The organism is Nocardia aurantiaca, from assembly GCF_009708175.1.
GTDB lineage: Bacteria > Actinomycetota > Actinomycetes > Mycobacteriales > Mycobacteriaceae > Nocardia > Nocardia aurantiaca.
In genome coordinates, this window is the sequence record NZ_WMBB01000001.1 from 285471 (window position 1) to 400813 (window position 115343).

Here is a 115343-nt window from a genome sequence, read left to right on the forward strand (position 1 = left end):
GGGTTCTTCTCGAACGAGTACTGGTAGCTGAAGGAAGGCACATCGGCGCCGACCCCGGGATAGACGTTGTCGCGCCAGACGCCGCCGATGTCGTCCCCGCGCTCGAGCACGGTGAAGTTGTCGATTCCATTGCGGCGCAAGGTGATCGCCATTCCGATGCCGGCTATTCCAGCACCGACGATCACAAGATGCCTGTCCGGGAGAGCGCGCTGGTCACGCTGCTGCGTTGCGGTGGGTTCGGCGGTCATCGGCGAGTCCTTCCAGGGGGCAGCAAGCGGTAACGCTCGCTTCATCATGAAGCGCATGTTTCAACTTGTCGCCGGTCCTGTCAAGACCCAACGCGCTCAGTCGTGCTGCCGCACCGCCTCGAGCTGGGCGAATACCAACGCCACCGCGGCGGTGGCCAGGCGCTCGCGGCTGACCCCGAGTCGCCCGTCGACCCATTCGAGATACACCGACACGAGGCTGCCGCTCAGGGCGGCGGCCGCGATCGCGAGGTCTTCGTCATCGGTGGGCACGATCGTGTCGGCTTCGGCGCCGAGTATCGGGATGAGCATTCGCAGGAACGTCGGGGCGCGGTCAGCGCTGTGTCGGCGCAGGGTGTCGTCGCCGAGCGGTTCGCGCAGCAGGATGCGCGCACGTCCGGGATCTTCCTCGAAGTATCGCGCGCAGATCTCGAAGATCTCCCGGATCGCCGCGCGCAACCCTCCGGCGGTGTGGACGCCGCGCATGCGCTCGAACAGCCGCGACTCGACTCTGTCGTACACCGCGATGACGAGATCTTCACGGCTGTCGAAGGTTTCGTAGAAGTAGCGCGGACTGAGATTGGTCTGCCGCATCACCGCACGGGTGGTCACCGCCGACACCCCGCCGGTGCCGAGCAGTTCCTCGCCCACATCCAGCATCTGTTCGCGACGGTCGAGCGAGCGATCCTTCAGGGTTTGCCCACGCCACAGCTTCGGAGAGCTCATGGGGCGATCCTCTCATTCCGGCGCCGAGCCCGCGGACGCCCGAGCCGCTATTGACATCGGTCGTTTCAACATGAAACGCTCGCTTCATCTTCTTCATCCGACTGGAACCACCACTGTCCGGACCGGATTTCTCAGAGAGGTGACTCCCATGCCCCCCGTTCCACGTCACCATTTCGGCTCCGGCTCGCGTCGCCCCAGCTTGCGCTCGCGGGTGGCCACTGCCGCGGTGCGTGAGCTGGTGCGACCGGCGCTGCGCCATGTGCCGATCTCTCCACTCGCGATACGCGTGGGCGGGCTGGTCGACCTCGGGGCGCGGATGCTGCCGGTCCGCACCCCCGTTCGGGTCGAGGCTGTGACAAGGGAATCGGTGCGCTGTGAGATCGTGCGCGCCGCCGGGGTGCCGGACGGCTTCGGCGCCGGCGCGGTGCTGTATTTCCACGGCGGCGGTTTCGTCGCCGGGGGCTTGCACACTCACCGCCGGTTCGTCGCCGAGCTGTCGCGGGCCACGGGGCTGCCAGTCGTGCAGGTGCGCTACCGCTATCTGCCCGAGGCCACGGTTCCGGAGTCGGTGCGCGACTGCCTGGCGGCCTACCGGTGGCTACTCGAACATGGCGCCGACAGCGAATCGGTTGTCTTCGCCGGGGATTCGGCGGGCGGCTTCCTGACGATGAGCACCGCGCTCGCCGTCGGCGGCGAGCAACTGCCCGCACCAGCGGCGGTGGTCGCGATCAGCCCCTGGCTCGACCTCGACCTGGACGCCAAACTCGCACACCGAAACGCGATGACCGAGGCGTATCTGCCCACCGCGGCCTTCACCCGCATCGCCGAACTGGGGTGTACCCGCGACGGCCGCATCGATACGAGGCTGTCGCCGGTGAACGGCGACCTGAGCGTACTGCCCTCGACCCTGCTGACCGCCTGCGACGACGAGTTCCTGCGCCTGGATTCCGATGTCATGGCCGCCGCCCTCGACGCGGCAGGCGTGCGGTGCGAGCTGCACATCTGGTACGGCCAGATCCACGCCTTCCCGGTGGTGTTCCCCTACCTGCCCGAAAGCAGGCAACTCACCGCGGAAATCGCCCGCTTCATTCGCGAGCACGTCCGCTCCGCGGCCTCCTCGGCAGCGGCCTGACCCTTTCAGAAAGGAAATCCTCGATGACTACCAAAACCTCGCCTCGCCGCGGCGCCGACGCCGACGCCGCGAGCAAACAACCGACCTCCCTGCTCGGTGAACTGCGTGAGCTGGCCGGTTCGGCACCGGCGCGCGCCGGTGCGGCGTGTTGGGACTATCTGCGCGTGGCGGCCGAGGCCGACGACCGTGACCTATTGGCGGCTCTGTTCGCCCAGGGCACGGCCCCGCAGTTGGACGGCGACTACGAGGGGTTGATCGCGAGCAAGCTGTTCGGCATTCCCGAAGCGGCTCTGCTCAATCCGGTGGTCGCTGTCGAACCGGGGTGGGTGGGCAAGAGTTTCGACGCCACCACCGCGACCGGGTACAACCGCCTCAACCGCATCGCCTATCTCGCATTACGGGCCGCGGTGCCGCGGTATAGCGGCTGGGTCCGCACGGGCGCGGTCTACCAGGGTTTCCGCTTCTCCTATCGCGTGGAACGCGCCGCCCTGGCACCGTTCGTTCAGGTCGCGGCGGTCACCTACACCGATCCCGCGCTCGGCAATCCCAGCTCGAAGATCGTGCCCATCGAGCGGGTTCGGGACGAACTGGTCGAACTGGTGCCGGGGGTGTATCTGGGCCGCGCGCTGATGAGTTCGCGAACCGGCGAGATCCGCGTCATCGGCTACTTCGGGCTGCGCGCACCGCTGCGGGAGGTGAACCGGTGATGCGGCTCGAAGGCACGGTCGCCTGCGTCACCGGCGGGGCACGCGGGATCGGTCGTGCCACCGCCATCGCGCTCGCCGCCCGCGGCGCTCAGGTCTGGATCGGCGATATCGACCTACCCGCGGCCGAGGCGACCGCAGCCGAGATCAGCGGACACGCCGCGCATCTCGATGTCACCGATCCCGGCAGCTTCGCCGAATTCCTGAACGCGGCCACCGCGACCGGCCCCGTTGACGTACTGGTCAACAATGCGGGCATCATGCGCCTGGCGCCCTTCCTCGACCTGGACCTGGCCGGACACCACCGCGAGATCGCCATCAACGTCGGCGGGGTGATCAACGGCATGAGCCTGGCACTGCCCGGGATGGTCACGCGCGGCCGCGGCCACATCGTCAATGTCGCCTCCATGGCCGCCAAGGTCACCACCCCGGGCGCGGCGGTCTACTGCGCCTCCAAATTCGCCGTCGGCGCGCTGTCCCGCGCGGTCCGCGCCGAACTCGACGGCACCGGCGTCACCATCACCACCGTGATGCCCGCCGCCGTCCACACCGAACTGACCTCGGGGATGAATCTGAAACTGCAACCGACCCTGCAACCCGCGGAAGTGGGCGAAGCGATCGCCGATACCGTGCGCCACCGGCGCGCCGAGGTGGCCATCCCACGATGGCTCGCTCCCATGGGCACCGTCGAACAAGGCATTCCCGAAACGGTCCTGCGCGCGGTCAAACGCCAGTTCGTCGGTCGCGAACCCGGCCAGTACGACCAGCAGCAGCGCAGCGCCTACCTCAACCGCATCGAAGGATGACTCCTGCCGGTCGGTGCGGCCATCCCGGTTCCGCACCGGCCGATGGCGAGCGCCTGCCACTTCCTCGTACCCACCGAATCCCGACCGGAGAACCATGTCCGAGCATTACCGCGGCCGCGTCGCCGTCGTCACCGGCGCCGCATCAGGAATGGGCCGCAGCCTCGCGGTCGAACTCGCCCGCCGCGGCGCGAGCCTGGCACTGTGTGACCTCGACGCCGACGGTCTCGCCGAGACCGCCGCCCGATGCCGCGCCTACGGGGCCGAGGTCGAGACGGCCGTCCTCGACGTCGCCGAATACGAGCAGATGCTGAGCTTCGCCGATACCGTCATCGCACGATTCGGGACCGTGCACGACGTATTCAACAACGCCGGAATCGGTTTCGTCGGCGCGGTAGAGAACAGCGACATCAAGGACCTCTCCCGCGTCCTCGACGTCGACTACTGGGGTGTCGTGCACGGCACCAAAGCGTTCCTCCCGCACCTGATCGCCTCCGGAGCCGGCCGCATCGCCAACACCTCGAGCATTTTCGGCCTGTTCGCCGTCCCCACTCAAAGTGCCTACAACGCAGCCAAATTCGCCGTGCGTGGCTTCACCGAATCGCTGCGCCAAGAGATGCTCGCCGCCGGGCACCCGGTCACAGTGTCCAGCGTGCACCCCGGCGGCGTGCGCACCGCCATCGCGACGAAGGCCACCGGCACCAATCTCGACGAACTCGAGCACCTCGTCCACCTGTTCGACCGCCTCGCCCGCACCAGCCCCGAGAAGGCGGCCCGCGTCATCCTCGACGGAACCGCACAAGGCAAAGCCAAGATCCTCGTCGGCGCCGACGCCTACCTGGCCGACATCCTCGTCCGCATCCTCGGCTCGTCCTACCAGCGAGTCCTCGCAGCCCTCGCGACCCGGTATTTCACGCCCGCCACAAGCCCTCGCCGCTGAGCCGATCCACCAAGCCATGCCGAGGCTTCGCAACCGTCGACCGGTTCCAGCTGGAACTGCTCGACGAACGCGGTACGGGCGAAGTCTCTCGGTGTGAATTGGATGCACGCACAGGATGACCCCGGCTGTGGTCGTTCTGTATCCGAGGTCAGGCGGGGAGGACGCCGACCCGCTGTGCCAGTTTCCCGAGGTCGCCGGTCGTCAGGTTCCGCTTGGCGGTGCGCATCATGTGGCCGACCAGTTCGCGCACGGGCGGCATGGTTCGAACATGCTGGGGCGCAGCATGTTCGGCCCGCAGCAGGGCATACAGCGACTCGCGGTAATTTTTCCGCATGGCGTGCGCCTTGCCGATTTCCACGAAGTACTGAGCCCGCCGCCCTTCGTTGGGCAGATCCCCGGGCGAGAGCGTGGACGCGAGCGCGAGCACCTGACCGGGCTCCCGCCGCTCCATGGCCGCGCTCATCCGCCACAGCGCGACATTGGCCGGTCCGAACGACTCATTGCGCGCGACCGACGTATTCGGCTTCGCGTCAGCGAGCCTGTCCGCCTGCTCCGCAGCCTCGGCCAGGTGCGGCTCCGGGTCGGCACCCATCGTCGCCGCGACCATCGAGGCGTGAAGGTGCAACATCCCGTATGTCTCGATCTCGCCGACCGTGCGGACCTCGGCGGCGATCTTCTCCGCCGTACCGACGGTCGTCGCCAGCGCAGCGGGCAACGCGCCGGGGCGGGACAACAGGATCTGGCCTCGGCTGAACGCGGCGGCGGCGATCGGCGCAGCGGCGCCAACATGGTTCGCGGCACGCTGCGCCTCCTGCGCCGCGTTCCAGGCCAGCGCGTGATAACCCCGCGCCCGCAGCGCCGACGCGACGCCGTAGGCGATGGTGCCGAGGACGTCCCAGGCCCGCTCCGCGTGATCGTCATCGACGTCGCGGACATGCCGGTAGGCGTCGGCCAGCATCGGCACGAGCATCGGGCCGAGCGTCGCGTAATCGCAGTCGTTGCGGAGCTTGGTGGCTGTGCGGGAGGCGGCGGCGAGTTCGTCCAAGGTGCGCGGAGGGCGGGTATCGGTGACGTTGCCCTGTGCCCATAGGACCGTCTCCAGATTCGGTACCGCTGTGTGGAATTCGGCGGTGGAGGGATCGAGCCGATCCTGTTCGTGCCCGGTCAGATCCCCCAGAGTGACGCCCAACGCCCCCGCCAGCGCCAGTAGCGTGCGCCGCGAATCCACTGGGCGCTCACCGTTTTCGTACTTCGCGATGGCTCCACGGGACAGGCCGGTCCGGTCGGCGAGCACCTGCTGAGAAATCCCCCGCCGCATCCGGACCGCGCGGACCTGCTGGCCGATGTATCGGTCTTCGCTGCTCATGTGCGCTCCCTCGGTGGCACTGACAAGGCACATGTTACGTGCCTTGTCCCAGGGTGGGACGAACTCAGCCGGCCGGGCTGCCAGGCTCCGATACAGCCCCGTCGCCGGGTCGATTCCGTGCCCATCGGCTCCCCGGCGGCGGGTGCGTACCAAGGCCATCAGGGAGGCGGTGCGAGATGGATGACGAGGTTCGGCGGACGGAGGCGGAGGTCCATTACCTCCAGCACTCGGATGGCTCTTGGTCTCTGATCGGCGGCGACGGGTGGCCGATGGACCCGAGGGCTTATCTGGCTCAGCTCGTGGAGTCGGGGGCCGATGTGTCTGCCCTGACGACGCTGGGTCTGACCGTGATCGCCGTCGAGCGTCTCTCGGTTACTGACACGGAGCACCGGAGGGAACTGGAGTGAACGACGGGTGGGTGGCGATCGGGTGGGCAGCGGTGTTCGGTCTGCCCTCGGCGGTGGGCCTGGCCGCGATCTTTTGGCCGCCGCCACGGCCGCCGAAAGACCGTACAGTACAAGCGATTCGGCCGCAGATCGAGCGCGAGGGCAAGAGTCGCTACGGGCGGCGCGAATGACGCGCCGTCACCTTGCGCCGAACATGCCGGCGGCTGGCCGTGATCAGGGGCTCAGCCTGGTCGTCAGCGGCCGTGACATCCGAATGGAGTGGGCGTTGCCGCCGCGCGGTTGACCATCGCTCTGAAACGTCACGCGGCCCTGGACCCGAGCCCGGCGCACCGCTCGACGAGCGCCGGGCCTGCGGTGACTGTGGTCATTTGCCCGCGGTGTTCGACGATGCCCCGTCCAATAGTGCAACACGACCAACAGCGACAGATACCCAGATGGCAGGCCGAGCTGTACTTCGACGTCTAAATAGAAGTAGCGCAACGTTTCTCACCGAAGCCGCAGTCGCCTCGCGACCGGGGCTTCGGCCATTTCCGGGCGGATCGCATTGCATGGTGCGGTGAACACCCGCGACCTGGTCAGCTGAACCAGCACACCCCGAACCCTCCCGCTTCCCTGTCGCGTGAGGACTTTAGGCGTCCTAGATCTTTTGCCAGAGCGCCGGGGTATTCGGTGGGGTCCAGTCCGGAGCGTCCGCGGTATGCGCCTGAATGCAGCGGTACTGGGACCCGTTGTAGGACACCACGTCACCGACGTTGTACTGGACGCCCTGCTGCCAGGCGGCGGGCGCCGGGGCGGTTGTAGTCGGCGGCGGAGTAGTTGTAGTCGGCGGCGGAGTAGTCGTGGTGGGCGGCGGAGTAGTCGTGGTGGGCGGCGGAGTGGTCGTGGGGGTGCCGCCGCAGCCGGACGCGTCCGCCACGGTGACGGTGCTGCGGGTGGTACCCCAGACCGAGCCGTCCTTGAAGGTGACGTTGGCGGTCAGCTCGTGGCTGCCGACAACGGTCGGAATCCACTGGATGACCGGATCGATTCCATTCACGACCACTACGCTGCCGATCGTCGGCTGCTGCGGGGTCTGTTGCGCGAAGTCGATGAGCTCCACCCGGGCGGCGTCGGCGGTCAGCCCGCCCGACGAGAACGACACCAGATAGGCGGTGTTTACGCAGTGGGTGGCCCCCGGAACTGTCGGGGGCGCAGGGATTTCCGCGACCGCCATACCCGCGGTGAGCGCCGCGGCCGCACTCAACGCCGTGAATGACCCGATTCCGAACCCCACCCGAGTAAACCATGAATGTTTCACTTTATACTCCTACCGTACCTCACACTGCCAACGCAGCGCTTCGGCAAGCTAACAACAATTCTCCTGTGCAACAGGATATTTCACACCAATGTGACCTACGTTACGTACGGCGACCGACTGGGTCCAGAGAACCTCACAATGCAGAGGTTGCTCACAGCACGCGCGAGGAGCAGGCCCGGAACAGCTCCGCCTCCGCACCGTCCGGATGGTTCTTGCCGTGGATGTCGGAGGCGATCGCACCGCCCACGGTGACCTATCGGGTTCCGGCAATAACGGAACCCACAAGCCCTGGGGCAGAACGATTCTCATCAGTATGTCGAGCCTGACTCAGGCATCGACGTCGACGATCCCGGTGTCGGGATCGATGTTGTGGATGCGGTCGAAGTCGGTCATGTCGACGACCAGGCCGCCACCGTTCTGCGCCGGATCGCCCTAGCTGCGCCTCAATCCGCGGCCGATGACCCCGCGTGCGCCCACCGTGTCTTTGGGCCGCCGTCGATCTCACGTTCTAGGTCGTTGCTCATTCGGCGCCGAACCTATTGGCATGCCCGTGAGCTGGCTAGTAAGAGACTGGTGCCAGGATCGGATCGGTACGGCCAGTTGATCTTCCGATGCCCGCGCTGGCTGGTTCGGTCAGCGCGGTATGCGGCCATTACGAGACTGGTATCAGGATCATGCGGTGACCACCCTCATGTCAGGGATTCGACACTCATCCGATTGATCGGCGAGCTGCTACACCACTCTGGCGGACGCAACCGCGGGGCCGGCATGGCCTTTGCTCAGCATCCGCTGGCCCGCGAGCGCTGAACGGCGGGTGCTGGTGCGCCGACAGGCTACTGAGAAGCCCGCCGATCACCGGGATCGAGCTTGCGCTCCCCGTGCCTTGGCCAGCGCCAGGGCTGCAACTGGCCCCCGACGGCGCCGTCTGGACAACCTGTACCGGGAGATCTCCTATCGAATACCCGCCATCCGCTGCGTGCACCACCGTCGTCAATTCATTCCGCCCGGATTGGCGGTCTCGCAGGGCGCTTTGGTGCTCGCGGTGCAGCGGATGCTCGGTCACCACAAGCCCGGCACGTGTATGCGGACTTATTCGATGACGACCTTGACGAAGTCGCGAGCCGATTGGACTACGCCCGTATCGAGTTCGCCGCTGCGTACCCGAGGAGGATCAGGTCTCTGACCTGCGCCGAAAGTGTGCCCTCGGCAGGATTCGAACCTGCGACACCCGCTTTAGGAGAGCGGTGCTCTATCCCCTGAGCTACGAGGGCTGAACTGGCCGGTGTAAAGGGATACCGGCCTGGACGTCGGGGAGTCTACCTGGTTGGGCTGCCGGGGGCCGCATTCGTTGGGCGGAATGGGGTGATGGGCGGGTCGGTGGGAGGATCGGGCGTTGCCATTCGGTGTCGACGGCGGTCGGGTGGTCGGCCCCGAGGGGCAGCTGAGGAGGCCGGCGCTGCAAGCGCCGGTCTCGATCTGCTCCATGGCGACGTCTATGCCGATGATCTCCTCGAGCCTATCGGCCCGCGGCCTGGCCCCGGTCATAGTCCGATGGCGCGAATTTGGCTGTCTTCCAGCGGAAGAGCAGGGTTGCGCCGGGCCAGTTGTTGGTGATTCGGCCCGAGGCGTTGCGGTACCAGCTGGAGCAGAAATTCCAGGGGGTGTCCTTCAGTCGGCGTTGCAGCCAGTCGTCCCATGACTGCTCGGCCTCCGGTCGCGCCGACAGGAACTCACCGGGGCGGTCGGAGAGGTACTCGATCACCTGGCGGATGTAGCGGGACTGGGCCTCGAGCATGTAGACGATCGAGCCCGAGCCGACATTGGTGTTGGGGCCGTACATCATGAACAGGTTGGGGAAGCCCGGCACCGACATGCCGAGGAAGGCACGGGCGCCTTCGGGGGACCACTCGTCGGCGAGCTTGCGGCCCTGCAGCCCATAGATGTTCATCGGGGCGAGAAATTCGGTGCCCTTGAAGCCGGTGCCGTAGATGATCACGTCGACCGGGTGCTCGACGCCGTCGGTGGTGCGAATTCCGTTGGGCGTCACCGCTTCGATGGCGGTGGTCTCCACCGTGACATTGTCCTGTGCCAGCGCGGGGAAGTACTCGTTGGAGAACAGTCCGCGCTTGCAGCCGGCCTCGTAATCCGGAGTCAGCTTGGCGCGCAACGCCTCATCCGGGACCTGCTTGTCGCGGTGGCGGTCCGCGATGGCGATCACCGGGTACTTGATGGCGGGAATGTCGGTGAGCGCCAAGGCCATTACCTCAAAGAAGGTCCAGATGGCGAACCGCTCGGCCAGCCGGGTGACCGGCACGTACTTGAACAGTGCGTGGTGCAGCGGGGTGTACTCGGTGTCGAATTTGGGCAGCACCCAGGCGGCCGAGCGCTGGAACAGGGTGAGGTGCTCGACCTTGGGCTGGATGGCCGGAACGTATTGAACGGCACTGGCTCCCGTGCCGATGCAGGCCACCCGTTTGCCGGTGAGATCCACCGAGTGATCCCATTCGGCGGAGTGGAAGGCCGCGCCGGTGAAGGTGTCGATGCCCGGCAGGTTCGGCATGGCGGGGCGGGAGAGCTGCCCGACCGCGGGGATGAGCACGTCGGCCAGATGGGTGGCGCCGTCGGCGGTTCGCACCCGCCAGACGCCGCCCTGCTCGTCGAATTCCGCGTCCACCACCTCGGCGCCGAACTCGATCTTGGACGGCAGGTCGTACTTCTCGGCGACGTCGCGCATGTACGCGTGGATGTCGGCCTGCTGCGAGAACCGGCGCGGCCAGTCGGATTTGGGCTCGAACGACCACGAGTACAGCGGCGACGGCACATCGCACGCGGCGCCCGGGTAGGTGTTCTCGCGCCAGACGCCGCCCAGGTCGGCGGCCTTCTCCAGGATGGTGAAATTGGTCAGGCCGTGGCGCTGCAATTCCAGCGCCATGCCCAGTCCGGCGAATCCTGCGCCGATGATCAAAATGGACGGCTCTCGCTGCATATCAGCAACAGTAGGGGTGTCGTCGCTGGTCATGAAGACATCGTCGGACATCGAATCCATATTTTCGGCCACTGCGCGGGAGTGGGCCCGGATTCAGCCCCTGTGATCATGTGAGCATCCCCCTCACCACCCGCTGTCCGGGCCAGTGAGCACTGTCTGACCTGCATTGCTGTCCTCGACTGGACAGTCGGGTGTCGGACTCAATATATTCACGGAAGTTATTGCTCCAATTTGCTTGTCCTGGTTAGTGATTGGCTATTCTGCGCCACCGCAGGGGGTGTCGCCAGCATGTCGACGCTGATCAGGATTGCGGAGCCGGCTGGTCGTCGTGTTGGGCGGCGGCGGGTCGGCCGCGGGCTGCGGGCGGCGAGGGTGGGGTTCGCCGCCCGCAGCCCGAGTTCTTTCTTCGCCCAGCTCACCGGCTCAACTGAGGTCGGTATGCCGTCAGTTTGCCCCCTGGATGACCCATGTCCGAATTCGGCTAGGCTCGCCGCAAGTGACTCAGTTCACTACCCGAGTAGGTACATGCAAGGAGCGGTTGGGAAATGTTGAGCACCATGCAGGACGAGCAGCTGTCACTCGCGACACTGCTGCGCTATGCCTCCACCTTCCAGGGCGACAGCTATGTCTGCACCTGGACCGGCGACGGCGTGCGCACTCAGACCTATCGCGAGATAGGCCAGGACGCGGCCCGGCTCGCCAATGCCCTGCGTGACCTGGGCATCGGGGTCGGCGACCGGGTGGGCACGTTCATGTGGAACAACAACGAGCACATGGTCGCCTATGTCGCCGTGCCCGCCATGGGCGCGGTGCTGCACGCCCTGAACATCCGGCTGTTCCCCGAGCAGCTGGTGTACGTGGCGAACCACGCCGAGGATCAGGTCGTCATCGTGGACGGCTCGCTGCTGCCGATGTTCGCGCAGTACCTGCCGAACATGACCACGGTCCGCCACGTCATCGTGGCCAATGGCGACGCGGCCGCGCTGCAGGCCCCCGAGGGCGTCACCGTGCACTCCTACCGCGAGTTGCTCGACGCGCAGCCGGACACCTTCGACTACCCGGTCATCGACGAGCGTTCGGCCGCGGGCATGTGCTACACCTCCGGCACCACCGGCGACCCCAAGGGCGTGGTCTACTCCCACCGCTCCAACTGGCTGCACGCCATGCAGGTGATCTCGCCCAACGGCATGGGCTTCACCGCCGCGGACACCGTGCTGGCGATCGTGCCGCTGTTCCACGCCAACGCGTGGGGCATTCCGTACGCCGCGCTCATGTCGGGCGCGAATGTGCTCATGCCCGACCGTTTCCTGCAGCCCGCACCGCTGCTGCAGATGATGGCCGAGGTGAAGCCGACCTTCGCGGCCGCCGTGCCGACCATCTGGGGCGGCGTGCTGGCCGGGCTGCAGGCGCAGCCGCAGGACATCTCGCACCTGCGCACCTGTGTGGTCGGCGGCGCGGCCGTCCCGCCGTCGATGATGCGGGCCTTCCAGGAGCGGCACGGCGTGAAGCTGCTGCACGCCTGGGGAATGACCGAGACCTCGCCGCTGGGTTCGGTGGCGCACCCGCCCGCCGGCGCCGAAGGCGAGGAGGCCTGGTTCTACCGCTACACCCAGGGCCGTTTCCCGGCCGGTGTGCAGGCGCGGCTGGTCGGCGACGACGGCTCGGTGCTGCCGAACGACGGAGAAGCCCTGGGCGAGCTGGAAGTTCGCGGTCCGTGGATCACCGGCTCCTACTACTCGCCCTCGGGCGGCGAGGTCGATCCCGACAAGTTCCACGACGGCTGGCTGCGCACCGGCGACGTCGGCAAGATCAGCCCCAACGGCTACCTCACCCTGGTCGACCGCTCCAAGGACGTCATCAAGTCCGGCGGCGAATGGATCTCCTCGGTGGATCTGGAGAACGCCGTCATGGGCCACCCGGCCGTGGCCGAGGCCGCCGTCATCGGCATCCCCGACCAGAAGTGGGACGAACGCCCCCTGGTCGCCATCGTCCTGGTCGAGGGCTCCGAGACCAAACCCGAAGAGCTGCGCGACTTCCTGGCGTCCAAGTTCGCCAAATGGCAGCTGCCCGAACACTGGACCTTCGTCGCCGAGGTCCCCAAGACCAGTGTCGGCAAATTCGACAAGAAGCGCCTGCGCGCCCAGCACGCCGAGGGCGTCCTGACGGTAGTGACGCTGTCCTGATCCGCCCGGGTGCGCCCTCCGGTGAGAGGGCGCACCCGCGAGTCCGCTGTGTGGAATGCGCTGTATCGCAGCGCGTCACGCCGTTCCGAGTGGATTCAGGACGGAGAATCGCCATTCCCCGTTCTCGATCCGCCGGGCGATATTCGCGGTGGTGCCGGTGTGCTAGCCCTCAGGGTAGAAGACGAACAGGGTGCAGCCCGTGGTTGTCGAGGGGACGTGCCAGGAACCGGCGGGGGCGTGCAGGAAGGTTCCGGCGGGGTAGTCGCGAGCGCCGTCGTTGAAGACACCCGAGATCACGTACACCTCCTCGGGGCCGGGCTCATGGAGGTCGCGGTGGGGCCAGCAGGTCCGGGGATCCATCTCCAGCACGTGCGCGCTCGCGCCGGACGGCCCCTTCCAGAGCGGGCGCACGCGAACGCCTGGAAAGAGTTCGCGCACAGGGGCTTCCGTGCCGGTGGCGGACGTGTAGCCGGGCTGGGTGAGGATTTCCGGATGCATGCCACCCAGGGTGTCGGGCGTGCGGCGAACGGCACAGTGTCAGCAATGACGTCATGGGGTACTTTCCTGCCATGCATCGCGTGATGGCCCTGGTGCGACCGGTGCAGTCGACCTTCGAACTCGGCTGTGCCGCCGAGGTATTCGGCACCGCGCGGGTAGGCGTGCCCAACCACTACGAATTCGGCGTGTGCACCGAGCATCCCGGCCCGGTGCCGACGACGGCCGGATACACGCTCAAGGTGGCGCGGGGGCTTGCGGCGCTGGCCGCCGCTGACACCGTGATCATTCCCGGCTGGTCGCCCATCGACGCGCCGCTCTCCGATCGCGTACGCCGCGCCCTGCTCGGCGCACATGCCCGTGGCGCTCGGATCGCCACGATCTGCTCGGGCGTCTTCGCCTTGGCGCGCACCGGATTATTGGACGGCAGGTCCGCCACCACGCACTGGGCGCGGGCCGAACAGCTGCGAAAGGAGTTTCCCCGGATACGCGTGGAGCCGGACGTTCTCTACGTGGACCACGGCGACGTCGCGACCAGCGCCGGTGCGGGCGCGGGCATCGACCTGTGCCTGCATCTGGTTCGCCGCGATCACGGCGCCGCCCATGCCGCACTGCTGGCCCGGCACATGGTGATGCCTCCTCATCGCGAGGGCGGCCAGACCCAATACGCACCCACCCCACAGCCCACCGACGCACTCGATGGCCTGCTCGACTGGGTGGATGAGCGGCTGGCAACCCCGCTCTCCCTGCGCGACATGGCCTCTCATCTCCATGTCTCACCCCGCACCCTCGCCCGTCGCTTCGCCGATCAACTCGGCACGAGCCCGGGCGCGTGGCTCCTGACCCGCCGGGTGGCGGCGGCACGCACACTGCTCGAGGACACGGATCTGCCGGTGGAAGCGATCGCGACCCGGGTCGGCCTCGCTTCGGCGGTCAACCTGCGCCGCCGTTTCCGCGCGCAGGTGGGCACGACTCCGGGCGCGTATCGGAGGGCGTTCCGGATCTCATGAGACGTCGGGCCGTGGGCTGGGCCTCCTTGACCGCGGACAGACCGTAGAGCACCGGGATGATCGGGTCGGTGGGCGGCAGACGCCACCAGCCGTTGTCGGTGGGGATCATCTGGGGCCAGCGCGGCCAGGGCAGGGTGTCGGTTTCGGTGAGGCCGGTGATGCGCAGGTCCGCGGCGAGCAGTGCGTTGATGACTTCGCCGAGACCGTGCCGCCATTCGTAGGCGGTCGTGTCCGTGATGAGGTCCGGACCGTCGGTGTAGGTGTGCACGCTGTCGCGGCGCAGCGCGCCGCGGCCCGCGAGGTAGTCATCGTGCAGCATGAGCTGTCCCGGCTCCACGCCGGGCGGCGGGGTGGGGCCGAGCGAGTGCAACAGGGGGTGGAATTCCAGCAGGTAGACCATGCCGCCCGGGCGCAGCAGGTCGGCGATGACGCGTGCCCAGCGCGGCAGGTCGGGCAGGTAGCAGAGCGCGCCCTTGCCGGTGTAGACGATGTCGAATTGCCTTTCGCCCAAGGCCTCTCGTGCGTGGTAGACGTCGGCGCACACGTATTCGACCGCGTCCCCGACCAATTCGCGCGCGTGGCGGACCGATTCCGCCGAGAAGTCCAGGCCCACCGCGCGGGCACCGCGACGCGCGAATTCGATTGTCTCCGTGCCCAGATGGCATTGCAGGTGCACGATGTCGAGGTCGCGCACGTCGCCGAGGACATCCCATTCGAAGGGTGCGAACCAGTAGCTCGAATCTCGATCGCGGTAGAAGCTGCTGGCGGCGTGAATGCCCGCGCGGGCATCCCAGTTCCGCCGATTCGCCGACAACGGATCTGTCACGGTCGCCATGATAGGCACGCCTCGGGGCAGAGGCTCGACGCCATGAGCGAGGTGGTTCCGGTCGCGGCGTCGGCTACGTACCGTTAGTTTGAGGGCGGATGCCCGCAATCGCAGGGGTGGACGAGGAGGTCCCGGGTGGAATCGAGACGCGCGCACGCTGAATCGCTGGTCGTGCCGAGCGGGGGTGGCCGCGCATGACACTCGGGCTGATCAGGTCGGTGGGGGAGCGGGCCTATCTGGAGGCGGAATCGGCCCGGCTGGTGCTGGAGGCCGGGCTGGCCCGGCTGGAATCGCCGACGGTGCTGCTGTCGGCGGCCACCGCCATGCTGCGGTACGGCACGCTGGCGGCGGGGCTGCGCTTGTCGGCGGCCCGGTACGGCGGGCGAACCGCGGTCATCGACGAACTCGGCGAGCTGACCTTCGCCGAACTCGAGGACCGGTCGAATCGGCTCGCCAATGCCTGGCGCGAGCGCGGCCTGAAACCTCGCGAGGGCGTCGCGATCCTGGCGCGCAACCATCGCGGCCTGCTCGAGGCTATCTTCGCCGCCGCCAAGTGCGGGGCCCGGATCATCCTGCTCAATACCGATTTCGCGGGCCCGCAGATTCGTGACGTGGCCACCCGTGAGGGCACCGACCTGCTCGTCTACGACGACGAGTACGCCCACATGCTCGACGAGGTGAGCCCGAAGCGCGGCAGCTACCGGGCCTGGATCGAGATGCCGCGCGAGGACAGTCTCGAATTCCTCATCGAGACCGGCACACCCGGCGCGCCGCCCGCGCCCGGCGCGGAGCCCAAGATCATCCTGCTGACCAGCGGCACCACCGGTACGCCGAAGGGCGCCCCGCGCGCGGAGCCGAAATCCCTGCTGTCCCTGGGCGGTCTGCTGTCCAAGGTCCCGTTCCGCGTGAACGAGATGACCGAGTGCTGCGCCCCCATGTTCCACACCTTCGGATTCGCCTGCGCCATGCTGACTCTCGGCTTCGGCTCGACCCTGGTGATCCGCCGCCGCTTCGACCCGCAGGCCGCCATCGACTCCATGGCGCGGCATCGGGCCACCACCGTGATCGCCGTGCCGGTCATGCTGGCCCGCATGATCGACCTGGGTGGCCGGGCGCTGGCCGGGCGCGACCTGTCCGCGCTGCGCATCATCTTCGTGGGCGGATCCCAGCTGGGCGCACAGCTGTGCCGGGAGGTCACGGCGGTGTTCGGGCCGGTCGTCTACAACCTGTACGGGTCGACGGAGGTCGCCTACGCCACCATCGCCACCCCCGCGGATCTGTCCGAAGAGCCCGGGTGCGTGGGCAAACCGGTGCTCGGGGCGCGAGTGGAGATTCTCGACGACCGTGGGCGCAAAGTGCCCAACGGCGCGACCGGTCGCATCTTCGTCGGGAACAACATCCAGTTCGAGGGCTACACCGGCGGCGGCCACAAGGAGATCATCCACGGACTCATGTCCTCCGGCGATGTCGGCCACTTCGACAGCGCGGGCAGGCTTTTCATCGACGGCCGCGACGACGACATGATCGTCTCCGGCGGGGAGAACGTCTTCCCGGCGGAAGTCGAGGAGCTGCTCTATACGCACCCGTCGGTGCGTGAGGCCGCCGTCATCGGCGTTGCGGACGAGCAGTTCGGTGCGCGTCTGAAGGCCTTCGTGGTCGTGCACGACGGCCACAGCTGCACCGAGACCGAGGTCAAGGACTTCGTGAAGGCAAACCTGGCCCGCTACAAGGTCCCCCGCGAGGTGATCTTCCTGGCCGAGCTGCCGCGTAACCCCGCCGGCAAGGTGCTCAAGCGCAGACTGCAGGACGCCTGACGCGGGGCTATTCGGCCAGCCGGGCCAGCAGGGCCGTGAACTCGGCGCGGGAGAGGAACCCGTCGCCGTCCAGATCCGCGGCCGCCAGCAGGGTTTCGGCGGACTCGTCCGTGAGGTTCGGGCAGGTGCGCAGCAGTGACTCCAGCTCGTCGAGTTCGATGAGCTCGTTGCGATTGACGTCGAAGGTCTCGAACGCCGCGTCGGCGTCGACGATCTCGGGATCGCGCCCCAGCCGGGCCGCCTCGAACTCGGCCCGCGAGATGAGCCAGTCCCCGTCGGTATCGGCCGCGGCGACCAAGCGCTCCACCGCATCGGCGTCGATGTCGAGCCCGAGCGCGGTGATCCCGGCGAGAATGTCGTCCGCGGAGATGAGCCCGTCGCCGTCCTGGTCCCACAGGTCGAAGGTGTCGGCGGGCTGTTCACTGGCCACGGGCGCTCCTCGGTGGATGGACAGAGTGCTGCGAAGTGAATTCGACCGCACCGCGGCGCACCGGTCAACCCGAAACTCCCGAGCCGCCTCGAACTGTTCCAGGGTCCCGCTCCGGCGGGCTTCCGCACGCTGTGTTTCCGGTACCGGAGCCGTATGCTGAGCACCTCGCAGTACGCGGTCAGCAACGGGAGGACAGGTGCCGGGGGAGGTCAGGCTCGGCCATTATCGACTCGTCAAGTTGCTCGGGCGAGGCGGGATGGGGCAGGTGTGGCTGGCCGAGGACACGCATCTCGAGCGGGAAGTGGCGTTGAAGCTGCTGCCCACCGAGCTCGCCACGGACGAGGACTATCGGCGGCGGTTCGAGCGGGAGGCCCGGCTGGCGGCGCGGCTGCGCGGGCCGCACGTGGTGCCGATCCACGCGTTCGGGGAACTCGACGGCCGCCTGTACATCGACATGGAGCTGATCGAGGGCTCCGATCTGGGCAAGACGCTGCGCGAGGCGGGAGCTCTCCCACCCGACCGCGCGGTCGACCTCATCACGCAGATCGCCGAGGCCCTCGATATGGCGCACAGGGCGGGCCTGGTCCACCGGGATGTGAAGCCCTCCAATGTCCTCACCCTCCCCAACGGTTTCGCCTATCTCATCGACTTCGGCATCGCCCGCGGCGTCGGCCAGGCCACCATCACCTCGACCGGCATCGCCGTCGGCACCTGGGCCTACATGGCTCCCGAACGCTACTCCGGCACCGAGGACCTCCGCTCCGACGTCTACTCTCTGGCCTGTCTACTCTACGAAACCCTCACCGGCGCCAAGCCTTTCGGCCACACCGATCCGGTCCAGCAGGTGGCCGCGCACCTCACCTCCGATCCGCCCCGCGCCAGCGACCGCAACTCCCTCATCCCGGCCGCCCTCGACGCCGTCATGGTCCGCGGTCTCGCCAAGGACCCCGCCCACCGCTTTCCCAGCGCCGGCGCCCTCGCCGCCGCCGCCCGCGCTGCCCTGGAATCCCAGCCGGCCCCGCGCCCGAGCCCACATCGCCCGGCCGATCCGACCGCGAAATGGGACAGCGGAGATCCGTTCCCGAGCTACGGCTCCGGCCCCGCCGCGCGATATGCGGCAATCACGCCGCCACCGGCCCGAAACCCCACCTCGTCGCCCTACGCCTACACCGCGATGACACCCCCACCCGGTGGACCGTCCCCGAATGCGACGCCCCCACCCGGCCCGGGCTCGACCCCCGCCGGTCCAACGCAGATGCCCGCTGCCGGTGCATCCGACGGTGGGATGGCAGCCGCTGCAACGCCGCCGTCCAGCGACATGCGGTCGGGCGCAATGCCTGCCTCCGGCGTGTGGCCCGCGGGTTCGGCCTCGTCGGGTGGGCGACCGGTCGGCGCGACACCGCCACCGGGCCGAGGGTCGCCGGGCTCGGTGTATCCCGTCGGTGGAGCGGTCGGGGCCGCGGCGTCTGTGCCGGGGCCGCCACCGGGCGTCGCTGGTCTGGGGAGCGTGCCGACCGGGATTGCGGGCGGCAGCGCTCCGCCGTCCAGCGCACCGCCGTTCGGTGGAATGTCCACGGGCGCGGTGCCGGGCGGCTCGGGCTATGTGTCGCCGTATGCGGCGGGTGCGCGGCCCACCCTCGCCGCCTATTCCGGGATTGTCGGAAAACCGATGGAGCGGGCGCGGATTCGGCCATGGCAGCCGGTGTGGTGGGTGGTGCTGGCGCTGTGCACGTTGTTCTTCGCGATCATGACCGTCGGGGTGTTGGGGGTGACCTTCACCGAGGGATTCGGCGATGCGCTGACGACGGTGATCGCGTATCTGGTCTTCGTCGGGCCGTTGTTCGCGTTCGCGGCGCTGGTGATACGGGAGATTCGGAAGTTCCGGGCCGAGCGCGGGCGATAGGTCCGGGAAGCGTGAAAACGATTCGGCGCGACCGGGTTGCGGTCGCGCCGAATCGATGGGCGCTCAGCAGTTGCGGAGTTCGGGACTCTGGTTGAGGAGCTGGGCGCGGGTGGAGATGAAGGTGGTGTAGGTGTCGCCGCCTACCGAGGACAGCGGGAAGGCCGCCACCCGGTGGCAGTTCTGGAAGGCGAGCTTGACGCCGAAGTGGCGTTCCAGGCCGCCGCGGATGGCGTCGGAGGCCATGGCGCGCAGCAGCTGGCCGCGGGCGGTCTCATCCGGCGGTGGAATGGTGTTGTCGGCGAATTCCGCTGTGCCGGACCGCAGATCCGCGGCTACCCGGCTGACGACCTCGTAGGCGTAGGGCAGCGAATTACGGACGCATTCGACGAACTCTGCGTCGCTGACTTCACCGCGTTCGGCACGCTCGAGTAGTGCGGTGGGTACGTCGAGTGACATATCGCTCTCCTCATGGGATGGCGGAAGGTGTCAGCCGATTCTAAACGAAAAACGTTGTCAACAAGTCTGGATTCGCCGCGAAAGTACCCGTTCCAGAGCCTTTTTCGCATCCGTCGACAGCGCGCGCACCAGCTCGCCCGCCGGTAGCTCCGGTGCCAGCGAATGCGTCTGACCTGCCCAGAGATTCACCGCGTCGGCATTGCCGGCGGCCCGGGCGGTGGCCCGCAAAGGCCCGGTGGCGTAATGGATCTCGGGGTAGGCGACGGGCGCGTCCGGATGTTCCACCATGAACCGGTTGCGCAGCCCTCGCGCCCGCCGCCCGGTGAAGGCGCGGGTCAGCATGGTCGGCGTCGCCGCGGTGATGGCCTCCCGGACGAGCGGCGCGGTCCCGGCCTCGGGGCAGCGCAGGAACACGGTGCCCAGCTGCGCCGCCGCCGCGCCCGCGCACAGCGCCCCCGCGACGGCCGCGCCGGTCGCGATGCCGCCGGCCGCGACGATCGGCGCCTCCACCGCGACGCGCAGCAGTTGCAGCAGGGCCAGCAAGCCGAGGGGATCGGTGAGGTCGTCGGCGGGATCGTCGACGAAGACGCCGCGGTGTCCGCCCGCCTCCGCGCCCTGCGCGATCAGCACGTCCGCGCCCGCGGCCACCGCCTGCCGGGCCTCGGCCACCGTCGTGACCGTCACCCACACCTCGGACCCGGCCGTGTGCAGCCGCTCGATCTCCGCACTCGACGGGCAGCCGAAGGTGGTCGACACGACCGGCACCGGATCGGCGATCAGCAGCTCGAGCTTGGCGTCCCAGTCGTCGCTGTCGTACCGCGGCTCGCCGACCGGGAACTCGGGCGCCAGATTCCGCACATATGTATCGAACCGATCGGACGGACTCGGCTCGGACGGAAAGAACAGGTTGACCCCGAACGCCCCCGCGGTCAATGCCCGCGTCGCCTTGATTCGCGCGGCCAGTTCGCTCGCGGGCAGATATCCGGCGGCCACGAAACCGAGCCCGCCGGCCTCGGTGACGGCGGCGGCCAGTTCGGGGGTGGACGGTCCGCCCGCCATGGGGGCAAGAACGATCGGCGTATCCAACTCGTCGAGAATCATGAACTCCAGTCTGCCCGCCGAGGGGTCGCGGCCCGCCCCGATTCTGGACTGACGGAGCGGGGGAGCGAAGCGGAGGAGCGGAGGACGGAAGAATCGGGGTCACGAGGCCGCGAACAGCCCGGAGCGAAGCGGAGGGCGATCAAGCTCAGCACAAAAGGTTGCGAAATGGTCACAAGGGAGTACTGTTTCCGTCACAGCGATGCCGAATCGTTACCGGACCCCCGAACGCTAGGACTTGCAGTGCCGCTTCACCGAACGACCGAGAACTCCGTAACTGTCATGGATTTGCTTGGTGATTCCGGCGTCGTCCGCACTGGCGCCACGTCGCGCAGACGTCACCGGGCCGAGCCCTCCGCCGCCGAACGCGTGAAGACCGCCGCGGGTGCGGCCGTCGCCGCGGGCGCCCTGATCGGCACCGCGTCGCAGCTGGTCCCCGCCCTGGCGTACGCCGCACCGCTGCTACCCACGCACGACGAGAAGCCCGCCACCATCGGCGAGGACGTCGCCCCGGTCGAACAGACCGCCCTCGAGCTGAAACAGGCCAAGCAGGATGTCGCCCCCGCGGCGGAGATCCCGCAGGCCCAGCCCGTCGCGGCCACCACACCCGACCCGGCGCCCTTCGGCCTGCAGAACCTGCCGCCCGAGATCTCCGGCCCGCTGTCCCAGGCCGAACAGACCCTCAAGACCCTCCAGCAGCATCTCAACCCGGGGCCGGCCGTGGTCAAGCCGGTCGACGGCCAGCTGACCTCCGGTTACGGCGTGCGCTGGGGCGCAATGCATTACGGCATCGACTTCGCCGATCCCATCGGCACGCCGATCCACTCCGTCATGGGCGGCACGGTCATCGATGCCGGCCCGGCTTCGGGCTTCGGCCTCTGGGTGCGCGTCAAACAGGACGACGGCACCACCGCCGTCTACGGTCACGTCAACGACATGTACGTGTCCGTCGGCCAGCGGGTGAACACCGGCGATGTGATCGCCTCCGTGGGAAACCGCGGTAATTCCACAGGTCCCCATCTGCACCTCGAGATTTGGGACGCCGCCGACAACAAGATGGATCCGCTGCCATGGCTAGCCAGCAAGGGCGTTCTCATGCAGCAGCAGTGGGGCCCGGACCAGTAGATCGTTCACCGGTACCCGCGACCGGACGTTTTCCGGACCGGCGCACGCCGGTGGGTGCGGTGACGACACTGGACGATCTGTTCGACCCGACCTCCCTGCACGGTCGCGCCTACGCGGTGCTCGTGCAGCACCCGCGGTCGACCGCACTCGAGACCGCCGAGCGGCTGAGCATTCCGCCGCGTGTGGCCGAGGCCGCGCTGGAGGCGCTGTGCCAGCTCGAGGCCGCGGTGCGCCTCACCGACGGCAAGGGCGTGGTGCGTTTCGACGCGCATGCGCCGGAAGCCCTGTCGGAGGCCGAGACTCGCCGCCGCAATCACGACATGCTGCGCATGCAGTCGGCCGCCGCGCGCCTGGGCGAGACCTTCCGCTCGGTGCGCCGCACCACCGACGCCGACGGTGCGGTGGTGGCGGTCTACGAACGCCGCCAACTGCTGGCCGATTTCGAGGATCTGCAGCACACCGCGCACGCCTGCGTGAAGGTGGTGGAACGCGGCCCGTTCCTCTCCGATGTGGAGACCGAGGAGCGGATGTTCGAGCTGAAGTCCTCGCGCATCACCGCCGGCATCGGCTACCGCACCCTGTATCAGGAGACCATCTACCACGACCCGGAGCGGCTGCGCCACGTCCTGGCCGCCAATGCGGTTGGGGCACAGGCGCGTACGCTGCCCGATCCGCCCATGAAGCTGATCGTCGCCGACGATCGGCGAGCGGTGCTGGTGCTGCACACCGACGAGCGCCGCGGCGACCCCATGGGGGTGCGCGTCGGCCCGTCGCCCACGCTGGACCTGCTGGTCAAGACGTTCGACGCGCTGTGGCTGATGGCAACGCCGATCTCGGTGAATCCGGCCGAGGCGCTGGACGATCGCGACAAGGCCATCCTCACGCTGATGAGCATGGGCGCCACCGACGACACCATCGCCCGCCGGCTCGGCCTCTCGCGCCGAACGGTGGTGCGCCGCACCGCGAGTCTGCTCGAGCGCCTGGGCGCCAGCACTCGGTTCCAGGCCGGAGTGCAGGCGACACGCCGCGGCTGGCTCTGACCGCTCTGTGGTGCAAGTCACTTCATAGCAACAATCGTTGCTGCTCAGCGATAGTCACTGTGCTCGGGGCGCTCGAGGCTGCCCGCGAGCATCGATATGATTGACTGATCCGCTCACCCGTTGGCGTCCAGGGAACAGACGCCGATTTTTCGTGGGTCGGCCGAGCGGCTTCGGCCCGCGGAGAAGATGACCCGAGAGGTGAATGCACGCGAATGGATACTGCCCGCCGTACAGCTCGCGGTAATCGTCGTCGTCGGTCCGGCAGCCCACTCTTCGGACAGTTGCTCACCGCCGCGGTCGAGTCCGCTGCCGACGATATCGCCATCCGGTTCAATCCCACCGGGAATCCGGCCGACCAGCGAGAGATGAGCTACCGCGACCTCGATACCAAATCCTCGCGGGTGGCGCGGGAATTGATCGCCCGCGGCGTCGGCCCCGGCGACATGGTCGCCATCGGCATCACCCGCTCCATCGAATCCGTGCTGTCGGTCTGGGCCATCGCCAAGACGGGTGCGGCGTACGTACCGGTCGATCCCGCCTATCCGCCGGATCGCATCGAACACCTGCTCACCGACTCCGGCGCGGTGCTGGGCCTGACGACGCGGGAGTACCGCGCCGCGCTGGGCACCGCCGCCGAGTGGATCGAACTGGACGATCCGGCGCAGGCGCAGCGCATCGCCGCGCACCCGGACCATCCCATCTCCTATGCCGACCGCCGGGGCACGCTCACCGAGCAGCATCCGGCCTATGTCATCTACACCTCCGGTTCGACCGGTAAGCCCAAGGGCGTGGTGGTCACCCATGCCGGTCTGGCCGGGCTGGTCGCCGCCGAACGTGAGCACTACGCCGTCACCGCGGATTCGCGTGTGCTGCACGTCTGCTCGCCCAGCTTCGACGTCTCTGTGCTGGAACTGCTGCTGACCTTCACCGCCGGTGCGACCCTCGTCATCGCACCGGCCGGGGTGTTCGGCGGCGTGGAACTGGCCGAGCTGCTGGGCCGCGAGGCCGTCACCCATGTGCTGATCACCCCGGGTGCGCTGGAGTCGGTGGATCCGGCCGGGCTGACCGAGCTGACCACCGTGGTGGTGGCCGGCGACAAGTTCGGCCCGGAGCTGGTGTCGCGCTGGGCGACCGGCGAACGCTCCTTCTACAACGGTTACGGCCCGACCGAGGCGACCATTCTCGCCACCTCGAGCGCCCCGCTACTGCCGGGCGAGCCCATCACCATCGGCACAGCCATCCCGGGTGTCGGTGCGTACGTGCTGGATTCGCGGCTGCGGCCGGTGCCGGACGGCGTGATCGGCGAGCTGTACCTCTCGGGTCCGGCGCTGGCGCAGGGCTACAAAGGTCGGCCGGGCCTGACCTCGGAACGCTTCGTGGCCAGCCCGTTCGGCGACGCCGCGGGCACGCCGGGCGCCCGGCTGTACCGCACCGGCGATCTGGTGCGCCGCACCCCCGCCGAATCCGATAACCCGGGCGTGATCGAGTACCTGGGCCGCTCCGACTTCCAGGTCAAGATCCGCGGCCTGCGCATCGAGCTGGGTGAGATCGACAATGCGCTGAGCGCGCACCCGGACGTGGATTTCGCTGCGACACTGGGCAGAACGCTGCCCTCCGGCGCGACCGCGCTGGTGGCCTACGTGCTGCCGCGGCCGGGCGCGACGCTGGACACCGCGGCGCTGGCCGCCCACGTCGGCGAGTCGCTGCCCGCCTACATGGTGCCCGCCGCGCTCATCGTGCTGGACGAGATTCCGCTGACGCCGGTCGGCAAACTGGACCGGAATGCTCTGCCCGAGCCGGTGTTCGCGGCCCGCGAGTTCCGGGCCCCGACCACCCGCGCCGAGCAGATCGTCGCGGGCGTGTTCGCCGCCTTGCTTATTCCGGACAACCCGGACGCGCGGGTGGGTGCGGACGACGACTTCTTCGAACTCGGCGGCAATTCGCTGCTGGCGGCCCAGGCCGCCGCGCGCATCGGCACCGCGCTCGGCGTGCGTGTACCGGTGCACGTGCTCTTCGAGGGCTCGACCGTGGCCGAGCTGGCCCAACGGGTCCACGAGGAATCGGCCCCGGCCGCCGCCGGACCGGCGCTCGGCTCGCTGCCCCGCCCGAACCGGGTGCCGCTGTCGTTCGCGCAGCAGCGCATGTGGTTCCTCAACCGCTTCGACCCGAGCAGCGCGGTCGACAATATGCCGCTGGCGGTCCGGTTGTCCGGCTCTCTCGACGTGGACGCCATGCGGGCCGCGGCGGCGGATCTGGTTGCGCGCCATGAGGTCCTGCGCACCATCTACCCGGAGGTCGATGGCGAGGGCTTCCAGTTGGTGCTGCCCGCCGACGACCCGCGGGCGCTGCCCGAACTGCCGGTGGTCGACATCGCCGCCGCCGAGATCCCGGCCCGGGTGGCCGAGGTGGTCGGCGCGGGCTTCGACGTGACCGCCGCGCCGCCGCTGCGCCTGCGCCTGCTGCGGATCGCGCCCGATGAGCACGTGCTGGTCGCCGCGATCTATCACATTGCCGCCGATGGTGTTTCGATCGGTGTGCTGGCCCGCGACCTGGTCTCCGCCTATGCCGAGCGCATGCGCGGCAACGCGCCGCAGTGGGCCCCGCTGCCGGTGCAGTACGCCGATTACGCGGTGTGGCAGCGGGCATCACTGGGCCGCGAGGACGATCCGGACTCGCCGCTGGCCCGCCAGATCGCCTACTGGCGCGAAACTCTCGCCGACCTGCCCGATGAGTTGGTACTGCCGTGGGATCGGCCGCGGCCCGCCGTCGCCTCCTACCGGGGCGGCACCCACGGCTTCCGCATCGACGACGAGATCTACGCGGCCGCACGGCGTTTCGCCGAGACGCACAACACCACGCTGTTCATGGTGGTGCACACGGCGCTGGCGGTCCTACTGGCCCGGCTGTCGGGCACCCGTGACATCGCCATCGGCACGCCGGTGGCGGGACGCGGTGAGGCCGAACTCGACGACCTCATCGGCATGTTCGTCAATACGCTCGTGCTGCGCACCGACATCGATCCGGCCATCTGCTTCACCGACCTGGTGGCGCGGGTGCGCGAGACCGACGTGCGCGCCTTCGGCCACGCCGACGTTCCCTTCGAACGCCTGGTGGAACTGCTCGATCCGGCCCGTTCACAGGCCCGCAATCCGCTGTTCCAGGTCATGCTGACCTTCCAGAACATGGCTCCCACCCGCCTGGAACTGCCCGGGCTCACGGTGGCGGGCGCGGACCTGGAGATCCCGTTCGCCAAGTTCGATCTGCAGCTCACCATGCAGGAGTCGCACGACGAGCACGGCGACGCGACCGGCATGGCCGCCGAATTCTCCTACGCCCTGGACCTGTTCGACGCGGCCACGGTCGCCGAGCTGGCCGCCCGCTTCCAGCGGACGCTGGCCGCGGTGACCGCCGCCCCGGTCGTGCCGGTCGGCGATCTCGCGCTGTTCTCCGCGGCGGAGCGGCAGCGGGTGCTGGGCGACTGGAACGCCACCGCCTTCGACGTGGCGGCGACATTGCCGGAAGGTGCTGCGGCGACCCTAGTTTCGCGCTTCGATGCCCAGGTCGCGGCGACGCCGGACGCCGTGGCGCTGGTATTCGCGGACGAGACCCTCACCTATCGTGAGCTGTCCGAGCGAGCCAACCGCCTGGCCCGGCTGCTCATCGCCGAGGGCATCGGGCCGGAATCGCTGGTGGCCCTGGCCCTGCGGCGCTCGACCGAACTGGTCGTGGCCATGTACGCGGTGCTGCGGGCCGGCGCCGCGTACGTGCCGCTGGACCCGGACCAGCCGCTGGACCGCATCGGCCACATTCTCGACACCGCGCACCCGCGTCTGCTGCTCACCGCCGAGCGGGACGAATTCGATGCTGGGACACGAGATCTCGCCACGGTCGCGGTGGAGCGGGCCGAGGCGGCGGCGCGGTCGCACAGCGGCGCGCCGATCACCGACGCCGAGCGGGTCCGGCCGCTGCGCCCCGAGCACACCGCGTACGTCATCTTCACCTCCGGTTCGACCGGCCGCCCCAAGGGCGTCGCCGTCGAGCACCGGGCCATCGTCAACCGCCTGGTGTGGATGCAGCACGAGTACCCGCTGACCGCCGACGACGTGGTGTTGCAGAAGACTCCGGCGACGTTCGATGTGTCGGTGTGGGAGTTCTTCTGGCCGTTGCAGACCGGTGCGCGGTTGGTGGTCGCCAAGCCGGATGGGCATCGGGATCCGGTGTATCTGGCGCAGGTGATCGCCGAGCAGGGTGTGACGACGGTGCATTTCGTGCCGTCGATGTTGTCGGTGTTCACTGCCGCGCTGGGTGCGGAAACCAACCCGGGGGAGCGTGGCGGAGGCAAATTGAATACAGTCTTCGCTTCCGGTGAGGGGCTGCCCGCGCCGACCGCACAGCGGTTGCGTGAGTTGACCGGTGCGCGTTTGCACAACCTTTATGGTCCGACCGAGGCGGCGGTCGATGTCACTTATCACGAGGTGACCGATGCTGACACCGTGTCGGTGCCGATCGGGCGTCCGGTCTTCAATACCCGTGTCTACGTCTTGGATTCGCGACTCAACCCGGTGCCGGTCGGTGTCGCGGGCGAGCTGTACCTGGCGGGCGTGCAGCTGGCGCGCGGCTACGTCGAGCGGCCCGATCTGAGTGCCGATCGCTTCGTCGCGGATCCGTTCGGAACCGGCGAGCGCATGTACCGCACCGGCGATCTGGTGAAGTGGAACGCGGCGGGCGAGCTGGAGTATTTGGGGCGCACTGATTTCCAGGTGAAGTTGCGTGGTCTGCGTATCGAGCTGGGTGAGATCGAGGCGGCGCTGTTGGCTCAGCCGGGTGTGGCGCAGTCGGTCGTGGTGGTGCGCGCCGACGCGCACACGGGGGATCAGCTGGTCGGCTACGCCGTGAGCTCCGAAGCCACCCCGGAGAGCCTGAAAGCCGGTCTGGCCCAGTCGCTTCCCGCCTACATGGTGCCCAGCGCGATCGTGGTGCTGGACGAGTTCCCGCTCAACGCCTCGGGCAAGCTGGACCGCAAGGCCCTCCCGGCCCCGGTATTCGAGGCGAAGACCTTCCGCGCCGCCTCGACTCCGATCGAGGAGATCGTGGCGGGTGTCTTCGCGGACCTGCTCGGCGCCGACCGGGTGGGCGCGGACGACGACTTCTTCGAACTCGGCGGCAACTCCCTCATCGCCACCCGCGCGGTGGCGCGCATCAACGCCGCGCTCGACACCAATGTGGCCGTGCGCGAACTCTTCGAGACCGCAACGGTTTCCGGCTTGGCGGCGCGCATCGTGCCCGGCACCGCCACGGGCGCGCGGCCGCCGTTGGTGGCGGGGGAGCGCCCAGCTCGGGTGCCGCTTTCCCTTGCGCAGCAGCGCATGTGGGTGCTCAATCAGCTGGATCCGGAATCCCCGGCCTACAACATTCCGATGGTCCTGCGCCTCACCGGCGCGCTGGATGTGCCCGCCCTGCGGCACGCCGTCGAGGATGTGCTGACCCGGCACGAGGTGCTGCGCACCCGCTACCCGGAGTCGGCTCCGGGCGCGCCCGCCTACCAGGAGATCCTCTCGGTCGCCGATGTGCTGCCGCACGGTCTCGAGGTGGAGCGGTCCGGTGACATCGGCGGCCGGGTCGCCGAACTGGTCGGCGCCGGATTCGATGTGGCCCAGCACGTTCCGGTGCGGGCGCGCCTGATCACCGGTGACGATCCGGACGACTACCTGCTGGTCCTGGTGGCCCATCACATCGCCGCCGACGGCGCGTCCTTCGCACCGCTGGCCCGCGATCTGACGACCGCCTACCTGGCGCACACCGCGGGCGAGGCTCCGGCGTGGGCGCCGCTGCCGGTGCAGTACGCCGACTACGCGGTATGGCAGCGGGCGGCCGTGGGGGTCGAGGACGACGAGGCATCGCCCGCCGCGGCACAGGTCGCCTTCTGGCGCGAGCAGCTGGCCGGACTGCCGGACCGCCCCATCCTGCCGCTGGACCGGCCGCGCCCGGCCGCGTCGGCCATGCGCGGCGCGCTGCTCGATTTCACCCTGCCCGCCGAGGTGCACGCGGGGCTGAATCGCCTGGCGCGCAACCACAATGCTTCACTGTTCATGGTGGTGCACGCGGCCGTGGCGGCCTGGCTGTCGCGACTGTCGGGCAGCTCCGACATCGTGCTCGGCACCGCGGTCGCCGGGCGCGGCGAGCGCGCCCTCGACGACCTGGTCGGCATGTTCGTCAATACCCTCGCGCTGCGCACGCGGGTCGACGCGGGAGCGTCGTTCGATGAACTGGTCGAACGAGCCCGCGAGACCGACCTGTCGGCGTTCGCCCACGCGGACGTGCCGTTCGAACGCGTCGCCGAGCTCGCGGCACCGGGCCGGACCGCGGCGAATCCGCTGGTGCAAGTGGCGCTTTCGCTCCAGAACACCGAGACTCCGGTGCTGGAATTGCCGCAAGCGCGGGGAGGCGCAGCGCTGACGGTTGCGGCGGTCGACACCGCGCTGGCGACGGCCAAGTTCGATCTCCAGATCAGCGTGGAGCCGCGCCCGGGCGTGGACGGCGCGGTCGGCGCGCTGGCCGTGATCCTCAACTACGACACCGACCTTTTCGAGCAGTCCTCGATGGACTCCTTCGGCCGGGCGCTCGAGCGGGTGCTCACCGCGGTCGCCGCGGATCCGCAGCTGCCGGTCGGCGACATCGTGCTGCTGGACGCGGCGGAACAAGCTGCGGTGCAGGCGATGTCGCAGTCCGCGCCGGAGCCGGCCGGGGTCGCGGTACGCGGCGCGGCGCTGGCCCAGGTGCTCACCACCGTGGCCGAGGACGACCCGGACGGTCCCGCGCTGGTATGGGGCGAGCAGTCGCTGACCTACCAGGAACTCGACGCCCGCTCCTCCCGTCTGGCCCGGGTGCTCATCGCCCGCGGCAGCGGTCCGGGCACCGGTGTGGTGCTGCGCCTGGATCGCGGCGTGGACCAGGTGGTCGCGATGTGGGCGGTGCTGAAGGCGGGCACCATGCTGGTGCCGTTCGCCGCGGCCGAAATCCCCGGCCAGGACGTGAAAGTCGGCATCACCGTCGGTGTGGCGCCCGAGTCCGTGCGCGGCATCGACTGGTTGGTGCTCGACGATCCCGAGACCGCGGCGGAGATCGCCGCCGAATCTGCGCGACCGGTCACCTACGCCAACCGGATCCGCGCGCTGCGCGGCGACGATGTCGCCCGGGCGGCGGCGGCGGACGGGACCCTCACCTACGACGGCCTGGCCGCCATGGTCGATCGCGTCCGCGGTCTCGACCTGACCTTCGAGTCGCGCACCTACCACCACGGCGCGGCGGATTCGGTTCTGGCACTGATCGAATTGGTCGCGGCGGGCGCGGTCGGCGCGTCCGTGGTCCTGGTGGATCCGGAGTCCGCGGCGGACCTGTCCGAGGCGCTGGCCGACGAGTGGATCACCCACGCCTTCGCCGACGCCGATCGCCTCAGCGAGCTGAATCCGGCTCCGCTCGAGGATCTTCGGGCCGTCGTCCTCGATGCTCCGGCGGCCGCCGCCGACGCGTGGTCGGAGTCCGCCACCGTGCTCGTGCTGTCCGAGTAGGTATCCTTCGTCACCCCGGCGCGCGTGTGGCCGGAGTTCAGCCACGGTGCTGGATTCCGGCCACACGCGCGCCCCGGAATGACGGAGAGTTCCCGCCCGAATCGCGGCGGGTGATAGTCATTCGCAATGACTATGGCGCAGATCACATGCCACAACGTCATGGCCGAGCGTCCAATACTGCCTACGGTTCGAGCCGCCGGACCTGCGTCGCGCGGCTATGCTGTGCCGGTTCGCCCGGGCGCGGCGGTCTCGTCGGGCCCGGGCAGTCGAAGAGATTCGACGTGTGTGGCTGCTGGACCTGTGAGGTGGACAACTCGGATGGATACAACTCGCAGATCGGTCCGTGGCAGTCGACGGCGCCGCTCCGGCGCCCCGTTCTTCGGTCAACTGCTCACCGCCGCGGTCGAATCCGCGGGGGACGCGGTGGCCCTGAGCTTCAATCCCACCGGAGAACCTTCCGATCAGCGGGAACTCACCTACCGGGAGCTCGACGAGCAGTCCTCGCGGGTGGCCCGCGAGCTCATCGCCCTGGGCGTCGGACCTGGCGACGTGGTGGCCATGGGCATCGCGCGCTCGCTGGAATCCGTGCTGGCCATGTGGGCCATCGTGAAGACCGGCGCCACCTACCTGCCGGTGGATCCGACCTACCCGTCCGACCGGATCGAGCACATGCTCACCGACTCCGGCGCGAAATTCGGTGTCACCCTGGCGGCCTACCGCCCCGGGCTGGGCACGGCCGCCTACTGGATCGAACTCGACGATCCCGCCCGGGCCGAGCGCATCGCGGCACGGGCCGCCCACCCCATCTCCTACGCAGACCGCACCCGGCCGCTGACCGAACAGCACCTGGCCTACGTCATCTACACCTCCGGCTCCACCGGCAAGCCCAAGGGCGTGGCCATCACCCACGCCGGGCTGGCCGGGCTGGCCGCCCGGCGGGAGAGCCGTGCGGTCGACGGGGATTCGCGCATCACCCAGCTGACCACCCCGAGCTTCGACTTCTCCATCGTGGAGATGCTCTACGCCTTCACCGCCGGGGCCACCCTGGTGGTGGTGCCGCCGGACGTCTTCGGTGGTCAGGAGCTCACCGACCTGCTGACGCGGGAGCGTGTCACCCACGTCTGCATCACCCCGGCGGTGCTGGAGTCGTTGGATCCGGCGGGGCCGCAGCACCTCCGGGCCATCATGTGCGGCGGCGAACGGGTGCCGCCCGCCCTCGTCGATCGCTGGATCACACCCGAGCGCGAGTTCTACATCGAGTACGGGCCGACCGAGGTCACCGCGCTCTCCACCGGCACCGCGGCACTGCCGCCCGGCGGTGGCACGCACATCGGCACCCTGCTCCCCGGAATCGGCGCGTACGTGCTGGACGCCGGCCTGCGGCCGGTGCCGCCCGGTGTGGTCGGCGAGCTGTATCTGGCGGGTCCGGCGCTGGCCGAGGGCTATCTGAACCGGCCCGTGCTGACCGCGGAACGTTTCGTCGCCAGCCTGTACGGCGAGCCCGGGCAACGGCTGTACCGGACCGGTGACCTCGTAAAACGCCTGGAGAACGGGAATTTCGAGCACCATGGCCGTACCGATTTCCAGGTCAAGATCCGTGGCCTGCGCATCGAGCTCGGGGAGATCGACAGCGCCTTCACCGCCCACCCGGATGTGGATTTCGCGGTCACCCTCGGCACCACGCTGCCGACCGGCGCCGCGGCATTGGTCACCTACGTGCTGGCGAGCCCCGGAAAAACCCTGAACGTCGCGGAATTGGCGAGCTTCGCGGGAGAATCCCTGCCCGCCTACATGGTTCCCGCCGCCATCATGGCGCTCGACGAGATTCCGCTGACGCCGGTCGGCAAGGTCGATCGCGAGCGATTACCCGAGCCTGTCTTCACCACCAAGACCTTCATACCGCCCGCCACCGCCGCCGAACACGCCGTCGCCGAGGTGTTCTCGGGCCTGCTCACCCCGCCGGGCGCGGAGCCGCTGCGCGTCGGCTCCGACGACGACTTCTTCGAACTGGGCGGCAACTCGCTGATCGCCACCCAGGCCGTGGCCCGCATCGGCACGGCACTGGGCCTGCGGGTTCCGGTGCGGCTGCTGTTCGAGGCGTCCACGGTGGCCGACCTGGCTCGGCTGCTCACCGGTCAGGGCGGGGCGGAAAACGACACCCCCGCACTGGTATCCGGGCCGCGGCCCGATCGCGTTCCGCTGTCCTACGCCCAGCAGCGCATGTGGTTCCTCAACCGCTTCTACCCGGACAGCGCGGTCGACAATGTGCCGCTCGCGGTGCGGCTCTCGGGCGAACTCGATGTCGAGGCCATGCGCGCCGCGGTCCGCGACCTGGTGGACCGGCACGAGGTGCTCCGCACCGTCTATCCGGAGGTGGACGGCGAGGGTCACCAGCAGGTCCTGCCGCTCACCGACGACCGTGCTGTGCCGGAGCTTCCGGTCGAGGACATCGCCGCCCACCAACTCACCGCCCGCATCATGGAACTCGCGGGCACGGGCTTCGACGTCACCGCGGCCCCGCCCCTCCGGCTGCGGGTGCTGCGGCTCGGGCCCGGTGAACAGGTCCTCGTCGGCGTGGTGCACCACATCAGCGCCGACGGTTTCTCCATGGGCCCCCTCACCCGGGACCTGGTGACCGCCTATGTGTCCCGCAGCTCCGGGACCGTGCCGCGGTGGGCGCCGCTGCCGGTCCAGTACGCCGACTACACGCTGTGGCAGCGCGCGGCCCTCGGCGCGGAGGACGACGAGAACTCGTCGCTGGCACGGCAGATCGCCTACTGGCGCGAGACCCTGGCCGGACTGCCGGACGAACTGGTGCTGCCGTCGGACCGGCCGCGGCCGCCGGTCGCCTCCTATCGCGGCGGCACCTTCCGCTTCGACGTCGCCGACGATGTGTACGCGGGTGTGCGCCGACTGGCGCGCGGCCACAACGGCACCACGTTCATGGTGGTGCACGCGGCGCTCGCGGTGCTGCTCGCCGCGCTGTCCGGCACCCGTGACATCGCCATCGGCACCCCGGTGGCCGGGCGTGGCGAAGCCGAACTCGACGACCTCATCGGCATGTTCGTCAATACCCTCGTGCTGCGCACCGACATCGACCCGGCCGCCGGATTCGCCGATCTGCTGGACCGGGTGCGCGACATCGACGTGCGCGCCTTCGGCCATGCCGACGTGCCCTTCGAGCGGCTGGTGGATCTGCTGGACCCGGCCCGCTCGCAGGCCCGCAATCCGCTGTTCCAGGTCATGCTGTCGTTCCAGAACCTGGCGCCCGCCGAATTCCGGCTGCCTGGGCTCACCGTCGCCGGCACCGACCTGGAGCTGCCGTTCGCCAAGTTCGACCTGCAGCTGACCGTGCAGGAAGCGGTGGACGAGCATGGCGACGGCACCGGGATGGCCGCCGAATTCTCCTATGCGCTGGACCTTTTCGACGAGCCGACCATCGCCTCCTTCGCCCGGCGCTTCGCCCGTGTGCTGGAGCTGGTCACCGCCGACCCGATCGCACCCGTCGGCGACCTCGAGCTGCTCTCGGCCGAGGAGTGCCGCCGCGTCCTGACCGAGTGGAACGCCACCGGATTCGACGTGCCGTCCGTCGTCGGCCTGCCGGGCGGCGATGCGCCGACGCTGGTTTCGATGTTCGAGGCCCAGGTCGCCGACACCCCCGAGGCGGTGGCGCTGGTCTTCGAGGATGAGCGCCTCACCTATCGGGAACTCGCCGAACGCGCCCGCCGGTTGGCTCGCGAGCTCATGGACGGCTACGGCGTCGGCCCGGAGGTCCCGGTGGCCCTGGCCATCCGGCGTTGCACCGAACTCGTGGTCGCCATGTACGCGGTGGCCATGACCGGGGCCGCCTACCTGCCGCTGGACCCGGAACAACCCGTCGACCGCACCGCGCACATTCTCGGCACCGCCCGACCGCCGCTGGTACTCACCACCCGGCGCGAGGGCTTCGACGGGAGCGGCATCCCCACCCTCGCCGTCGAGGACGCCGAGGAGCGGGCGCGGCGCCGTTGGGCGAGCGGGCCGATCGCGAATGCCGAACGGCCGCGACTCCTGCGGCCGGCGCACACCGCTTACGTCCTGTTCACCTCGGGCTCGACCGGACAGCCCAAGGGTGTCGCCGTCAGCCATGCCGCGATCGTCAATCGCCTGGTCTGGATGCAGGCCCAACACCGGCTGAGCTACTCCGACGTGGTGTTGCAGAAGACTCCGGCGACGTTCGATGTGTCGGTGTGGGAGTTCTTCTGGCCGTTGCAGACCGGTGCGCGGTTGGTGGTCGCCAAGCCGGATGGGCATCGGGATCCGGTGTATCTGGCGCAGGTGATCGCCGAGCAGGGTGTGACGACGGTGCATTTCGTGCCGTCGATGTTGTCGGTGTTCACTGCCGCATTGGGTGCGGAAACCTTGGTGGTTCGCGGCGCAAGCGCGGGGAGGCGGAGCGCTCGTTCTGGACCGAGTGGAGCGGGGGAGCGTAGCGGAGGAGCGGAGGGAGGGAAGAACGAGACTTTCAGCGCCGCGAATCCGCCGGAGCGCAGCGGAGGCAAATTGAACACAGTCTTCGCCTCCGGTGAGGGGCTGCCCGCGCCGACAGCACAGCGGTTGCGTGAGTTGACCGGTGCGCGTTTGTACAATCTTTATGGTCCGACCGAGGCGGCGGTCGATGTCACTTATCACGAGGTGACCGATGCTGACACCGTGTCGGTGCCGATCGGGCGTCCGGTCTTCAATACCCGTGTCTACGTGTTGGATTCGCGGCTGCGACCGGTCGCGCCCGGCGTCGCCGGTGAGCTGTACCTGGCCGGTGACCAGCTGGCCACGGGTTATGTGGCCCGCCCCGATCTGACCGCCGACCGTTTCGTGGGCAACCCCTTCGGCTACGGCGAGCGCATGTACCGCACCGGCGATCTGGTGAAGTGGAACGCGGCGGGCGAGCTGGAGTATTTGGGGCGCACTGATTTCCAGGTGAAGTTGCGTGGTCTGCGTATCGAGCTGGGTGAGATCGAGGCGGCGCTGTTGGCTCAGCCGGGTGTGGCGCAGTCGGTCGTGGTGGTGCGCGCCGACGCGCACACGGGGGATCAGCTGGTCGGCTACGTCGTCCGCGACCCGGCCGCCGATATCGACCTCAGGGCGATGAAATCCGCACTGGCGCGAACGCTTCCGGGTTATATGGTGCCCAGCGCGATCGTGGTGCTGGACGAGTTCCCGCTCAATGCCTCCGGCAAGCTGGACCGCCGCGCCTTGCCCGCTCCGATCTTCGAGGCCAAGCGTTTTCGCGCGCCCTCGACCCCGATCGAGGAGATCGTGGCGGGTGTCTTCGCGGACCTGCTCGGCGCCGACCGGGTGGGCGCGGACGACGACTTCTTCGAACTCGGCGGCAACTCCCTCATCGCCACCCGCGCGGCCGCGCGGATCAACGAGGCGCTGGACGCCACCGTCTCGGTGCGCGAACTCTTCGAGACCGCAACGGTTTCCGGCTTGGCGGCGCGCATCGTGCCCGGCACCGCCACGGGCGCGCGGCCGCCGTTGGTGGCGGGGGAGCGCCCAGCTCGGGTGCCGCTTTCCCTTGCGCAGCAGCGCATGTGGGTGCTCAATCAGCTGGATCCGGAATCCCCGGCCTACAACATTCCGATGGTCCTGCGCCTCACCGGCGCGCTGGATGTGCCCGCCCTGCGGCACGCCGTCGAGGATGTGCTGACCCGGCACGAGGTGCTGCGCACCCGCTACCCGGAATCCGGTCCCGGCGGCGCACCCTATCAGGACGTCCTCTCGGTCGCCGAGGCGCTGCCCGAAGGGCTCGAGGTGGAGCGCGCCCACGATATCGGCGCACGCGTGCGGCAGCTCATCGGCACCGGATTCGATGTGGCGCGGCAGGTTCCGGTGCGTATGCGCCTGCTCACCGGGGACGCGCCCGACGACTACTTGCTGGTCTTGGTGGCCCATCACATCGCCGCCGACGGCGCGTCCTTCGCACCGCTGGCCCGCGATCTGATGACCGCCTACCTGGCGCGGGCCACCGGCGAAGCCCCCGGCTGGGCTCCGCTACCGGTGCAGTACGCCGACTTCGCGCTCTGGCAGCGTGCCGTGATCGGCTCCGACACCGACGAGAACTCGCCCGCCGCGGCACAGTTGGCGTACTGGCGCGAACAGCTGGCCGACCTGCCCGCGCGGACGCCGCTGCCGCTGGACCGACCCCGCCCGGCGGTCGCGTCGATGGCGGGCGCGCTGGTCGACTACGTGGTGCCGGGCGAGATCCACACCGAACTGAATCGCATCGCGCGGCAGCACAACGCGTCGCTGTTCATGGTGATGCACGCGGCCGTCGCGGTCCTGCTGGCACGCATGTCGGGCAGCTCGGACATCATCATCGGCACCGCCGTCGCGGGCCGCGGCGAACGGGTGCTGGACGGCCTGGTCGGCATGTTCGTCAATACCCTCACCCTGCGCACGACCGTGGACCCCGCCGCCTCCTTCGACGACCTGGTGGCCGCCGCCCGCGAAACCGATCTGTCGGCTTTCGCGCATGCCGATCTGCCGTTCGAGCGGGTCGTGGAGGCGGTCGCGCCCGGCCGCGGCCGGACCGACCCGCTGCTGCAGGTGGTGCTGGCGCTCCAGAACAACGAGGTGGCCGAGCTCGAACTGCCGGGACTGACCGTCTCCGGGGTGGACGCCGACCTGGGGGCCGCCAAGTTCGATGTGCAGATCGGCGTCGAGCCCCTCCCACCCGCCGCCGACGGCACGCCCGGCGACCTCGCCGTCGTGTTGTCCTATGCCACCGAGCTTTTCGACGAGTCCACCATCGAGGCCCTGGGTGCGCGCCTGCTGCGCCTGCTGGCCGCGGTGGCCGCCGACTCGCATATGCCGGTGGGCGATATCGACCTGCTCGATCCGGCCGAGACCGCGCGCGCCCTGCCCGCGCCCGCCCCCGCGCCGGTGGTGGCCGGCACCGTGCACGGCACCGCGCTGCCGCAGTCGCTGTCTGTCACGGTCGAGGACGATCCCGACGGCCCGGCCCTGGTGTGGGGCGAGGAGGCGATCACCTATCGCGATCTCGACGCCCGCTCCTCACGGCTGGCCCGTTTCCTCATCGGACGCGGCTGCGGGCCCGGCGCCGGCGTGGCCATGCGGCTCGATCGGGGCGTCGAATCGGCCGTGGCCACCTGGGCCGTGCTCAAGGCCGGTGCCGCCGTGGTGCCGCTGGCCGCCCTCGACCGGCTGCCCCCGAGCGGCCTGGATGTGAAGGTGGGTCTCACGACCGGAATCCCGGTCGCGGCGCCCGGTATCGACTGGCTCGCCCTGGACGATCCGGGCGTGGCGGCCGAGATCGCCACCGAATCCGCCCGGCCGGTCACCTACGCGCACCGCACCCGAGCCCTGCGCGGCGACGACATCGCCTTCGCCGCCCCCGGCCGCCCGCCGCTCAGCTACGACGCGGTGGCGGCTCTGGTGGACCGGATCCGCGGTGAAGCCGGGCTGACCTTCGAATCGCGGACCTATCGGTTCGGTTCGGTGGACCATCCGTTCGCCGTGCTGGAGGCCATCGCCGCCGGCGGCGTCGGGGCGTCGATGGTGTTGGCCGAGCCCGGGGCCGAGCTCGCCGGGACGCTCGCCGACGAATGGGTCACCCACCTGTTCGCCGAGCGCGCCCGGCTGGACGCGGTGAACCCGGCCGACCTGGACGATCTTCAGGCGGTTGTGGTGGATGCCCTGCCGGTCCCGGCTCGGTGGTCCGGCCACACCGTCATCGCCGTTCCGGGGGCCGCCGACGGGCGGTGACGGCGGGCTGACCCGCCCGGAGTGGCTCTCCCGCCCTCAGGACTGAATACTCCTTGGGGAAACGCCGCGCGACTCCGCCTCGGAGAGAGGCGAACGACCCTCCCATCGGGAGGGCCGAGTAACGCGGCCTGCGTGGATCCGATGAAGTTTGTCGGTGCACGCGGCGGTTGAGCAATGACGGACAGGATGAGGATTAGCTGCATGATTCGGGTGGTCGGGGACCGGAAGAACGAGCTCACGGCGGTAGCGGCATGACCCGCGCGGCTCGCGTACGTCCGACCCGGACTCGCCGTCCCTCCTCGCCCACCCTGCCGCAGCTGTTGGCCACCGCGGTGGAGGCCAACCCGGATGGCCTCGCGGTCGCCTTCGCCGACGCCGCGGGCACGCGCGCCCGGCTCGGCTACGCCGAACTCGACGAACGCTCCACGCGCCTGGCCCGGCTGCTCATCGACCGCGGAGTCGGCCCCGAGGACCTGGTGGCCGTCGCGGTGCCGCGCTCGGTGGAATCGGTGCTCGCGATCTGGGCGGTCGCCAAGACCGGCGCCGGATTCCTTCCCGTGGACCCCAACTACCCGAACGACCGGGTGCGCCACATGCTCTCCGATTCCGGCGCGGTGCTGGGCCTCACCGTGGAAGCGCGCCGCTCCGCGCTGCCGGGCCTGGTCCCATGGCTGGAACTCGACGCGGATGAACTGGACCGGGCCGCCCAGCACTACTCGGTCGAGCCGATCACCAACGCCGACCGGCTGCGCCCGCTGCGCGCCGAACACCCGGCGTACACCATCTACACCTCCGGCTCGACCGGTCTGCCCAAGGGCGTCGCGGTCAGCCACACCGGCTTGGCCGCGCTGAGCGCCGAACAGCGCGAGCGGTTCGCCATCACCGCGGAGTCGCGGGTGCTGCACGTGGCCTCGCCGTCCTTCGACGCCTCGGTGTTCGAACTGCTCATGGCGGTCGGCTCCGGCGCGACGCTGGTGGTCGCCGCGCCCGAGGTCTACGGCGGTGACGACCTACGGGCGCTGCTGGCCCGCGAGGCGGTCACCCACGCGGTGATCACCCCGTCCGTGCTGGCCTCCATCGACCCGGCCGGGCTGGACACGCTGGGCATGGTGCTGGCCGCCGGTGAGGCCTGCCCGCCGGAACTGGTGCGGCGCTGGGCCGTTCCGATCACGGGCGGGCGGCGTCGCCTGCTCAATGGCTACGGCCCGACCGAGACCACCATCTGGGCCACCTGCGCCGAACTGCTGCCCGAGCGGCCCGTCACCATCGGCGGGCCGATTCGGGGCGCGATGGTGCACGTGCTGGACGAGCGGCTGCGGCCGGTCCCGCCCGGGGTGGCCGGCGAACTCTACGTGGGCGGCGCGCTGCTGGCTCGCGGCTACGTGCAGCGACCGGATCTGACCGCGGCCCGGTTCGTCGCGAACCCGTTCGACATGGGTGGATCCGGGGGCGCGGGTTCCCGCCTGTACCGCACCGGCGACCTGGTGCGCGTGACCGCAGACGGTGAGCTGGAGTACCTCGGCCGCAATGACTTCCAGGTCAAGATCCGCGGCCTGCGCATCGAGCTGGAAGAGATCGACGCGGTGCTCGCCGGGCACGAGAGCGTCGACTTCGCCGTCACCGTGGGCCGCGAAATCCAAGGCCGGGCAACGGTTCTGGTGTCCTATGTGCATGCCTCCCCCGGCGCGGGCGTGGATGTCGAGGAGTTGGCCGCGCTGGCCGAGCGCTCGCTGCCGCCGCACATGGTGCCCGCCACCATCGTGGCGCTGGACGAGATCCCGCTGACCCCGGTCGGCAAGCTGGACCGCGACGCGCTGCCGGAACCCGAACTGCCGCAGACGGAATACCGCGCACCCGAGACGCCGGCGCAGCAGGCCATCGCGCAGGTGCTGACCGAGGTGCTGAAGCTCGACCGCGTCGGCTTGGACGACGACTTCTTCACCCTCGGCGTGGATTCCATCACCGCCATCCAGATCGTCTCGCGGGCCCGCGCCGTGGGCCTGGGCTTCAAGCCCAAGGAGATGTTCGCCGCCCGCACCGTCGCCGCGCTGGCCGAGATCGCCGTGCCGGTCGAGGACGCCTCGGCCACCGAGGAACTCGCCACCGGACCGCTGGTCGAACTGACCGCGGCGGACGAGGCGCGGCTGCGCGAGCGCTATCCGAACCTGTCCGAGGTGTGGCCGCTGACGCCGCTGCAGTCGGGCATGCTGTTCCACGCGCAGCTGGCCGAATCCTCCGTCGACGCCTACATGGTGCAGTTCGCCCTCGACCTGGCCGGCGAGATCGACGTGCCGCGCGTGCGCGAGGCCGCCCGCGCCATGCTGGAGCGGCATGTCAACCTGCGTGTGGTCTTCGCCGAGGACAGTGCGGGCAATCCGCTGCAGGTCGTGCTCGACGAGGTCGAACTGCCCTGGCAGTACCTGGATCTGAGCGACCGGGTGCCGGCCGAGGCGCTGGCCGAGACCGACCGCCTGATGGCCTTCGACGTGGCCCGCCACTTCGACATGAGCGCCGGGCCGCTGCTGCGCATGACGCTGTACCGCACGGGCTCGGACCGCTTCCGCCTGTGCGTGACCAGCCACCACATCCTCATCGACGGCTGGTCCATGCCGCTGCTCATCCAGGACATGCTGCTGCTGTACGCGGCCGGCGGCGACGCCTCCCGGATTCCGGCGGTGCGGCCCTACCGCGACTACCTGGCCTGGCTGGCCGCGCGCGACCACGGCGCGGCGCGTGAGGCGTGGCGCGAGACCCTCGCGGGTTTCACCGAGCCCACGCCGCTGGCGGCGGTCGACCCGTCACGTGAAATCACCTCCGGCATCGGCGAAGTCGCCTTCCAGCTGTCCGAGGCCGAGACCGCCGCGCTGACCAGGGTCGCGCACGAGGCGGGCGTCACGCTCAATACCGTCGTGCAGGCCGCGTGGGGTCTGCTCATCGGGCGCAGCACCGACCGCGATGACGTCGTCTTCGGGGCCACCGTATCCGGTCGTCCGCCGCAGCTGGCGGGCATCGAGACCATGATCGGTCTGTTCCTCAATGCCATTCCGGTGCGGGTGCGCCTGACCGCGGGCAGCACTCTCACCGAGGTGCTGCGGGCCCTGCAGGACGAGCAGGCCGCCATGCTCGACCACCACTACGTCGGGTTGGGCGAGATTCAGGAGATCGCCGGCGTCGACGGGCTTTTCGACTCCATCGTGGTGTTCGCCTCCTTCCCGGTGGACGAGGAATCCCTCGACGATGCCGCCGCGCCCATCGACGGCGCGGGCATTCTCGGCGCGTCCGCGGTCAACGGCACCCACTACCCGCTGACCGTCATGGTGCAGCCGCGGGGCAAGGGCCTCGGCTTCGGCGTGAAGTACCTGCGCGACCTCTTCGAGGAGGACGCGGCCCAGGCCATCGCGCAACGCCTTGCGGCGCTGCTGTCCCGGATCGCCGCCGACCCGCGGGCGCGGGTGGCCGAGGTGGATGCGCTGCTCGACGGCGAGCGCCGCGAGCTGGCGGCCGTCAATGCCACCGAAGTGCCCGAGCTGCTGGACGATTCGACCCTGCTCACCCTGTTCGACGCCCAGGTGGCGCGGACCCCGGACGCCCCGGCTGTCGTCCACGGCCGCACCGCCCTGACCTACGCCGAACTGGACGCCCGCTCCCGCCGCCTCGCGCAGGAGCTCACGCTGCGCGGCGTCGGCGCGGAATCCCGGGTGGCCGTGGCCATGCGGCGCGGCATCGACCTGGTGGTCGCCATCTACGCCGTGCTGCGCTCCGGCGGCGCGTACGTGCCGGTGGACCCCGACCACCCGGCCGAGCGCAACGAGTACGTGCTCGAAGGCTCCGCGCCGGTGTGCGTGCTCACCCGCGCGGCCGACGACTTCGTAACCGCCTCCGGCGTGCCGCTGTTCTTCGTGGACGCGCTCGCGGGCGCGGACCCGTTCGTGGAGGTCGCCCCGGCGGGCGTGCGCCCGGACAATGCCGCCTACGTCATCTACACTTCCGGCTCCACCGGCCGCCCCAAGGGCGTGGTCATCACGCACCGGCAGATGGCCAACCAGTTCCGGTGGGCCCAGCGCACCTACCCGCACCGCGCGGGCGATGTGGTGCTGCACAAGACGCCCATCACCTTCGACATCTCCACCTGGGAGCTGTTCTGGCCCCTGCAAACCGGCGCGACCGTGGTGGTGGCCGAACCGGACGGGCACCGCGACCCGGCCTATATCGCGCGGGTGATCGATGAATACGCGGTCACCTCGGTGCATTTCGTGCCGTCCATGCTCGACGCCTATCTCGAGAGCGCGGCCCGGCGGCACCCCTCGCTGCGGTGGGTGTTCGCCGCCGGTGAGGCGCTCTCGGCGGAGAGCGCCGCGAGATTCGCGGCCGCACTGCCGGATACCGAGCTGGTGAACTGGTACGGCCCTGCCGAGGCCACCGTGGTCACCGCGCACCCGGCCGAGCGCACCCACGGTGTCGCGGTGCCGATCGGCAGCCCCGTCGCCAATACCCGTGTGCTGGTGCTGGATCGGCAGCTGCGGCCGGTGCCGTTCGGCGCGGCGGGCGAACTCTATGTCGCCGGTGTGCAACTGGCGCGCGGCTACCTCGGCGCGCCCGCGCTGACCGCCGAGCGCTTCGTCGCGCATGAGGGCGGGCAGCGGCTCTACCGCACCGGTGACGTGGTGCGCTGGATCCACGACGGCGGTGCTGAAATCGCCGGCTCGGCCGGCGGTGCTGAAATCGCCGGCTCGGCCGGCAGCGGGTATGCCCTGGAATACTTGGGCCGCAGCGACTTCCAGGTGAAGCTGCGCGGCCAGCGCATCGAGCTCGGTGAGATCGAGACCGTGCTGCTCGCCCACCCGGCCGTGCATCGGGCCGCGGTCTCGCTCGTGCGCGGCAGCACCGGCGACCGCCTCGTCGCCTACGCGGTGCTCGAGAACGGCGCGCAGGTCACCGACGCCGAATTGCTCTCGCACACCCGCGAATCCGTGCCGTCCTACATGGTGCCCTCGGCCGTGGTGCGGCTGGATGCCATGCCGCTCAACGCCTCCGGCAAGCTGGACCGCAAGGCGCTGCCGGTGCCGCAGTTCCAGGCCCGCGAATACCGCGAGCCCGGCACTGCCGCCGAGCGCACGGTGGCCGAGGTGTTCGCGGCCGTGCTGCACCTGGAACGGGTCGGCGCGGACGACGACTTTTTCGAGCTGGGCGGCAACTCGCTCAATGCCACCCAGGTGGTGGCCCGGCTCGGCGCCGCCATCGGAGCCCGGGTGCCGGTGCGGGCCCTGTTCGAGAAGCCCACCGTGGCCGAGCTGGCGGATTCGCTGGGCGCACTGGCGGATTCGGCGGTCGCGCCGCTGCGGCCCATGCCGCGGCCTACGCTGATCCCGCTGTCCTACGCGCAGCAGCGCATGTGGTTCCTCAACCGCCTGGACACTGACGCCGCCACCTACAACCTGCCCATCGCGCTGCGTGTCAACGGGCCGCTGGACGTGCCCGCCCTGCGCGATGCCGTGGCGGACCTGGTCGCCCGGCACGAGGTGCTGCGCACCTACTACCCGGAGCACGAGGGCGTCGGGCACCAGCTCGTACTGCCCGTCGACGCGGTCGACGCCATGCCGTCGCTGCCGGTCGTCGAGGTCACCGAAGCCCAGGTGGCGCAGGTCGTTTCGGAGGTGGCGTTCGCGCCCTTCGATGTGACCGTGGCCCCGCCGCTGCGTCTGCGGCTGCTGCGACTGTCCGCCGAGGACCACGTGCTGGTCTGCGTGGTGCACCACATCGCCGGTGACGGCTTCTCCGGCGGCCCGCTCACCCGCGACCTCATGACCGCCTACTTCGGCCGCATGCGGGGGCAGGAACCGGAGTGGTCGCCGCTGCCCGTGCAGTACGCCGACTACGCGCTGTGGCAGCGCGAAAGCCTCGGCGACGAACACGATTCCGGCTCGCTGCTGGCCCGCCAGTTCGATTTCTGGCGCACCGCGCTCGCCGGCCTGCCCGACCAGCTGGAGCTGCCCACCGACCGGCCCCGCCCGGTCGTCGCCTCCGGGCGCGGCTCGGTGCACGTCTTCGATATCGACCCACATGTGCACGGTGCCCTGAACCGGGTTGCGCAGCAGCACAATACGACGCTGTTCATGGTGCTGCACGCCGCCTTCGCGGTGCTGCTGGCCCGAGTGTCGGGCACTCGCGACATCGCCATCGGCGCGCCCATCGCCGGCCGCGGCGAGGCCGAGCTGGACAACCTGATCGGCATGTTCGTCAACACCCTGGTGCTGCGCACCGAGGTCGACCCCAACGCCAGCTTCGCCGAACTGCTCGCCGCCGTGCGGCAGACCGACCTGGCCGCCTTCGAGCACGCTGACGCACCGTTCGAACGCATTGTGGAACTGCTGGATCCGCCGCGCTCGCAGGCCCGGCACCCGCTGTTCCAGGTGTCGCTGACCCTCCAGAACATGAGCCCGGCGGTCTTCCAGCTGCCCGGCGTCACCGTCTCCGACGTGGACCTGACCGTGCCGGTGGCCAAGTTCGACCTGGACCTGACCTTGATCGAGCGCACCACCACCGACGGTGCGCCGCAGGGCATCGCGGCCGCCTTCACCTACGCGACCGACCTGTTCGACGCCGAGACGATGGACCGCCTGGCCGAGCGCCTGCGCCGCACCCTGGTCGCGGCGGCAACCCACCCCGAGCGCGCCGTGGGCGACTTCGACCTGCTGGCCGTGGACGAGCGGCAGCGGGTGCTGGCGGATTGGAACGCCACCGCCGTCGACATCGCGGCCGGGCTGCCGCGCGCGGCCACCGCAACCCTGGTGTCGCTGTTCGAGAGCCAGTCGCTGCGCACCCCGGACGCGGTCGCGCTGGTGCACAACGGTGAGCGGCTCACCTACGCCGAGTTCGCCGCCCGCGTGCACCGCCTGGCCCGCCGCCTCATCGCGGCCGGGGTGGGCCCGGAATCGCTGGTGGCCCTGCACATCCGGCGCTCGCTGGACTTCGTGACCGCCGCCTACGCGGTGCTGGCCGCCGGCGGTGCGTACGTGCCGCTGGATCCGGACCAGCCCGCCGAGCGCATCGCGCACGTGCTCGACACCGCGCACCCGGTGTGCGTGCTCACCACCTCGCGCGACCCCTTCGACGCCGGGGACCACCCGGTGCTCGAGGTCGACACCGCGATCCTGTCCGGATACGCCGACCACCCCGTCATCGACGCGGAACGCCGGGCGCCGCTGCGTCCGGAGAACACCGCGTACGTCATCTTCACCTCCGGCTCCACCGGCCGCCCCAAGGGCGTGGCCGTGCCGCACGCCGCCGCCGTGAACCAGATCCGCTGGATAACCGACGAGTACGACCTCGGCGGCGACGACATCGTGCTGTTCAAGACACCGGCCACCTTCGACGTGTCGGTGTGGGAGTTGTTCGGCCCGTTGGCCACCGGCGGCCGCATGGTCATCGCCGCGCCCGACGGGCACCGCGACCCGCTGTACCTGGCCGACGTCATCGCCGCCGAGCGGGTCACCATGACCTCGTTCGTGCCGTCCATGCTGCGGGCCTTCGCCGCCAGCGCCGAACCGGCGCTGCTCACCTCGCTGCGGGCGCTGCTCGTCGCCGGTGAGGCGTTCACCTCCGACGCGGTCGACGCGTTCCGCGCGGTCAACGGCGCGGAGCTGCACAACCTGTACGGCCCCACGGAATTCGCCGTGCACGCCACCTACGCCCGGGTGGCCGACCGAGTGTCCGGGGCCGTGCCGATCGGCGGACCGGTGTGGAACGCCCGTGCCTACGTGCTGGATTCGCGTCTGCACCCGGTCGCTCCCGGCCTCGTCGGTGAGCTGTACCTGGCGGGCGCGCAGCTGGCGCGCGGCTATGTCGGCCGCCCCGACCTGACCGCGGATCGCTTCGTGGCCAACCCCTTCCAAGCGAAGGGAGGTGGAGCGCGCGGCGAGCGGATGTACCGCACGGGCGATCTGGTCAAGTGGAACGCCGACGGTGAGCTGGTCTACCTGGGCCGCACCGACTTCCAAGTGAAGCTACGCGGTCTGCGCATCGAACTCGGCGAGATCGAATCCGCCCTCACCGCACACGAATCCGTGGCCCAGGCCGTCGTCGTCATGCGCTCCGACACCTCCACCGGCGACCAACTCGTGGCCTACGTGGTCCCCGAGAGGCCGACCGCGCAGGTTCGCGGCGCGTCTCGATTCTGGACCGACGGAGCGGGGTCGCGAAGCGGAGGAGCGGAGGAGGAAAGAATCGAGACTTCCAGCGCCGCCAACCCCGTCCAGAGCGAAGCGAAGGGCAAACCAGACACGGTTCGCGGCGCGTCTCGTTCTGGACTGACGGAGCGGGGTCGCGAAGCGGAGGAGCGGAGGAGGGAAGAACGAGACCTTCAGCGCCGCGAACCCGCCCGGAGCGAAGCGGAGGGCAAATTAGACACAGCGCTGCGCGCTCACCTGGCCGCCCGGCTGCCGTCGTACATGGTGCCCGCCGCCCTGGTGGTGCTCGACGCCATGCCGGTCAACGCCAACGGCAAGCTGGACCGGAAGGCCCTGCCCGCACCGGAATTCGAGGCCCGGGAGTTCCGCGCTCCGGTCACCCCGGTCGAGCAGACGGTCGCCACCGTGTTCGCCGAGACCCTCGGCCTGCCCGCCCCCGTCGGCCTGGACGATGACTTCTTCGCCCTCGGCGGCAACTCGCTGGTCGCCACCCAGGTGGTCGCTCGCCTCGGCGCGGCGCTCGACACCCGGGTGCCGGTCCGCCTGATCTTCGACGCGCCGTCGGTCGCCGCGCTGGCCGCCCGGCTGGAGCAGGCCGCGGGCAGCGGCCGGGCCCCGGCCCTGGTGGCCGGTCCGCGCCCGGAGCTAGTGCCGCTGTCGCTGGCCCAGCAGCGCATGTGGTTCCTCAACCAGTTCGACACCGCCGCCTCGGCGTACAACCTGCCGATGGCGCTGCGCCTGGACGGCGAGTTGGATGTCGACGCCCTGCGCGCCGCGGTCGCCGATGTCGTGGCCCGGCACGAGACCCTGCGCACGGTCTATCCGCAGACCGGCGGGGTCGCCCACCAGGTGGTGCTGTCGGCCGAACAGGCGATGCCGGAGCTGACCGCCGAGCCCGCGGCCGCCGCGGATCTGCCCGAACTCATCGGCACGCTGCTGTCCACCGGTTTCGATGTGACGCGCGAGATCCCGTTGCGCGTACGGCTTTTCCGCGTCGAGCCAACGGTGCACGTCATCGTGCTGGTCGCCCACCACATCAGCGCCGACGGCTGGTCCATGGGACCGCTCGCCCGTGACCTGATGACCGCCTACATCGCGCGCTCCGCCGGGACCGCGCCCGCGTGGACGCCGCTGCCGGTCCAGTACGCCGACTACAGCCTGTGGCAGCGCACCGTGCTCGGCTCGGAAAGCGATGAGCAGAGCCTGATCTCGCAGCAGGCCGCCTACTGGCGCGAGGCGCTGGCCGGACTGCCCGACGAGCTCAACCTGCCCGCCGACCGCCCGCGCCCGCCGGTGTCGAGCTTCCGCGGCGGGCTGGTGCCCTTCCATATCGACGCCGATATCCAGCAGGGCCTGCAGCGCATCGCGCGCGAGCAGAACGCCACGCTGTTCATGGTCGTGCACTCGGCGCTGGCGGTGTTCCTGGCACGGCTGTCCGGCGCCGAGGACATCGCCATCGGCACGCCCGTCGCGGGCCGCGGCGAGGCCGCGCTGGACGACGTCATCGGCATGTTCGTCAACACCCTGGTGCTGCGCTCGCATGTGCACGGCGGCCTGCGTTTCCACGAACTGCTGGCCCGCACCAAGGAAACCGACCTGCAGGCCTTCGCGCACGCGGACCTGCCCTTCGAGCGGCTGGTCGAGGTCCTCAATCCGGAGCGCTCCACCGCCCGCAACCCGCTGTTCCAGGTCATGCTGGCCTTCCAGAACCTGCCCGACAGCGATTTCGAACTGCCCGGATTGCGCATCGCCGCACTGGAATCCGGTGTCCAGACCTCACAGTTCGATCTCTCGCTGACGCTGCGCGAGACCGGCGACAACAGCGGCCTGCACGCGGTCTTCACCTACGCCACGGACCTGTTCGACCAGCGCACCGTCGAGGTGTTCGCGCAGCGGTTCACCCGCCTGCTCGAGGTCATCGTGGACCGGCCGGTCACCGCCATCGGCGACCTGCCGCTGCTCGACTCCGACGAGTACGAGCTGCTCACCCATGTGCACGGCGACGAGGTCATGGCCACCGCGCTGCTGCCCGAACTACTCACCCGCGGTGTGGAACTGGGCCGCGACCGCGTCGCCGTCCGCTACCGCGGGCACTCCATCACCTACGGCGAGCTCGATGACTACTCCTCGCAGCTGGCGCGGGTGCTCATCCGGCACGGCGTGGGCCCCGAGAAACTTGTCGCCGTGGCGTTCCCGCGCTCGTTCGAGATGGTCGCCGCGGCGCTCGCGGTCGCCAAGACCGGCGGCGCGCACGTGCCCGTCGACCCGAACTACCCGCCGGACCGGGTGCGGCACATGGTCGTCGACTCCGGCGCGATCATCGGCATCACCAGCAAGGCCTTCCAGCCCGCATTGCCCGGCGACGTCGAATGGCTGTGCCTGGACGACGCCGCCACCGACCGCCGGTGCGCGGCCGAATCGCCCGCGCCGCTGACCGACGCCGACCGCCTCGCCCCGATCCGCATGGCCAACCCGGCCTATGTCATCTACACCTCCGGCTCCACCGGAATGCCCAAGGGCGTCACCGTGACCCACGCCGGTCTCGGCGGCCTCGCCGACTACGCGATCGGGCTCTACGACCTGGACCTCGACCACCGGGTCCTGCACATCTGCTCGCCCAGCTTCGACCCCTCGGTGCTGGAATGGATCTGCGCGTTCTCCGTCGGCGCCACCCTGGTCGTGGTGCCGCGCGACATCCTGGGCGGACCCGAGCTCGGCGAGCTCATGCGCCGTGAGGGCGTCACCCACGCCATCATCACCCCCGCCGTGCTGGGCACCATCGACCCGGCCGACCAGCCGCAGATGGAAATGGTGTCGGTCGGCGGCGATGTGACGCCGCCGGAGCTGGTGGCCAAGTGGCGAACCGGAGATCGCTTCTACCACAACGCCTACGGCCCCACCGAGACCACCATCGTCTCCACCTACGCGCAGCTGGAGCCCGGCCGCCACATCACCATCGGCGCGCCCGTGCACGGCATGTCGGCGCTCGTCCTCGACTCCCGGCTGAACCCGGTGCCGCCGGGCGTCGCCGGCGAGCTCTACCTCAGTGGCGGTGCGCTGGCGCGCGGCTACCGCAATCGGCCCGGACTCTCGGCCGAGCGGTTCGTCGCGAACCCCTGGGGCGAGCCGGGCGCGCGCATGTACCGCACCGGCGACGTGGTCCGCTGGTACGCCGAACCCGATGAGCGCGACGGCAATCACGCCGGGGGAGCGGTGCGATGGGAACTCGACTACGTCGGCCGCTCCGACTTCCAGGTCAAGGTGCGCGGCTTCCGCATCGAACTCGGTGAGATCGACGCCGTGCTGGCCACCCACCCCGACGTCGAGTACGCGGTCACCGTCGGCCGCAAGAACGCCGCGGGCGTCACCGTCCTGGTGTCCTACGTGCTGGGCGTACCCGGCCACCGGCCCGATCCGGACCGGCTCACCGAGCACGCGGCGCGGACGCTGCCGCCACACATGGTGCCCGCCGCCATCGTGGTCCTCGACGCCCTGCCGCTCACCCCGGTCGGCAAACTGGACCGCAAGGCCTTGCCGGAACCCGAACTGCGCCAAGGCGAATACCGCGCACCCACCAATCCGCTCGAGGAAGCGGTGGCCGCGGCCTTCGCCGAGGCGCTGGGCCTCGACCGCGTCGGCGTCGACGACGACTTCTTCACCATCGGCGGCAACTCGCTGCTGGCCACCGGCATCGTCGCCAAGCTGCGCGAACTCACCGGGGCCGAGGTCATGGTGTCGTGGTTCTTCACCGAACCCACGGTCGCCGGGCTCAGCGCCCGCATCGCGTCCGCCCTGGAGGGGCAGCACGATTACGACGCCGCGGCCGACTCCGCGCTCGGCGTCCTGCTGCCGATCCGGGCCACCGGCACCCGCACGCCGCTGTTCTGCGCGCCACCCATGGTCGGCATGGCCTGGCCCTACGCGGGCCTGTCCCGCTTCCTGCCCGAGGACCAGCCCCTCTACGGCCTGCAGTCACCGGCCCTCACCGAGGACGACTACCGGCCGAACTCGCTGACCGAGGTCGCGCGGCGTTATATCGAGGTCATGCGCGAGGTCCAGCCCGAGGGCCCGTACCGGCTGCTCGGCTACTCCCTCGGCGGTGTGCTCGCGCACGCCATCGCCACCGAATTGCGTGCCGCCGGAGAGCGAGTCGATCTGCTCGCCATCCTCGACGCCTACCCGGGCGCCGAATTCTCCGACTTCCGCAAATCCCTGCGCGAGCAGTTCGCGGAATTCGGCATCGGCGAGGACGCGCTGCCCGCCGGGGATCTGCAGGACCTCAGCGACGAGGCGCTGCAAGCGCTGCACGCCGCCATCCCCAGCGATCTGGCCGTGCTCACCCTGGATCGGCTGCGGCGCATGTACCGCGGCGCGGTGCGCACCGTGGAACTCGGTGCGCGCTACCAGCATTCGGTGTTCGACGCCCGCATGGAACTCTTCGCGGCGGAATTCGGTCGCGAGGACGGCGTGGTGCACAGTGCCGCCGACTGGCGGCCGTACGTCACCGGGCAGATCTCCGAGCATGTGGTGCCGGTCAAGCACCAGCTCATGTGCACGCCCGAGTCCTACGCGGTCATCGGCCCGCGCCTGGCCAGCCTGATCGAGCGCGCCGACAACGCCGACAGCAATGACTGGGCCATCACCCAGGTGCTGCCCGTCATCAAGCCCGAGGACCTCGTGCGGCCGGTCAAGCTGCACGATCCGGAGCAGCGGGGCATCCCGGTCGCGCTGGCCCCGGAACCCGCCGCGGCAGCGAAGCCCGCGCCGGAGCCTGCCCGGGAAGCGGAGTCCGCTCAGGAACCCGAGCCCGATATCGCCTTCCGGCTCGAGCCCGCGGCGGCACCGGACCCCGAGCCCGTGGCGACAGCGGACGCCGAGCCTGCCTCGGCGCCGGCCGCGGAGCCCGATGCGCCTGTCGCCGAGGCGGATTCGTCCGCCGAGCTCGACTCCGAACACGCCGCTGTATCGGCCGGGCGCGCCGCGATACCGGTGGTCCCGGTGGCCATGGGTCCCAGACTCAGTGCGGTGGGCCAGGTTTCGCCGTTGCCCGCCGGCGCCATGGGACTGCTCGATGTCGAACCGTCCGGCGTCTGGGTCCGGGCCATCACCCTCGATATCGCCGCCGGCATCTCCGGCACCCGGGTGCGCCGCTCGGTCGCCGGACTGCTGGACCGGCACCCGGGCCTGTGGGCGCGACTGCGCCGCACTGGCGACGTGGTGGCGCTGGACATCCCGGCCGCGCCGCCGCGCGGCGCCGCCGTGGTCTGGCAGATCGACCCGAACGTCGAGGCCGTCGGCGATCCCATCGAGGCCGTGATCCACGCCGCCGCAGCCGAATTGGACCCCGAGAAGGGGTACAACATGCGCTTCGTACTGCTGGAGAACGTGGCGCCGGAAGGGGCCGGGGTTACCGAGGACCGGCCCGCCGCGGTGCTGGTGGTGGTCGCCAACGGCCTGGTCGTGGACGACACCTCCTGGCGCACGGTCATCGAGGACCTCACCGCCTCCTGGTCCGGCGGCCACGCCACCCCGCCCAGCGCGGACGCCCACCCGCTAGGCATCGCCCGCGCGCTGGCCGAACGCGCGGTGGACGCCGACACCCTCGACGAATTGGACTGGTGGCGCACCGCGCTCGCCGATGTCGCGGAGGGCGTGTCGCCGGATCTGGTGCTCGGCGCCGCCGATTCCGGTGCCCGCGGCCGGGTCTCGGTGGCCATCACGGGTGAGGGCGCGGCCGCCATCGACGGCGTCGCGCGCCGCTACGGGGCCAGCATCGACGATGTGCTGCTGGCCGCCCTGGCCGCCACCCTGCTCGCCCCGGGCGCCGAATCCTTGCGCGACACACTCGGTTCGGTGGTGCGGTTGATCGCCGACGGCCGCGCTCCCGGCGATCCGGCCGGGCTGCGCACGGTCGGCGCGTTCAGCACCACCTACCCGTTCCCGCTGCGCCTGGACGGCATCGACCTCGACGACGTGCGCGCCGGCGGCCCGACGGCGGGAGCGGTCATCGAGCAGATCCGCGACCGGTCCCGTGAGGTGCCCTCCCAGGGCGTCGGCTTCGGACTGCTGCGGTACCTGAACCCGGAGACGGTCGCGCAGATCGCGGTACTTCCGGTGGGCCGCATCGGTTTCCGCTATCGCGACCTGCGCCCGGCCCAGGTCTACCCGGAACCGGTTGCCGACGACCTGTACCTGGACGTCACCGTCGACACCAGTCAGGACGGCCTCATCGCCCGCTTCGATTTCGTGGGCTCGGTGCTCGACCTGGACCAGGTCAAACAGCTCGTGGAGGGCTGGGTGCAGGCATTGGGCGGAATGGCCGAGCACGGGCGCTGACCCGGTGCCACCGGCCGATAACGGAAGGTGACGCGCGGCGGCCGATAGCTACCGCCGCGCGACCAACCCGTAACATGGGGCGCTGTTGCGGCGATCGGATAGGCCGTATGGTCTGTCGGGGGTCGGAAGAACCGGGAAACCCGGCCGTGGGGTCGCCGACCAGCACAATCGACACGAGATGAAGGTGCGAAACATTGATTCGTCGATATGTCCGGAGCGGGCGGCGCGGGGTGCGAGCCACGGCCTTTCTCGCCGCCACCGCGGTTCTCACCGGTCTGATGGCCGGCGTCGGTGGGGGCAGCGCCTCCGCCGACCCGATCATCGACGGCAAGAAGCTGCTGGCCGATCCGGTCTCGGCGGACGGGTCGAAGATCACCAAGGCGGAGATGAAGGACGACCGGAACATCCGGCTCTACGTCTACTCCGCGGCCATGGGCGCCACCTACCCGGTCGATGTGCAGCGGCCGGCCGACGCCTCGGTGCCGCGCCCGACCCTGTACCTGCTCAATGGCGCGGGCGGCGGTCAGGACGACGCCTCCTGGGTCAAGAAGACCAATATCGTCAACGGCTTCCTCGGTGACAAGAACGTCAACGTGGTCCAGCCCATCGGCGGCAAGTGGTCCTATTACCAGGACTGGGACAACGACGATCCGGTTCTCGGCCGCAACAAGTGGACCACCTTCTTCACCGAGGAACTGCCCCCGCTGATCGACGCCGCCCTCGGCACCAACGGCGTCAACGCCGTCGCCGGCATCTCCACCTCCGGCACCACCGTGCTCACCCTGGCCGAGGCCAAGCCGGACCTGTACAAGTCCGTCGCCGCCTACTCCGGCTGCGCGCAGATGGCCGACCCGCAGGGACACGAGTTCATGCGCCTGACCGTCGAGACCTGGGGTGGCGGCAAGCTCGAGAACATGTACGGCCCGTCGGATTCGCCCGAGTGGGTCCAGCACGATCCGGTCGTCAACGCCGACAAGCTGCGCGGCATCAACCTCTACATCTCCTCCGGCAGCGGCCTGCCCGGCCAATACGACACTCTCAACGGTCCCTACGCGCTACCCGGCGCCTACGGCCTGGCCAATCAGCTCATCATCGGCGGCGTGATCGAGGCCGGCACCAACTTCTGCAGCCACAACCTCGCGAACAAGCTGAACTCGCTGGGCATCCCGGCCACCTTCAACTTCCGGGCCACCGGCACCCACTCGTGGGGCTATTGGAACGACGAGTTCATCAACTCGTGGCCGGTGCTGGCGCAGGGTCTCGGCATCTGAGCGAAAGCCCACGCGGACAACGCAATCCAGCCCGGCACCGGAAGGTGCCGGGCTGTTGCCGTTATGGCTGTGATCACAGGCTGGTAGGAATGGCTAAACAAAAAGTTTGGGTAGCCGTAAACTGCTTTTGTGAGTATCAGTGTGGCCGATGAACGAAGCCCGCTCCAGCGTGCGCGGTCGGCCACGGTGCTGTTGGGCCCCGCATTCGTCGCGGCCATCGCCTATGTCGATCCGGGCAATGTCGCCTCCAACATCAGCGCCGGTGCGCAGTACGGCTACCTGCTGGTATGGGTCGTCGTCATAGCGAACGTCATGGCCGGACTGGTCCAGTACCTATCCGCGAAACTGGGACTCGTCACCGGCAGATCGCTGCCGGAACTCGTGCGGGCGAAGGCCGGCCGCCCGGTGCGGCTGGCCTACTGGGCGCAGGCCGAAACGGTGGCCGTGGCAACCGATCTCGCGGAGGTCGTGGGTGGCGCCATCGCGCTGAACCTGCTGTTCGGGCTGCCGCTCATGGTCGGCGGCGTCATCACCGGCTTCGTATCGATGATCCTGCTCCTGATCCAGAATCGCCGCGGCCAACGGCTTTTCGAACGGGTCATCACCGGATTGCTCGGTATCGTCGCCATCGGATTCCTCGCCTCCGTGGTGATCTCACCGCCCTCGGCCTCCGAGACGCTGGGCGGCATGGCGCCGCGCTTCGAAGACTCCGGCAGCGTGCTGCTGGCCGCCGCCATGATCGGCGCGACCGTCATGCCGCACGTGGTCTACCTGCACTCCGGCATGGCCCGCGATCGGCACGGGCATCCGGAGGAGGGCCTGCCCCGAAACCGGTTGCTGCGCATCACCCGATACGACGTCGGTTCGGCCATGCTGCTGGCGGGCACGGTGAATATGGCCATGCTGCTCATGGCCGCCGGCACGCTGCGCGGTCGGGACGGTGTGGACACCATCGAGGGCGCGCACGACGCCGTCCAGGAGGTGCTCGGTCCGGTGGCCGGACTGTTGCTCGCGGTCGGTCTGCTGGCCTCCGGCCTGGCCTCCACGTCGGTGGGGGCCTATGCGGGAGCCATGATCATGCAGGGCCTGCTGCACCGGCACATTCCGCTGGTGGTGCGCCGCGTGATCACGCTGATTCCCGCCCTGGTGGTGCTCGCGGCGGGCATCGATCCCACTCGCGCCCTGATCATTTCGCAGGTGGTGCTGTCGTTCGGCATTCCGTTCGCGCTCATCCCGCTGGTGCGCTTCACCAGCGACTCCGGCGTGATGGGGATGAATGTCAACCATCGGGTCACCACCGGCCTGGCCTGGCTGGTGGCCGCCGTCATCACCGCCCTGAACGTGGTGCTGATCTACCTCACCGCCACCGGAAAGAGCTGACACACCGTCATCCCGGCATGCTTGCGGCCGGAATCCACTGGAAACACGCTGGGGCACGGCCGGTGTGGATCCCGGCCGGGAGCGCGCCGGGATGACGAGAGGGCGCTCAGCCGAAGACCGCCTTGCGCTTCTGCAGCATGGCGGCCGCGCCCTCGGCGAAATCGGGGGCGCGCAGCAGCTCGCACTGGCCGGTCTTCTCCGCGGCCAGGGCAGCGTCGAGGGTGGTCAGGGTGGCGGCATTGAGGGCGCGCTTGGTGAGTTCCAGAGCCCGGCGCGGGCCGTGCGCGAGCTTGGCCGCGGCCGCCTCCACCTCGGCGTCCAGTTCCTCGTCGGCGTAGACGCCCGCGATCAGGCTGTGCTCCACGGCCTTTCGCGCGGAGAGCCGCTCACCCAGCAGCGCCATCTGGGCGGCCAGCGGGCGACCGGCCGCGGCGGCGACCAGGGCCGCCGCGCCGCCGTCGGGCATGAGGCCGATATTGATGAAGGCCAGCAGCAGGTAGGCGTCCTCGGACGCGTAGGCCAGATCGGCGGCCAGCGCGAAGGCCACGCCCACCCCGGCGGCCGCGCCCTTGACCCGGGCGATGACAGGGACGGGGGAGTCGACGATGGCCTTGATCATGCGGTTGGCCACGTCCATGGTCATCTCGGGCGTGATGCCGCGTTCCTTCTCGCCCGCGGCGGCGGCCAGGTCGGCGCCGGTACAGAAGTCGCTGCCCTCGCCGGTCAGCACGATGACCCGCACGGCCGGATCGTCGGCGGCGGCGAGCATGGTGTCGCCGAGGCCCGCCATGGTGTCATAGCTGAGGGCGTTCTTACGCTTGGGATTGGTGATGGTGATGCGCAACACCCGCCCGTCCTGAATCGCGGTGTAACCCGGCGTGGTCGCGGTAGTACGCTCTTCCGTCGCCCCGCCACCACCCCTGACGGGATCGCTCCGCGATGCCATATTCATTTTCGCTCCCGGATTTCTACACGGCGGGCACGCCGCAGACTGTGTTCAGCTTTGCGAATTGTGGTTAACTTAGGGGGGTTCGTCCGGCACTGTCAACAGCCGGTGTCATCGAGAAGGAGAAACTGCATGGTCGCCGATCGCAGCGAGGCAGCCCTCGCCTCCGTGCGACCGGACGGTATCTCCGCGTCATCCGACGGCGAGTCCGGTCCCCGCCGCCGCCCCAAGAACCGCAAGGCCCAAATCGTGCGGGTAGCGGCGCGGGCATTCGCCGAGCGCGGCTACCACCCGGTCGGCGTGGACGAGATCGCGGCCGAGGTCGGCATCTCCGGTCCGGCGCTCTACCGCCACTTCACCAACAAGTACGCGCTGCTGGTGGCCGCCGCGGAAATGGGCGCACAGCAATTGCTGGACGCCGCCCAGGTCGCCGACAATGCCGAGCTGGAACCGGAACCGCGACTCACCGCGCTGATCCGCGGCATTGCCGAGTACACCATCGACGTGCGCCGCGAGGGCGGATTGTACCGGTGGGAGCGCCGCTACCTGGAAAGCGCGGACCGCGACCGCATTCGCGTCATCTACACCGAACTGCACGACACCCTGGCCGCGCCCATCGCCGAGCTGTACCCCGATGCCGACCCGGCCGACACCCAGCTGCGCGCCGCGGCGGTGCTGAGCGCCATCGGCTCCATCACCGCGCATCGCACCGCGCTGTCCACCACCCGGTTGGTCAACCTGATCACCGAGATCTGCTGGGACATCCTGCGCTGCGAGCTCCCGCCCGCGCCCGCCCCGGCCACCGGTGACGCGCGGGTGCGCGGCCTGCCCGTCATCTCCAAGCGCGAGCAACTGCTCACCGAGGCCATCCGCATCTTCGGGCGGCAGGGCTATCACGAGGCCAGCATCGAGGAGATCGGCGCGGCCGCGGGCATCAACGCCTCCAGCGTCTACCGCTACTTCGCCAGCAAGGCAGACCTGCTGGCCGCTGCCTTCCATCGCACCGGCGAGCGGGTCGCCATCGCCAACAACGAGGCGCTGGCCGAGGCCACCAGCCGCTCCGATGCGGCCGTGCGGATCGCCGACCGGTTCTCCCGCATGACCTTCACCATGCCGGAGATCCTGCCGGTCTACTTCTCCGAGTTCTCCAATCTGCCCGCCTCCGAACAGCATCGGCTGCGCTCGGTGCAGCGGCAGAACGTGCTCGAATGGGCCAACCTGCTCGACGGCGATCAGGTCGAGGCGCGGTTCCGGGTGCACGCGGCCATCGCCCAGGTCATCGATGTGGGGCGGCGCATCCGCTTCGACGGGCGGCCGGAGAACCTGGCCCGGGTGAGCGCGCTCATGCGCGCGGTGCTGTTGGGCGCGGCCGCGACCGAATAGGCCCGTCCTCGTCATTCCGGCGCGTTCTGGCCGGAATCCACTGCGGCAGTGTGGATCCAGGCCGAGGCATGCCGGAATGACGGAAGGATCAGACCCGGTGCCGCATCCGGAACAGCGCACGCGCCACCCGCAGCCGACGCGGATGCTTCTCGAAGGTGCCCGAGGTGATCTGGTCCGTCGGGTGCTTCTCGGTGATCGTCTGCGGCCGCGCGAATTCCCGCAGCGAGCGCGGATCCCGAATCCGGCCCGGCCCGTTGACCCCGTAGACCGGCGCGGCGTTGACCGTGATGAGCTCGCTGCGCAGCCGGGCCGCGAACTCCGGGACACTGCGGACGTCTCGCGTGAAAACCGAGACGGTGCGCGGCTTTTCGACGGCGTTCACCCGGTCGGCGGCCTCGTCCATGGTGGCCACCCGATTCACCACCAGCACCGGCCCGACGGCCTCGCCGGTGACCGCGGTGCTCACCTCGGGCACCTCGGTCAGCACGATCGGCTCGATGTACGGCTCGCGAATGGATTCCAAGCTGCCGACCACCAGCCGCGCGCCCCGGGTGATGGCGTCGCGTACCTGGCGGCGCACCACATCCACCTGGGACTCCAGGATCATCGGGCCGTAGGAGGCGCGCCGGTCCGCGCCCGGGCGCAGCCGCCGGGCCTGATCGGCCACCATCTCCAGGAACGGTTCGTACACCGAGTCGGCCACGTACACGCACTGCACGCCCGCGGGCTGCTGACCGGAATTGGCCATGGCGCCGTACACGGCGGCCGCGGCGGCGGCGTCGAGTTTGGCGTCGACCTGCACCACCATCGACCCGCGTCCTCCCTGCTCGACGACCAGCGGGGTGGACGCCTGCGCGGCCAGCGTGGCCACCTCTCGCGCCCCCGCGCCGGATCCGGCGTAGGCGAGCTTGTCCAGGTGCGAGCGGCACAGCGCGGCGGCGGTGCCGCTGTCGCCGGTGACCACCTGCAGCACAGGCTGATTCGGGGCCAGATGGTTCCAGGTGTCGGCCAGCCACGCGCCCACACCCGGGGTGAGCTCACTGGGTTTGAACACCACGGCGTTGCCCGAGGCCATCGCGCCCGCGATCGAATTCATGGGTGTCAGAACGGGATTGTGCCAGGCGCCCAGCACGCCGACGACGCCCATCGGCAGATAGCCGACGGTGCCGGCGGATCCGCGCCGCAGCGACGCGCCGAGCCGGGTGGTGCGGCCCAATGTCTTTTCCGCATGCCGCGCAACCCAATCCAGATGCTCCACCGCCAGCGTCACCTCGATGGCGGCGTCCATGCGTGGTTTGCCGGTCTCGCTGCTGATCAGCTCCACCAGATCCCGGGTGCCGCGGGCCAGACTGCGTTTCCAGTCCAGCAGCCAGCGCTTGCGCGCGTCGAATCCCAGTGCCGCCCACCATTGTTCGGCGCTGCGCGCCGAGCGGACGGTGCGGGTCAGCTCACCCGCGCCCATGCTGGCGTATTCGCCCACGACCTCCCCGGTGCGCGGATCGTAGGACGTCAGCACCTTGGATCGGCCCGCACTGGCGCGCCCTGTTGCCGGCTGCGCCGACTCGGCCATGGTCTACCTCTCGTGGCCTGTGAATGTCTCTCCCCGCCAAGGCCAGACTATGGTTCGAGTCGCAGATGCGACAAGGTAGCGAAATCACCGCGTACCGGCCGGTCTGCGCCCGGAACAGCGGCTATGCCAGAACCCGTCGATTTGTGACCAAGCGCACAGTTTGGAGATAGCTGCTTCGGCAAAGAAACGGCCTCCTACGCGGCGCGCCGGTAACATCACGGCCGGCGGTGCGGATCATCCCGGCGGGATGTGCGGACCCGCCGCACGGGCGACACCGTTCAGCCCGGCCGGCCGAAAGTTCGCCGCGCCCGAACAATAGATAGTGGAGAGTTGATGCCCAGCTTGGACAGACCGGAATCCGTAGCACCCGACGATCCGGCCGTTTTCGTCGAAGACGTCCGCAAGTCGTTCGGCGAGGTGCACGCGCTGCAAGGGATCAGCTTCACCGCGGCCCGCGGGCAGGTTCTCGGCATTCTCGGCCCCAACGGGGCGGGCAAGACCACCACGGTCAAGATCCTGTCCACCCTGCTGCGCCCGGATTCCGGCATCGCCCGCATCGCCGGACACGACGTGCGCTCCGACCCCGCCGCGGTGCGCCGATCCATCATGATGACCGGGCAGTACGCCGCCCTCGACGAGAATCTCTCGGGCCGGGAGAATCTGGAGCTCTTCGGCCGCCTGATGGGCTTGCCGCGCAAGGCCGCCCGCCAGCGCGCCGACACGCTGCTGGAGGAATTCGACCTCACCGGCGCGGGCCGCCGCGCGGTGCGGCACTACTCCGGCGGTATGCGCCGTCGCGTCGACATCGCCTGCGGCTTGGTGGTCCGGCCCGAGGTGGTGTTCCTCGACGAACCCACCACCGGCCTGGATCCGCGCAGCCGCCAGGGCGTCTGGGATCTTGTCACCGCGCTCAAGAATCAGGGCATCACGGTCCTGCTGACCACGCAGTACCTCGAAGAGGCCGATGTGCTCAGCGACAACATCATCGTCATCGACAAGGGCACGGTCATCGCCGAGGGCACCGCCGACGCCCTCAAGGAGAAGACCGGCGGCAGCTACTGCGAGGTCGTGCCGCTGGACCCGAAGCAGCTGACCACCGCCGCCGACGCGCTCGGCGATCTGGTGCCCGACGCGGTTCGCGCGGATCTGGCGGGCGGCGACCGGCTTTCGATTCCCGCCCCGGACGGTGCTGTCACCCTGTCGGAGGCGCTGCGCCGGCTCGACGCCGTCGGAGTCAAACTGGCCGATATCGGTCTGCGCCGCCCCTCGCTCGACGACGTGTTCCTCACCCTCACCGGACACTCGGGGACCAAGGAACTCGACGACTCGGCGGGAGCGGCATGACCGCCGCCGCGGCCGACGCCGCCGACCTCTTCGCCGGGGTACCCGTTGCCCGGCCCAACAGCTTCGCGCAGTGGCGGGCGCTCACCGGGCGCATCGTCTGGGTGATGGCCACCAAGGGCGAACTCGTCATCGCGGTGATCGTGCCGCTGGTCTTCACCCTCGGCTTCTACCTGCCGCTGAAATACGTGATGCAGTTCCGCGGCATCGACTACGCGCAGTTCGTCATGCCGATCATCGTGCTGCAGACCATGTCCTTCACCATGATGTCCAATGCGCAACTGGCCGCGTTCGAGGCCATGACCGGACTCAACACCCGCATGCAGACCATGCCCATCGGCAAGATGGTGCCGCTGGTGTCGCGGCAGTCCGCGGGCTTGGTGCGCTCAGTGGTCTCGCTGGTCGCGGCCCTCGGCTGGGGGCACATGATCGGCTTCCGATTCGTCGCCGGCTGGGGTCAGGCCGTGCTGTTCTGCGCGTTCTCCCTCGCCGTCGGCACCGTGCTGGCCATCGGCGCGGACGGGCTCGGGTCGCTGACCAAGAGCCCCGAATCCCTGAGCCAGGCATTGACTTTGCCCACTCTCATCTTCGGCATGCTGTCCTGCGGCTTCGTGCCGGAGGCCGGTTTCCCCGCGTGGGTGCGGCCGTTCGTGCGCAATCAGCCCATCTCGCAGTTCTCCTTCGCACTGCGGGACATGGCCGATCACGGGGTGACCTGGCATGTGTTGTGGGTGCCGCTGGTATGGCTGGGCGGTCTGGCGATCGCCTTCACGCCGCTGGCGGTCTGGGCGAGTGTGAGGCGATCATGAGCACGGCGACCACGGCCCAAGTGGCCGAACAGGATTCGTGGGCGGGGCATCAGCCGCTGCCCGTGGTGAAACCGCGGTCGGAGCGCGCGCTCTCGATCTGGGCGGAACAGAGCGCGATCCAGTGCAAGCGGATGCTCATCGGCTGGATGCGTGATCCGTCGACCACCATTCAGACGCTCATCTTCCCCGCGGCCACGCTGATCATGTTCCGCATCGTGCTGGGCGACTCGATCACCCTGGCCACCGGCATGCCCAGCATCTACGGCACGGTCCCGATGGTCATGCTGGTGGCGGCCATGTCCGGCTCGGTGGTCAGCGCGCTCGGGTTCAAGGTCGAGAAGGCCACCGGATTGCTCGGACGGTTCCACACCATGCCCATCCACCGTGCGGCCGGGCTCACCGGACGTCTGCTGGCCGAGGCCATCCGGGTGCTCATCACCTCGTTGTTCGTGCTGGCGGTGGGCCTCGTGCTGGGCTTCCGGTTCTGGTACGGGCCGGCGGCTTCGATTGCCATGCTGGGCATTCCGATCCTGTTCGCCATCGGGTTCGCGGTACTGGTGACGGCGCTGGCCACGCTCACCGAGGGCGTCATGCTGGTGGCGGTGGTCGGCATCATCAACACCCTGCTGATGTTCTTCAACTCCGGCTTCGTGCCGGTGTTCGCCTACCCGACGTGGCTGCAGAAGACGGTCGAGAACCAGCCCATGAGCACGGCCATCGACGCCATGCGCGGACTGTCCTACGACGGGCCGATCGCGACGCCGCTGTGGAAGACGTTGGCGTGGACAGTCGGCATGATCGTGGTGTTCGCCTACCCGGCGATTCGTGGGTACCGGCGGGCGGCGGAGACCGGGCGGTAGACACGCCCGACCGGTTCACCCGGTGCGCACTCGGAGTTCGAGTGGCGTGCGTCACGTTAAGGTTGGCGCCATGGCTTACCTGGTTACCGGGGCAACCGGGTTCATCGGTCGATTTCTGGTTCCCGAACTCCTGAAACGCGGTGCGGACGTCCACGTCCTGGTACGCCCGGGCGAGGACTCCGTGCTGCGCTTCAACCGCTGCCTCCGCGACTGGGGCGGTCGCGACCGGGTACGCCCGGTGCGCGGCGACCTCGGCGCGCCCGGGCTCGGCATCGACTCGAGTTGGATCGCCGCACACCGCGGTTCGATCGACCACGTCTTCCACCTGGCCGCCGGTTTCGACGCCCTCGGCGCGGGCGGCGGCACCCGGCGGGTGGCCGAACTGGCGGCCGAGCTGGAAGCCGGACGGCTCCACCATGTTTCAACGGTGCGCATCGCCGGGTCCTGGGAGGGACTGTTCACCGAGGACATGACCGATGTCGGGCAACTGCTGCCCACGCCCTATCAGCGGGCCATGCTGCGGGCCGAACAGGACGTGCGCGACCAGACCGCGGTGCCATGGCGGATCTACCGGCCGGCCATCGTGATCGGCGATTCCCGCACCGGCGAGATCGACCGCATCGAAGGGCCGTACTACTTCTTCCGGCTGCTGCGGATGGCCGCGCAGCTGCCCCGCATCCTGCCCGTGGTCGCGCCCCACCTCGGTGAAACCAATATGGTGCCGGTGGATTTCGTGGTCCGCGCCCTCGACCACATCGCGCACCGGCCCGGCGGCGGGCCGACCACCTACCACCTGGTGGATCCGCGCGCGCAGAGCGTCGCCGAGGTCTTCAACCTCTTCGCCGACGAGGCCGGGGCGCCGCATCTGATCGAGGTCATGCCCAAGCGGACCCTCGACGTCACCGTGCGCGTGCCCGGCATGGGCTGGGCGCTGCGCCAGATCGGCATTCCGATGGATGTCATCGAGGACTGCGAATTCTCCTGCCGCTTCGACTCCTGTCACACCGCGGCCGCGCTGGCGGGCACCGATATCAAGGTGCCGCCGCTGGCCGCCTACGCGTCGATCATCTGGAAGTACTGGATCGAGAACTGGGTCTGAGCGCTACTGGGCGGGGTCGCCGGGAAGCAGGCTGTCCCGGGGGAGCAGCAGATCGTCCAGCGGCCGGGCGCGGCCGTAATCCCAACCCACCCAGCGGTTTCGATTGGTCCAGCCGACCAGGTCATAGCGCCAGCGGAACGGCTGGGTGGTGCCGACCGTCATGAACAGCGCCGTGCCCAGGGCCGCGTAGTCCGCGTGCGCGGACAGCAGCGCCCGCTGCTGCCGGGGCGGGCGGGTGAAGAACGCGTCGAACATGGCGACAGACTGGGCCGTTGTGAGCCGGCCCAGACCGTACACGCCGCGCATGCGCATCCAATAGACCAGCCGCGCCTGCCACGGCCACAGGGCCTCGATCGGATCGGTGCCGCGGCGCACCGCCTCGAGCGCGGTATCCACCAGCGCCAGCGAATCCGCCACGCAGTACCCGGTGATCGGATGCATCATGCCGCCGCGCGAGCCGAACGGGATCACCCGGCCGCGACCGGCCTTGGGCGGCAGCTCGTCGAGAGGGTAGTGGGCGGCCTCGGTCGGCTCGTCGCCGCGCAGCCGAATGCCATGCGCCGCCAGTCGATTCAGGGTGCGCCGCCGCAACTCGTGCTGCGGCATGCCGCCGCGCAGGCCGAGACTGGTCTCCTCGAAGATGACCGTGCCGTCCCCGAGCGGCACCGAATACAGGAACGACGGCGGCTCGTCCGGGCCCGCGCCGTTCTCGTCGCGCCAGTCCAGCAGCAGGCCCTCACCGGCGCTCACCATCGGGGCGGCGAGGTCCTCGTCCACGAAGATGCCGTGCGCGCTGGCCGTGCGCCGCGCGCCGGGCGCGGCTTGGCCGCGGGTGTCGAAGACGGTGGCCGCGCGCACCTCGGTGCCGTCGGCCAGCTCCACCCGATGGGCTTCCACGACGCGCGCGCGGCCCGCGATCACCGTCGCGTCGTCCAGCGGCAGGGCGTCGAACAGGCCCTGCTTGGACAGCACGCAATAGGGCCGGGGAATGCGGTGCTCGGTCGTGGTCCACACCGCCGGCGCCTCGATCCGGCTGGCAATCGCGCTGTGCCCCAGCCACTCCGGCAGCTCGTCCACCCAGCATGAGAACGTCGGAGCCCACAGCCGAGCGGGCCGCGGATCCACCGCGACCACCCGCATACCCGACGCCATGGCCCGATGCGCGAGCGCCCGGCCCGTGGGACCGAGCCCCACCACACACACGTCGGCGGCTCTGCCGACCTCCCGGCCACTCATACCCGCATTCAAACAGCCGGGCCCGGGGCGCGCCAGGTCGCCTCCGCTCAGCGGTCCGACTTCACACCCTCTGGAATCGTTCGGCATTCGCCCGCGCGTGCTTCGTGTTCCACGCCGCCCCTCGTCGCCGATCGATGAATTCCGCGGCGTTCCAATGGGATCGGCGGGTGCGCGGGATGGACGATGCGGGCCGCGGAGATGGTGCCGTTGGATTCCCGGGCGCGGTTCGAACGCGGTGGGGGCGCAACGGCCTCGGCGCTACCTCGGCGTGACCCACGTGGTGATGTCGGCGTGCACGACCTCGAGCCCCGACTTGTCGAAGATCGACACCGGCACCACCAGGTCCTGCCCCTCGGTGATCTGCGTGAAGTCCGGCACCTGCGGCAGTTTCGCGACCGCCCGCAGCCCCGAATTCGCCTTCGCCAGGTACTGCACGTTCATGGCCTTGGGAATCCAGCGGTGCGTCTGCGGCACCGTCGCCTCCGACAGCATCCCCATCGCGACCTCGGCCAGATTGCACGCGGCGATCGCATGGAACGTCCCCAGGTGATTGTGGATCCCGAACCACTTGGGCGCCGTCACCTCGCACAACCCCGGCTCCAGCCGCACCACGCTCGGCAGCACGGTCCCGAAATACGGAACCCGAGCCACCATCCCGAGCGAGAACAACGTGTGCCCGATCCGATTGTCCGGAAGCTTCTTCCACCCGCGATACGTAGCGGTCTCCTTGGCCATGCTCGTATCTTACTCATAAGTAAGTTCTGCGAAAGCCGTCGTGGCGTATAGGCCATCGAATCGGTAGGCGGCTTGTCTCGACGCGCGAAACCGGCCGGTTGCTTGTTGTCTGGATTGGCTGCGCCGGGGGTGTGGCTGGCAGCCGACGCCACACGGGTCGGCTATCGGGGAAATTAGGAGTTCCAGAAATCATGCGTATTCGCACCGCGGTGGCCACCGTTGGCATCGCACTCGCGGGGGCGGCCCTCGCCACCACCGCATCCGCCGGTTCGGCCGCGGCCTTCACGCCGTACATCAATCCGGGCGGCGGCATCTACGTCGGTGTGGACCTCAACCACGACGAGACCGTGGCTCTGTCCAACACCTGGATCCCGGCGGCGATCGACCAGATCAACATGGCCCACAACCGGGTCGCCCTCGACCCGTACTTCTCGGAGATTCCGAAGGTCGACGGCAAGGTGTACGGCAACCTGACCCAGATCGTCGGCGAGGCCGCCGACACGCCTGGCGGACAGGTCGGCCTGGCGCTGATCGACCCCGCGGTGCATCACGGCGGCAACTTCCTGTTGATTCAGGACCTCGGCGGCTGGGACTACTATCTCCGCTGACCGCGACATTGCGAGATGGCCGGTGCGGCAGCCGAGTTCCGCATCGGCCATCGAGCTGTCCGGGCCGAGCCGCTCCACCCGGTGTGACCAGGGCCATCGAGCCGGGGCCGGGGGAGGGGCGATTTGAAGTGGCCGGGGGGCTCGAGGCATACTGTTCGGGTTGCCCACACCGGGTTGCGTCTTTTCCGTTGGATCGGCGCTGGTAGTGGGTGAGAAATACCCAATTTTGCACCCCGCTGGATTGCGGCGTGGGTGCGTCCGGAACAATGTTCCGAGGCTTGCAGGATTCTGGTCCAGGGCCGAGGAATGAGCGGCGGCGCGACACGCCCGACCGCGTGGACCGGATGAACCATGACAGATGAACAGCGGCGATGGATCGGGCCCGTGGGCCGGTCGTGTGGTGGCTGATGCGTCTTCGTGTGTTCGGGCTGTGCAAATGAGGGTGGTGTGGGAGCGAAAGCTCTTGGACCACAACGTAAGCGGAGAAAAGGACACTCAGCGTGGCGGGACAGAAGATCCGCATCAGGCTCAAGGCCTACGACCATGAGGCGATCGACGCGTCTGCGCGCAAGATCGTCGAGACGGTGACCCGTACCGGTGCCCGCGTTGTCGGCCCGGTGCCGTTGCCCACCGAGAAGAACGTGTACTGCGTCATCCGTTCGCCCCACAAGTACAAGGACTCGCGCGAACACTTCGAGATGCGTACACACAAGCGGCTGATCGACATCCTCGACCCGACGCCGAAGACGGTTGATGCGCTGATGCGCATCGATCTGCCGGCCAGCGTCGACGTCAACATTCAGTGACGGGGACTTCGAATATGACTGACAACAAGAGCCGTCCGGCCGCGGGCATCCTGGGCACCAAGCTCGGCATGACCCAGGTCTTCGACGAGAAGAACCGCGTCGTTCCCGTGACCGTCGTCAAGGCGGGCCCGAACGTCGTCACCCAGATCCGCACCGTGGAGCGCGACGGCTATTCCGCCGTCCAGGTCGCCTACGGCGCCATCGACCCGCGCAAGGTGAACAAGCCGGTCTCCGGCCAGTTCGCCAAGGCCGGTGTGACCCCCCGCCGCCACATCGCCGAGCTGCGCGTCGCCGACGCGTCGGCCTTCGAGGTCGGCCAGGAGATCAACGCCGATGTCTTCGAGGCGGGCGCCTACGTCGACGTGACCGGCACCTCCAAGGGCAAGGGCTTCGCGGGCACCATGAAGCGCCACGGCTTCCGCGGCCAGGGCGCCTCGCACGGTGCGCAGGCCGTGCACCGCCGCCCGGGTTCCATCGGTGGTTGCTCCACCCCGGGCCGTGTCTTCAAGGGCATGCGCATGTCCGGCCGGATGGGTAACGACCGCGTCACCACGCAGAACCTCTCGGTCCACAAGGTGGACGCCGAGAACGGTCTGCTGCTGATCAAGGGCGCGATCCCGGGCCGCACCGGCGGCATCGTGATCGTCAAAAGTGCAGTGAAGGGTGGTGCCCGGGCATGAGCGCCGAGACCAAGACCAACCTGACCCTCCCGGTCAAGGCCGCCGGCGGCAAGACCGAGGGCACCGTCGAGCTCCCCGCCGAGATCTTCGACGTGACCGCCAACATCGCGCTGATGCACCAGGTCGTCGTGGCCCAGCAGGCCGCGGCCCGCCAGGGCACGCACGCCACCAAGACCCGGGGCATGGTGTCCGGTGGTGGCAAGAAGCCGTACCGGCAGAAGGGCACCGGCCGCGCGCGCCAGGGTTCGACCCGTGCGCCGCAGTTCGCCGGCGGTGGCACCGTCCACGGCCCGCAGCCGCGCGACTACACCCAGCGCCTGCCCAAGAAGATGAAGGTCGCCGCGCTGCGTGGCGCCCTGTCGGACCGGGCTCGCAACGAGCGCATCCACGTCATCACGGAACTGGTTGCGGGACAGACCCCGTCGACCAAGACCGCCAAGTCGTTCCTCGCCGAGCTGTCGACCCGGAAGAACATCCTGGTCGTCGTCGGTCGCGAGGATGTCACCGCGTGGAAGAGCGTGGCGAACCTGCAGGGCGTGCACCCGATCGCCCCCGACCAGCTGAACACCTACGACGTTCTCAAGAGCGACGAGGTCATCTTCTCGGTCGAGGCGCTCAACGCCTTCGTGCACGGCCCCGCCGAAGCTGCACAGGAGGAGAGCAAGTGACCACCATCGCCGATCCCCGCGACATCCTGCTCGCGCCGGTGATCTCCGAGAAGTCCTACGGACTGATCGAAGAAGGCACCTACACCTTCCTGGTGCACCCGGACTCGAACAAGACGCAGATCAAGATCGCCGTTGAGAAGGTTTTCGGTGTGAAGGTCACGAGCGTCAACACCGCCAACCGTCAGGGCAAGCGCAAGCGGACCCGCTTCGGTTACGGCAAGCGCAAGGACACCAAGCGCGCGCTCGTGACCATCTCGGCCGACAGCAAGCCCATCGAGATCTTCGGAGGCCCGGTCGCGTAAGCGGCTGGAGCTCCAGAAAGCAGAGAAGAACTCATGGCAATCCGTAAGTACAAGCCGACGACCCCGGGTCGCCGCGGTGCTTCGGTCTCGGACTTCGCCGAGATCACCCGCTCGACCCCCGAGAAGTCGCTGCTGCGTCCGCTCACCAAGACCGGTGGCCGTAACGCGCAGGGCCGCATCACCACTCGTCACAAGGGTGGCGGCCACAAGCGCGCCTACCGTCTGATCGACTTCCGTCGACTGGACAAGGACGGCGTGCCGGCCAAGGTCGCGCACATCGAGTACGACCCCAACCGCACCGCCAACATCGCGCTGCTGCACTACGCCGATGGCGAGAAGCGCTACATCATCGCGCCCAAGGGCATCGCCCAGGGCACGAAGATCGAGTCGGGCGCCGGCGCGGACATCAAGCCGGGCAACAACCTGCCGCTGCGCTCCATCCCGACCGGTACCACCATTCACGCGGTGGAGCTGCGTCCGGGCGGTGGCGCCAAGCTGGCGCGTGCCGCCGGCATGTCCATCCAGCTGCTGGGTAAGGAAGGCGCCTACGCCGTCCTGCGTATGCCCTCCGGCGAGATCCGTCGCGTCGATGTGCGCTGCCGCGCCACCATCGGCGAGGTCGGCAACGCCGAGCAGTCGAACATCAACTGGGGCAAGGCCGGCCGTATGCGGTGGAAGGGCGTTCGCCCGACCGTCCGTGGTGTGGTCATGAACCCGGTCGACCACCCGCACGGTGGTGGTGAGGGTAAGACCTCCGGTGGTCGCCACCCGGTCTCCCCGTGGGGCAAGCCCGAGGGCCGCACCCGTAAGCCCAACCGTCCCAGCGACAAGCTCATCGTCCGCCGCCGCGGCAAGAAGCGTTAAGGAGGAGGTTAGACATGCCACGCAGCCTGAAGAAGGGCCCGTTCGTCGACGAACACCTCCTCAAGAAGGTGGACGTCCAGAACGAGAAGGGCACGAAGCAGGTCATCAAGACCTGGTCGCGTCGTTCCACCATCATCCCGGATTTCATCGGCCACACGTTCTCGGTCCACGACGGCCGCAAGCACGTGCCGGTGTTCGTGTCCGAGAACATGGTTGGACACAAGCTCGGTGAATTCGCGCCGACTCGTACGTTCAAGAGCCACGTCAAGGAAGATCGGAAGAGCAAGCGGCGATGAGCACTGAAACTCAGAACCCGACCGCGCGCGCGACCGCGAAGCACGTTCGCGTGACCCCGATGAAGGCCCGCCGCGTCGTGGACATGGTCCGCGGCCAGCGGGTCGAGGACGCGCTGAACATCCTGAAGTTCGCGCCGCAGGCCGCCAGCGAGCCGGTCGCCAAGGTGGTGGCCTCGGCCGCCGCCAACGCCGAGAACAACCTCGGCCTGAACCCGGCGACCCTGGTCATCTCGACGGCCTACGTCGACGAGGGCGCGACCATGAAGCGTTTCCAGCCGCGTGCCCAGGGCCGCGCGTTCCGGATCCGCAAGCGCACCAGCCACATCACCATCGAGGTCGAGAGCGTGCCCACCGCCGGCGCCACTCGTAGCCGCCGGAAGGGAGGGGCAAAGTAAATGGGACAGAAGATCAATCCCCATGGCTTCCGCCTCGGTATCACCACCGACTGGAAGTCGCGTTGGTACGCGGACAAGCAGTACGCGGACTACGTGAAGGAAGACGTCGCGATCCGCAAGCTCCTCGCCACCGGCATGGAGCGGGCCGGCATCTCGAAGGTCGAGATCGAGCGCACCCGTGACCGTGTGCGTGTGGACATCCACACCGCGCGTCCGGGCATCGTGATCGGCCGTCGTGGCGCCGAGGCCGACCGCATTCGCGCCGAGCTGGAGAAGCTCACCAAGAAGCAGGTTCAGCTGAACATCCTCGAGGTCAAGAACCCCGAGTCGGACGCTCAGCTGGTTGCTCAGGGTGTGGCCGAGCAGCTGTCCAACCGTGTGGCGTTCCGTCGCGCGATGCGCAAGGCCATTCAGTCGGCCATGCGTTCGCCGAACGTCAAGGGCATCCGTGTGCAGTGCTCCGGCCGTCTCGGCGGCGCGGAAATGTCGCGCTCGGAGTTCTACCGTGAGGGTCGGGTGCCGCTGCACACGCTGCGCGCCGACATCGACTACGGCCTGTACGAGGCGAAGACCACCTTCGGCCGCATCGGCGTGAAGGTCTGGATCTACAAGGGCGACATCGTCGGCGGCAAGCGCGAGGTCACCGCGGCCGCGCCGTCCGGCCGCGAGCGTGACGAGCGCCCGCGTCGCGAGCGTCCGAGCCGTCCGCGTCGCAGCGGTGCCCAGGGCACCACCGCGACCAGCACTGAGGCCGGCCGCGCCGCCACCGCTGTGGCGGAGGCTCCGGCAGAGAATCAGGAGGGCTGACCTATGTTGATGCCCCGCAAGGTCAAGCACCGTAAGCAGCACCACCCGAAGCGGTCCGGTATGGCCAAGGGCGGCACCGCCGTTTCCTTCGGCGAGTTCGGCATCCAGGCGCTGGAGCCGGCCTACGTCACCAACCGTCAGATCGAGTCGGCGCGTATCGCGATGACCCGCCACATCAAGCGTGGCGGCAAGGTCTGGATCAACATCTACCCGGACCGCCCGCTCACCAAGAAGCCGGCCGAAACCCGCATGGGTTCCGGTAAGGGTTCGCCGGAGTGGTGGGTCGCGAACGTGAAGCCCGGCCGGGTCATGTTCGAGTTGTCTTACCCGAACGAGGAGACCGCTCGTGAGGCCCTGCGCCGCGCGATGCACAAGCTCCCGATGAAGTGCAGGATCGTGACCAGGGAGGAGCAGTTCTGATGGCTACCGCTAATCCGGCCGCAGAGCTCCGCGAGCTCGACAATGACGCGCTCGTCGCCAAACTGCGCGAATCCAAGGAAGAGCTGTTCAACCTGCGCTTCCAGATGGCGACCGGTCAGTTGCAGAACAACCGTCGCCTGCGTGTGGTCCGCCACGAGATCGCGCGCATCTACACGGTCATGCGTGAGCGCGAGCTCGGCCTGGCCTCCGGTCCTGAAGGCAAGGGAGACGCGGCATGAGTGACGCCAAGGGCCCGGCCAAGACGCCGGCCAAGCAGGAGGAGCGTGGCTCGCGCAAGGTGCGCATCGGCTACGTCGTCTCCGACAAGATGAACAAGACCATCGTGGTCGAGCTGGAAGATCGCGTGAAGCACCCGCTTTACGGCAAGATCATCCGCACCACCTCGAAGGTGAAGGCCCACGACGAGAACGAGATCGCCGGTGTCGGCGACCGCGTGCAGCTGATGGAGACCCGTCCGCTGTCCGCCACCAAGCGGTGGCGTCTGGTCGAGGTCCTGGAGAAGGCCAAGTAAGCCTGCTCCATGACTTTGAACAAGTCATAGAACACCGGCCCGCTTCCCGTGAGGGAAGCGGGCCGGAGTGTTTTGCGGGTTGGGGCGTCCCACCTTCGAATCGTGCAGTGTGTTTCGAGCCGGAGTCTGGTCCCCGCTTCCAGGCCCGGGCAGCGTGTTTCGGAGAGTGGACCGCCCTCGGGAGGCGTACGTCACGAATCTCATGGGTGAGAGACGATGCGTATGGTGGGCGGACAATGCGCGGAAATTCGTCATTGAGAGCGTTGGACACTCGAGTGTGACCAAACTGAAACGCGATATGGCCAAAGGGAATTGGCGTGTCGCGGGTGGAAAGCGCTAGCGTGATCTCGCTATGAGGGATGCTGCAACAACTTCCGGGGCTTGGCGGATCGACGACCGGACCGCGGTGACATTCCGCGACGCGGCGGTGGCCTGGTCCCTGGCTGCCCACGAGGTTCTGGCCGAATGCGCTTCCGGCTACGGCCATTTCGTCACCATCAATGAGATGGCGGAGCGCGTACAGGAGATGTCGGGCATTCGCACCGACGCTCCCACCCGCACCTGGATGGATGCCATCCTGCGCAAGGTCGCGCGCCGCTGCCACAATGCCGGCGAACCGCCTCTGACGGCGCTGTGCGTCAAGCAGAATCACAAGGTCGGCGACAGCTACAAGTACGTTCTCGAGCTGGCGCACCTGCCCATCCCCGCCGACCTCGAGGTGCACGCAGCCTACGCCCGCTGGCAGTGCTACGCCGCCTACGGCGCGGACATCCCCTCCGACGGCGGAATCCCACCCCTGATCCCGCGCAATGGCGGCGCGCCGCGTCGGGTCACCCCCGCCGGCGTCGCCTCCACCGCCAAGCCGGATCCGGAGCCGCGCAAGGCGGTCTGCGCCTCCTGCTTCACCGAGCTCCCCGCCAACGGCGTCTGCTACTACTGCTGAAGCCGGAGCTTCACACGTCCTTGTGGCATACGGCTTCGAGCATGACCCCATCGAAGCCGTTCCAGAAGGTCGCGTAATAGGGCGGCGGATACTGCGGGAATTCCTGTGGCGCATGCAGGATTTCATCCCCCCGCCCCGCCGTCCACTCGTGCACCCGCCGCACCGCGTCCCGAGTCGGCACCATGAACGCCAGATGCTGCAATCCCGGCAGCGCGCGCGAATACCCCGCCGTCTCGGCCGGGTAGAAGAACACATACGTCCCGATCTTCCGCCCCGCGGGCCAATACGCGAATTGCGTATCGTCCGCCAGCAGCGGCTCGTAATCCAGCAGCGGCATCAACTCGTCGTAGTACTTCCGCGCACCGGCCAGATCGCTGACATTGATCCCGAGATGTCCCAGAGGCATCACCCGAACCTACCGAAACGGCCCTCCGCTCCGCGGGCTCAAGGCCGCCGACACCGCTATCGGTGTCAGTTCGTTTCGCGAATTGACTTGGGCCGCATTGCCACCATCACGTCCAGGCGCGTGCGTATCCCATGACGACCGGTTGTGTCGCGCGGGTTACCGCCGTCGATGCGAGTGGCGGGCTGCGTCGGCGCATGATCGCTCGCGGCGCCGGGCGACGCCATGGGCCGCCAGGGTGGCTGGCATTTATTCGAACTGACCGGACCTGGGGTGTACGAGTACAGCGGCCTGGAAGACAGTGAACTCGGCGGTTTCTTCCTGGTGGCACCACGATGCCGGCGGCCGATCGCCGCTCTCGATTCGGGCAGAGCAACTGCATTGGCGGCGTCCGAGCAGGAAGGACGCCCAACCTGGCGGATATCGAGTCCTGGATGGGGACGGCACGGGAAGGGCCAGAACCGCCGACACATATGGCCTGTGGGATATGGCTTATAGAGCTTCGGATTCGGACCGAGCGCTGTGTCGACGCCCGCCGGCCAGACCTGTCCGGTGTCGGCTCACTCATCAGGTAGCGGGACCGCGCTTGGTCAAAGGCGATGTGGCAGAGGTCTATCCGTGGCAGCCCTGCGCCGGATGGCATGTGCCGGTTCGCTACATACTGATCGCCGCGCGATCGGGCCCCTTGGCCGATAGCTGCGGCAGCTGGAATCGAGGTCTTCCTGCGGCAGCCCGCCTACCATGAGCAGATGCTCGTCGCGCTCCTGTCGTTCACGATCGCCTCGATCGTTCTCGTGGTGTTACCGGGACCGGACTCGCTGGTCGTGATGCGCAGCCTCGTTCGGGGCGGCCGCAGCGCTGGTGCGCGAACCTCCGCGGGTGTGCTGTGCCGGCTGATGGTCTGGGTTGCCGCCGCCACGCTCGGACTGTCGGCGTTGTTGCGGGCCAGCGAGATCGGTTATGACGTGCTCGAGATCGTCGGCGCCTGTTACCTGATCTGGATCGGCGTACAGTCGCTGCGGTCGTTGCGCCACACCGCCCGGGTCGCGGCGGAAGGAAACGGGCCAGTGGGATCTGCGGCGCCGTGGGATCGAGTCGGCAGTTTCGCGGCGGGCTTCCTCACCGACATACTCAACCCGAAGGTCGGAGTCCTGTTCCTCAGCCTACTGCCGGGGTTCGTGCCGGACGGCTATCCGGTCGGGTTGACGACACTGGGGCTCGGTGTCCTCTACGTCGCGTTGACCGCTCTCTACTGCGCCGGGCTCCTCGCCGTATCGGGACTGATTGCGACTTGGATGCGAACACCGGGCATCCGCGGCCGTCTCGACGCACTCACCGGGCTCGTACTCATAGGATTCGGGGTCCGGCTCGCCACCGACTTCTGACGTTGAGCGAGCAGGGGGCGCACGGCGGCCAGGGGCCCTCTGATCCGAGGACGCCGCAACAGGTTTGGCGCGCAAGTACTCCAGCGGACACGAGCGAGCGATCGACCTCCAGGCGAGTGATGATGCGGGCTCGAGCGCATGGCATCACCTTTCATGAAGCCTAGCGGGTGGTATCACCAGAGGAATCCGATGAATGCCTTCCTGTCCATCGGTCCACCGGCACACCGGATTCGGAACTGCGTCCATGATTCACGCGGGTGTGGTGCGAGTCGCCGGTCCGGGCATGCGGTCCGGGCGCGAGTGCTTCGTGGTCGATTCACCCCGGGTGGGTGAGACTCGGTGGCGCGGGATCCGGTCGATCGCGTGCTGCGCCGACTGCGAGCAGGGCTCGATTGCCGAGTGTGAGCGGGGCTCAGTTGCCGAAGCGGTTCTTGGGCGGCCGGTTGGTGGCGGCGCGGCGTGCGGCTTCTTTCTGCTTGACGCGCTCGGCTTCCTTGCGGACCGCGATGAGGTTGTCGCGTTCGCGCAGCAGCCATTCCGGCGGGTCGGCGAGCAGGGCCGTGATCTCCTGGGCGGTGAGGGCGTCGGCGACGCCGGCGCGCGCCAGGCCCGAGTTGGAGATGCCGAGTTTGCGGGCCACCACATCGCGCGGGAAGGGCCCGTTTGCGCGCAGGTCGATCAGCCACTGGGGCGGATTGGCGCGCAGTTCCTCGAGCTGGGCGCGGGTGACGGGTGAGTTCCGGAACTCCGCGGGGGTCGCCGGGAGGTAGATGCCGAGCTTGTTCGCTGCGGTCAGCGGCTTCATGGTCTGGGGATTCTTGTCCGGGCTCACCGATCAAGGGTATCGGGCTGGTGGGGCGAACTTGCTGGCCGGTGCAATACCGTGGACATCATGAGCCGGTTGGAGTCCATCGACCTGACGCGCCTGCGCTGGTTCGTCGCGGTCGCCGAGGAATTGCATTTCGCGCGGGCGGCGCGCGGCCTCGGCATTTCGCGGCAGCGATTGAGCGGGACGGTCATCGAGCTGGAGGAAGAGCTCGATACCAAACTGTTCGTGCCGGGCGCGCAGCCGACCGAGCTGAGCGCGGATGGGCGCGCGCTGCTCGAGGAGGCGCGCGTGCTCATCGCTGCCGCCGCGGCGGCGGAACCCGAGGCTCGACCCGCATCGGAGGATCGGCTGCGGGTCGGTTTCGTCCCGGGCGTGACCGTCACCAAATGGGAGCGCATCTGGTCCGGCCGATTCCCCGATATCGTGCTGGAGCTGACTCCGATTCCGATGAAGGAACAGGAGCAAGCCCTGCGCGAGAACACCGTCGACATGTGTTTCGTGCGCCTGCCCATCGACCGCGAGGGCATGAGCGCGATTCCCCTGTATCGCGAGGTCCCGGTGGTCGTGGTGCCCAAGGACCATCCGATCGCTCTGTTCGACCAGGTCGCCGTGGCCGATCTGGCCGATGAGCGCATGCAGGACGCCGCCGATCTGGACGATGCCGCCATGACCATGGAGCTGGTGGCCGCGGTGAGCGGCGCGGCCATCGTGCCGCATTCGATCGCCCGCCTGCACCACCGCAAGGACCTGGTCTACCGCGCCGTCACCGGTGTGCCGGAGACCGAGATCGCGCTGGCCTGGCCCGCCGCCCGCACGACCGAGCTCGTGGAGGAGTTCGTGGGCGTGGTGCGCGGCCGCTCCGAGCGGAGTTCCCGGTCCTCCTCCGGTCCGCGGCCGGACAGGCAAGCGCGGCAACAGAATTCCTCGGGTAAGCCCGGCGTCGCGAAGAGCGCGGGCGGGGCGCGCAAGCCGGCCGGTGCGAAGAAGCCCGCGGTCGCGGCGAAGCCGAAGCAGGGTGGCGCGAAGCAGGCGGGTAAGCGGCGCGGCCGCTAGCAGGCCCGGCCATGGGCCCGTCTCCCGGTCGGGGGAGACGGGCCTTTCGCGTCTCGGCGCCCAGAGCGGTCGCGGGTTCTCAGGGAGCAGTCTGGAGAAAGTTCAGGGTTGAGTCAGGGTTGCGCTATACGTATACGTCTACTTATAGTGGATGAAGACGGGTTATGACCGTCGGCAACCCCGAGATGCATAGTGGCACAGCGGATATCGACCCGCGGCGTGTCCTTGCACATGCATGCCCATATGCGCATTCACTGATGATTTGGAGCACCTCATGGCCATCGAAATGGACAAGCCCAACGACGCCGACGTCCAGGGCGCCCCCGCCCAGGGGGCCTCGGCCGCGACCGACTTGGTCCCGGACCCCCTGCCCGAGGGCATGCGCGAGATCAGCCTCCGCGTCGGCCCCGGCGGCGGCCGCACCCAGCGCTTCGTGGGCCGGCTGCTGGCGGAGGCGCAGCATGTCACCAAGGAGGGCAGTGAATCCGTTCAGGTCTTCCTGAGCCGCAAGGGAAAACTGGTCGTCCACCGGCATTACGTCGAATGGTCGGATTTCGCGCAGGCCTCCAAGAATGCCGCCCGCGAGCGGAAGGAGGAGTTCCTCATCGCCCGAAAAGGTTCAGACCAGTCGGACCTTTCTGTATTCACGAACTGGGCCAAGGGATTTAAGAACTGGCGCGAATTCCTCGGTCTGGACGACGATGGCTATGGCGACTTCACGCTGGAGATCGTGGACTCGCTCGAGGAGTTGCGTGAGCGCATTCCGGCGAAGGTCTACCGAATCGTCGCCGATGTGGTGGAGAACCCGTCCTCCCAGGTCCTCGACATCTGAATAGCGCGGCCGAACCCGGAAAGGACCTTCCTCCGCATGTTCTCCCGATTGGGGCGTTTCGTCGTCCGATTCCCGTGGCTGGTGATCGCCGCCTGGCTGATCGCCATCGTCGCGGTGGTCGCCACCGCGCCGAAGCTCACCGCCACCACCGACCAATCCGACTTCCTGCCTTCGCATTACGAGTCCATTCAGGCGGCGAAGTTGCAGCAGCAGGCTTTTCCCAACAGCACCACCCCGGCCGCGCTGATCGTCTTCGAGCGCTCCGACGGAGCCCCGATGACCGACGCCGACGCGGCCGCGGTGTCCACCGCCGCGACGAAACTGTCGGAGCGAAACATCAAGGATGTCACCGGAGTCCAGGCGGTGCCCCCGGCGGAGAACCGGCAGATCCAGGTGGTCGCGGTGCAGATGACCAAGGTCACCGGCGCGAATGACACCCACCAGTCCGATGCGGTGAAGTCCCTGCGGGGCGCGTTGAAGGAGCAGGTGCAGGGCACCGATCTGAAGGCCGGCGTCACCGGCACCGCCGCGCAGACGCTGGATCAGCAGGACTCCAGCACCAAGGGCCTGATCATCATCGGCGTGGCGACCGTGGTGCTGATCCTGGTGCTGCTGCTGGTCATCTTCCGCAGCCCGATCATCGCTCTGCTGCCCATCCTGGTCATCTTTCTGGCGGTGTCCCCGCTGGCCAGCGGTCTGATCGCGATCGCCAGCAACGCCTTCGACCTCGAGATCGACAGCTCGGTGCAGTCGCTGCTGGTGGTGGTGCTCTTCGGCGTCGGCACCGACTACATACTCTTCCTGATGTTCCGCTTCCGGGAGCGCCTGCGCGCCGGTGAGGACGCCAAGACGGCCGTGGTCAGCGCGGTCACCCGGGTCGGTGAGGCCATCACCTCGGCGGCCGCGGCGGTGATCATCGCCTTCGGCGCGCTGACGCTGTCCACCCTGGGCATGTTCCGATCCATGGGCATCGCCCTGGCCATCGCGGTGGCGGTGGCGCTCCTGGCCGGGCTCACGCTGATACCCGCGATCGTCTCGCTCTTGGGCACCAAGGTGTTCTGGCCGTCGAAGGCCTGGCGGGTGGAGCCGACGGGGGCGCGATTCACCGCCGTGGGCACCGCGTTGGGCAAACGGCCCGCCCTGTTCGCGGCCGCATCCGGTGGGGTGCTGATCGCCCTGGGCGTCTTCGCCTTCGGCTTCAATCCGACCTTCGATCTGAGCTCGGGCTCGACCTCGGACACCTCCGAATCCGTGGTCTACGGCAAGGAACTGCTCAAGGGCATGCCGGCGGGCAGCACCCAGCCCTCGCAGGTGTACCTGCGCAGCGAGCACGGCGCGCTGACCGCCGATGAGCTGAATACTTTCGCCGCCGCGCTGCGCGGCGTCCACGGGGTGGGCGCGGTCGGACAGCAGCCCGCGCTGTCGGCCGACAAGACGGTGGCCGAATATCAGGTGACACTGACCGACAAGCCGGAATCGGATGCGGCCCTGAAGACCGTGAAGGGCCCGCTGCGGGATACCGCGCACGCGTCCGCGCCGGTCGGCACCTCGGCCGTGGTGGGTGGTATGACCTCGGTGTTCGTCGACTTCCAGCACGCCATGAACCGCGACTACACGGTCGTGTTCCCGGTGGCCGGAGTCCTCATCATGATCGTGCTGGCGCTGCTGCTGCGCAGTCTGGTGGCGCCCTGGTACCTGATGGCCTCGGTGTTCCTCGGCTTCGCCGCGACACTGGGTTCGGCGGTGCTGGTTTTCCAACACGCACAGGGGGATTCGGGCCTGATCTTCACCCTGCCGCTGATCATGTACCTGTTCGTGGTCGCCCTCGGGACCGACTACAACATCCTCATGGTCGCCCGTCTGCGGGAGGAGGCACGCGAGGGTCACGACCCGCGCCACGCCGCCGCGCTGGCCCTGCGTCACACCGGCCCGACCGTGGCCGCGGCCGGTGTCATCCTGGCGGGCACCTTCGCTTCGATGATGTTGGCGGGCAATACGGTGCTGTCGCAGATGGGTTTCGCCATCTCGGTCGGCATCGCCATCGCCGCCTTCGTCATGGCGATGTCCTTCACCCCCGCGGTGACCGCCCTGATCGGTCGCCGCGCCTGGTGGCCCGGCCACGGCGGCGACGCGGAGCGGGAACAGCCGCAATGGGATACGGAATGGACGCCGCCCGATGTGGTAAGTGACGCTCGCCGCTGAGGATTCGAATCCGTTCCCGAATAGGTTGACCCGCTTCTCTTTTGGAGAAGCGGGTCAATCTGTTGTTACGGTATTCGGCAGTCGATCCCGGGGCAGAGGGATCGTGGTGAGGGACAGGAGAATATGACGAAGTCGATCCACGCTGTTCAGGAGGGGTCCTGTAGCAGCGGTGAGCGGTACACCGAGGGTTTTCAGGTCTTCGAGCAGTGGCAGTGCAGCGATACCACAATGAAAGCCCGCTTGCGCATCCCTGGCGAAACCTGCGCCTGGGCCGGCGTTATCTGACGCTGGAGCATTACTTCGGGGCGGTGCCCCCGATTCGATTGTGGTGGCGTGCGAGGTTCGGCGGTTCGCGTGCCCTCCCCGATTTCACATGTGTGGGCGTGCTCGAGAGCGGAACCACCGATCTGGCCGCGTATCTCATGCAGCATCCCAGCATTGTCGCGCCGCTGACCAAGGAGATCGGTCATGGTTTTCCGGTCGGCTGGGGCCCGTATCTCCCGACCGAACGGGAGAAGGCGGCGGTGGCCGAGCGCACCGGCCGGGCGCTGGTCGGGCATTTCGATCCGCTGCTGCACGACGTGCCGTTGATCGACAATCTGCGCGAGTCCAATCCGGGCGCGAAAGTCGTTCTCATGCCGCGTGATCCGGTGCGGCGGGCGTATTCGCACTACAAGTGGGATCTGTTTCTCAGCGGTCGAGACGGTTTGCGCACCGGGCGTTACGGCGAGAGCTTCGCCGAGTACGTGTCAGTGGCGCTGAGGGCCTTCCCGGGTCCGCCGCCGCCGACCATGTTGCCGACCATGCCGATGCTGGCGGCCGGCATCTACGTGAACTCGGTGCGGCGCCGGCTGGATACGTATGGCCGGGAGAATGTGCACCTGGTCGTGGCCGAGGACTTCTTCGCCGACGTGTCCGAGACGGTGTGCGGCATTCACGAGTTCTTGGGCCTGCCCGCCATCGGGCCGAGGTTGCGCGCGCACGTGCTCAACCGCAATCCGCTGGAGTTCCCGCTGGCCGAGGCCGAGTCGCTGGCCCGGCTGCGCGAGTTCTACCGCCCGTACAACGAGCGCCTGTACGAGTTGCTGGACCGCGATCTGGGCTGGAACAGCCCGGCCTGATCGCCGTCGGGTCCGCTCCCGGTGCGGGCTCTGACCTGCCCGGGAGCGGTTCTGACAGAAACACGTTTCAGTTTTTTTCCGAAAGTGCCACGCGATGAACTGGACGACCGATACTGTTCGCCCGGACCGCATACGAAGCGGCTGGTACCGAGGGAGAGACGACATGACCGTGTCCGTGAACAAGCGCATCGCCCGGCGGGCTGGGATCGGCCTCACCGCCGTGGCCGCGATGGCCTGTTCCGTGGGCCTGACCGCATCCACCGCCTCGGCCGTGCCTACGGGCCTGTCGGTCAACGCCCGCAATATCTACATGGGCTGCGTCTACCAGATCACCGCCACGTACGACAGCTGGTTCCAGGCCTGGTTCTACGACAACGGCCTGGTCATCGCCGGCAGCCCGATCAGCCCGAGCAATGGGCAGGCCACCATTCAGTGGACCCCGCACAGCGCGGGCACCCACACCCTGTCCACCCTGCAGGGGTCGGCCTGGGAGCTGAAGGTGAACGTCCTCGAACCCACCCTGACCGGCAGCGCGACCTGCGGTGCGAGCCCGCTGGGCTTCCTGGGCTCGTAGAAGACTCGGTTCGGTGTGGCCTGACCCGCCGAACCGTCCCCGGGCCGACTGACCATAATCCTCTGTTCCCAGGTCAGTCGGCCCCCTCTGCGTTCGCGGGGGTTGATCAGTGCACGGTCACGTGCCAGACGACGGCCGCGGCGAGTGCGCCGGCTCCGTTCACCGCCCAGTGCAGTGCGATGGGCGCGAGCAGGCTGCCGCTGCGTCGTCGCAGCCAGGTGAAGACCACGCCCGCCCCGGCGGTCGCGACGACAGCTAGCCCGATGCCGAGGATCTGCCCGGCCGGGCCGCCCCCGAGGAATCCGGTCAGTCCCTTGTTGCCGCTGGTCAAGCCCAGCGATGAGGCGATGTGCCAGAGCCCGAACAACATTGATCCGGCCGCGAAGACGCCGCGCGCCCCGACCGCCCGGTCCAAGGTGCCGTGCAGCACGCCGCGGAAGGCGAGTTCCTCGGGGATCGCCGTCTGGAGCGGGATCACGATCATCGACGCGATGAGCGCTCCCGACACCGCGGCGTAGCGGTCGTTGAGGAAGAAGGGCCGGGTGATGGGCAGCGCCGCGCCGATGACGACGGCCGCGAGCACCACGCCCACCGCGGCCAGCGCCCACAGCGACCCGCGCCGCCACTGCCGCGGTGAGAGGCCGAGGTCTTCCCAGCCGAGCCCGCGGCGCCGCACCAACGCCACCAGCACTATCGCGGCAATCGGCACCGAGAGGATGCTGGCCCACTTGTCGGTGAAGTGCGCGATGAGGTTCGTGCAGATCAGAACGATGACAACGACCGCTACGTCCACGTAGGCGTGCAGTTTGTGGCCGGGCAGGGTGGGCGGATCAGGGAGCACCGCGACCGCGCCGTTATCGTTTCGCGACATCCCGGCCAGTCTACGAGCGGATGCTTCGAACGGCCTTCGAATGTGGTCAATCCCGCTGCGTGGAATATTTCGCGCCCGCAGCTCGCCCGCTCGCCCAGCCCTCGGGATCGTCCCAGGCCTGCAGCGTGCGCGCGGTCTCGAAGCGGCGCGGCTCCCGGGTGATCGGGTCGGTGAATTCCAGCGCCGAGGCCAGCAGTTGCAGCGGCCGGGTGTAGTCGTCGACAGGCTTGTCGGTGAGTTCCGGATAGAAGTCGTCGCCCAGGATCGGGATTCCGAGGCCGTTCATGTGCAGCCGGATCTGATGTGTGCGCCCGGTCCGCGGCCGCAGCCGGTAACGACCCGATTCGTCCCGCTGCTCGACCAATTCGACGAGGGTCTCGGCATTGGGCTCGCCCTCGGTCTCGTAGGCGCGCAGCACGTGCCGCTCCTTGACGATCCGGCTGATGACCGTGCGCGGCAGCTCGAGTTCCGGATCGACGCGGGCGATGGCCTCGTACTCCTTGTGTACCAGCCGCTTGTGGAACATGGTCTGATACGCCCCGCGCCGAGCCGGATTCACGATGAACAGCACCAGTCCGGCGGTGGCCCGGTCGAGCCGGTGCGCGGGCACCAGATCAGGCAGGTCCAGGTCGCGGCGCAGTTTCACCAGGGCGGTCTGCAGAATGTGCTGCCCGCGCGGGATCGTCGACAGGAAGTGCGGCTTGTCGATCACCAGGATGTCGTCGTCGCGGTGGACGATGCCGATCGGAAAGGGGACCTCGGTCTCGTCCGGCAGATCGCGGTGGAACCACACCGCGCCGCCGGGCATATAGGGCGTGTCCAGGGCGATCGGGCCGTCCAGGTCGACGATGCCGCCCGCGCGCAGCAGTTCGTCGATGCGTTCGGGGCGCACGCGGGGCAACCGTTCCACGAGGTGGTCGCGGACGGTCGCCCAGTCGCCCTCCTCGGGTAGTCGCAACCGGGCCGGATCCAGTCCGTGCCGCTTCGGTAACGGCGGTTGCTGCCTGCGTCTCACTCGCCAAACCCTAGTCCCCGAGTTTGTCCGGATCAGGGGGTACGGTTGGCCAACGCCCGGAATGTCTGGGTCCGAACGAGTGATCGGGGGTCTCGTGTATCCGAATGACCAACAGCCCCAAGGCATGCCGGGTCAGCCCGGTCCGGCCGAGTACGGTTACGCGCCCCAGCCCGGTCAACCGGACTACGGTCAGGCGGCTCAGCCCGCCTATGGTCAGCCGGGCCAGTGGGACTACGGCCGGGCCGGCCAGCCCGGGTATCCGCCCGGTTACCAGCCGATGCCACCCGGCTATCCCATGGCGCCGCCGCCTCCGCAGAGCACCAATGGGTTGGCCATCGCCGCCCTGATCCTCGGCCTGCTCGGCGCCTGCCTGCTCGCCGTCCCGTTCGGCATCATCGCGCTGACCCAGATCAAGCAGCGCAATCAGAACGGCAAGGGGCTGGCGATCGGCGGCCTGATCGCCTCCGGCGTATGGGCCCTGATCGTCGTCATCCTGTTCGTCGTGGGCGCGGTGAACGGCTCGGATACCTCGGCGTCGCAGGACAATACGACCCGCACGGCAGCCCTGCCGGATTCTCCGACCTCCATCTCCGTCGACGAGGTGAAGACCGGCGACTGCCTGCAGACGGTCGAGGAGAACAACCATATCCGCAAGGTGACCGTGCTGCCGTGCGATTCCCCGCACGACGCCGAGGTGATCACCCAGGTCCATCTGACCGGTTCCTGGCCGGGCTCGCTGGACGCCTCGTTCAAGAAGGCCAATGACGCCTGCCTCGACGAGATCGACAAGCAGTTGAGCAAGAGTTCGATGTACGACCAGCTCGAGACCTTCATCCTGTACCCGGCCAACGAGACCCAGTGGAACAAGCTCAACGGCCGCGCGACCTGCATGGTCCATGACGCGAACGGTAAGAAGCTGACCGCGAAAGTGCCGCGCTGATCGACGGCATGGCCGTTCGGTGAAAGTCGGCCGCGCCGATCTTTTCGGTGCTGACGGAAGCGCCGGAGCGAATGAAGGTGGAGGCGGACCGAAGGCGGTCGAGCTCGACCGCCCACGGCGCGAGGCGCACGCCATCGAACCGGGCCCGGCGGCAGCCGACGCGGACGGACCAGATGTGAAAGCGCGGGCGTGACGGCCGCGAGAGGCCGTGGCGCGCAAGGAGTTTCTCGCGGGTGCCGGCCATCGTGGCTCAGGTGCTGTCCCCGGCCGTCGCCTACGTGCTACTGGTCTCGGTCCCTCCGGGTGAATTGTCAGAGACCGCAGGGCAGCATGGCGACGCTCGCCACGGTGCACTCACCGTCGCGGGACAGCTTCCAGGTGCCGTCGATCAGCTTCCAGGTCAGCGGGAAAATGAACGGGTCGAACCCGTCCACGGCCGTCTGGAGGGTGGCCGAGAGGGTGTCGCCGTCCTCGGTGACCGGTGCCAGGATGGTCCAGCGGAAGCTCGGCGGGGCGGCGTTCATGGCGGTGCCGACCTGGTCCAGCAGCGGCAGTCCGGCCTCGCCGGCCTCGAGTTCGGCGGCGCGGGTGGTGGCCGGAGCGCCGGTGTTCAGGGCGGTCTGCAGCTTGGCCTTCAAGTCGCCGGTGCTCGGCGCGGTGGTGCGCACGGGAGCGAAAGCCGGTGTGGCCGTGGCGGTCACCGCGCTGACGCCGGTTCCGGCGAGCAGGGCGGCGGCGGTGAGGGCGGCGCCGAGGAGGCGCGAAGTCGGGGGCATCGTTTTCTGTCCAATCGTTTTCGTCGCGAGCGCTTCGCAAGCGCCGCCCAGCAATATAAGGTAAGCCTACGCAAACCTAAAGTGGTTGGTGGGTTGTGCGAGGCAGGCGACGGTGAGCAACTGGGACGGAGAACCGGTGGAAGCACTTCTGGTGGTCGGAGCGGGGCCGAAAGCCCTGGCGGTAGCGGCCAAGTCGCATGTGCTGCGAGAACTCGGCCTGCCCGCACCGCGGGTGACCGTGGTCGAGGCGCGGACAGTCGGCGGTAACTGGCTGCCCACCGGAGGCTGGACCGACGGCCGCCACCGCCTGGGCACCAGCCCGGAAAAGGATGTCGGCTTCCCCTACCGCTCCACCTGGGCCCGCGGCCGCAACCGCCAGATCGACCAGGGCATGCGCGCCTTCAGCTGGACCGCCTTCCTCATCGAACATGGCACCTACGCCGAGTGGATCGACCGCGGCCGGCCCAGCCCACAGCATCACGTGTGGGCCAGGTACCTGCAGTGGGTGGCCCGCCGCATCGATCTGGATCTGATCCAGGGCGCCGTGACCGGCATCGCCGCCGCGGCCGACGGCTGGCTGGTCTCGGTCGCCGATGCCGATGGTCGGACCGACGAGATCGGTTGCGACGCCGTCATGATCACCGGACCCGGCCGCAGTGACCGCGCCTTGGCCGAGCATCCCAGGGTGCTCAGCATCTGCGAGTTCTGGGAGCTGGCGGGCCGCCGCGAGTTGCCGCCGTCCTCCCGCGTCGCGGTGATCGGCGGCGGCGAGACCGCGGGCTCGGCGCTGGACGAACTGGTGCGCCACGAGATGCTCACCGTGTCGGTGATCTCGCCCGAGGCCACGCTGTACACGCGCGGCGAGAGCTATTTCGAGAACTCGCTGTACAGCGATCCGACCAAGTGGGCCGGTCTGGGCATGGCCGAGCGTCGTGATGTCATCCGCCGTACCGACCGCGGGGTGTTCTCGGTGCGCGTGCAGGAAAGTCTGGTGGGCGACAACCGGGTTCACCACCTGCAGGGCCGCGTCGTGAGCCTCGCCGACCAGGACGACCGGGTCGCCCTGACGCTGCGCAATGACCAGCGCGCCGATCGGGTGCACACCTTCGATCTGGTGGTGGACGCCACCGGCGGGCAGCCGCTGTGGTTCCTCGACCTATTCGAATCCACCGCAACCGATCTGCTCGAACTGGCCGTCGGCGGTCCGCTCGAGCAGTCCCGCATCGAGGCGGCCATCGGCTACGACCTGGCGGTGTCCGGGCTGGACGCCAAGCTGTACCTGCCGAATATGGCCGCCATGGCGCAGGGCCCGGGCTTCCCGAATCTCAGCTGCCTGGGCGAGCTATCGGACCGGATCCTGCAACCGGCGCTGAATCCGGCCGCGTGCTATCGGATCTCGGGCAGGTCCGCCGCGGTGCGGGGCAGCGCGTAGAGCGCGATCCGACGGTCCGGCCGAATGTCGAAGTCGCCCAGATGCCGCCACCCGATCTTCTCCAACGCTTTGCGCATGGAGGCATTGCGATGATCGGGTTCGCACAGCAGCCGGCGGCATTCGGGTTCGGCCGCCAGGATGGCCTGCCCCAGCAGTCGCATCCAGCCCGAGATGATGCCGCGGCCCAGCAGATTCGTGTCCGCGGTGGCGATGTGGAAGCCCATGTCGCGGGCGTCGGCGTCGTAGAGGCGCGCGATCTCGTCCTTGGCGGGACGGTACAACTCCACGTAGGCCACCTCGCGGGTGCCCCAATCGGGCCGGTCCAGGGCGGCGAAGTCGTATTCGAGAAGGCAAGGGCGCGAGAAGGTTCCGTTCAGCTGCGCCCCGCAGTCGGCCCGGCGGCGGTCGATGTCCCAGGCCTGCTCCCAGGTGTCGAGCAGGTGCGGCCGGTGCATCCACTCGGTGATGGTCTCAGGATCGCGGGAGTCGACGTCCACCAGCCGCAGCCTGAACGGTGCGGCGAACTCGGGCACGACCGGTGCGGGCGCGCGGCGGATGTGGTCGGGAAGGTCCGTGAGTTCGCGCGTGAGGACGTAGGTCGTCCGGTTCATCGCTGTGGCGCTCCGTTCCTCGGTTAGCTCGATCACTCTGTTTTGTAAGGCTAGCCTATACTAAGTAAGCGGTGCTACGGTTGCTCGCACATCGCAAGGGGGACAAGCGGAACCGACGCCGAATGCGGTCGGGCAGTTGTGTAGGAGAGATGCGGAAAATGCCACGGAAACTCGGCTGGATCAGGCAATTTCAGGCCCCGAGTGCGGAATCCGCGACACCGCTGCTGGTTTTCCCGCACGCCGGTGCGGGCGCTTCGGCCTATCGGGACTTGGCCAAGCGGCTGGCCGCCGAATTCGATGTCGTGGTGTTCCAGTACCCGGGCCGTCAGGATCGGATACGCGAGTCCGCCGCCGAGAGTTTGCCGGAGCTCGCCGCCGGAGCCTTCGCCGAATTCCGGGAATCGACGCACGAGACCGGCGCTCCGCTCACGATTTTCGGGCACAGCATGGGTGCGGTCGTCGGCTTCGAATTCGCCCGCCTGGCCGAGGCCGCGGGCCTGAGCGTACGGCGGCTGGTGGCCTCCTCCGCCGCCGCGCCCGCGCGGATCGCCGCGCTGCCGGGGCACCCCACCGAGGACGAGGCCCTGCTCGACCACATGTCGGCGCTCAACGGCACCGGCGCGGAGGTCATGGGCAGTCGTGACGTCCTGCGCATGTCGCTGCCGGTCATGAAGGCCGATTACCGAGCCTTCGACGCGTATTCCTGCACCGGCGATACCGCCGTGGACGCGCCGATCCTGGTGCTGGCCGGCGACGAGGACGAATTCGTCGCGCCGCGCGATCTGCGCGCATGGGAAAGCCACAGCCGCAACGGAATTCGGGTAATACTCTTCCCAGGCGGGCATTTCTATCTCAACGACCACGTCGACGGTGTCGCCGAACTGCTCGCCGAGCAGAGCATCGTCGCATGACCCCGCTGGACTCCGGCGACCCCATTGCGATCGTCGGCATGGGTATCGAGGCGCCCGGTGGCATCGACACCCTGCCGGAATTCTGGTCCGCGCTGGCGGCCGGCCGGGAATTGCTCGGCCCTTTTCCGCGTGATCGGGGATGGCCGCTGGCGGAATTACTGACCCTGGACCGCAACGAGGGCTGGGCAGCGGTGCCCGACGCCGGCGGTTTCCTCACCGGCGCGACCGAATTCGATCCGCTGTTCTTCGGCATCAGCCCGCGCGAAGCGGTGGCCATGGATCCGCAGCAGCGGGTCGGCATGCGGGTGGCCTGGCGGGCGCTCGAGCATGCGGGTCTCAATCCAGCCGCGGTGGAGGGTGATTCGGCTGGCTGCTGGATGGGGGCCTCGGTCACGGAGTACGGGCCGCGCGCGGCCTCGGTCAACGAGTACAGCGGGTATCGGGCCACCGGTACGGCGCTGGGCGCGGTGGCGGGGAGGATCTCGCACGGGCTGGGCCTGACCGGGCCGTCGGTCACCGTCGACACCGCCTGCGCGTCCGCGCTCACCGCGGTGCACCAGGCCGCTGCCTCCATTCGGGCGGGCGAGTGCGACTGGGCGCTCGCGGGCGGGGTGTGCGTCATGGGCTCGCCGGGCGCGTTCTACGAGTTCTCCAAGAACAACGCGCTGGCCCGCGACGGGCACTGCCGCTCCTATTCCGCCGACGCCACCGGCACCGTTTGGGGCGAGGGCGCGGGAGTCGTTGTACTGGAACCGGAATCGAGGGCGCGGGCGTTCGGGCACCGAGTGTACGGGCGACTGCTGGGTTCGCGGGTGAACCACAATGGCAAGGGCGCGCCGATCGCGGTGCCCAGTGCGGCGGCGCAGGAGCGGCTGATCCGCGACACCCTGGCGTTGTCCGGCGTCTCCGCCGAGCAGGTCGGGCTCATCGAAGGGCACGGCACCGGCACCCCGGTGGGCGACCCGCTCGAGTTGGCCGCGCTCGCGGCCACCTACGGTGTCGAGCGCGCCGACGGTCCGCGGCTGGGCTCGGTGAAGTCCAATGCCGGTCACGCGCAGGCGGCCTCCGGGGTGCTCGGCCTGATCAAGGTGCTGCTCGCGGGCGCGCACGCACAGATCCCGCCCACTCTGCACGCCGAACGGCCGGCCGCCGAAATCGACTGGGCCGGAACCACTCTGCGGCTCGCCACCGAACTCGAACCCTGGCCTGCCGTGGACGGCGTGCGCTGTGCGGCCGTGTCCTCGTTCGGCGTCGCGGGCACCAACGCGCATGCCGTCATCGGTCTGCCGGAACTGGAGCAAAGCGATGTGTAGCCACCGGCTGCCCGATGGCAGCGTCCCTGTCCTGCTCTCCTCCGACACCGCCGACGGTGTCCGGGCCGAGGCCGCGGCCCTGGCGGCCTACCTGGAGCAGCGACCCGCAATCACCCCGGATCGTTTGGCGGACATGCTGTTCCGCACTCGCACCGCGCGCCGGTACCGGTCGCTGGCCATGGTCACCGAGCGCGCGGAGCTGCTGGACGCCTTGCGTGCCATCATCGACGGCGACTCCCATCCGGCGGTCGTGACCGGTGACGGTCCCGCCACCGCGCGCCGAATCGGCTTCGTCTTCCCCGGTCAGGGCGGTCAGCGCCCCGGCATGGGCAAGCTGTACTACGACCTGTCCCCGGCCTACCGGGCCGCCGTCGACGAGTGCGCGGCCGTGCACGCCGAACGCTTCGGCCACGACCAGCCGCTGCACTATCTGCTCGGCGCCGCGGGCTCGTACCAGGACACGGTGTGGGAAGTGCAGCCCGCCTTGATGTTCCACATGACCGGCCTGGCCGCCATGTGGCAGGCCGCCGGCGTCCGTCCGGCCGCCACCATCGGCCACAGCCAGGGCGAGCTGGCCGCGGGCGCGGTCTCGCGGGTCATGTCGGTGCGCGACGCCGTACTGGTGGTGACCCACCGCGCCCGCCTGGTGGAGCGCATCTCCCCGCGCGGCTACTCCATGGCCGTGCTGGCCATGGATCGCGAGGACTGTGAAGCCCTGCTGGCCCGCCACTCCGGCTGGGCCGAACTGTCGGTGGTGAACGCCCCGCACATCATGGCCATCTCCGGCGACCGCGAGACCATCGTCGACATGGTCGCGGCAGCCGCCGAGCGCGGCCATTTCGCCCGCGAGATCGGCGTCGCCTACCCGGCGCACACCTCGATCGTGGCCGAGGTGCGAGCGGATTTCGAGGGCTTCCTCGGCGACGAGATGCGCAGCCCCACCTTCTTCGACGTCGAAATCCCGTGCTACGGCGCGACTCTCGGCACACGCATCACCCCCGATCTTGTGCACGAACGGTACTGGTACTGGAACCTGCGCAATCGCGTCCGTTTCGACCTCGCGGTGGTCGCCGCCGCTTCGGACGGCATCGACACCCTCATCGAAATCGTCGAACACCCCGTCCTGCAACTGGCGCTCCAGGAGAACCTCACCCTGGTCCCGCCCGATCCGGCCCGCGGCGCCCGCGACTTCAAGGTCCTGGGCACCTCCCTGCGTACCGCGACCTCCCTGCGGGAATTCACCCGCAACGTGGCCGCCGTCGCGGTTCACGACCTCGGCTACAGCTGGGACGCCCTGCGCACCGCCGCGGCGCCCGCGCTGCCGCTGCGCGACTTCCCGCACACGGTCTTGAACCCCAGGCGTCTGTGGGCCGACCCGGGTTACGCACCCGAAGCCGTGCACCCGCCGGTCCCTGCCGTGCCCAAACCCCAACGCCTGGTGGAGAAGTGGACTCCGTGGCAGTGTCGCACGCTGACGCCGCCTCGTCGCCTGGCATTCATCGACCCGAGCGGACGGTGCGCCGACCAGCTGTCCGCCCTCCTCACCGCGGCGGACCGCTACGGTGCCACGGCCACCGCCCTGGAACCGGACGTGATCGCCGGGACCGCCGCTGTCGCAGCCGATACGACTGCGGCGATCGGTGTCTCGGAAGCGACTGCTCGCGGCCCGGAGTCGGTGTGGCGCGGGGACGCGGCGGGGTCGCCGTCCGCGGACTTCGACAGCGTGGTGATCTTGTGGCCCGCGCTCCCCGAGTCGGCCGGCGCGGAAGCGGTGGCGGAGCTGGCGGAGTTCTTCGGCGGGCGCGCCTGGCTGCCCGCGGTATCGGGTGTGCGGGCGGGCGGTGAGGTCTGGCTGGTGACCGTTAGTGGTGAGGCCGTGGTGCCGGGGGATGCGGCGCCGCAGCTGTTCCACGGGGCGGTGGCGTCCGGATTCCGCTGTGTCGGTGCGGAGATGCCGGGAGCGGTGTTCCGGCATCTGGATCTCGCGGCCGATGCCGGGGCCGGTGAGGCGAATCGCGTGGTCACGGCGCTGCATACGGTGGGTGAGCCGGAGGTGGCGCTGCGCGGTGGCAAGGTGTTCGTCAAGCGACTGGTCTGCGACGAGTCCGCGCCGGGTGCGGCCGCCGATCTCGATCATGTGCTGATCGTGGGCGGCACGGGCAAGCTCGGGCTGTTGTTCGCCGCGCATTTCGCGCGGCAGGGCGCGGGCCGGGTCACCCTGGTGAGCCGATCCGGCGAATCCGGTTCGGCTGCCATGGAAGTCGCGCGACTGCGGGCCGCCGGTTCCACCGAGATCGTGGTCGCGGCCTGTGATGTCAGCGATGCCCACGCCGTCGCGCGGCTCGGGGCCGGGCTGGAGGAGCGGCCGGTGAGCCTGCTCGTGCACGCCGCCGTCACCTATGTCGACGCCGGGATCGCGGACATCACCGCCGATATGGTGACCACGGCCGCCGCGTCCAAGGTGCTGGGCCTGGAGGCCGTGCTCGGCGCGGCGCCGCTGTGCCCTGAGGGCCGGGTGCTGCTGTGCTCGTCCATGGCCGCGACACTCGGTGGGCGCGGGCAGATTCTGTACGCCGTCACCAATCGCATGCTGGATATCCTCGCCCGACGCCTGCGCGAGCGCGGGATCGACTGCAACGCGCTGGAGTGGGGCCTGTGGAGTGTCGCGGGACCGCTCGACGCGGCGGGCATGGCCCGGGTGGAAGGCGCCGGGGTGTATCCGATGCATCCCGCCGACGCCATCGCCGCCGGATTCACCGGGCAGCCGACCGACGCGATCGTCATCTCCGCCGACTGGCCGCTCCTGCGAGATGTCATGGGAGCCTTCGGTCAGGCCGCCGTGCTGTCGGACGTGCGGGAGCCTGAGCCGATCCCGTCCCGCGAGCCGGGCTCCGCGAGCGGTGCGCTCGCGCAGCCACGCGCGGATGAGGTCGTCGCCGAGATGGATTCGGCCGCACCGCCTGTCACCCAGCCGATGGCGCCCGCGACCGGTGGCCCGCTGGCGGACCAGGTGCTCGCGGAGCTCGAGCGGGTCATGGGCATCGACACCGGCGACAGCATCGACCGTTCGGCGCCACTGGTGGCGCTGGGCCTGGATTCCCTGCAGGCCCTGGATTTCCGCAAGCGCGTGCAGGGGTCACTGCATCGGGATCTGCCGGTCGCGGCGATTCTGGGCGGCGCGTCGCTGGACGACATCGTGCTGCTGATGGCAGAGAACACCAACTGAGGGCTAGGGGCCGGATTTCATGTCAGACATCGATGCGACCGTGACCGTGGCCGGAACCTCCGTCGCCGACCGCCGCCGGGAACTGCTGCGGCGCCGGCTCACCGAGCAGGGCCTGGCGGCCGCCACCGCCGCGCCGGCGCGACGCACCCGGGCCGGGGAGCGCCGTCCACTGTCTGCCGGACAGCGGCGCATGTGGTTCCTGCAGACCCGCGATCCCGAGGACGCCACGCTGAATATCTGTGTGGCGTACCGGCTCGTCGGCGCACTCGATGCGCAGCGGCTGCGGACCGCGGTGGCGTCCGTATTCGCCCGGCACGACGTGCTGCGCACCACCTTCGGCGTGGACGAGGACGGCGAACCGTTCCAGGTGTTCACCGACGACTTCACGCTGCCGTGGCAGTCGCACGATCTGACCGACCTGGCCGAGTCGGCCCGGTCGGTGCGGGTGGAGGTGCTGGCGCGGCGGGAATTCGGCCGCCCCTTCGATCTCGCCGCCGAGCTGCCGCTGCGAATCACTGTGGTGCGCACCGGAACAGCGGAGTGGGTGCTGCTGCTGGCCGCCCACCACAGCTGCTGGGACGACGACGCCTGGGCCGTGTTCTTCAGCGACCTCAATGCCGCCTACAACGGCGCCGAGAAGGCCGCCCTGACCGCGCAGTATGTCGACATCGAGGTCCTGGACGCTCCCGCCGAGGATGACGCGGACATCGCCTATTGGCGAAATACGTTGCGCCCCTTACCGGAACCGCTCGAACTACCCGGCTCGGCCGTGGTCGCGCCGTCGAAGCGCGCCGACCGCTGCACCGTGGCGCTGCCCGCCGATCTGCTGGACCGCGTGGACGTCTTCGCCCGGGCGCGCGCGGCCAGCCCGTTCATGGTGCTGCTCGCCGGGTACGCCGCGCTGATCCAGCGCTACACCGCCGCCGATGATTTCCTGGTCTCCATCCCGGTCACCAACCGCCGCTCGGCCGCCGCCGAACAGCTCGTCGGCTACTTCGGCAACACCGTGCTCCTGCGCGAAACCGTCGACCGCACCGAGACTTTCACCGGACTGGTCGAAGCCACCAGGCGCACCTGCCTGGCCGCCTTCGCCCATCAGGCCGTCGGCATCGACCGCGTCGTGCGCGCGGTCGATCCCGAGCGCGTCGACGGACGCGACGGCATGGATCAGCTGGTGCGCCTAGGCTTCAGCGTCCGCAAGAGCGCCGACGGCTTCGCGCTGAACGGTGTCACCTCCGCTCAGCTGGACGAGCTGGGCGCGCCCACCGCGCAGGTGCCGCTGGCGCTCGCCGTGGTCACCGGGAGCGCGCACGGCGCGGTGCTCGAGGCCGAGTACCAGGTGGACGTGCTGTCGCGGCCGCTGGTGCAGCGCATGCTGGAACATTATGTGCGACTGCTGGATCGGGCGCTGAGCACGCCGGCGGGCCGCCTCGCCGACCTCGACATGCTGGGCGGAAAGGACCGCATCGCCATCCTGGAACAGTCGCGCGGCGCGGACGTGCCGACGGACCCGGCCACCATGGTCGACCTTTTCGAGGCGAGCGTCGCCGCCGGTCCCGAGACCCTCGCCCTGGTGTCCGACGACATCGAACTCACCTACGCCGAGCTGAACGCGCGTGCGAACCGTTTGGCGCACTGGCTGATTCGCGAGGGCCTGGGTAGCGAGGACATCGTCGCTCTGCGCATGAGCAACTCGATCGAGTTCATCGTGGCCGTCTACGGCGTGCTCAAGGCGGGCGCGGCCTACCTGCCCATCGACCCGGCCTACCCGGATGACCGCATCGACTACCTGATCGCCGACGCGCGCCCGCGCCTGGCGCTGGGCCGTGTCGAACTCGGCGCCGCCGAGGAGGCGGCCGCCGGGCTGCCGGACACCAACCCCACCGACGCCGACCGCGTGCGCCCGCTGCTCCCGGCCAACCTGGCCTACGTCATCTACACCTCCGGTTCGACCGGCGAGCCCAAGGGCGTGACCGTCTCGCACGCGGCGATCGCCGAGCACGTGGTGAGCTTCACCGCCGAATGGGACATGACCTCCGAAGACCGGCTGCTGCAGTCGTCCTCGGTGAGCTTCGACGCCTCCCTGCTCGACATCTTCGTCACCCTGGCGCTGGGCGCGCGGCTGATCGTGCCCAAACCCGATGCCTTCCGCGACATCCGCTATATCGCCGACCTGATCACCCGCCGCGGCGTCACCGTGCTGCACATGGTGCCGTCCATGCTCAGCGCCTTCCTGCTGCTGCCCGAGGTGCGCGAGTGGCGTGCGCTGCGCCATGTCCCGGTGGGCGGTGAGGCGCTGCCGGGCGAGGTGGCCGACAAGTTCGCCACCGTCTTCGACGCCGAACTGCGCAACCACTACGGGCCGACCGAGGCCGTGGTGTGCGCCACGAATCAGCCGGTGGCGGGCCCGCAGGGCACCGGCATCGTGCCCATCGGGGTGCCCAATCAGAACGTGCACGCCTACGTGCTCGACGAGGCCCTCCAGCTGGTGCCCGCCGGCGTGGTCGGTGAGATCTACCTGGGCGGAGCGCAATTGGCGCGCGGCTACCTGGGCCGACCCGCGCTCACCGCGAGCCGCTTCGTCGCCGACCCGTTCACGCCCGGCGCGCGGCTGTACCGCACCGGAGACCTGGCCCGCCGCAACGAGTTCGGGGAACTGGACTTCGTCGGCCGCGCCGACGAGCAGGTGAAGGTGCGCGGCTTCCGCATCGAACTCGGCGAGGTGGAATCGGGCCTGGCCGCCCACCCGAGCGTCGGGCACTGCGTGGCGATCGTGGTCGAGGACCCGGCCCTGGGCGCACAGCTCGCCGCCTACCTGGTGCCCGCCGCCGGTGCGACCATCGATGTGGCGCAGGTGCGCGCGCACGCCGCCGCCGCGCTGCCGGAATACATGGTGCCCAGCGCTTTCGCCGTCATCGACGAGATTCCGCTGACCGTCAACGGCAAGCTGGACAAGCGGGCCCTGCCCGCACCCTCGCCCGCGGTGGAGCGCGTGCACCGTACACCTGCCACCGCCACCGAACGTCGCCTGTGCGGCATCTACACCCGGCTGTTCGGGGTGCGGACCGTCGGCGCGGACGATTCGTTCTTCGAGCTCGGCGGTCACTCCCTGCTGGCCGCGCGCCTGGTCGCGCGGATCCGCGCCGAATTCGGGGTGGAACTGGATGTGCGGATCGTCTTCGATACCCCGTCACCCGCCGGGCTGGCGGCGGGCCTGGTGGCGCGGTTCCGCGACGAGTTCGGCATCGACCTCGACGCCATGGACGATGAGGTCGACACGGCCGAGTCGGTCGAAAACATCGTCGCCGCACCGATTTCCGGGCGACCCGCCGTAACCGAGCGTCAGCGTCCCGAAAGACTGCCCCTGTCCTACTCGCAGCTGGCCATGTGGTTCCAATGCCGTATGGAGGGCCCGAGCGCGGTCGGCAACCTGCCCTTCGCGGTGCGCTTCGACGGCGGTATCGACATCGCCGCGCTGCGGGCCGCGCTCGCCGACGTGGTGGCGCGGCACGAGGCGCTGCGCACCGGTTTCGGTGAGCAGGACGGTATTCCGTACCAGGTGGTGCGGGCGACCGGGGAGATCGAGCTCGAGATATCCGGCCTCGCCGCCGACCGGTTGGCCGAGGAGCTCGCCGAGATCGGCCGCTATGCCTTCACCGTTGATAACGAGCCGCTGGTCCGTGCGCGCTTGCTGGTGCTCGACCCTGGTACCCAGGTGCTGTCGCTGCTGGTGCACCACATCGTGGCCGACCATGCGTCGCTGGGCATCCTGCTCGAGGACCTGGTCGCCGCCTACCGCTCGCGCGTCGATGACGGGCGGGCCCCCACGTGGACGCCGCTCACCGTGCAGTACCCGGACTACGTGCTGTGGCAGCACGACGCCTTCGGCGCGAGTGCCGACGGACTGCCCGGCGAGTACGGCCGTGCTCAGCTCGACTACTGGCGTGACGCGCTCGCCGGACTGCCGGACCGCATCGATGTCGCCCACGATCGCCCGCGTCCCCGGGTGCTCGGCAAGCGCGGCGAGCTCGCCGACTTCGCGGTTCCGGCCGCCCTGCGCACCCGACTCATCGCACTCGCCGAAGCCTGCGGCGCAACGGAATTCATGGTCTACCAGGCTGCCGTCGCTACCCTGCTGCACAAACTGGGCGGCGGCGAGGACATCACCCTCGGCACCCCCGTGGCCTGCCGCGTGGACGCCGAGACCGCGCCGCTGGTCGGCCTGTTCGCCAATATGGCCGTGCTGCGCAACGACCTGTCCGGCACCCCGACCCTGCGCGACACCGTGCTGCGCGGCCGCGAGGTCGTCCTCGGTGCTCACGCCCACCAGGAACTTCCGATCGAACGTCTGGTGGAGGCGCTCAACCCGCCGCGCTCGCGGTCACGAAACCCGCTGTTCCAGAGCATGCTGCACGTCCGCGGCGCGGACTGGGCCCCGGCCGCCCTGGCCATGGCGGGCGACACCACCGCCACCGTGCTGCCGGTCGACTTCGACGTCTCGTTCCTGGACCTGAACATCTCCGTGAACGTCACCGGCGACGGCGGGTCGGCCGTGCGCGTGGTCGCCAATGCCGACCTCTACGAGCCGGACACCGTGCAGCACATCGCGACCGCGCTGGCCACCACTCTGGAGGCGTACGCCACCGCGCCCGATCGCACCGTGGCGGAGTTGGAAGTGCTGCCTGTTTCCGACCTCGATCGGCTGCTCGCGCCCCCCGTCCTCGAGAGCGGTGCCACACTCCGTGATCCCGGCGTGCCTGTAGCCGGGATCGCCGACACCGCAGTGGATTCCGGCCACACGCACGCCGGAATGACGGGGGCCGAGAACACCGAACGCGTGCTCATCGAACTGCTCGAAGAGCTGCTGGACATCAGCGAGGTCGAAGCCGACGACAACTTCTTCGCCCTCGGCGGCGACAGCGTCATCTCCATCCAGTGGTCGGCCCGCGCCACCGCGCTCGGCCTGGCGCTCACCCCGCAGCTGGTGTTCGAGCATCTCACCATCGCCGAACTCGCCGCCGCGGTGGACGCCGCCGAACCCCCTGCCGCGCACGGTGAGCCGACTCCGCGGGAGGAGTCCGCACCCATGAGCGCCTCCGGCCTCGACGCCGCCGCCCTCGCCGCACTCACCGCGTCCTGGCAGGCCCGATGACCACCGAAAACCACACCGCGCCAGCGCGGATCGAGGACGTGCTGGCGCTGAGCCCGCTGCAGGAAGGCCTGTTCTCGCTGTCCCGGCTCACCGGCGACGGCCTCGACCTGTACACCATGCAGTTCGTGGTGGACATCGACGGACCGCTGGACACCGAGTTGCTGCGGCGCAGCGCCCAGGCCATGCTGGACCGTCATCCCAACCTGCGCGCCGCCTTCTGGGACGAGAACGTGCCGCGCCCGGTGCAGATCGTGCCCGCCGAGGCCGCACTGCCGTGGACCGAAAAGGACGCGCGGCCCGGGGAATTCGACGCCATCGCCGAGGCCGAGCGGCACGCGCCCTTCGACCTGAGCCGCGGCCCCGCCCTGCGCATCCTGCTGCTCAACGCCGACGGCGCCCGCCGCATGATCCTCACCGCGCACCACATCCTGATGGACGGCTGGGCCGTATCGGTGTTCTTCACCGAACTGCTCGCCATCTACCGCGCGGGCGGATCCGCTGCGGCACTGCCGAAGCCGCGGCTCTACCGCGACTACATCGCCTGGCTCGGCGCGCAGGACACCGCCGCGGTCACCCAGCGCTGGGTCGACTACCTCAGCGGCGTCACCGGCCCGCTCATGCTCTCCGGCGGCGCGCCCGTGGACGCCGTCCCCGAGAAGACCCGGGTGCTGCTGCCCGCCGCCGACACCCGACGGCTGCAGCGGTGGGCCCGCATGCGCGGGCTGACCCTCAATACCGCCGTGCAGTTCGCCTGGACCGTGGTGCTGGGCCGGCTCACCGACCGCCGCGAGGTCGTCTACGGCACCACCATTTCCGGTCGGCCCGAAGGGCTTTCCGGTGTCGAGGGCATGGTCGGGCTGTTCATCAACACCGTGCCCGTCGCCCACCACCTCGACCGCGACACCTCCGTCGTCGAGCAATGCGCCCGACTGCAGCGCGAATGCGCCGCCATGCGCGACATCGGCTTCCTCGGCCTGTCCGCCGTTCAGCGCGCGGCCGGGCACGGCACGCTGTTCGACACCCTCTTCGTCTTCGAGAACGCGCCCATCGACGACGCCATCCGCACCGTCACCACCGCCGACGGCGTCACCTTCCGGCCCATCGAGATGGAGAGCCTCGCGCACTATCCGCTCACCGTCGTCTCGCATCTGAGCGACGGCGACCTGGTGGTGGTCATCGAGGCCATGCCCGAGGCACTGCCGTACTTCCCGGCCGAGGCGCTGGGGGAGCGGCTGCTCAAGGTGCTGCGGCAGCTACCGGAGATCGGTGACAGGTCGCCGGACGAGCTGGACGTGCTCATTCCCGCCGAGCGGGTTGGACTCACACCGACCGCCACCGCCCCCGCGGCCGAGGCCGATTCGGTGTGGGAGCTGTTCGAGCGTCAGGTCGCGGCGACACCCGAGGCGGTGGCGCTCCGAGCCGGATCGTCGGAACGCTTCACCTACCGGGAACTGCGCGATGCCGCGGTGCGGCTCGCCGGAGAGTACGCGGCGCACGGCGCCGGACCGGAAACCGTTGTGGCCCTGGTTATCCCGCGCTCAACCCGGTCGATCATCGGCATCCTCGCCGCCTTCGCGGCGGGCGCCGCCTATGTTCCGGTGGACATCACGCTGCCCGCAGCACGCATCGAATCGATGCTGCGGCAGGCGAACCCGGCCCTGCTGCTCACCGACGACAGTTGCCGTGCGCTGGCGGGCGCCTCGGAGCCTGTGCTGAATCTCGACGATCCCGCTGTCGCGGAGGCTGTTTCGCGCCGTGACACGGACGCACCCGCCGTCCTGCGGCACCCCGAGCAGACCGCCTATCTCATCTTCACCTCCGGCTCCACCGGCGAACCCAAGGGCGTCGCGGGCACCCATGCCGCGCTGGCTTCCTATTTCGCCGACCACCACGACCGCGTCCACCGCCCGGCCACGACCCGTCTGGGCCGACCGCTGCGCATCGCCCACGCCTGGTCGCTGAGCTTCGACGCCTCCTGGCAGCCCATGGCGGGCCTGCTCGCCGGGGCGACCGTCCACCTGTTCGACGCCGAGGAAATGCGTGACGCCCACCGCCTGTGCGCGGGCATGATCGCCCATGACATCGACATGATCGACACCACGCCCTCGATGTTCGCGCAGCTCGAGGCCGCCGGACTGGTGGACCGCGCGCTACCGGTGCTGGCGCTGGGCGGCGAGGCGATCGACGCCGCGCTCTGGTCGCGGCTGCGTGCACTCGCCCCGTCCGACGGGCAGGACGGCACCGCCGTCTACAACTGCTACGGCCCCACCGAGGCCACCGTCGAGGCCGTGGTCGCATCCATCGCCGATTTCGACACCCCGACCATCGGCGTCCCCAACGCCGGAATGTCCTGCTACGTCCTGGATTCCATGCTGCGGCCGGTTCCCGATGGCGTCGTCGGTGAGCTGTACCTCTCGGGCCCCCAGTTGGCCCGCGGCTATATCGGGCGCGCCGCGACCACGTCCGATCGCTTCGTCGCCGACCCCTTTGGGCCTGGCCGTCGCATGTACCGCACCGGCGACCTGGTCCGCCGCCTGCCGCACGGTGGCCTCGGCTACCTCGGCCGCGCCGACACCCAGGTGAAGGTGCGCGGCTACCGCATCGAGATCGGCGAGATCGAGACCGCCCTGCGGCGGCTGCCCGGCGTGGACACCGCGGCCGTCACCGTCGTCCGGCGCGCCGGCGGCGCGAGCCTGGTCGGCTTCGTGGTGGGGGAGCGGGATCGCGCGGTCGATCCGGTGCGTGCCCGCGCCGCCCTCGCGGAACGCCTGCCCGCCTACATGATTCCGGCCCGCGTGCTGGCCCTGCCGCAGCTGCCCGTGAACGCCAACGGCAAACTCGACGGCCGCGGACTGACCCGGCTCGCGGAAGCGGCCCTGGCCGATGCCGGCTCCGGCGCCGCGCCGCGCACCGCCACCGAGAAGGAACTCGCCGAGGTCCTCGCCGAACTCTTCGACGGCCGCGCACCCGGACTCGACGACGACTTCTTCGCCCTCGGCGTGGACAGCATCGTCGCCATCTCCCTGGTCAACAAGGCCCGCCGCCGTGGGCTGACGCTCACCCCGCGCATGGTCCTGGCCGCCCCCACCCTCCGCGAACTGGGCGCCGCCCTCGACACCGCGGACTCGACGGCCGCGGAGCGGGCGGCGGATTACGGTGCGGTACCGCCGCTTCCGGTCGTCGACTGGTTGTACGAGTACGGCAACTTCCGCCGCTTCACCCAGACGGCCCTGCTCCGCCTCCCCGACGGCATCGATCGCGCGACCATCGAGGCGGCGCTGCAGGGAGTCCTCGACGGCTACGACACCCTGCGGTCCCGCCTCGTCGACACCGGCGACGGCCCGCGCCTGGTCACCTCACCGCCCGGCGCGGTGCGGGCCGCCGAAATCCTCACCCGCACCACCGCGGCGGTCCACGCCGCGGCCCGCGCGGTCATGAACGAGATCGACCCGCGCACCGGCGATATGGTGCGGGCCGTCTGGTTCTCCGGCACCGGCCACGGTGACGTCCTGCTGCTCACCATCCACCACCTGGCGGTGGACGCGGTGTCCTGGCACCTGGTGCTCGCCGCCCTCACCGAGGGCGCCGCGCTTCCGGAATCCACCTCGTACCGCGAGTTCTCGCGCCGCATGGCGGAGCGCGCCGAGACCACGGAAATCCTGTCCCAGCGCGACTATTGGCGCGACCAGCTCTCCGCCCCCGACCCGGCCGTCGGCCGCCGCATCCCGTACCCGCGCACCGACACCTGGTCCTCGCTGCGGGTCGCGACGGTCGTCACGCCGGTCGAGGTCACCGAGCGCATGCTCGCCACCCTGACCCGCGAGGAGGGCGTGCGCGAGTTCCTCCTCACCGCCCTCACCCTCACCCTGGCGAGCTGGCGGCGGGAGCGCGCCCAGGATCCGTCCCACGGCGCACTCATCGCCCTGGAAGGTCACGGCCGCGCCGACGGCCTGCTCGGCACCGACACCAGCAACACCCTCGGCTGGTTCACCACGGTCTTCCCGGTCCGCCTCGGGGCGGGCGCGACGGTGGACGCCGAACGCGCAGAACGGGATCCGGCGGCGGCCCGCGCCCTCCTCGACTCCGTGACCGCGCACCTGTCCGCCATACCCAACCAGGGCATCGACTACGGCCTGCTCCGCTACACCGCCCGGGTGCCGGAGCTGGCCATCGCGAGGCATCCCCAGGTCGAGTTCAACTATCTCGGCCGAGTCGACCTCAGCGGCCACGACTCCGGCTCCTGGTCCCTGCTCACCGGTCCGCTCAACGAAGCCCTCCCACTCGACCCGGAACCCGATCTCCCCCTGCGCTACGCCCTCGACGTCATCGCGGGCATCGGCGCCGCCCCGGAGGGCCCGCAACTGACCACCAACTGGCGCTGGAGCGAAAGCTTGTTCACGGCGGCCGAAGCCGACCGTCTCGCCGAACTCTGGGAGCGCAGCCTGGCCGCGCTGGCGGCCGCGACGTCCTGACCCTCAGTGCGTGATCAGCCGCCAATCGTCGGGGATGTTGGTGGCGGTCACACGGTCGCCTTCCACTGCCAGGTCGACGACCGTCCCGCCCAAGCGAAGCTCGGTCAGTTCGAGCCTGCCCCAGCGGGCGGGCAGGTGCGGTAGGACGGTCAGGGTGTGGTGCGGGACATCGGGATCCAGGCCCAGGAAGGAGCGGACCAGCAGCAGCGGCGCGGCGCTGGCCCACGCCTGCGGAGAGCAGGAGGTGGGATAGGGGACCGGGGCGGAGAACCTGGAACGCGGGAAGCCGCAGAACAGTTCGGGCAGGCGGCCGCCGAACGCCCCGGCCGCGTCGAGCAGTCCCTCGCCGAGGTGGGTCGCCAGGTCCAGCGCGCCGGGGAGATGCCGATAACGCAGCAGGCCCGCAACGGCTATCGCGGTGTCGTGCGGCCAGACCGAACCATTGTGATAGCTCATCGGGTTGTAGGCGCCCATCGTGGAAGACAGTGTGCGCAAACCGAATCCGGAGTCCATATCCGCGGCGGCGAGTTTGCCGATCACGGTGGCGGCGTGTTCGTCTGTCACGATGCCCGACCACAGGCAGTGGCCGATATTGCTGGTGAGGGCGTCGACGCGGCGCTTCTTCGCGTCCAGCGCCACCGCGAACCAGCCCCGGTCGGGGAGCCAGAAGGCCTCGGTGAATTTGGTGCGCAGGTCGGCGGCGCGATCACGCAGGCGATTCGCGGTGGCGGGGTCGCCGAAGTCATCGGCCAGATCCGCGCGGGCCAGCAGGGCCGCGTACGCGTAACCCTGGACCTCGCAGAGCGCTATGGGCGGTTCGGGCAGGCGTCCAGCCGCGTCGTTGATGCCGTCGAAGCTGTCCTTCCAACCCTGATTGGACAGGCCGCGGTCGGTGGCGCGGCGATACTCCACGAAGCCGTCGCCGTCGCGGTCCCCGTGGTCGGCGATCCAGGCCAGCGCGGCGTCGGCGGCGGGCAGCAGCGCCCGCACCGCGTCCGCGTCCGCGCCCCACCGGTGGGCCTGCGCCAGCAGCATGACGAAAAGCGGGGTGGCGTCGACGGTTCCGTAATAGGTCTCGCCCAGCGACTGCCCGCTCGCCGGACCGCGGCGCATCTCGTGCATGATGCGGCCGGGCTCCTCCTCGGTCCGCGCATCCACCCGCTGTCCCTGCATCTCGGCCAACTGCTGCAGAGTGCCCAGCGCCAGGCCGACATCCAGCGGCAGCGCCATCCACGCGGTGAGCAGTGAGTCCCGGCCGAACAGGGTCATGAACCACGGAGCGCCCGCCGCCACGAACGGACGCCCGCCGCGCGCGTCATCGCGGATCTGCAAGGCGCCCAGATCGCTCTCGGTGCGCGCCAGCACCCACGCCAGCAGCGGATGCGCGGCCGTGATGCTGGTGGTGGTGTCACGCCAGGCCGCGATCTTGCGGCTCGGCTCGCTCGCCTCGTAGTGCTCGCCCGCCCGCACCGGCGAGTGCATCGGCTGGTTGCCCACGGTCGGCTGGGCCACGATCTCGGTCCGCCAGCTGCCCCCGGCGGGCACCACCACCCGCCACGACAGCGAACCCGGCAGCACCACAGGCGTTTCCGAGGACGACACCGCCAATCCCCGGGTGCGGTCGGAGCGATCGTTGAGCAGCAGTTCCTCCTCGGCCACGATCATCTCGGCGCGGGCGCTGCCGCTGCGGCCCTCCTTGACCGCGAACAGGTCCGCGAAGTCCGCGTCCACCTGCAATCGCAGGTCCAGGGCGGTGGTTTCGCGGCCCAGATTCTCGACCGTGACTGTCTCCCGGAGCCCATCGGCCACCAGCCGGTCCCGGACGATCAGCACCGTACTGTCGGCCGCGCCGGCCCAGGGCGGCCGGCGCAGGATGAACCGGGCGGTGAACGCCTCCGGGCTCGAGACCAACAGCGGTTCCGGCCGTTGTCCGTCCAACCGCAGCTCCCACCGCGACAGCACCCGCGCGTCCCGATAGAACAACCCGTACGACGTGCCCGGCTCCACATCCCCGAGTCGATCCGAGAGGCAGAACGTGCTCCCCTCCACCAGCGTGACGGCCCCGCCGTAGCCGGCTACAGCCGAGGGCTCACCGGCATCCGGGGCATCCGGACCAGCACTGTTCATGGAGACCCTTTCGCCAGGGCACGCGCTGCCGCCTTCGCTCGGCAGCCATTCGGTGAATCTCACGATATCGCCGGAGATCGAAGCGAATGCGCACTTCGGAAGGTTCAGGGTTTCGCGCCGCACAGTTCGGCGCGCGGATTTCGTCCGGTTGTCCCCGTATGGCCCGAGAGGTGCGAGGGTCAGGCCGCGGCGTATCCCGGGGTGTCGTCCAGGCTCCGCGCGGGGATCAGCTCGGCGGCTGAAGACGGTGCCGGCGACACCGACTCGACCATGTCCAGCAGCAGCCAGCCATCGGCGGTCCAGCCGCCGTGCGCGTCGGTGCGCACCAGGCGACCGCCCGGCGCGAAGGGGTCGTCGACGAAGCCGTCCGCGGCGCCGTCCAGTTCCAGCGCCAGCGCCGCACCGCCCACGTACACCCGGCCGGACCGGCCCGGCGGCACCAGCCGCAGCGCCTCGTCCAGTACGAGCAGCCGCGCACCCGGGATCGGCCGCACCCGGCCCGAACCGTCCAGAGGTCCACGCGCCGCCGCACCCGCGTATTCCGGAGTGGTGTAGGCGAACCCGGCGCACGAGCCGGGGGCCAGCTCGCGCAGCAGATCGGAAAGCGCTGCCGGGCAGTCGTTTCCGAAGACATCCCAGCGCCGCACGGTGGGCAGCGCGGGCGAGGGCAGGAAGGCCAGTGCCGCGAGCGTGTCCGTGTCCGCCACCACGTGGGTCGCGGCGCTGGTGGCGATGAGCTCGGCCAGCGCGGTCGCGTGGGCTCGTTGGGCGGTGGTGGCCAGCACGAGCGTCGCGCCGTCGGCCAGGACGGCCAGCAGTTCCACCGCGGCGTCGGTGGTGTCCCAGCGGGTGGCCAGCAGCCGCACATCCGGCGAGCCGTAGGCCCGGTCGATCGGGCAGGAGCGCTGATCGGCGGCCACCGCCCGGCGATCGTCGGCGGCCGCGGCCACCGCGACCGGCTTCAGGCCGGTGCCGTGCGGGCCCAGCTCGGCCAGGACCGCGCCGAACTCGGCGGCCTCGGCGATATCGCAGACCACGCGGGCCAGATCGTCGAGGGTGGGCCCGGCGGTTCCGGTGACGCCGCCGTCGAGGCGTTCGTAGAGTTCGGCATAGGTGAGGATGTGATCGCCGCAGCGCACAGCGGTCCGCAACGCGGGCACGCGGCGGCCGCGGTCGATGAGCATGGAGACCGACGGCACGTCATACAGTTCGACGCCATTGGCCCATTCGTCCATGAGCCGATGACGCTCGACGGCGGACAAGGTTTCCGGCACCGCATGCTCCATCGTTCCAAACCCCCGGTTCTTACTTATGCAACCCTAACCTAATCGATGGAGGGCGTGATCGGCCACCCCTCGGGGGATCGAATCGGAGACAACAGCTCGCGTTTCCTGAGAAAATTAGGCTAGGCTCACCTACTACTCGCCCACGCGGGCGGGGCATCGGCGGACAGGAGAGTCACGATGAAGTCGGCGTTCCGAGTGCCCGGATCCCGGACCACCGCCGCGCGGGTCGCCCTCGCGGCCGTGGTCGCGGTGCTCACCTTCGGGCTGGTGGCCTGCGGCTCCACCTCCGACGACTCGACCGCGGGCGGCGGCGAACCGGTCACCATCACCCACGCACTCGGGCGGACCACCGTGAACGGAACCCCCGCTCGCATCGTGGCCCTGGGCAATCAGTGGCTCGACACAGCGCAGGCGCTCGGTGTCACCCCGGTCGGCTACATCGACAACATCGCGGTGCTCAGCAAGGGCGCGGCGCCGTGGGAGCCGGTGGCGCTGTCGCGGTCCACAGCGCTGCAGACCACCGGCAATCTCGCCGAACAGGTCGCCGCGCTGAACCCGGACCTGATCCTGGCCGATCCCTTCATCGCCGATGCCAAGACCTACGGCGACCTGTCCAAGGTCGCGCCCACCCTGCCCGGGCTCAGCAAGGAGGCCGTCACACCCTGGACCGACCTGGTGCGGACGCTCGGGCAGGTGCTGCACAAGACCGACGCCGCCGACAAGCTCATCGCCGACCTGAACGGCCGCATCGACGGCATCGGGCAACGCAATCCGGGCCTGAAGAACAAGACCTTCATCAGTTCCTGGCTGGCCGGGCCGTCGCAGCTCATGGTCCTCACCGACCCCAAGGACGGGTCCAGCCGCCTGTTCACCCAACTCGGCATGACCATCCCGCAGCACCTGGTGGACCAGGGCGGCTCCGGCGGACGCCTGGCCCTCTCGCCCGAGCGCCTCGACGAACTGGACTCCGATCTGCTGCTGGCCGGCTACTCGCCCGGCATGGACGAAAAGTACCGGGGCCTACCGGGATTCAAGGAGCTGCGGTCGGTCGAGAAGAACTCCGCGGTCTTCCTCACCGTCCAGGAGATCAGCGCCATCAACCAGCCCACCCCCCTGGCCCTGCCGTACCTGCTGGACAAGATCGAGCCCGCCCTGGTGAACGCGGCCAGATGATCAGCACCGACCACACCCGCTACGCCCTCCGCCCCGGCGTCACCTGCCTGACCGTTCCCGGCGGCGTGGTCCTGCTGAACCCGCCGCACGACGAGAAGCTGACCGGGCTGACCCCGGCCCAGAGCCGGGCATTGAAAGCCCTCAACCGCGATCCCGCGACCGTGGCGGGGATGGCGTCCGAATCCGACTCGGTGGCAAGGCTTCTCGACCGCTTGGCCGGTTCGGGCTGGCTCGAGATCACGGTCCGCGACAGCGACCGCGACCTGTACACGGTGCGGCCCTTCACGACCCCGCCCGCGCGCCCCGCCGGTCCGCTGCCGGGCGCCCGCGCGGTCCTCTCGAAATTCACGGTCATCCACCGTGATTCGGACGGCCTGGTCCTGGAGCATCCCGGCTCGTGGTGCGACCTCCGTATCCACGACCCCCGCCTGCTGGCTCTCGCCGTCGGCGCCGAACCCGCGGAACTGGGCCTGCCCGAACACCTTTCGTCCCGACTCGCGGCCGACCTGTCCAGAGGCGGTTTCACCGCCGACCCGGTCTTCGAGGACAGCGAGTTCACCACCCGCGGCTGGAGCGCCCCCGACCTCTGGTTCCACCGTCGCAGCACGCTCGGCTCCCGCACCGTCACCTGGGACAACTTCGGCCCCACCGAGTGGGCGAAGGGCGAATTCCCTCGGCTCCCGGCGCATCGTCCGGCCTACCCGGGCGCCCCGATCGCGCTCCCGGCCCCCGACGTCGCGGTCCTGCGCACCACGGACCCGAGCCTGACTGCCGTCCTCGAGGATCGCCGCTCCTGTCGCTCCTTCGACGACACCCGGCCCCTCGCCCTCGCCCAGCTGGCGGAGCTCCTCTACCGGAGCGCCCGCACCCGTTCGGTGGAGTCGACCCCCGACGGCGACGAACTCCCTTCCCGCCCCTACCCTTCGGGCGGCAGCGTCCACGAGCTGGAGCTCTACCCCGTGGCCCGCAATGTCGCGGGCCTGCCCTCCGGCATGTACCACTACGACTCCTTCGAGCACGTCCTGCGTCCGGTAGCCTCTCTCGATTCCCCCGCGGTCCAACGCCTGCTGCGCGCCGCCTCGGCCACCCTCGCCCATGCTTCGGAACCGCAACTGCTGCTAGTGATCTCGGCCCGGGCGGGCAGGGTGATGTGGTCCTACGAATCGGTCGCCTACGCCAACGTGCTCAAGCACGTGGGCGTCCTGATGCAGACCCTCTACCTGACGGCCACCGCCATGAACCTCGGCGCGGTGGCCCAGGGCTTCAGCGACACCGCGGCCTTCACCGCCGCCACCGGTGTCGACGAACTGGCGGAATGCACTGTGGGCAGCATGATCCTCGGCACCCCGGCCGCCGACCGCTAGTCGCGATTGTCGGACCCGGCTGGGACCATCGAGATCATGACGACGACCGGGGATGAGGTTCGGGCGGTGGCGCTGGCGCTGGCGCGCACCACGGAGCAGTTCGAGTGGCAGATGCCCACGTTCCGGGTGGCCGGAAAACTCTTCCTGACCCTGCCGGAGAACGAGACCTCGATGGCGGTGCGGTGCCCGATCGCCGACCGCGACGAACTGGTGCTGGCCGAGCCCGGCAAGTTCTGGATCGCGCCGCACGAGGCGGGGAACGCGTGGGTGCGGGTGCGGCTCGCCGCCCTGGACGACCTCGACGAATTGGAAGCCATCGTCACCGACTCGTGGCGGCAGGCCGCACCCCGGGAACTGGTGGATCCGGTCTGAACGGCCGGATCCCCGCGTGTTCGCGGTGAATCAGAAGGTGACGCGCTGGTCCTCGGCCAGGAACAGCTTGTCGCCGTCCTTGGTGGCGAAGGTGGCGTGGAATTCGGCCTGGTTGCGGACCACCTGGTTGGCGCGGAACTCGTCGGGTGAGTGGGAGTCGTTGGCGAGCAGGTTTTCGACGTATTGACTGGTCTGCTTGGAACGCCAGTTGCGGCCCCACGATTCGAGCATGGGCGTGTAATCGGGGTTCTCGACGCCGGCCCGCTTCTGGTTGATGCGGTATGCGGCGAAAGCCATTTGCAGGCCGCGGTTGTCGGCCACGTTCTCGCTGAGGGTGAGGGTGCCGTCGACGTGGTGGGCCGGATCGAGGCCCTCGGGGACCAGGCCGTTGTACTGGTCGACGAGTTTCTTGGTGCGGGCGTCGAACTTGGCGCGGTCCTCGGGGGTCCACCAGTCCTTCAGGTTGCCGTCGGCGTCGTACTTGGAGCCCTGATCGTCGAAGCCGTGGCCGATCTCGTGGCCGATGACCGCGCCGCCCGCGCCGTAGTTGACAGCGGCCTCGGCCTTCGGATCGAAGAACGGCGGCTGCAAAAAGGCTGCGGGGAAGACGATTTCATTGTTGACGGGCTGGTAGTAGGCGTTCACCGTCTGCGGCGTCATGCCCCACTCGGCCTTGTCGACCGGCTTGTCCAGCTTGTCGAACATCTTCTTGGCGCCGAATACATTGGCGGCGCGCAGCGATTGGATGAGCCGACCGCGGGTGATCTTCAGCCCGCTGTAGTCCTCCCACTTGTCCGGATAGCCGATCTTCACGCCCATCTTGGCCAGCTTGACCAGCGCGGCGTCCTTGGTGGGCTGCGACATCCACGTCGAATTGGTGAAGTTGTCCTTGTAGGCCGCGAGCAGGTCGGCCACCATGTCCATCGCCCGGTTCTTGGCCTCGGGCGGGAAATGCTTGGCCACGTACAGCTTTCCGAGCTGTTCACCCAGCGTGCTGTCCACGGTGCCCACCGCCGACTTCCACCGCTCCGGCCGCTGCTGCAACCCGCTCATCACCGTGCCGAAGAAATCGAAATTGGCGTCCGCGATGGTCTTCGGCAGGAAGCGCGCGTACTCGCGCACCACCGCCAGCTTCAGATAATCCCGCCACACCGCGATGTCCACGTCGTGCCACAGCTGCCCGGCCGCGGTGATGAAGGACGGCTCGCCCACGATCACCGTCGCGAACAGGCTCTTGGGCCGATCGGTATTGCCGGAAAGCCAGGGATCCCAATCGAATTGCGGCGCCAGCGCCACCATGTCGTTCCAGGACATCTTGTTGTAGCTGGCCTCGGTGTCGTGCAGTTTGATGTTGTCCCAGAATCCGGCCGCGATGCGCGTCTCCAGATCCAGCACGCGCTCCGCCATGGCCTTCGGGTCGGCGAATCCCGCGCCGGCGGCGATCTTCTCCAGGAACGTTTTGTACCCGGCCAGCTTGGCGGCGTATTCGGGCTTGCGGTAGTACTGCTCGCCCAACCCGATTCCGGACTGCCCGACCGAGGCGATGTGCGCGCTGGAGTTCTTCCGGTCCACCGACACGCCCAGCCCGATCAGCCCGCCGATGGGCAGCGCGCCCATCACCTTGGCCAGCTCGGGCTTGCCGGCGGCCTTGTCGATATCGGCGAACATCTCGTTCAGCGGCGTCACGCCCAGCTTCTCGATGGTGTCCACATCCATCCGGGCGTCGTACAGGTCGCGGATCTGCTGCTCGGGGGTGTCCGCCTTGGGATCCTTGATGCCCTCGATGATCTCCCGCAGCTGGCCCTCGACCCGGTCCGCGACATCGTCGAAGGTTCCGAACGACACCTTGTCCGCGGGCAGCTGGTACTCGTGCAGCCATGTGCCGTTGACGAATCGGTACAGATCGTCCTGCGGCCGCACCGTCGGATCGGACCCGGACATATCGGGCCCGCTGAGCGGAGTCGAGGCGACCGTGTCCTTCATATCGGTGCCGCACGCCGCGAGCGTGGCGACGGCCGGCGCGAGACCGAGCGCGATCAGGAAACGACGACGGTCCAAACCGGCCGGACGACCCGACGAAGTCACAGGCACTACCTCTCCCCGAAGCTGCGATACCGACGCGAGGCTACCGGGGTTGGCCGCCTCGCGCGGGGTGTCGCGAACGTGGGGACGATCTCAGAGCGTGACGCGCTGGTCCGGCGGCAGGAATTGCTTGTCGCCTTCCTTCACGTCATAGGCGCTGTAGAACTCGGCCAGATTCCGCACCACCTGATTGCATCGAAATTCCGCGGGCGAATGCGGATCATCGGCGAGCTGATTCTCCAGCGCCGCGTCGGTCATCTTGGTGCGCCAGGTGCGTCCCCAGGATTCGAACATCGGCTGGTAATCCGGCGTCGCGGTCCCATTGCGCTGCTCCATCATTCGATAGGCGGCCAGCGAGATCTCCAGACCGCGCAGGTCCGCCAGGTTCTCCCCGACGGTGAGCTCGCCGTTCACGTGCCGATCCGGCGGCAGCCCCTCCGGGACCAGCGCGTTGTACTGGGCGATGAGCTGCTCGGTCTTGGCCTGGAACGCGGCCTTGTCCTCCGGCGTCCACCAATCCTTCAGATTGCCGTCCCCGTCGTACTTGGAACCCTGATCGTCGAAGCCGTGCCCGATCTCGTGGCCGATCACCGCGCCGCCCGCGCCGTAATTCACCGCGGGCTCGGCATCCGGGTCGAAGAACGGCGGCTGTAGGAAGGCGGCGGGGAAGACGATCTCGTTGCCGCTCGGGTTGTAGTAGGCGTTCACCGTTTGCGGCGGCATGCTCCACTCCGACTTGTCCACCGGCGTCCCGAGCCGGTCGAACATGCGCTTGGCGTCGAAAGCGTCGCAGGCGCGCAGGGATTCGACCAGCTTTCCGCGGGTCACGGTGAGCTTGGCGTAGTCCTCCCACTTGTCCGGATACCCGATCTTGGCATTGATCTTCTCCAGCTTGGCGACGGCGGCGATCCGGGTGGGCGGCGACATCCAGCTCGAATTCGTGAAATTGTCCTTGTAGGCCGCGCGCAGATCGCCCACCATCTCCAGCGCCCGCTTCTTCGCCTCGGGCGGGAAATGCTTGTTCACATAAAGCTTTCCGAGAGCCTCGCCCACGGTCGAGTTCACCGTGGACACCGCCGACTTCCACAGGTCCGGCCGCCGTTTCAGCCCCTGCATCTCGGTACTGAAGAAATCGAAGCTCGGATCGGCGATGGCTTTGGGCAGATACGTCGCGAACGCCCGCACCAGGCTCAGTTTCAGATACTCACGCCAGGCGGCGATATCGACCTCGGCCCACAGCTGCGCCGCTCCCGTGACGAATGACGGCTCGCTCACGTCGATCTTGTCGAAGAGGTTCTTGGGACGATCGGTGGTGCCGGAAAGCCAGGGATCCCAATCGAATCGCGGACCCAGCGCTACCAGCTCGGCCCAGGTCTTCAGGTTGTAGGTGGCCTCGGTGTCGCGCAGTGTGACATTGTCCCAATGGAATCCGGCGATGCGCGTCTCGAGATCCACCACCCGGTCGGCCATGGCGGCCGGATCCGGGAACCCGGCCCCGGCCGCGATGCGCCGCATGCAGGTCCGGTACGCGGCGAGCTTGTCGGCGTATTCCGGCTTCCGGTAGTACTGCTCGCTCAACCCGAGCCCGGCCTGTGAGATGGACGGCAGATAGGCATTGGAGTCCTTGGGGTCGGGCCCCACGTCGATCCCGATCAGCCCAACTCTCGGCAGGCCGCCCATGACATGCGCGAGATCGGGCTTGGCTCCGGCCTTGTCGATCTGATCGAAGAGATCCTGCAGCGGCGTCATACCGAGCTTCTCGATGGCGTCCTGGTCCATCCGCCCGTCGTAGAGGTCGCGGATCTTCTGCTCGTTCGACCCGGCCTGTGGGTCGTGAATCCCCTCGATGATCTCCCTGAGTTGCTGCTGCACCCGCTCCTTCACCTCGTCGAAGGTGCCGAACGACACCTTGTCCGGCGGCAGCTGATAGTCCCGCAGCCACTTTCCGTTGACGAACCGGTACAGATCGTCTTGCGGTCGCACCACCGGATCCGATCCGGACATATCCGGCCCGATGAGCGGCTTCGGTTTATCCGTCCTGTTGCAGGAGGCCAGTACGGCCACCGTCGGCGCCAACCCCAGCGCGATCAGGAACGTGCGGCGGTCGAGAGCGGGACGCTCGGACGTCAACGCGAATCTCCTCTGCGGGATGATCGGATAGCTCGGACGTTGCTCGCGCCGACGCTAGCCGACCCGGCTGAGGAACCCCTGAATCCGCACCCGGCCGTTCGTCCGAATGCCCGATTTGGGCCCGACCTGGGGCTTCGCTACACTAGACCGGTTGCCTGCGGGAGCTATGCCCGCACTTCGGCCGCGAACCCACAGTGGTTGTTCTTCCAGATCGGTGAAACCGCTGGCAGGCGCGCGTTCAGAGGGGCAACTGACCATGCCCGTCGGGTCGGCAATCCGGCGTGCATATCGTCCAGGTCTAGGAGGAGCTGAAGTGATTCAGCAGGAGTCGCGACTGCGCGTCGCCGACAACACGGGTGCCAAGGAGATCCTCTGCATCCGCGTTCTCGGTGGTTCGTCGCGTCGCTATGCCGGCATCGGCGACATCATCGTCGCCACTGTCAAGGACGCCATCCCCGGCGGCAACGTCAAGAAGGGCGAGGTCGTCAAGGCCGTCGTCGTGCGCACCGTCAAGGAGCGCCGCCGCCCGGATGGCTCGTACATCAAGTTCGATGAGAACGCCGCGGTGCTGATCAAGGCGGACAACGATCCGCGTGGCACCCGCATCTTCGGCCCGGTCGGCCGTGAGCTGCGTGAGAAGCGCTTCATGAAGATCGTCTCGCTCGCCCCGGAGGTGCTGTAACCATGAAGGTGCACAAGGGCGACACGGTCATCGTCATCTCGGGTAAGGACAAGGGCGCCAAGGGCAAGGTCATCCAGGCCTACCCGGCGACCGGCAAGGTCCTCGTCGAGGGCGTGAACCGCATCAAGAAGCACGTCGCGAACTCCGCGAACCAGCGTGGCGCCAGCTCGGGCGGCATCGTCACCCAGGAAGCGCCGATCCAGGCCTCCAACGTGATGGTCGTCGACTCCGACGGCAAGCCGACCCGCGTGGGCTACCGCACCGACGAGAACGGCAAGCGGGTCCGCATCTCCCGTCGCAACGGGAAGGACATCTGAGATGACTTCTACTGAGAACAAGGTGCAGCCGCGCCTGAAGCAGCGCTACCGCGAGGAAATCAAGCCGGCGCTGAACGAAGAGTTCAACTACGCCAACGTGATGCAGATCCCGGGCGTGGTGAAGGTCGTCGTCAACATGGGTGTCGGCGACGCCGCCCGTGACGCGAAGCTGATCAACGGCGCGGTCGCCGACCTCACCCTGATCACCGGCCAGAAGCCCGAGATCCGCAAGGCCACCAAGTCCATCGCGCAGTTCAAGCTGCGTGAGGGCATGCCGATCGGCGCGAAGGTCACCCTGCGCGGCGACCGCATGTGGGAGTTCCTGGACCGCCTGATCTCCATCGCGCTGCCGCGTATCCGCGACTTCCGCGGTCTGTCGCCGAAGCAGTTCGACGGCCACGGCAACTACACCTTCGGTCTCTCCGAGCAGTCCATGTTCCACGAGATCGACGTCGACAAGATCGACCGTCCGCGTGGTATGGACATCACCGTGGTGACCACGGCCACCAACAACGAAGAAGGCCGTGCCCTGCTCAAGCACCTCGGCTTCCCGTTCAAGGAGAACTGATCCATGGCTAAGAAGGCTCTGATCAACAAGGCCAACGCCAAGCCGAAGTTCGCGGTGCGTGCCTACACCCGCTGCCAGCGCTGCGGCCGCCCGCACGCCGTCTACCGCAAGTTCGGCCTGTGCCGCGTCTGCCTGCGCGAGATGGCCCACCGCGGCGAACTCCCGGGCGTCCACAAGTCGTCCTGGTGAGCTGACGCTCTGAACCCGAAGGCCCCCACCGAGTTTCGACTCGGTGGGGGCCTTCGGCGTCTTCGAACTGAGTCGGGTCACAATCGAGCGGTCGCCGAATTCGCCCCCTGGCTGAATCTGATCAGATGTCGGCTGTCGATTCCGCAGTCTCGAGCGTATGCAGTGACACATACCGCTGCCGCTGTGTGAAGGCTGTTCCGCGACCAGTTGTCTTGTGGGGCAGTGGGTTCGGCAGAGTACGGTGGTCAGGATCGCCTGGCTGGGTCAGCAAGAAGACTTGATACAGCGCATCACCCCAGCCGAGTTGGCGGGATGTATCGAGCTGGTCGTTTCGGTCAGCGCATTATGCGGAAAGAGTGCGTCGCTCTGATCGACGGCCGTGAGTTCGATGTTGAGAGCGGGTCCCGTGCTGCGAGAATCAGGTCCATGGCGTCCGGTGTGGTCTCAACGTTGGTGTCAGGATTGCTGCCCCTGCTGGGTGCTGGGCTCGGTGCATCGGCAACGCTTCTCGTGCAACGAAGTTCAGCTCGCGAGGCCAAGCTGAGGTTTCGAGCTGAGAGTCGTCTCGCGCATCGTGAGGAATTGAAGTCCGCGCTTCTCGACTACTTCGAGACGACACAGCGTCTACAGGGGGAACTCGACGTCCGGGAGCGCGGGGGCGCTCCGGACGATTTGAAGCGGTTGATCGAGAGCGTATGGCTGGCAGAGAAGCGTCTCGAGATCATCTGCTCGGATGCTTTGCGGGACCGCGTCATCGCGCATGCCCGAGGCTTGCACGATGCCGTTCGCGACCCTGTGGCGCATCCCGACTGGTGGGCTCATTGTCAGTCGCTCCAACGCGACATGCTGTCGCAGGCAAAGGCGGAACTTACGCGCGGTCACGATTGGTGACGAGGGGGGTAGCTGCTCACCGCACTGGAGCAGTGGCCGATAGGCATTGGCGCGCAGCAGAACTGCTGTTGCACGGTCGGCACGACGGGTTTTCGCTCTCGCCTGTCGAGCACACCGCCTCCGCCGCGCGTGCACTGCGGCCGCCGGAACGGCATTCGGCCACGTAATCGGACTGCGCCAATCACAGGGGTTCGATAGGGGATGATCTGTGCCGCACCGAGTATCCACCAGGTTCGGTGCGGGGTCC

The 115343-nt window shown here is 69.0% G+C and carries 79 protein-coding genes, 1 tRNA gene and 1 pseudogene (1 of these 81 only partly in view); 55 read left to right on the forward strand and 26 right to left on the reverse strand.

The features are described 5' to 3' along the window. Together GLP40_RS01270 and GLP40_RS01275 are read right to left on the reverse strand one after the other, a co-directional pair. A protein-coding gene (locus GLP40_RS01270) for a flavin-containing monooxygenase (protein ID WP_154785944.1) crosses the window boundary here: on the reverse strand, positions 1-248 show its 5' portion. The gene continues 1279 nt to the left of window position 1, outside the view; only the first 248 of its 1527 coding nucleotides appear in the window; its start codon is at positions 246-248; its stop codon lies off the left edge, out of view. Positions 249-344: 96 nt separating this feature from the next. After that, positions 345-971: a TetR/AcrR family transcriptional regulator gene (locus tag GLP40_RS01275; RefSeq protein WP_154785945.1), complete on the reverse strand. Its 627-nt coding sequence runs from the start codon at positions 969-971 to the stop codon at positions 345-347. A gap of 148 nt (positions 972-1119) precedes the next feature. Here GLP40_RS01275 and GLP40_RS01280 point away from each other — a divergent pair, with 148 nt between their 5' ends. The 4 genes from GLP40_RS01280 to GLP40_RS01295 all read left to right on the forward strand — a co-directional run bounded on the left by GLP40_RS01280 (position 1120) and on the right by GLP40_RS01295 (position 4550). Next, entirely contained in the window at positions 1120-2103 is a 984-nt protein-coding gene (locus GLP40_RS01280) for an alpha/beta hydrolase (protein ID WP_154785946.1), read from the forward strand. A 23-nt stretch (positions 2104-2126) separates the two neighbouring features. Beyond that, on the forward strand, positions 2127-2810 hold the full coding sequence (locus GLP40_RS01285; protein WP_154785947.1) for a hypothetical protein: 684 nt from the start codon (positions 2127-2129) through the stop codon (positions 2808-2810). Beyond that, on the forward strand, positions 2810-3613 hold the full coding sequence (locus tag GLP40_RS01290; RefSeq protein ID WP_154786335.1) for an SDR family oxidoreductase: 804 nt from the start codon (positions 2810-2812) through the stop codon (positions 3611-3613). Before GLP40_RS01285 ends, GLP40_RS01290 begins: the two co-directional genes overlap by 1 nt. Before the next feature lie 94 nt (positions 3614-3707). Further along, positions 3708-4550, forward strand: coding sequence for an SDR family NAD(P)-dependent oxidoreductase (locus tag GLP40_RS01295; protein ID WP_154785948.1), 843 nt, complete (start codon positions 3708-3710; stop codon positions 4548-4550). A 148-nt stretch (positions 4551-4698) separates the two neighbouring features. On the opposite strand, the gene GLP40_RS01300 is transcribed toward GLP40_RS01295, so the two are convergent. Then, positions 4699-5916 carry a helix-turn-helix domain-containing protein gene (locus GLP40_RS01300; protein ID WP_196054484.1) on the reverse strand — a complete coding sequence of 406 codons (1218 nt, stop codon included), beginning with the start codon at positions 5914-5916 and terminating at the stop codon, positions 4699-4701. Positions 5917-6092: 176 nt separating this feature from the next. Here GLP40_RS01300 and GLP40_RS01305 point away from each other — a divergent pair, with 176 nt between their 5' ends. Next, positions 6093-6323 carry a hypothetical protein gene (locus tag GLP40_RS01305; RefSeq protein ID WP_154785950.1) on the forward strand — a complete coding sequence of 77 codons (231 nt, stop codon included), beginning with the start codon at positions 6093-6095 and terminating at the stop codon, positions 6321-6323. Positions 6324-6960: 637 nt separating this feature from the next. On the opposite strand, the gene GLP40_RS01310 is transcribed toward GLP40_RS01305, so the two are convergent. The 4 genes and pseudogenes from GLP40_RS01310 to GLP40_RS01320 form a co-directional block, all read right to left on the reverse strand. After that, a complete protein-coding gene (locus GLP40_RS01310; protein WP_196054485.1) occupies positions 6961-7596 on the reverse strand; it encodes a carbohydrate-binding protein in 636 nt (211 codons plus the stop codon). A 229-nt stretch (positions 7597-7825) separates the two neighbouring features. Continuing rightward, positions 7826-8091: pseudogene (locus tag GLP40_RS33515) on the reverse strand (FAD-binding protein); the annotation flags it as partial. 727 nt (positions 8092-8818) lie between these two features. Continuing rightward, a tRNA-Arg gene (locus tag GLP40_RS01315) sits at positions 8819-8891 on the reverse strand. Positions 8892-9136: 245 nt separating this feature from the next. Beyond that, complete coding sequence (locus GLP40_RS01320; protein ID WP_154786337.1) at positions 9137-10606, reverse strand: flavin-containing monooxygenase; 1470 nt, start codon at positions 10604-10606, stop codon at positions 9137-9139. A 545-nt stretch (positions 10607-11151) separates the two neighbouring features. Between GLP40_RS01320 and GLP40_RS01325 the strand changes: the two genes are divergently transcribed. After that, positions 11152-12789: a long-chain fatty acid--CoA ligase gene (locus GLP40_RS01325; protein ID WP_154785951.1), complete on the forward strand. Its 1638-nt coding sequence runs from the start codon at positions 11152-11154 to the stop codon at positions 12787-12789. A 162-nt stretch (positions 12790-12951) separates the two neighbouring features. Here GLP40_RS01325 and GLP40_RS01330 read toward each other — a convergent pair whose 3' ends face one another. Then, positions 12952-13287 (reverse strand): cupin domain-containing protein, encoded by a 336-nt coding sequence (locus GLP40_RS01330; protein ID WP_154785952.1) that lies wholly within the window; start codon positions 13285-13287, stop codon positions 12952-12954. A gap of 71 nt (positions 13288-13358) precedes the next feature. On the opposite strand from GLP40_RS01330, the gene GLP40_RS01335 reads away from it, so the two are divergent. Then, positions 13359-14294 carry a GlxA family transcriptional regulator gene (locus tag GLP40_RS01335; protein ID WP_154785953.1) on the forward strand — a complete coding sequence of 312 codons (936 nt, stop codon included), beginning with the start codon at positions 13359-13361 and terminating at the stop codon, positions 14292-14294. Here GLP40_RS01335 and GLP40_RS01340 read toward each other — a convergent pair. After that, on the reverse strand, positions 14218-15129 hold the full coding sequence (locus tag GLP40_RS01340) for a class I SAM-dependent methyltransferase (RefSeq protein WP_154785954.1): 912 nt from the start codon (positions 15127-15129) through the stop codon (positions 14218-14220). The genes GLP40_RS01335 and GLP40_RS01340 overlap by 77 nt on opposite strands. 185 nt (positions 15130-15314) lie before the next feature. Between GLP40_RS01340 and GLP40_RS01345 the strand changes: the two genes are divergently transcribed. Further along, complete coding sequence (locus GLP40_RS01345; protein WP_154785955.1) at positions 15315-16934, forward strand: acyl-CoA synthetase; 1620 nt, start codon at positions 15315-15317, stop codon at positions 16932-16934. Positions 16935-16941: 7 nt separating this feature from the next. On the opposite strand, the gene GLP40_RS01350 is transcribed toward GLP40_RS01345, so the two are convergent. Then, complete coding sequence (locus GLP40_RS01350) at positions 16942-17364, reverse strand: EF-hand domain-containing protein (RefSeq protein WP_328289556.1); 423 nt, start codon at positions 17362-17364, stop codon at positions 16942-16944. Between the two features lie 196 nt (positions 17365-17560). Here GLP40_RS01350 and GLP40_RS01355 point away from each other — a divergent pair, with 196 nt between their 5' ends. Further along, positions 17561-19267 carry a serine/threonine-protein kinase gene (locus tag GLP40_RS01355; protein ID WP_328289557.1) on the forward strand — a complete coding sequence of 569 codons (1707 nt, stop codon included), beginning with the start codon at positions 17561-17563 and terminating at the stop codon, positions 19265-19267. A gap of 63 nt (positions 19268-19330) precedes the next feature. On the opposite strand, the gene GLP40_RS01360 is transcribed toward GLP40_RS01355, so the two are convergent. Beyond that, on the reverse strand, positions 19331-19723 hold the full coding sequence (locus tag GLP40_RS01360) for an SCO5389 family protein (RefSeq protein WP_154785957.1): 393 nt from the start codon (positions 19721-19723) through the stop codon (positions 19331-19333). Positions 19724-19780: 57 nt separating this feature from the next. Beyond that, positions 19781-20824, reverse strand: a complete 1044-nt coding sequence (locus tag GLP40_RS01365) for a nitronate monooxygenase (protein ID WP_154785958.1) — start codon at positions 20822-20824, stop codon at positions 19781-19783. A gap of 279 nt (positions 20825-21103) precedes the next feature. Between GLP40_RS01365 and GLP40_RS01370 the strand changes: the two genes are divergently transcribed. The 7 genes from GLP40_RS01370 (at position 21104) to GLP40_RS01400 (ending at position 55497) form a co-directional block, all read left to right on the forward strand. Continuing rightward, entirely contained in the window at positions 21104-21946 is an 843-nt protein-coding gene (locus tag GLP40_RS01370; RefSeq protein ID WP_154785959.1) for a M23 family metallopeptidase, read from the forward strand. A gap of 59 nt (positions 21947-22005) precedes the next feature. Beyond that, positions 22006-22986: a helix-turn-helix transcriptional regulator gene (locus tag GLP40_RS01375; RefSeq protein ID WP_328289558.1), complete on the forward strand. Its 981-nt coding sequence runs from the start codon at positions 22006-22008 to the stop codon at positions 22984-22986. A gap of 212 nt (positions 22987-23198) precedes the next feature. Further along, positions 23199-30554: a non-ribosomal peptide synthetase gene (locus GLP40_RS01380; protein WP_154785961.1), complete on the forward strand. Its 7356-nt coding sequence runs from the start codon at positions 23199-23201 to the stop codon at positions 30552-30554. A 318-nt stretch (positions 30555-30872) separates the two neighbouring features. After that, positions 30873-38324: a non-ribosomal peptide synthetase gene (locus tag GLP40_RS01385; protein ID WP_154785962.1), complete on the forward strand. Its 7452-nt coding sequence runs from the start codon at positions 30873-30875 to the stop codon at positions 38322-38324. 251 nt (positions 38325-38575) lie between these two features. Then, a complete protein-coding gene (locus GLP40_RS01390) occupies positions 38576-52846 on the forward strand; it encodes a non-ribosomal peptide synthetase (protein ID WP_154785963.1) in 14271 nt (4756 codons plus the stop codon). Between the two features lie 278 nt (positions 52847-53124). Then, a complete protein-coding gene (locus tag GLP40_RS01395; protein ID WP_154786339.1) occupies positions 53125-54117 on the forward strand; it encodes an alpha/beta hydrolase in 993 nt (330 codons plus the stop codon). 129 nt (positions 54118-54246) lie between these two features. After that, positions 54247-55497, forward strand: a complete 1251-nt coding sequence (locus GLP40_RS01400; RefSeq protein WP_407671514.1) for an Nramp family divalent metal transporter — start codon at positions 54247-54249, stop codon at positions 55495-55497. A 106-nt stretch (positions 55498-55603) separates the two neighbouring features. Here GLP40_RS01400 and GLP40_RS01405 read toward each other — a convergent pair whose 3' ends face one another. After that, positions 55604-56443 (reverse strand): enoyl-CoA hydratase-related protein, encoded by an 840-nt coding sequence (locus tag GLP40_RS01405; RefSeq protein WP_154786341.1) that lies wholly within the window; start codon positions 56441-56443, stop codon positions 55604-55606. A gap of 132 nt (positions 56444-56575) precedes the next feature. On the opposite strand from GLP40_RS01405, the gene GLP40_RS01410 reads away from it, so the two are divergent. Continuing rightward, on the forward strand, positions 56576-57826 hold the full coding sequence (locus tag GLP40_RS01410; RefSeq protein WP_154785964.1) for a TetR/AcrR family transcriptional regulator: 1251 nt from the start codon (positions 56576-56578) through the stop codon (positions 57824-57826). 88 nt (positions 57827-57914) lie between these two features. Here the strand turns inward: GLP40_RS01410 and GLP40_RS01415 are convergent, their stop codons facing one another. After that, complete coding sequence (locus GLP40_RS01415) at positions 57915-59396, reverse strand: aldehyde dehydrogenase family protein (RefSeq protein ID WP_154785965.1); 1482 nt, start codon at positions 59394-59396, stop codon at positions 57915-57917. Positions 59397-59729: 333 nt separating this feature from the next. Between GLP40_RS01415 and GLP40_RS01420 the strand changes: the two genes are divergently transcribed. The 4 genes from GLP40_RS01420 (at position 59730) to GLP40_RS01435 (ending at position 63505) form a co-directional block, all read left to right on the forward strand. Further along, positions 59730-60740, forward strand: a complete 1011-nt coding sequence (locus GLP40_RS01420) for an ATP-binding cassette domain-containing protein (RefSeq protein WP_154785966.1) — start codon at positions 59730-59732, stop codon at positions 60738-60740. Then, positions 60737-61546 carry an ABC transporter permease gene (locus GLP40_RS01425; RefSeq protein WP_154785967.1) on the forward strand — a complete coding sequence of 270 codons (810 nt, stop codon included), beginning with the start codon at positions 60737-60739 and terminating at the stop codon, positions 61544-61546. The genes GLP40_RS01420 and GLP40_RS01425 overlap by 4 nt, the downstream gene beginning before the upstream one ends. Next, positions 61543-62406, forward strand: coding sequence for an ABC transporter permease (locus tag GLP40_RS01430; RefSeq protein ID WP_154785968.1), 864 nt, complete (start codon positions 61543-61545; stop codon positions 62404-62406). The genes GLP40_RS01425 and GLP40_RS01430 overlap by 4 nt, the downstream gene beginning before the upstream one ends. 70 nt (positions 62407-62476) lie before the next feature. Beyond that, a complete protein-coding gene (locus tag GLP40_RS01435; RefSeq protein WP_154785969.1) occupies positions 62477-63505 on the forward strand; it encodes an SDR family oxidoreductase in 1029 nt (342 codons plus the stop codon). A gap of 3 nt (positions 63506-63508) precedes the next feature. Here GLP40_RS01435 and GLP40_RS01440 read toward each other — a convergent pair whose 3' ends face one another. Further along, positions 63509-64741: a lycopene cyclase family protein gene (locus tag GLP40_RS01440; RefSeq protein ID WP_154785970.1), complete on the reverse strand. Its 1233-nt coding sequence runs from the start codon at positions 64739-64741 to the stop codon at positions 63509-63511. Positions 64742-64999: 258 nt separating this feature from the next. Then, a complete protein-coding gene (locus GLP40_RS01445; RefSeq protein WP_154785971.1) occupies positions 65000-65476 on the reverse strand; it encodes a hotdog fold domain-containing protein in 477 nt (158 codons plus the stop codon). A gap of 191 nt (positions 65477-65667) precedes the next feature. Here GLP40_RS01445 and GLP40_RS01450 point away from each other — a divergent pair, with 191 nt between their 5' ends. The 13 genes from GLP40_RS01450 (at position 65668) to GLP40_RS01510 (ending at position 72797) form a co-directional block, all read left to right on the forward strand. Then, a complete protein-coding gene (locus GLP40_RS01450) occupies positions 65668-66084 on the forward strand; it encodes a hypothetical protein (protein WP_154785972.1) in 417 nt (138 codons plus the stop codon). Positions 66085-66584: 500 nt separating this feature from the next. Then, positions 66585-66890: a 30S ribosomal protein S10 gene (rpsJ, locus tag GLP40_RS01455; RefSeq protein ID WP_003938093.1), complete on the forward strand. Its 306-nt coding sequence runs from the start codon at positions 66585-66587 to the stop codon at positions 66888-66890. 14 nt (positions 66891-66904) lie between these two features. Then, entirely contained in the window at positions 66905-67570 is a 666-nt protein-coding gene (gene rplC / locus GLP40_RS01460) for a 50S ribosomal protein L3 (protein ID WP_154785973.1), read from the forward strand. Then, the gene (gene rplD / locus GLP40_RS01465) at positions 67567-68238 is read left to right on the forward strand and encodes a 50S ribosomal protein L4 (RefSeq protein WP_154785974.1); all 672 of its coding nucleotides are present in this window, start codon (positions 67567-67569) and stop codon (positions 68236-68238) included. Before rplC ends, rplD begins: the two co-directional genes overlap by 4 nt. Further along, a complete protein-coding gene (gene rplW / locus GLP40_RS01470; RefSeq protein WP_014981657.1) occupies positions 68235-68540 on the forward strand; it encodes a 50S ribosomal protein L23 in 306 nt (101 codons plus the stop codon). The genes rplD and rplW overlap by 4 nt, the downstream gene beginning before the upstream one ends. A 33-nt stretch (positions 68541-68573) precedes the next feature. Beyond that, on the forward strand, positions 68574-69404 hold the full coding sequence (gene rplB / locus GLP40_RS01475; RefSeq protein ID WP_154785975.1) for a 50S ribosomal protein L2: 831 nt from the start codon (positions 68574-68576) through the stop codon (positions 69402-69404). A 14-nt stretch (positions 69405-69418) separates the two neighbouring features. Further along, positions 69419-69700, forward strand: coding sequence for a 30S ribosomal protein S19 (gene rpsS, locus GLP40_RS01480; protein WP_019931198.1), 282 nt, complete (start codon positions 69419-69421; stop codon positions 69698-69700). Further along, a complete protein-coding gene (gene rplV, locus GLP40_RS01485; protein WP_154785976.1) occupies positions 69697-70095 on the forward strand; it encodes a 50S ribosomal protein L22 in 399 nt (132 codons plus the stop codon). Before rpsS ends, rplV begins: the two co-directional genes overlap by 4 nt. Beyond that, positions 70096-70902 (forward strand): 30S ribosomal protein S3, encoded by an 807-nt coding sequence (gene rpsC / locus GLP40_RS01490; protein WP_154785977.1) that lies wholly within the window; start codon positions 70096-70098, stop codon positions 70900-70902. 3 nt (positions 70903-70905) lie between these two features. Further along, positions 70906-71322 carry a 50S ribosomal protein L16 gene (gene rplP / locus GLP40_RS01495; RefSeq protein ID WP_154785978.1) on the forward strand — a complete coding sequence of 139 codons (417 nt, stop codon included), beginning with the start codon at positions 70906-70908 and terminating at the stop codon, positions 71320-71322. Continuing rightward, on the forward strand, positions 71322-71561 hold the full coding sequence (rpmC, locus tag GLP40_RS01500) for a 50S ribosomal protein L29 (RefSeq protein ID WP_040855205.1): 240 nt from the start codon (positions 71322-71324) through the stop codon (positions 71559-71561). The genes rplP and rpmC overlap by 1 nt, the downstream gene beginning before the upstream one ends. Beyond that, entirely contained in the window at positions 71558-71854 is a 297-nt protein-coding gene (gene rpsQ, locus GLP40_RS01505; protein ID WP_030513365.1) for a 30S ribosomal protein S17, read from the forward strand. The genes rpmC and rpsQ overlap by 4 nt, the downstream gene beginning before the upstream one ends. A 352-nt stretch (positions 71855-72206) precedes the next feature. Beyond that, positions 72207-72797, forward strand: coding sequence for a hypothetical protein (locus GLP40_RS01510; RefSeq protein WP_154785979.1), 591 nt, complete (start codon positions 72207-72209; stop codon positions 72795-72797). 10 nt (positions 72798-72807) lie between these two features. On the opposite strand, the gene GLP40_RS01515 is transcribed toward GLP40_RS01510, so the two are convergent. Beyond that, a complete protein-coding gene (locus GLP40_RS01515) occupies positions 72808-73203 on the reverse strand; it encodes a VOC family protein (protein ID WP_154785980.1) in 396 nt (131 codons plus the stop codon). Between the two features lie 746 nt (positions 73204-73949). Between GLP40_RS01515 and GLP40_RS01520 the strand changes: the two genes are divergently transcribed. Further along, positions 73950-74585, forward strand: coding sequence for a LysE family translocator (locus tag GLP40_RS01520; protein ID WP_154785981.1), 636 nt, complete (start codon positions 73950-73952; stop codon positions 74583-74585). 412 nt (positions 74586-74997) lie between these two features. Here GLP40_RS01520 and GLP40_RS01525 read toward each other — a convergent pair whose 3' ends face one another. Beyond that, a complete protein-coding gene (locus tag GLP40_RS01525) occupies positions 74998-75417 on the reverse strand; it encodes a DUF5997 family protein (protein WP_328289560.1) in 420 nt (139 codons plus the stop codon). A gap of 60 nt (positions 75418-75477) precedes the next feature. On the opposite strand from GLP40_RS01525, the gene GLP40_RS01530 reads away from it, so the two are divergent. The 5 genes from GLP40_RS01530 to GLP40_RS01550 all read left to right on the forward strand — a co-directional run bounded on the left by GLP40_RS01530 (position 75478) and on the right by GLP40_RS01550 (position 81196). Next, the gene (locus GLP40_RS01530; RefSeq protein WP_154785982.1) at positions 75478-76467 is read left to right on the forward strand and encodes a LysR family transcriptional regulator; all 990 of its coding nucleotides are present in this window, start codon (positions 75478-75480) and stop codon (positions 76465-76467) included. A 274-nt stretch (positions 76468-76741) separates the two neighbouring features. Next, positions 76742-77299 (forward strand): EXLDI protein, encoded by a 558-nt coding sequence (locus tag GLP40_RS01535; RefSeq protein WP_196054486.1) that lies wholly within the window; start codon positions 76742-76744, stop codon positions 77297-77299. 36 nt (positions 77300-77335) lie between these two features. Next, complete coding sequence (locus GLP40_RS01540; RefSeq protein ID WP_154785984.1) at positions 77336-79501, forward strand: MMPL family transporter; 2166 nt, start codon at positions 77336-77338, stop codon at positions 79499-79501. A 206-nt stretch (positions 79502-79707) separates the two neighbouring features. Beyond that, entirely contained in the window at positions 79708-80622 is a 915-nt protein-coding gene (locus GLP40_RS01545) for a hypothetical protein (RefSeq protein ID WP_154785985.1), read from the forward strand. Between the two features lie 163 nt (positions 80623-80785). Then, positions 80786-81196, forward strand: a complete 411-nt coding sequence (locus GLP40_RS01550) for a hypothetical protein (protein WP_154785986.1) — start codon at positions 80786-80788, stop codon at positions 81194-81196. A gap of 106 nt (positions 81197-81302) precedes the next feature. Here the strand turns inward: GLP40_RS01550 and GLP40_RS01555 are convergent, their stop codons facing one another. Continuing rightward, positions 81303-82067 (reverse strand): CPBP family intramembrane glutamic endopeptidase, encoded by a 765-nt coding sequence (locus tag GLP40_RS01555; RefSeq protein WP_154785987.1) that lies wholly within the window; start codon positions 82065-82067, stop codon positions 81303-81305. A 46-nt stretch (positions 82068-82113) separates the two neighbouring features. Then, a complete protein-coding gene (locus tag GLP40_RS01560; protein WP_328289561.1) occupies positions 82114-83082 on the reverse strand; it encodes an RluA family pseudouridine synthase in 969 nt (322 codons plus the stop codon). Between the two features lie 124 nt (positions 83083-83206). Here GLP40_RS01560 and GLP40_RS01565 point away from each other — a divergent pair, with 124 nt between their 5' ends. Then, positions 83207-84022, forward strand: coding sequence for a DUF4190 domain-containing protein (locus GLP40_RS01565; protein ID WP_196054487.1), 816 nt, complete (start codon positions 83207-83209; stop codon positions 84020-84022). Positions 84023-84333: 311 nt separating this feature from the next. Here GLP40_RS01565 and GLP40_RS01570 read toward each other — a convergent pair whose 3' ends face one another. After that, positions 84334-84798, reverse strand: coding sequence for a hypothetical protein (locus GLP40_RS01570; protein WP_154785990.1), 465 nt, complete (start codon positions 84796-84798; stop codon positions 84334-84336). A 136-nt stretch (positions 84799-84934) separates the two neighbouring features. On the opposite strand from GLP40_RS01570, the gene GLP40_RS01575 reads away from it, so the two are divergent. Continuing rightward, entirely contained in the window at positions 84935-86230 is a 1296-nt protein-coding gene (locus tag GLP40_RS01575; protein WP_328289562.1) for a SidA/IucD/PvdA family monooxygenase, read from the forward strand. Here GLP40_RS01575 and GLP40_RS01580 read toward each other — a convergent pair. Next, a complete protein-coding gene (locus GLP40_RS01580; protein WP_154785992.1) occupies positions 86185-86841 on the reverse strand; it encodes a GNAT family N-acetyltransferase in 657 nt (218 codons plus the stop codon). The genes GLP40_RS01575 and GLP40_RS01580 overlap by 46 nt on opposite strands. Positions 86842-86999: 158 nt before the next feature. Between GLP40_RS01580 and GLP40_RS01585 the strand changes: the two genes are divergently transcribed. From GLP40_RS01585 to GLP40_RS01605, 5 genes are read left to right on the forward strand one after another with little or no spacing between them, the layout of a single operon-like run. After that, on the forward strand, positions 87000-87752 hold the full coding sequence (locus GLP40_RS01585) for a thioesterase II family protein (RefSeq protein WP_154785993.1): 753 nt from the start codon (positions 87000-87002) through the stop codon (positions 87750-87752). Beyond that, a complete protein-coding gene (locus tag GLP40_RS01590; protein WP_154785994.1) occupies positions 87749-89065 on the forward strand; it encodes a beta-ketoacyl [acyl carrier protein] synthase domain-containing protein in 1317 nt (438 codons plus the stop codon). The genes GLP40_RS01585 and GLP40_RS01590 overlap by 4 nt, the downstream gene beginning before the upstream one ends. Continuing rightward, a complete protein-coding gene (gene nbtC / locus GLP40_RS01595; RefSeq protein WP_154785995.1) occupies positions 89058-92291 on the forward strand; it encodes a nocobactin polyketide synthase NbtC in 3234 nt (1077 codons plus the stop codon). Before GLP40_RS01590 ends, nbtC begins: the two co-directional genes overlap by 8 nt. Before the next feature lie 19 nt (positions 92292-92310). Next, positions 92311-97443, forward strand: coding sequence for a non-ribosomal peptide synthetase (locus GLP40_RS01600; RefSeq protein ID WP_154785996.1), 5133 nt, complete (start codon positions 92311-92313; stop codon positions 97441-97443). After that, on the forward strand, positions 97440-101915 hold the full coding sequence (locus GLP40_RS01605; RefSeq protein WP_154785997.1) for a non-ribosomal peptide synthetase: 4476 nt from the start codon (positions 97440-97442) through the stop codon (positions 101913-101915). Before GLP40_RS01600 ends, GLP40_RS01605 begins: the two co-directional genes overlap by 4 nt. A 3-nt stretch (positions 101916-101918) precedes the next feature. Here the strand turns inward: GLP40_RS01605 and GLP40_RS01610 are convergent, their stop codons facing one another. Both GLP40_RS01610 and GLP40_RS01615 read right to left on the reverse strand, forming a co-directional pair. After that, complete coding sequence (locus GLP40_RS01610; RefSeq protein ID WP_154785998.1) at positions 101919-104042, reverse strand: amylo-alpha-1,6-glucosidase; 2124 nt, start codon at positions 104040-104042, stop codon at positions 101919-101921. Between the two features lie 179 nt (positions 104043-104221). Further along, a complete protein-coding gene (locus GLP40_RS01615; RefSeq protein ID WP_196054488.1) occupies positions 104222-105316 on the reverse strand; it encodes an AMP-binding protein in 1095 nt (364 codons plus the stop codon). Positions 105317-105505: 189 nt separating this feature from the next. On the opposite strand from GLP40_RS01615, the gene GLP40_RS01620 reads away from it, so the two are divergent. Genes GLP40_RS01620 through GLP40_RS01630 form a run of 3 tightly spaced genes read left to right on the forward strand, consistent with a single transcriptional unit; the run spans position 105506 to position 108237 of the window. Next, a complete protein-coding gene (locus GLP40_RS01620) occupies positions 105506-106501 on the forward strand; it encodes an ABC transporter substrate-binding protein (RefSeq protein WP_154786000.1) in 996 nt (331 codons plus the stop codon). After that, complete coding sequence (locus tag GLP40_RS01625) at positions 106498-107865, forward strand: SagB family peptide dehydrogenase (RefSeq protein ID WP_154786001.1); 1368 nt, start codon at positions 106498-106500, stop codon at positions 107863-107865. Before GLP40_RS01620 ends, GLP40_RS01625 begins: the two co-directional genes overlap by 4 nt. A 36-nt stretch (positions 107866-107901) precedes the next feature. Then, positions 107902-108237, forward strand: a complete 336-nt coding sequence (locus tag GLP40_RS01630; protein WP_154786002.1) for an MmcQ/YjbR family DNA-binding protein — start codon at positions 107902-107904, stop codon at positions 108235-108237. Positions 108238-108267: 30 nt separating this feature from the next. Here GLP40_RS01630 and GLP40_RS01635 read toward each other — a convergent pair whose 3' ends face one another. Both GLP40_RS01635 and GLP40_RS01640 read right to left on the reverse strand, forming a co-directional pair. Then, a complete protein-coding gene (locus tag GLP40_RS01635) occupies positions 108268-110322 on the reverse strand; it encodes a M13 family metallopeptidase (RefSeq protein WP_328289563.1) in 2055 nt (684 codons plus the stop codon). A 90-nt stretch (positions 110323-110412) separates the two neighbouring features. Beyond that, on the reverse strand, positions 110413-112449 hold the full coding sequence (locus GLP40_RS01640) for a M13 family metallopeptidase (protein WP_154786003.1): 2037 nt from the start codon (positions 112447-112449) through the stop codon (positions 110413-110415). A gap of 313 nt (positions 112450-112762) precedes the next feature. On the opposite strand from GLP40_RS01640, the gene rplN reads away from it, so the two are divergent. From rplN to GLP40_RS01665, 5 genes are all read left to right on the forward strand, one after another. Next, complete coding sequence (rplN, locus tag GLP40_RS01645; RefSeq protein ID WP_033090674.1) at positions 112763-113131, forward strand: 50S ribosomal protein L14; 369 nt, start codon at positions 112763-112765, stop codon at positions 113129-113131. 2 nt (positions 113132-113133) lie between these two features. Further along, entirely contained in the window at positions 113134-113448 is a 315-nt protein-coding gene (rplX, locus tag GLP40_RS01650) for a 50S ribosomal protein L24 (protein ID WP_040804283.1), read from the forward strand. 1 nt (position 113449) lies between these two features. Further along, complete coding sequence (gene rplE, locus GLP40_RS01655; RefSeq protein ID WP_154786004.1) at positions 113450-114016, forward strand: 50S ribosomal protein L5; 567 nt, start codon at positions 113450-113452, stop codon at positions 114014-114016. 3 nt (positions 114017-114019) lie between these two features. Next, complete coding sequence (locus GLP40_RS01660; RefSeq protein WP_029923637.1) at positions 114020-114205, forward strand: type Z 30S ribosomal protein S14; 186 nt, start codon at positions 114020-114022, stop codon at positions 114203-114205. 426 nt (positions 114206-114631) lie between these two features. Further along, the gene (locus GLP40_RS01665) at positions 114632-115096 is read left to right on the forward strand and encodes a hypothetical protein (RefSeq protein WP_154786005.1); all 465 of its coding nucleotides are present in this window, start codon (positions 114632-114634) and stop codon (positions 115094-115096) included. The last annotated feature ends 247 nt before the right edge of the window (positions 115097-115343 follow it).

What these genes read in the sequence shown, in the direction of transcription:
- GLP40_RS01330 (WP_154785952.1), bottom strand. Translation starts at nt 13,287, where the DNA reads ATGCATCCGGAAATCCTCACCCAGCCCGGCTACACGTCCGCCACCGGC.
- GLP40_RS01285 (WP_154785947.1), top strand. Translation starts at nt 2,127, where the DNA reads ATGACTACCAAAACCTCGCCTCGCCGCGGCGCCGACGCCGACGCCGCG.
- GLP40_RS01530 (WP_154785982.1), top strand. Translation starts at nt 75,478, where the DNA reads ATGAGCCGGTTGGAGTCCATCGACCTGACGCGCCTGCGCTGGTTCGTC.
- GLP40_RS01410 (WP_154785964.1), top strand. Translation starts at nt 56,576, where the DNA reads ATGGTCGCCGATCGCAGCGAGGCAGCCCTCGCCTCCGTGCGACCGGAC.
- GLP40_RS01305 (WP_154785950.1), top strand. Translation starts at nt 6,093, where the DNA reads ATGGATGACGAGGTTCGGCGGACGGAGGCGGAGGTCCATTACCTCCAG.
- GLP40_RS01335 (WP_154785953.1), top strand. Translation starts at nt 13,359, where the DNA reads ATGCATCGCGTGATGGCCCTGGTGCGACCGGTGCAGTCGACCTTCGAA.
- GLP40_RS01570 (WP_154785990.1), bottom strand. Translation starts at nt 84,798, where the DNA reads ATGCCCCCGACTTCGCGCCTCCTCGGCGCCGCCCTCACCGCCGCCGCC.
- rplD (WP_154785974.1), top strand. Translation starts at nt 67,567, where the DNA reads ATGAGCGCCGAGACCAAGACCAACCTGACCCTCCCGGTCAAGGCCGCC.
- GLP40_RS01385 (WP_154785962.1), top strand. Translation starts at nt 30,873, where the DNA reads ATGGATACAACTCGCAGATCGGTCCGTGGCAGTCGACGGCGCCGCTCC.
- rplX (WP_040804283.1), top strand. Translation starts at nt 113,134, where the DNA reads ATGAAGGTGCACAAGGGCGACACGGTCATCGTCATCTCGGGTAAGGAC.
- GLP40_RS01365 (WP_154785958.1), bottom strand. Translation starts at nt 20,824, where the DNA reads ATGATTCTCGACGAGTTGGATACGCCGATCGTTCTTGCCCCCATGGCG.
- GLP40_RS01440 (WP_154785970.1), bottom strand. Translation starts at nt 64,741, where the DNA reads ATGAGTGGCCGGGAGGTCGGCAGAGCCGCCGACGTGTGTGTGGTGGGG.
- GLP40_RS01605 (WP_154785997.1), top strand. Translation starts at nt 97,440, where the DNA reads ATGACCACCGAAAACCACACCGCGCCAGCGCGGATCGAGGACGTGCTG.
- GLP40_RS01290 (WP_154786335.1), top strand. Translation starts at nt 2,810, where the DNA reads ATGCGGCTCGAAGGCACGGTCGCCTGCGTCACCGGCGGGGCACGCGGG.
- nbtC (WP_154785995.1), top strand. Translation starts at nt 89,058, where the DNA reads ATGTGTAGCCACCGGCTGCCCGATGGCAGCGTCCCTGTCCTGCTCTCC.
- GLP40_RS01300 (WP_196054484.1), bottom strand. Translation starts at nt 5,916, where the DNA reads ATGAGCAGCGAAGACCGATACATCGGCCAGCAGGTCCGCGCGGTCCGG.
- GLP40_RS01340 (WP_154785954.1), bottom strand. Translation starts at nt 15,129, where the DNA reads ATGGCGACCGTGACAGATCCGTTGTCGGCGAATCGGCGGAACTGGGAT.
- GLP40_RS01535 (WP_196054486.1), top strand. Translation starts at nt 76,742, where the DNA reads ATGGCCATCGAAATGGACAAGCCCAACGACGCCGACGTCCAGGGCGCC.
- rpsQ (WP_030513365.1), top strand. Translation starts at nt 71,558, where the DNA reads ATGAGTGACGCCAAGGGCCCGGCCAAGACGCCGGCCAAGCAGGAGGAG.
- GLP40_RS01425 (WP_154785967.1), top strand. Translation starts at nt 60,737, where the DNA reads ATGACCGCCGCCGCGGCCGACGCCGCCGACCTCTTCGCCGGGGTACCC.
- rpsS (WP_019931198.1), top strand. Translation starts at nt 69,419, where the DNA reads ATGCCACGCAGCCTGAAGAAGGGCCCGTTCGTCGACGAACACCTCCTC.
- GLP40_RS01280 (WP_154785946.1), top strand. Translation starts at nt 1,120, where the DNA reads ATGCCCCCCGTTCCACGTCACCATTTCGGCTCCGGCTCGCGTCGCCCC.
- GLP40_RS01625 (WP_154786001.1), top strand. Translation starts at nt 106,498, where the DNA reads ATGATCAGCACCGACCACACCCGCTACGCCCTCCGCCCCGGCGTCACC.
- GLP40_RS01370 (WP_154785959.1), top strand. Translation starts at nt 21,104, where the DNA reads ATGGATTTGCTTGGTGATTCCGGCGTCGTCCGCACTGGCGCCACGTCG.
- GLP40_RS01415 (WP_154785965.1), bottom strand. Translation starts at nt 59,396, where the DNA reads ATGGCCGAGTCGGCGCAGCCGGCAACAGGGCGCGCCAGTGCGGGCCGA.
- GLP40_RS01405 (WP_154786341.1), bottom strand. Translation starts at nt 56,443, where the DNA reads ATGGCATCGCGGAGCGATCCCGTCAGGGGTGGTGGCGGGGCGACGGAA.
- GLP40_RS01590 (WP_154785994.1), top strand. Translation starts at nt 87,749, where the DNA reads ATGACCCCGCTGGACTCCGGCGACCCCATTGCGATCGTCGGCATGGGT.
- GLP40_RS01320 (WP_154786337.1), bottom strand. Translation starts at nt 10,606, where the DNA reads ATGCAGCGAGAGCCGTCCATTTTGATCATCGGCGCAGGATTCGCCGGA.
- GLP40_RS01390 (WP_154785963.1), top strand. Translation starts at nt 38,576, where the DNA reads ATGACCCGCGCGGCTCGCGTACGTCCGACCCGGACTCGCCGTCCCTCC.
- GLP40_RS01325 (WP_154785951.1), top strand. Translation starts at nt 11,152, where the DNA reads ATGTTGAGCACCATGCAGGACGAGCAGCTGTCACTCGCGACACTGCTG.
- GLP40_RS01275 (WP_154785945.1), bottom strand. Translation starts at nt 971, where the DNA reads ATGAGCTCTCCGAAGCTGTGGCGTGGGCAAACCCTGAAGGATCGCTCG.
- GLP40_RS01580 (WP_154785992.1), bottom strand. Translation starts at nt 86,841, where the DNA reads ATGAACCGGACGACCTACGTCCTCACGCGCGAACTCACGGACCTTCCC.
- GLP40_RS01395 (WP_154786339.1), top strand. Translation starts at nt 53,125, where the DNA reads ATGGCCGGCGTCGGTGGGGGCAGCGCCTCCGCCGACCCGATCATCGAC.
- GLP40_RS01630 (WP_154786002.1), top strand. Translation starts at nt 107,902, where the DNA reads ATGACGACGACCGGGGATGAGGTTCGGGCGGTGGCGCTGGCGCTGGCG.
- GLP40_RS01585 (WP_154785993.1), top strand. Translation starts at nt 87,000, where the DNA reads ATGCCACGGAAACTCGGCTGGATCAGGCAATTTCAGGCCCCGAGTGCG.
- GLP40_RS01565 (WP_196054487.1), top strand. Translation starts at nt 83,207, where the DNA reads ATGCCGGGTCAGCCCGGTCCGGCCGAGTACGGTTACGCGCCCCAGCCC.
- rpsC (WP_154785977.1), top strand. Translation starts at nt 70,096, where the DNA reads ATGGGACAGAAGATCAATCCCCATGGCTTCCGCCTCGGTATCACCACC.
- GLP40_RS01665 (WP_154786005.1), top strand. Translation starts at nt 114,632, where the DNA reads ATGGCGTCCGGTGTGGTCTCAACGTTGGTGTCAGGATTGCTGCCCCTG.
- GLP40_RS01450 (WP_154785972.1), top strand. Translation starts at nt 65,668, where the DNA reads ATGCGTATTCGCACCGCGGTGGCCACCGTTGGCATCGCACTCGCGGGG.
- GLP40_RS01420 (WP_154785966.1), top strand. Translation starts at nt 59,730, where the DNA reads ATGCCCAGCTTGGACAGACCGGAATCCGTAGCACCCGACGATCCGGCC.
- GLP40_RS01445 (WP_154785971.1), bottom strand. Translation starts at nt 65,476, where the DNA reads ATGGCCAAGGAGACCGCTACGTATCGCGGGTGGAAGAAGCTTCCGGAC.
- rplV (WP_154785976.1), top strand. Translation starts at nt 69,697, where the DNA reads ATGAGCACTGAAACTCAGAACCCGACCGCGCGCGCGACCGCGAAGCAC.
- GLP40_RS01510 (WP_154785979.1), top strand. Translation starts at nt 72,207, where the DNA reads ATGAGGGATGCTGCAACAACTTCCGGGGCTTGGCGGATCGACGACCGG.
- GLP40_RS01295 (WP_154785948.1), top strand. Translation starts at nt 3,708, where the DNA reads ATGTCCGAGCATTACCGCGGCCGCGTCGCCGTCGTCACCGGCGCCGCA.
- rplE (WP_154786004.1), top strand. Translation starts at nt 113,450, where the DNA reads ATGACTTCTACTGAGAACAAGGTGCAGCCGCGCCTGAAGCAGCGCTAC.
- rplC (WP_154785973.1), top strand. Translation starts at nt 66,905, where the DNA reads ATGACTGACAACAAGAGCCGTCCGGCCGCGGGCATCCTGGGCACCAAG.
- GLP40_RS01555 (WP_154785987.1), bottom strand. Translation starts at nt 82,067, where the DNA reads ATGTCGCGAAACGATAACGGCGCGGTCGCGGTGCTCCCTGATCCGCCC.
- GLP40_RS01600 (WP_154785996.1), top strand. Translation starts at nt 92,311, where the DNA reads ATGTCAGACATCGATGCGACCGTGACCGTGGCCGGAACCTCCGTCGCC.
- GLP40_RS01430 (WP_154785968.1), top strand. Translation starts at nt 61,543, where the DNA reads ATGAGCACGGCGACCACGGCCCAAGTGGCCGAACAGGATTCGTGGGCG.
- GLP40_RS01345 (WP_154785955.1), top strand. Translation starts at nt 15,315, where the DNA reads ATGACACTCGGGCTGATCAGGTCGGTGGGGGAGCGGGCCTATCTGGAG.
- GLP40_RS01660 (WP_029923637.1), top strand. Translation starts at nt 114,020, where the DNA reads ATGGCTAAGAAGGCTCTGATCAACAAGGCCAACGCCAAGCCGAAGTTC.
- rplP (WP_154785978.1), top strand. Translation starts at nt 70,906, where the DNA reads ATGTTGATGCCCCGCAAGGTCAAGCACCGTAAGCAGCACCACCCGAAG.
- rplB (WP_154785975.1), top strand. Translation starts at nt 68,574, where the DNA reads ATGGCAATCCGTAAGTACAAGCCGACGACCCCGGGTCGCCGCGGTGCT.
- GLP40_RS01520 (WP_154785981.1), top strand. Translation starts at nt 73,950, where the DNA reads ATGCTCGTCGCGCTCCTGTCGTTCACGATCGCCTCGATCGTTCTCGTG.
- GLP40_RS01620 (WP_154786000.1), top strand. Translation starts at nt 105,506, where the DNA reads ATGAAGTCGGCGTTCCGAGTGCCCGGATCCCGGACCACCGCCGCGCGG.
- GLP40_RS01435 (WP_154785969.1), top strand. Translation starts at nt 62,477, where the DNA reads ATGGCTTACCTGGTTACCGGGGCAACCGGGTTCATCGGTCGATTTCTG.
- rpmC (WP_040855205.1), top strand. Translation starts at nt 71,322, where the DNA reads ATGGCTACCGCTAATCCGGCCGCAGAGCTCCGCGAGCTCGACAATGAC.
- GLP40_RS01540 (WP_154785984.1), top strand. Translation starts at nt 77,336, where the DNA reads ATGTTCTCCCGATTGGGGCGTTTCGTCGTCCGATTCCCGTGGCTGGTG.
- GLP40_RS01610 (WP_154785998.1), bottom strand. Translation starts at nt 104,042, where the DNA reads ATGAACAGTGCTGGTCCGGATGCCCCGGATGCCGGTGAGCCCTCGGCT.
- GLP40_RS01360 (WP_154785957.1), bottom strand. Translation starts at nt 19,723, where the DNA reads ATGTCACTCGACGTACCCACCGCACTACTCGAGCGTGCCGAACGCGGT.
- GLP40_RS01550 (WP_154785986.1), top strand. Translation starts at nt 80,786, where the DNA reads ATGACCGTGTCCGTGAACAAGCGCATCGCCCGGCGGGCTGGGATCGGC.
- GLP40_RS01515 (WP_154785980.1), bottom strand. Translation starts at nt 73,203, where the DNA reads ATGCCTCTGGGACATCTCGGGATCAATGTCAGCGATCTGGCCGGTGCG.
- GLP40_RS01380 (WP_154785961.1), top strand. Translation starts at nt 23,199, where the DNA reads ATGGATACTGCCCGCCGTACAGCTCGCGGTAATCGTCGTCGTCGGTCC.